Annotated in this window: 101 protein-coding genes, 3 tRNA genes and 3 pseudogenes (1 of these 107 cut by a window edge); 56 read left to right on the forward strand and 51 right to left on the reverse strand. The window is 72.0% G+C overall.

Features of this window, described 5'->3' with window-relative positions; all coding sequences use genetic code 11:
* Positions 1-73: 73 nt before the first annotated feature.
* Genes E0504_RS03410 through E0504_RS03420 form a run of 3 tightly spaced genes read right to left on the reverse strand, consistent with a single transcriptional unit; the run spans position 74 to position 2,725 of the window.
* Complete coding sequence (locus E0504_RS03410; protein ID WP_112108378.1) at positions 74-907, reverse strand: enoyl-CoA hydratase; 834 nt, start codon at positions 905-907, stop codon at positions 74-76.
* Positions 908-953: 46 nt separating this feature from the next.
* Positions 954-1,790, reverse strand: a complete 837-nt coding sequence (locus E0504_RS03415) for an SDR family oxidoreductase (RefSeq protein WP_112108379.1) — start codon at positions 1,788-1,790, stop codon at positions 954-956.
* Positions 1,787-2,725, reverse strand: coding sequence for a zinc-binding dehydrogenase (locus E0504_RS03420; RefSeq protein ID WP_071060338.1), 939 nt, complete (start codon positions 2,723-2,725; stop codon positions 1,787-1,789). The genes E0504_RS03415 and E0504_RS03420 overlap by 4 nt, the downstream gene beginning before the upstream one ends.
* A gap of 268 nt (positions 2,726-2,993) precedes the next feature.
* Here E0504_RS03420 and E0504_RS03425 point away from each other — a divergent pair, with 268 nt between their 5' ends.
* Positions 2,994-4,154, forward strand: coding sequence for a hypothetical protein (locus E0504_RS03425; protein WP_235014640.1), 1,161 nt, complete (start codon positions 2,994-2,996; stop codon positions 4,152-4,154).
* A gap of 19 nt (positions 4,155-4,173) precedes the next feature.
* Here the strand turns inward: E0504_RS03425 and E0504_RS03430 are convergent, their stop codons facing one another.
* From E0504_RS03430 to E0504_RS03450, 4 genes are all read right to left on the reverse strand, one after another.
* Positions 4,174-5,433 carry a choice-of-anchor D domain-containing protein gene (locus tag E0504_RS03430; RefSeq protein WP_235014642.1) on the reverse strand — a complete coding sequence of 420 codons (1,260 nt, stop codon included), beginning with the start codon at positions 5,431-5,433 and terminating at the stop codon, positions 4,174-4,176.
* 533 nt (positions 5,434-5,966) lie between these two features.
* Positions 5,967-6,632: a response regulator transcription factor gene (locus E0504_RS03440; protein WP_012157783.1), complete on the reverse strand. Its 666-nt coding sequence runs from the start codon at positions 6,630-6,632 to the stop codon at positions 5,967-5,969.
* A gap of 461 nt (positions 6,633-7,093) precedes the next feature.
* A tRNA-Pro gene (locus E0504_RS03445) sits at positions 7,094-7,170 on the reverse strand.
* A 160-nt stretch (positions 7,171-7,330) separates the two neighbouring features.
* Positions 7,331-8,242: a metallophosphoesterase gene (locus tag E0504_RS03450; protein ID WP_112108399.1), complete on the reverse strand. Its 912-nt coding sequence runs from the start codon at positions 8,240-8,242 to the stop codon at positions 7,331-7,333.
* 230 nt (positions 8,243-8,472) lie between these two features.
* Here E0504_RS03450 and E0504_RS03455 point away from each other — a divergent pair, with 230 nt between their 5' ends.
* Positions 8,473-8,931, forward strand: coding sequence for a GatB/YqeY domain-containing protein (locus E0504_RS03455; RefSeq protein ID WP_071066208.1), 459 nt, complete (start codon positions 8,473-8,475; stop codon positions 8,929-8,931).
* 30 nt (positions 8,932-8,961) lie between these two features.
* On the opposite strand, the gene E0504_RS03460 is transcribed toward E0504_RS03455, so the two are convergent.
* A complete protein-coding gene (locus E0504_RS03460; protein WP_165938393.1) occupies positions 8,962-11,304 on the reverse strand; it encodes a penicillin-binding protein in 2,343 nt (780 codons plus the stop codon).
* Positions 11,305-12,098: 794 nt separating this feature from the next.
* Between E0504_RS03460 and E0504_RS03465 the strand changes: the two genes are divergently transcribed.
* A complete protein-coding gene (locus E0504_RS03465; RefSeq protein ID WP_071066206.1) occupies positions 12,099-12,455 on the forward strand; it encodes a WhiB family transcriptional regulator in 357 nt (118 codons plus the stop codon).
* Positions 12,456-12,916: 461 nt separating this feature from the next.
* On the opposite strand, the gene E0504_RS03470 is transcribed toward E0504_RS03465, so the two are convergent.
* Together E0504_RS03470 and E0504_RS03475 are read right to left on the reverse strand one after the other, a co-directional pair.
* The gene (locus tag E0504_RS03470; RefSeq protein ID WP_235014644.1) at positions 12,917-14,407 is read right to left on the reverse strand and encodes an ArsA-related P-loop ATPase; all 1,491 of its coding nucleotides are present in this window, start codon (positions 14,405-14,407) and stop codon (positions 12,917-12,919) included.
* A complete protein-coding gene (locus tag E0504_RS03475; protein ID WP_071066205.1) occupies positions 14,404-15,423 on the reverse strand; it encodes an ArsA-related P-loop ATPase in 1,020 nt (339 codons plus the stop codon). Before E0504_RS03475 ends, E0504_RS03470 begins: the two co-directional genes overlap by 4 nt.
* A 119-nt stretch (positions 15,424-15,542) precedes the next feature.
* Here E0504_RS03475 and E0504_RS03480 point away from each other — a divergent pair, with 119 nt between their 5' ends.
* The 5 genes from E0504_RS03480 (at position 15,543) to E0504_RS03500 (ending at position 22,571) form a co-directional block, all read left to right on the forward strand.
* Entirely contained in the window at positions 15,543-15,704 is a 162-nt protein-coding gene (locus E0504_RS03480) for a DUF4177 domain-containing protein (protein ID WP_012157776.1), read from the forward strand.
* Positions 15,705-15,792: 88 nt separating this feature from the next.
* A complete protein-coding gene (locus tag E0504_RS03485) occupies positions 15,793-16,284 on the forward strand; it encodes a RidA family protein (protein ID WP_071066204.1) in 492 nt (163 codons plus the stop codon).
* Positions 16,285-16,322: 38 nt separating this feature from the next.
* Entirely contained in the window at positions 16,323-17,462 is a 1,140-nt protein-coding gene (locus E0504_RS03490) for an NUDIX hydrolase (protein ID WP_131621984.1), read from the forward strand.
* Positions 17,459-18,238 carry an MBL fold metallo-hydrolase gene (locus tag E0504_RS03495; RefSeq protein WP_071066202.1) on the forward strand — a complete coding sequence of 260 codons (780 nt, stop codon included), beginning with the start codon at positions 17,459-17,461 and terminating at the stop codon, positions 18,236-18,238. The genes E0504_RS03490 and E0504_RS03495 overlap by 4 nt, the downstream gene beginning before the upstream one ends.
* Positions 18,239-18,713: 475 nt before the next feature.
* On the forward strand, positions 18,714-22,571 hold the full coding sequence (locus E0504_RS03500; protein WP_112108384.1) for a tetratricopeptide repeat protein: 3,858 nt from the start codon (positions 18,714-18,716) through the stop codon (positions 22,569-22,571).
* A gap of 115 nt (positions 22,572-22,686) precedes the next feature.
* Here E0504_RS03500 and E0504_RS03505 read toward each other — a convergent pair whose 3' ends face one another.
* Positions 22,687-23,376 carry a Crp/Fnr family transcriptional regulator gene (locus E0504_RS03505; protein ID WP_018506292.1) on the reverse strand — a complete coding sequence of 230 codons (690 nt, stop codon included), beginning with the start codon at positions 23,374-23,376 and terminating at the stop codon, positions 22,687-22,689.
* 290 nt (positions 23,377-23,666) lie between these two features.
* On the reverse strand, positions 23,667-23,903 hold the full coding sequence (locus E0504_RS03510) for a hypothetical protein (protein ID WP_012157770.1): 237 nt from the start codon (positions 23,901-23,903) through the stop codon (positions 23,667-23,669).
* 119 nt (positions 23,904-24,022) lie between these two features.
* On the opposite strand from E0504_RS03510, the gene nth reads away from it, so the two are divergent.
* Genes nth through E0504_RS03530 form a run of 4 tightly spaced genes read left to right on the forward strand, consistent with a single transcriptional unit; the run spans position 24,023 to position 27,180 of the window.
* Positions 24,023-24,748 carry an endonuclease III gene (nth, locus tag E0504_RS03515; protein ID WP_012157769.1) on the forward strand — a complete coding sequence of 242 codons (726 nt, stop codon included), beginning with the start codon at positions 24,023-24,025 and terminating at the stop codon, positions 24,746-24,748.
* Positions 24,745-25,566: a CoA pyrophosphatase gene (locus E0504_RS03520; RefSeq protein WP_131621986.1), complete on the forward strand. Its 822-nt coding sequence runs from the start codon at positions 24,745-24,747 to the stop codon at positions 25,564-25,566. The genes nth and E0504_RS03520 overlap by 4 nt, the downstream gene beginning before the upstream one ends.
* Positions 25,563-25,979, forward strand: coding sequence for a cupredoxin domain-containing protein (locus tag E0504_RS03525; RefSeq protein WP_112108386.1), 417 nt, complete (start codon positions 25,563-25,565; stop codon positions 25,977-25,979). The genes E0504_RS03520 and E0504_RS03525 overlap by 4 nt, the downstream gene beginning before the upstream one ends.
* Positions 25,980-25,998: 19 nt before the next feature.
* Positions 25,999-27,180 (forward strand): MarP family serine protease, encoded by a 1,182-nt coding sequence (locus E0504_RS03530; protein WP_071066198.1) that lies wholly within the window; start codon positions 25,999-26,001, stop codon positions 27,178-27,180.
* A 9-nt stretch (positions 27,181-27,189) separates the two neighbouring features.
* Here E0504_RS03530 and E0504_RS03535 read toward each other — a convergent pair whose 3' ends face one another.
* Positions 27,190-28,245, reverse strand: a complete 1,056-nt coding sequence (locus tag E0504_RS03535) for an alpha/beta fold hydrolase (protein WP_131622069.1) — start codon at positions 28,243-28,245, stop codon at positions 27,190-27,192.
* A 124-nt stretch (positions 28,246-28,369) separates the two neighbouring features.
* Positions 28,370-28,870 carry a phage holin family protein gene (locus tag E0504_RS03540; protein ID WP_112108388.1) on the reverse strand — a complete coding sequence of 167 codons (501 nt, stop codon included), beginning with the start codon at positions 28,868-28,870 and terminating at the stop codon, positions 28,370-28,372.
* A gap of 311 nt (positions 28,871-29,181) precedes the next feature.
* On the opposite strand from E0504_RS03540, the gene E0504_RS03545 reads away from it, so the two are divergent.
* The 7 genes and pseudogenes from E0504_RS03545 to E0504_RS53375 form a co-directional block, all read left to right on the forward strand.
* Complete coding sequence (locus tag E0504_RS03545) at positions 29,182-30,171, forward strand: hypothetical protein (protein WP_071066195.1); 990 nt, start codon at positions 29,182-29,184, stop codon at positions 30,169-30,171.
* 158 nt (positions 30,172-30,329) lie between these two features.
* On the forward strand, positions 30,330-31,802 hold the full coding sequence (ssd, locus tag E0504_RS03550; RefSeq protein ID WP_112108389.1) for a septum site-determining protein Ssd: 1,473 nt from the start codon (positions 30,330-30,332) through the stop codon (positions 31,800-31,802).
* Between the two features lie 197 nt (positions 31,803-31,999).
* On the forward strand, positions 32,000-33,379 hold the full coding sequence (locus E0504_RS03555) for a TadA family conjugal transfer-associated ATPase (RefSeq protein ID WP_235014646.1): 1,380 nt from the start codon (positions 32,000-32,002) through the stop codon (positions 33,377-33,379).
* Positions 33,376-34,941 carry a secretion system protein gene (locus E0504_RS03560; RefSeq protein WP_112108400.1) on the forward strand — a complete coding sequence of 522 codons (1,566 nt, stop codon included), beginning with the start codon at positions 33,376-33,378 and terminating at the stop codon, positions 34,939-34,941. The genes E0504_RS03555 and E0504_RS03560 overlap by 4 nt, the downstream gene beginning before the upstream one ends.
* A 191-nt stretch (positions 34,942-35,132) precedes the next feature.
* Positions 35,133-35,387: a DUF4244 domain-containing protein gene (locus E0504_RS51890; protein WP_071066192.1), complete on the forward strand. Its 255-nt coding sequence runs from the start codon at positions 35,133-35,135 to the stop codon at positions 35,385-35,387.
* Between the two features lie 10 nt (positions 35,388-35,397).
* A complete protein-coding gene (locus tag E0504_RS03570; RefSeq protein WP_112108391.1) occupies positions 35,398-35,808 on the forward strand; it encodes a TadE family type IV pilus minor pilin in 411 nt (136 codons plus the stop codon).
* Positions 35,805-36,182 (forward strand): annotated as a pseudogene (locus E0504_RS53375) (Rv3654c family TadE-like protein); the annotation flags it as partial. The gene E0504_RS03570 and the pseudogene E0504_RS53375, both read left to right, overlap by 4 nt.
* 131 nt (positions 36,183-36,313) lie before the next feature.
* On the opposite strand, the gene E0504_RS51895 reads toward E0504_RS53375, so the two are convergent.
* Together E0504_RS51895 and E0504_RS03580 are read right to left on the reverse strand one after the other, a co-directional pair.
* Positions 36,314-37,363 (reverse strand): hypothetical protein, encoded by a 1,050-nt coding sequence (locus E0504_RS51895; protein ID WP_235014648.1) that lies wholly within the window; start codon positions 37,361-37,363, stop codon positions 36,314-36,316.
* Positions 37,364-37,471: 108 nt separating this feature from the next.
* The gene (locus E0504_RS03580) at positions 37,472-39,904 is read right to left on the reverse strand and encodes a DEAD/DEAH box helicase (protein ID WP_112108401.1); all 2,433 of its coding nucleotides are present in this window, start codon (positions 39,902-39,904) and stop codon (positions 37,472-37,474) included.
* Between the two features lie 335 nt (positions 39,905-40,239).
* Between E0504_RS03580 and E0504_RS03585 the strand changes: the two genes are divergently transcribed.
* From E0504_RS03585 to E0504_RS03625, 9 genes are all read left to right on the forward strand, one after another.
* The gene (locus E0504_RS03585) at positions 40,240-40,581 is read left to right on the forward strand and encodes an STAS domain-containing protein (RefSeq protein WP_012157755.1); all 342 of its coding nucleotides are present in this window, start codon (positions 40,240-40,242) and stop codon (positions 40,579-40,581) included.
* A 36-nt stretch (positions 40,582-40,617) separates the two neighbouring features.
* Positions 40,618-41,220 carry an ATP-binding protein gene (locus E0504_RS03590; RefSeq protein WP_071066188.1) on the forward strand — a complete coding sequence of 201 codons (603 nt, stop codon included), beginning with the start codon at positions 40,618-40,620 and terminating at the stop codon, positions 41,218-41,220.
* Between the two features lie 657 nt (positions 41,221-41,877).
* Entirely contained in the window at positions 41,878-44,238 is a 2,361-nt protein-coding gene (locus E0504_RS03595; protein ID WP_071066187.1) for a sodium-translocating pyrophosphatase, read from the forward strand.
* 655 nt (positions 44,239-44,893) lie between these two features.
* Positions 44,894-47,989 carry a type I DNA topoisomerase gene (topA, locus tag E0504_RS03600; protein ID WP_131621990.1) on the forward strand — a complete coding sequence of 1,032 codons (3,096 nt, stop codon included), beginning with the start codon at positions 44,894-44,896 and terminating at the stop codon, positions 47,987-47,989.
* Entirely contained in the window at positions 47,989-50,412 is a 2,424-nt protein-coding gene (gene tmk, locus E0504_RS03605; protein WP_112108394.1) for a dTMP kinase, read from the forward strand. Before topA ends, tmk begins: the two co-directional genes overlap by 1 nt.
* Before the next feature lie 16 nt (positions 50,413-50,428).
* Positions 50,429-51,685: a DNA polymerase III subunit delta' gene (locus E0504_RS03610; protein WP_112108402.1), complete on the forward strand. Its 1,257-nt coding sequence runs from the start codon at positions 50,429-50,431 to the stop codon at positions 51,683-51,685.
* 42 nt (positions 51,686-51,727) lie between these two features.
* A complete protein-coding gene (locus tag E0504_RS03615; RefSeq protein ID WP_112108395.1) occupies positions 51,728-52,633 on the forward strand; it encodes a metallophosphoesterase in 906 nt (301 codons plus the stop codon).
* A 162-nt stretch (positions 52,634-52,795) separates the two neighbouring features.
* Entirely contained in the window at positions 52,796-53,842 is a 1,047-nt protein-coding gene (locus tag E0504_RS03620; RefSeq protein ID WP_112108396.1) for a regulatory iron-sulfur-containing complex subunit RicT, read from the forward strand.
* Positions 53,843-53,954: 112 nt separating this feature from the next.
* Positions 53,955-54,623 (forward strand): histidine phosphatase family protein, encoded by a 669-nt coding sequence (locus E0504_RS03625; RefSeq protein ID WP_071066210.1) that lies wholly within the window; start codon positions 53,955-53,957, stop codon positions 54,621-54,623.
* Here the strand turns inward: E0504_RS03625 and E0504_RS03630 are convergent.
* Positions 54,583-55,314 carry a response regulator transcription factor gene (locus tag E0504_RS03630; RefSeq protein ID WP_012157746.1) on the reverse strand — a complete coding sequence of 244 codons (732 nt, stop codon included), beginning with the start codon at positions 55,312-55,314 and terminating at the stop codon, positions 54,583-54,585. The two genes, E0504_RS03625 and E0504_RS03630, sit on opposite strands and share 41 nt — an antisense overlap.
* Positions 55,315-55,773: 459 nt before the next feature.
* Here E0504_RS03630 and E0504_RS03635 point away from each other — a divergent pair.
* Positions 55,774-55,845, forward strand: a tRNA-Thr gene (locus E0504_RS03635).
* A 160-nt stretch (positions 55,846-56,005) separates the two neighbouring features.
* Here the strand turns inward: E0504_RS03635 and E0504_RS03640 are convergent.
* Positions 56,006-56,548: an inorganic diphosphatase gene (locus tag E0504_RS03640; protein WP_112108403.1), complete on the reverse strand. Its 543-nt coding sequence runs from the start codon at positions 56,546-56,548 to the stop codon at positions 56,006-56,008.
* Between the two features lie 616 nt (positions 56,549-57,164).
* On the opposite strand from E0504_RS03640, the gene dacB reads away from it, so the two are divergent.
* From dacB to folE, 5 genes are all read left to right on the forward strand, one after another.
* On the forward strand, positions 57,165-58,652 hold the full coding sequence (dacB, locus tag E0504_RS03645) for a D-alanyl-D-alanine carboxypeptidase/D-alanyl-D-alanine-endopeptidase (RefSeq protein ID WP_112108404.1): 1,488 nt from the start codon (positions 57,165-57,167) through the stop codon (positions 58,650-58,652).
* A gap of 132 nt (positions 58,653-58,784) precedes the next feature.
* Positions 58,785-59,918 carry a zinc-dependent metalloprotease gene (locus tag E0504_RS03650; RefSeq protein WP_131621992.1) on the forward strand — a complete coding sequence of 378 codons (1,134 nt, stop codon included), beginning with the start codon at positions 58,785-58,787 and terminating at the stop codon, positions 59,916-59,918.
* Between the two features lie 70 nt (positions 59,919-59,988).
* Positions 59,989-61,797, forward strand: coding sequence for a hypoxanthine phosphoribosyltransferase (hpt, locus tag E0504_RS03655; protein ID WP_112105041.1), 1,809 nt, complete (start codon positions 59,989-59,991; stop codon positions 61,795-61,797).
* Between the two features lie 300 nt (positions 61,798-62,097).
* Positions 62,098-64,359 carry an ATP-dependent zinc metalloprotease FtsH gene (ftsH, locus tag E0504_RS03660; RefSeq protein WP_112105040.1) on the forward strand — a complete coding sequence of 754 codons (2,262 nt, stop codon included), beginning with the start codon at positions 62,098-62,100 and terminating at the stop codon, positions 64,357-64,359.
* Positions 64,356-65,120, forward strand: coding sequence for a GTP cyclohydrolase I FolE (gene folE / locus E0504_RS03665; RefSeq protein WP_071060914.1), 765 nt, complete (start codon positions 64,356-64,358; stop codon positions 65,118-65,120). Before ftsH ends, folE begins: the two co-directional genes overlap by 4 nt.
* A 102-nt stretch (positions 65,121-65,222) precedes the next feature.
* Here folE and glsA read toward each other — a convergent pair whose 3' ends face one another.
* From glsA to E0504_RS03680, 3 genes are all read right to left on the reverse strand, one after another.
* Positions 65,223-67,031, reverse strand: a complete 1,809-nt coding sequence (gene glsA, locus E0504_RS03670; RefSeq protein ID WP_243657397.1) for a glutaminase A — start codon at positions 67,029-67,031, stop codon at positions 65,223-65,225.
* A gap of 190 nt (positions 67,032-67,221) precedes the next feature.
* A complete protein-coding gene (gene hisG / locus E0504_RS03675; RefSeq protein WP_071060945.1) occupies positions 67,222-68,067 on the reverse strand; it encodes an ATP phosphoribosyltransferase in 846 nt (281 codons plus the stop codon).
* A 64-nt stretch (positions 68,068-68,131) separates the two neighbouring features.
* Positions 68,132-68,593: a phosphoribosyl-ATP diphosphatase gene (locus E0504_RS03680; RefSeq protein WP_243657398.1), complete on the reverse strand. Its 462-nt coding sequence runs from the start codon at positions 68,591-68,593 to the stop codon at positions 68,132-68,134.
* 238 nt (positions 68,594-68,831) lie between these two features.
* Here E0504_RS03680 and E0504_RS03685 point away from each other — a divergent pair, with 238 nt between their 5' ends.
* Positions 68,832-69,638 carry a Cof-type HAD-IIB family hydrolase gene (locus E0504_RS03685; protein WP_071060907.1) on the forward strand — a complete coding sequence of 269 codons (807 nt, stop codon included), beginning with the start codon at positions 68,832-68,834 and terminating at the stop codon, positions 69,636-69,638.
* 18 nt (positions 69,639-69,656) lie between these two features.
* On the opposite strand, the gene E0504_RS03690 is transcribed toward E0504_RS03685, so the two are convergent.
* A complete protein-coding gene (locus tag E0504_RS03690) occupies positions 69,657-70,532 on the reverse strand; it encodes a helix-turn-helix transcriptional regulator (RefSeq protein WP_235013682.1) in 876 nt (291 codons plus the stop codon).
* Positions 70,533-71,189: 657 nt separating this feature from the next.
* Positions 71,190-71,387, reverse strand: a complete 198-nt coding sequence (locus E0504_RS03700; protein ID WP_071060904.1) for a hypothetical protein — start codon at positions 71,385-71,387, stop codon at positions 71,190-71,192.
* Between the two features lie 559 nt (positions 71,388-71,946).
* Here E0504_RS03700 and E0504_RS03705 point away from each other — a divergent pair.
* The 3 genes from E0504_RS03705 (at position 71,947) to E0504_RS03715 (ending at position 76,535) form a co-directional block, all read left to right on the forward strand.
* On the forward strand, positions 71,947-73,191 hold the full coding sequence (locus E0504_RS03705) for a DUF4064 domain-containing protein (protein ID WP_112105036.1): 1,245 nt from the start codon (positions 71,947-71,949) through the stop codon (positions 73,189-73,191).
* 246 nt (positions 73,192-73,437) lie between these two features.
* The gene (locus E0504_RS03710) at positions 73,438-75,009 is read left to right on the forward strand and encodes a TldD/PmbA family protein (protein ID WP_112105035.1); all 1,572 of its coding nucleotides are present in this window, start codon (positions 73,438-73,440) and stop codon (positions 75,007-75,009) included.
* Positions 75,006-76,535: a metallopeptidase TldD-related protein gene (locus tag E0504_RS03715; protein ID WP_112105034.1), complete on the forward strand. Its 1,530-nt coding sequence runs from the start codon at positions 75,006-75,008 to the stop codon at positions 76,533-76,535. Before E0504_RS03710 ends, E0504_RS03715 begins: the two co-directional genes overlap by 4 nt.
* 43 nt (positions 76,536-76,578) lie before the next feature.
* Here the strand turns inward: E0504_RS03715 and E0504_RS03720 are convergent, their stop codons facing one another.
* The 3 genes from E0504_RS03720 to E0504_RS03730 all read right to left on the reverse strand — a co-directional run bounded on the left by E0504_RS03720 (position 76,579) and on the right by E0504_RS03730 (position 78,543).
* Entirely contained in the window at positions 76,579-77,142 is a 564-nt protein-coding gene (locus E0504_RS03720) for a bacterial proteasome activator family protein (protein ID WP_083390817.1), read from the reverse strand.
* Between the two features lie 99 nt (positions 77,143-77,241).
* Positions 77,242-78,234 carry an NAD(P)H-quinone oxidoreductase gene (locus tag E0504_RS03725; protein WP_112105033.1) on the reverse strand — a complete coding sequence of 331 codons (993 nt, stop codon included), beginning with the start codon at positions 78,232-78,234 and terminating at the stop codon, positions 77,242-77,244.
* A 42-nt stretch (positions 78,235-78,276) separates the two neighbouring features.
* Complete coding sequence (locus E0504_RS03730) at positions 78,277-78,543, reverse strand: hypothetical protein (RefSeq protein ID WP_235014915.1); 267 nt, start codon at positions 78,541-78,543, stop codon at positions 78,277-78,279.
* Between the two features lie 403 nt (positions 78,544-78,946).
* Between E0504_RS03730 and E0504_RS03735 the strand changes: the two genes are divergently transcribed.
* The 4 genes from E0504_RS03735 to E0504_RS03750 all read left to right on the forward strand — a co-directional run bounded on the left by E0504_RS03735 (position 78,947) and on the right by E0504_RS03750 (position 83,259).
* Positions 78,947-79,990 (forward strand): SigE family RNA polymerase sigma factor, encoded by a 1,044-nt coding sequence (locus tag E0504_RS03735; protein WP_235014916.1) that lies wholly within the window; start codon positions 78,947-78,949, stop codon positions 79,988-79,990.
* Positions 79,991-80,141: 151 nt separating this feature from the next.
* Positions 80,142-81,710, forward strand: a complete 1,569-nt coding sequence (locus E0504_RS03740) for a hypothetical protein (protein ID WP_131621994.1) — start codon at positions 80,142-80,144, stop codon at positions 81,708-81,710.
* Between the two features lie 581 nt (positions 81,711-82,291).
* A complete protein-coding gene (locus tag E0504_RS03745; protein WP_112108942.1) occupies positions 82,292-82,834 on the forward strand; it encodes a hypothetical protein in 543 nt (180 codons plus the stop codon).
* Positions 82,831-83,259: a DUF3817 domain-containing protein gene (locus E0504_RS03750; RefSeq protein WP_131621996.1), complete on the forward strand. Its 429-nt coding sequence runs from the start codon at positions 82,831-82,833 to the stop codon at positions 83,257-83,259. Before E0504_RS03745 ends, E0504_RS03750 begins: the two co-directional genes overlap by 4 nt.
* 42 nt (positions 83,260-83,301) lie before the next feature.
* On the opposite strand, the gene E0504_RS03755 is transcribed toward E0504_RS03750, so the two are convergent.
* From E0504_RS03755 to E0504_RS03765, 3 genes are all read right to left on the reverse strand, one after another.
* Positions 83,302-84,111 (reverse strand): hypothetical protein, encoded by an 810-nt coding sequence (locus tag E0504_RS03755; protein ID WP_112108943.1) that lies wholly within the window; start codon positions 84,109-84,111, stop codon positions 83,302-83,304.
* Between the two features lie 155 nt (positions 84,112-84,266).
* Positions 84,267-84,614: a hypothetical protein gene (locus E0504_RS03760; RefSeq protein WP_235014917.1), complete on the reverse strand. Its 348-nt coding sequence runs from the start codon at positions 84,612-84,614 to the stop codon at positions 84,267-84,269.
* Between the two features lie 878 nt (positions 84,615-85,492).
* Positions 85,493-85,711 (reverse strand): DNA-binding protein, encoded by a 219-nt coding sequence (locus tag E0504_RS03765; protein WP_131621997.1) that lies wholly within the window; start codon positions 85,709-85,711, stop codon positions 85,493-85,495.
* A gap of 133 nt (positions 85,712-85,844) precedes the next feature.
* On the opposite strand from E0504_RS03765, the gene E0504_RS03770 reads away from it, so the two are divergent.
* The 6 genes from E0504_RS03770 (at position 85,845) to E0504_RS03795 (ending at position 91,539) form a co-directional block, all read left to right on the forward strand.
* Positions 85,845-86,348, forward strand: coding sequence for a hypothetical protein (locus tag E0504_RS03770; protein WP_131621999.1), 504 nt, complete (start codon positions 85,845-85,847; stop codon positions 86,346-86,348).
* On the forward strand, positions 86,348-86,872 hold the full coding sequence (locus E0504_RS03775) for a hypothetical protein (protein ID WP_131622001.1): 525 nt from the start codon (positions 86,348-86,350) through the stop codon (positions 86,870-86,872). The genes E0504_RS03770 and E0504_RS03775 overlap by 1 nt, the downstream gene beginning before the upstream one ends.
* Entirely contained in the window at positions 86,869-87,678 is an 810-nt protein-coding gene (locus tag E0504_RS03780; RefSeq protein ID WP_131622003.1) for a hypothetical protein, read from the forward strand. The genes E0504_RS03775 and E0504_RS03780 overlap by 4 nt, the downstream gene beginning before the upstream one ends.
* A complete protein-coding gene (locus tag E0504_RS03785; RefSeq protein ID WP_131622005.1) occupies positions 87,675-89,792 on the forward strand; it encodes an FtsK/SpoIIIE domain-containing protein in 2,118 nt (705 codons plus the stop codon). Before E0504_RS03780 ends, E0504_RS03785 begins: the two co-directional genes overlap by 4 nt.
* A 674-nt stretch (positions 89,793-90,466) precedes the next feature.
* Positions 90,467-90,760, forward strand: a complete 294-nt coding sequence (locus tag E0504_RS03790; RefSeq protein ID WP_131622007.1) for a hypothetical protein — start codon at positions 90,467-90,469, stop codon at positions 90,758-90,760.
* A 185-nt stretch (positions 90,761-90,945) separates the two neighbouring features.
* Positions 90,946-91,539: an excalibur calcium-binding domain-containing protein gene (locus E0504_RS03795; RefSeq protein ID WP_207912172.1), complete on the forward strand. Its 594-nt coding sequence runs from the start codon at positions 90,946-90,948 to the stop codon at positions 91,537-91,539.
* 197 nt (positions 91,540-91,736) lie between these two features.
* Here the strand turns inward: E0504_RS03795 and E0504_RS03800 are convergent, their stop codons facing one another.
* The 10 genes and pseudogenes from E0504_RS03800 to E0504_RS50180 form a co-directional block, all read right to left on the reverse strand.
* Positions 91,737-92,249, reverse strand: a complete 513-nt coding sequence (locus E0504_RS03800) for a hypothetical protein (RefSeq protein ID WP_131622011.1) — start codon at positions 92,247-92,249, stop codon at positions 91,737-91,739.
* An 88-nt stretch (positions 92,250-92,337) separates the two neighbouring features.
* Entirely contained in the window at positions 92,338-92,601 is a 264-nt protein-coding gene (locus tag E0504_RS03805; RefSeq protein WP_131622013.1) for a hypothetical protein, read from the reverse strand.
* Entirely contained in the window at positions 92,598-93,023 is a 426-nt protein-coding gene (locus E0504_RS03810) for a hypothetical protein (RefSeq protein ID WP_131622015.1), read from the reverse strand. Before E0504_RS03810 ends, E0504_RS03805 begins: the two co-directional genes overlap by 4 nt.
* Before the next feature lie 27 nt (positions 93,024-93,050).
* Positions 93,051-93,188: pseudogene (locus E0504_RS54025) on the reverse strand (HGGxSTG domain-containing protein); the annotation flags it as partial.
* Positions 93,185-93,487: a YozE family protein gene (locus E0504_RS03815; protein WP_165938389.1), complete on the reverse strand. Its 303-nt coding sequence runs from the start codon at positions 93,485-93,487 to the stop codon at positions 93,185-93,187. The gene E0504_RS03815 and the pseudogene E0504_RS54025, both read right to left, overlap by 4 nt.
* Before the next feature lie 65 nt (positions 93,488-93,552).
* Complete coding sequence (locus E0504_RS03820; RefSeq protein ID WP_207912174.1) at positions 93,553-93,897, reverse strand: HNH endonuclease signature motif containing protein; 345 nt, start codon at positions 93,895-93,897, stop codon at positions 93,553-93,555.
* 499 nt (positions 93,898-94,396) lie between these two features.
* Positions 94,397-96,067 (reverse strand): hypothetical protein, encoded by a 1,671-nt coding sequence (locus E0504_RS03825; protein ID WP_131622021.1) that lies wholly within the window; start codon positions 96,065-96,067, stop codon positions 94,397-94,399.
* The gene (locus E0504_RS03830; RefSeq protein WP_165938390.1) at positions 96,064-96,954 is read right to left on the reverse strand and encodes a bifunctional DNA primase/polymerase; all 891 of its coding nucleotides are present in this window, start codon (positions 96,952-96,954) and stop codon (positions 96,064-96,066) included. The genes E0504_RS03825 and E0504_RS03830 overlap by 4 nt, the downstream gene beginning before the upstream one ends.
* Before the next feature lie 104 nt (positions 96,955-97,058).
* Positions 97,059-97,310: a hypothetical protein gene (locus E0504_RS03835; protein WP_131622025.1), complete on the reverse strand. Its 252-nt coding sequence runs from the start codon at positions 97,308-97,310 to the stop codon at positions 97,059-97,061.
* On the reverse strand, positions 97,307-97,543 hold the full coding sequence (locus tag E0504_RS50180; RefSeq protein ID WP_243657399.1) for an AlpA family transcriptional regulator: 237 nt from the start codon (positions 97,541-97,543) through the stop codon (positions 97,307-97,309). The genes E0504_RS03835 and E0504_RS50180 overlap by 4 nt, the downstream gene beginning before the upstream one ends.
* A gap of 180 nt (positions 97,544-97,723) precedes the next feature.
* Here E0504_RS50180 and E0504_RS50185 point away from each other — a divergent pair, with 180 nt between their 5' ends.
* Positions 97,724-98,386 carry a helix-turn-helix domain-containing protein gene (locus E0504_RS50185; RefSeq protein ID WP_165938391.1) on the forward strand — a complete coding sequence of 221 codons (663 nt, stop codon included), beginning with the start codon at positions 97,724-97,726 and terminating at the stop codon, positions 98,384-98,386.
* A pseudogene (locus E0504_RS51900) lies at positions 98,383-98,742 on the forward strand (site-specific integrase); the annotation flags it as partial. The gene E0504_RS50185 and the pseudogene E0504_RS51900, both read left to right, overlap by 4 nt.
* Before the next feature lie 1,200 nt (positions 98,743-99,942).
* On the opposite strand, the gene E0504_RS03850 reads toward E0504_RS51900, so the two are convergent.
* The 5 genes from E0504_RS03850 to E0504_RS03870 form a co-directional block, all read right to left on the reverse strand.
* A tRNA-Ser gene (locus E0504_RS03850) sits at positions 99,943-100,031 on the reverse strand.
* Positions 100,032-100,043: 12 nt separating this feature from the next.
* Positions 100,044-101,507, reverse strand: coding sequence for a tyrosine-type recombinase/integrase (locus E0504_RS03855; RefSeq protein ID WP_131622028.1), 1,464 nt, complete (start codon positions 101,505-101,507; stop codon positions 100,044-100,046).
* Positions 101,504-101,716 (reverse strand): AlpA family transcriptional regulator, encoded by a 213-nt coding sequence (locus tag E0504_RS03860; RefSeq protein ID WP_243657400.1) that lies wholly within the window; start codon positions 101,714-101,716, stop codon positions 101,504-101,506. Before E0504_RS03860 ends, E0504_RS03855 begins: the two co-directional genes overlap by 4 nt.
* Positions 101,713-101,922 carry a hypothetical protein gene (locus tag E0504_RS03865; RefSeq protein WP_131622032.1) on the reverse strand — a complete coding sequence of 70 codons (210 nt, stop codon included), beginning with the start codon at positions 101,920-101,922 and terminating at the stop codon, positions 101,713-101,715. Before E0504_RS03865 ends, E0504_RS03860 begins: the two co-directional genes overlap by 4 nt.
* A 251-nt stretch (positions 101,923-102,173) precedes the next feature.
* Positions 102,174-102,476: a hypothetical protein gene (locus E0504_RS03870; protein ID WP_131622034.1), complete on the reverse strand. Its 303-nt coding sequence runs from the start codon at positions 102,474-102,476 to the stop codon at positions 102,174-102,176.
* Positions 102,477-102,642: 166 nt separating this feature from the next.
* Between E0504_RS03870 and E0504_RS03875 the strand changes: the two genes are divergently transcribed.
* The gene (locus E0504_RS03875; protein WP_131622036.1) at positions 102,643-102,819 is read left to right on the forward strand and encodes a DNA-binding protein; all 177 of its coding nucleotides are present in this window, start codon (positions 102,643-102,645) and stop codon (positions 102,817-102,819) included.
* A 34-nt stretch (positions 102,820-102,853) separates the two neighbouring features.
* On the opposite strand, the gene E0504_RS03880 is transcribed toward E0504_RS03875, so the two are convergent.
* The 4 genes from E0504_RS03880 to E0504_RS03895 form a co-directional block, all read right to left on the reverse strand.
* Complete coding sequence (locus E0504_RS03880; RefSeq protein WP_131622038.1) at positions 102,854-104,503, reverse strand: replication initiator; 1,650 nt, start codon at positions 104,501-104,503, stop codon at positions 102,854-102,856.
* A 95-nt stretch (positions 104,504-104,598) separates the two neighbouring features.
* Positions 104,599-106,347 (reverse strand): FtsK/SpoIIIE domain-containing protein, encoded by a 1,749-nt coding sequence (locus E0504_RS03885; protein ID WP_131622040.1) that lies wholly within the window; start codon positions 106,345-106,347, stop codon positions 104,599-104,601.
* Positions 106,348-106,484: 137 nt separating this feature from the next.
* Entirely contained in the window at positions 106,485-106,781 is a 297-nt protein-coding gene (locus E0504_RS03890; RefSeq protein ID WP_131622042.1) for a hypothetical protein, read from the reverse strand.
* The gene (locus E0504_RS03895; RefSeq protein WP_131622044.1) at positions 106,778-107,188 is read right to left on the reverse strand and encodes a plasmid replication, integration and excision activator; all 411 of its coding nucleotides are present in this window, start codon (positions 107,186-107,188) and stop codon (positions 106,778-106,780) included. Before E0504_RS03895 ends, E0504_RS03890 begins: the two co-directional genes overlap by 4 nt.
* A gap of 217 nt (positions 107,189-107,405) precedes the next feature.
* Between E0504_RS03895 and E0504_RS03900 the strand changes: the two genes are divergently transcribed.
* Entirely contained in the window at positions 107,406-107,828 is a 423-nt protein-coding gene (locus E0504_RS03900; RefSeq protein WP_207912176.1) for a helix-turn-helix transcriptional regulator, read from the forward strand.
* A 56-nt stretch (positions 107,829-107,884) separates the two neighbouring features.
* On the opposite strand, the gene E0504_RS03905 is transcribed toward E0504_RS03900, so the two are convergent.
* A complete protein-coding gene (locus E0504_RS03905) occupies positions 107,885-108,307 on the reverse strand; it encodes a hypothetical protein (protein ID WP_131622072.1) in 423 nt (140 codons plus the stop codon).
* A gap of 405 nt (positions 108,308-108,712) precedes the next feature.
* Between E0504_RS03905 and E0504_RS03910 the strand changes: the two genes are divergently transcribed.
* From E0504_RS03910 to E0504_RS03920, 3 genes are read left to right on the forward strand one after another with little or no spacing between them, the layout of a single operon-like run.
* On the forward strand, positions 108,713-109,711 hold the full coding sequence (locus E0504_RS03910) for a helix-turn-helix transcriptional regulator (RefSeq protein WP_131622046.1): 999 nt from the start codon (positions 108,713-108,715) through the stop codon (positions 109,709-109,711).
* Positions 109,698-110,894: a hypothetical protein gene (locus tag E0504_RS03915; protein WP_131622048.1), complete on the forward strand. Its 1,197-nt coding sequence runs from the start codon at positions 109,698-109,700 to the stop codon at positions 110,892-110,894. The genes E0504_RS03910 and E0504_RS03915 overlap by 14 nt, the downstream gene beginning before the upstream one ends.
* A 1-nt stretch (position 110,895) precedes the next feature.
* Positions 110,896-111,267 carry a gamma-glutamylcyclotransferase gene (locus E0504_RS03920; protein WP_243657401.1) on the forward strand — a complete coding sequence of 124 codons (372 nt, stop codon included), beginning with the start codon at positions 110,896-110,898 and terminating at the stop codon, positions 111,265-111,267.
* Positions 111,268-111,431: 164 nt separating this feature from the next.
* Here E0504_RS03920 and E0504_RS51180 read toward each other — a convergent pair whose 3' ends face one another.
* On the reverse strand, positions 111,432-111,959 hold the full coding sequence (locus E0504_RS51180) for a hypothetical protein (protein WP_131622052.1): 528 nt from the start codon (positions 111,957-111,959) through the stop codon (positions 111,432-111,434).
* Between the two features lie 969 nt (positions 111,960-112,928).
* Between E0504_RS51180 and E0504_RS03930 the strand changes: the two genes are divergently transcribed.
* Positions 112,929-113,288: a hypothetical protein gene (locus tag E0504_RS03930; RefSeq protein ID WP_131622054.1), complete on the forward strand. Its 360-nt coding sequence runs from the start codon at positions 112,929-112,931 to the stop codon at positions 113,286-113,288.
* 791 nt (positions 113,289-114,079) lie between these two features.
* On the opposite strand, the gene E0504_RS03935 is transcribed toward E0504_RS03930, so the two are convergent.
* On the reverse strand, positions 114,080-114,301 hold the 3' portion of the coding sequence (locus E0504_RS03935) for a hypothetical protein (RefSeq protein WP_200835450.1). The gene runs 186 nt beyond the window's last position; the window shows 222 of its 408 coding nt (coding positions 187-408); its start codon lies beyond the right edge, outside the window — the gene reads right to left on this strand; its stop codon occupies positions 114,080-114,082.

Raw genomic sequence — 114,301 nt, forward strand, 5'->3', positions numbered from 1 at the left:
CGACGGCCCGCACCCGACGGCCGGGGCCGGATCGCCGGGTGCCGGATCGCTGTCGCGGTGACCGCGGACCGGGTCAGGCGCGGGTCTGCTGGCGGCCGCGCTGGGTGACGTCGGTGCGCCGGGCGGCGACGTGGCTGGTTCCGGGCCGCCACATCTCGGCCATGAGCCCTTCGGCCAGGTGCGCCTCGTCGAGGGTCGCCGTGTTCGCCAGCTGCCGGTAGTGCAGCAGCAGCCGGCGAACGCTCTGCCCGTCGTTGCTCACGATGTCGCCGGCCAGCCGCCGCGCGCACCCCAGCAGCTCGTCGTGCGGCACGACGTGGTTGACCAGGCCGAGCCGCAGCGCCTCCGCCGCGGTCAGGAAGTTGCCGGTCAACGACATCTCGACGGCCCGGCGCAGCCCGATCGACCGCGCCAGCAGGACTGTGGCCCCGCCGCCCGGCATGATCCCGAGCCGGGCATGGGTGTCGGCGAACAGGGCGCGCTCCGAGGCCACCAGGAACGTGCACTGCAGGGCCAGCTCGAGGCCTCCCGTCACGGCCACGCCGTTGACGGCTCCGATGACCGGCTTGTCGATGACGGGCAGGAACCGGAACAGCCCGTTGTCGTACCGCTCGGGCCCCTCCCCCGGCCCGCGCGGGACGGCGGAGGGCGGCACCTCGCCCGAGACCTCCTTGAGATCGACCCCGGCGCAGAACGCGGGATCGGTGCCGGTCAGGATCACCGCGTCGACGCCGGGATCATCCCCGGCCGCGGCGACGGCGTCCCACAGCGCGTGCGTGAGCGCCCGGCTGAGCGCGTTGCGCGCGGCGGGCCGGTTGAGCGTCACCGTCGTGACGCGGTCCGCGGTCTCGACTACGACGACGGGCTCGCTCTCGCCCACCACCGCCACCCCGCTTCCGTAGGTCATGGATTCACCATCGGGTCAAGGATCCACCGGCTCGGGCGGTGTCCCGCTACCGCACGGCAGCGGCGGCCGGCCCACGCACGGCCGCCGCGACCCCGCCGTCCACGAGGAGGTCGATGCCGCTGACGAAGCGCGCCTGGTCCGACAGGAGGAAGGCGACCACGTCGGCGACGTCCTCGGACTGCCCGATGCGGCCGACCGGGGTCCGTTCGACGAGCGCCTGCATGGAGCTGTGCTCCGCCGCCTCCTGCTTGCCCTGCGGCGTGTCGATGATCCCCGGGGAGAGGGAGCAGACCCGGCCGCCGAGCGGCCCGACCCGGACGGCCTCCTGCTGGGCGAAGCGCTGCACCCCCCGCTTGGCCCACGAGTAGGCCCAGCCCGAGTCCTCGACCGTGGCGCCGAGCGCGGCGTGGATCCGGTCGAGGAGGTCCGGGGCGAGCGGGTCGTCCAGCGCGGCGTCGGCGGTCGGGTGGGGTTCACCGATCGCCAGGATCGGCGCCATCGAGGCGAAGTAGACCGACGCCGTGCCGGCCGTGGTGAGCGGCCGCAGCGCCTGCGCCAGCTGCGCCGTGGCGACCAGGTCGACGGCGAAGATGCGCCGCCAGTCGGCCATGGTCGGGGAGATCCCGGCCGCGTGGGCGACGGCGCGCAGCGTGCCGAGCTCGGCGACCCGGGCGGCGAGCCGCTCCACGCCGTCGACGTCGGTGATGTCCAGGACGAACGGCTCGACGGTGGCCGAACCGGCCTTGGTGAGCTCGCCGACCACTCCGGCGACGGCGGGGTCGCGGTCCACCAGGAGCAGGACGTCCACCAGGTCGACGAGCCGGTGGGCGCAGGCCAGGCCCATGCCGCGGCCGGCCCCCGTCACGATGCCCACGGTGCTCACGGCTCGATCACCACCCGCAGCGCGCCGGCCTTGCGGTCGGCGGCGACCCGGAACGCCTCGGCGGCGTCGGCGATCGGGAACCGGTGGGTGATCAGCGTCCGGGTGATCTCGGGGTCCTTGGCGAGCATGGCCGCCGCGTCCTCCATCTCCCGACCGTTCTCATGGGCGCAGTAGCCCATGGAGGGGATGAGCCGCCCCTCGCGGTGGAACAGCGGGCTCCAGTTGACCCCGACCTTGGCTGCCAGCTGGACCCCCACGCAGACCACCGTGCCACCGGGGGCGACGAGATCGATCGCGCGGTCGAGGCCGCTGTCCGAGCCGGCGGCCTCCACGACGACGTCGTAGAGCCCGTCGTGGGCGAGCGTCGCGCCGAGCCGCTCCCCGGCCTCGGCCTGGTGGGGGTGACGCGCGTCGAGGGCGATCTCGGGTGCGCCCTGGTGCCGCGCACCGGCGACGGCGAGCAGGCCCAGCGCACCGGCCCCGACGACGGCGACCCGGGTGTTCGGCCCGGTGCCGGCGAGCCGCAGGGCGTGCCAGGAGACCGACGCCGGCTCGACCAGCGGGGCGTCGCGGACGTCGAGGCCGGCCGGGAGCGGGACGAGCCGCTCCGAGGGCACGCGGAACTGCTCGGCTATCCCGCCGTCGGCGGTCGCGCCGAGGGCCTGCTTCGTGTGCTGCACGCAGAGGTTGTACCGCCCCTGCCGGCAGAGGTCGCACACCGTGCAGCCCATGATCGCCTCGACGATCGCCGCCGACCCGTCCTCACGCACGCCCGCCAGCTCGTGCCCGATGATCCGTTGGCTGCCTAATCTGATGTACAGGAGGTCGGAGCTACAGATGCTCGCGGCCGCGATCTTCAACACCTCACCGGAGCCGGGCGGCTCCTCGAGGTCGACGACGCTGACGCCGCCGTTGCCGGCACGTACGGCTTTCATGGGAGCTCCCTGACGGTGACGATTCGATCCGCCCTTGTCACCCGCATCACCAGAACGCTGTTCTGACCATGCGGAAACAGCTTCTTCATCGCCGGAATCGTACTCTCAGCACCCCGCCGCGGAAACGGTATCGCCGCTTCCCCACCGGCCCCGCTTTCCGGCGCCGGATCTGACCGCGAGACGTCGCCGCGCCGTCGATATGGTGGGGATCTTCCCGGACGAAACAGTCGCCCACCCGACGGCGGCGGCCGCGGGACAAGGGGCGCACGTGCGGCAACGGGCGACGGCGGTGCTCTCGGTGGCCGCACTGACCATTGCGGCGGTCTGCGGGCTCGCCGCGTGCGGGGGCGCGTCGGGCGACGCCGGCTCGGCCGGCGGCGAGGTCCGCGCCGTCGACGGGCCGGTCGACATGGGTGCCCTCAACGACGTCTGCGCCGGGAACGTGGCCCTCACCTCCGCTCCGCCCTACACCGGGCCGGCACCGCATCCGGTGGCATTGTTCAGCCAGCATCAGGGAAACGACCCCACCGGGTCGACGTTCCCCGTCCGGCTGCTCCAAGACGTGGGCCAGCCCGAGCGCGACGCCTTCCTGGCACGGCCGGCGCAGACCCAGCTCGTCGCGTGCGCCGAGCGGGACGCCCGCGAACCCACCGATGTCATCTGCCGTTTCGACATCGGCAGCCAGAAGCAGGTGCCGTTCTTCCGCACCTCGTACCGGATCACGGTGCGCGCGGCGCACACGGGGCAGGTCGTCGCCACCGTCCCGGTGAACCCGGCCGCCGCGGGGTGCCCGACCTCGGTGAAGGTCGCCTGGAGCGGCGCGGAGGTGTTCAGCGCCCCGACCGACCGTCAGATCGTCACCGCGCTGACGCCCTTCGTTTCCTGGGGCGGAACCGGGACACCGCCGGTGCCCGCGGGCCCGGAGGATGCCCCGGCCGCGGGCGGGGCCCCGGTTGTCGAGGGCTCCGTCCAGATGACGACCGGGCCGGGGGTGGACCCCGCCAGCCCCGCGGTCCGCGCCCATCTCACCTTCTGGGACGCCTTCGCCCGGGCCCAGGAAGGCGACCGCGCCGCCCTCGGCACGCTGCTGGACCAGGTCGACGGATCTTTCTTCGGCACGCTGACGACCATCCTGGACCAGAACCGCGCCATCCCGGGCCGATCCGTCCGCGGGCCGCTGCGGCTCCTGGTCACCGGGGTCTCGGCCGGGCCGGAGGGCGGGGCGGAGGGCGGAGCGGCCGCCGTGGACAGCTGTCTGGACGAGACCGGGCGGGAGACCCTGGAGCAGTCGCTGCCCACCGGGCAGATCGGCATCGCGTCCCGGATCCGGGTGAACCTTGCCCGTGACTCCACCGGCGAGTACCGGGCCACGGGCTTCGCCGATGCGCCACCGGCCCCGTGCCCACCCCCCTCCGGGCGGATCAGCTAGCCCGAGGGCGGAAACGGGTTCAGGAGGCGGAGAGGGTGACCTCGGTCGCGGGCCCGGCGAGATTGTGGTGGATGACCAGGGTGGCCGTCGCATCGGTGCCGCCCTGCGGCGTGTACTCGGGGGTGACGACGCACCGGGCGCCTGTCGGCAGGGACGCGCCCTCGCAGTCGCTCGTGTAGCTGAACGCGGCGGCGTCTGATCCCACGATCTCGACGGACGTGACGGCCAGCGGGTCGTCGCCGGTGCTCTCGACCGTCACCGGCTGGCAGGCGGAGCTGGTGCAGAACACCGTCTCCGGCGTCACGGCGATGCCGGGCTCCGGGCCGGGCGGCGTCGTCCCGGCGCTCCCCTCCAGGTTCACCTCGTTGGCGGGACCGCTGAGATTCTGGTGGATGACCAGCGTCGCGACGGCCGCCTCGCCGCTGTCCAGCGGCACGTAGCCGACGCTGAGGGTGCACTGCCCGCCGGGCGGCAGCTCGGCCTCGCAGCCCGCGTCCACGGAGAACGCATCGGCGTCGGGACCGATGATCTCGGTCGAGGTGACCCGCAGCGTGCCGGTGCCGGTGCTTTCCACGGTCACGGTCCCGGCGCACCCCGAGTCATCGCAACTCAGCGTCTCCGGGGTCACCTCGATGCCCGGCTCACCCGGCCCGCCGCTCGGCCCGCCGTCGTCCGGTGTGGCCGAGGGGTCCGTGTCCTCGGGAACCTCCGGCAGTACCTCGACCTGCTCGGACTCGAAACGGTCACCGGAGTCGTCGTCTGTCGCTTCGGCGACCACCCCGGTCGCCGGGCCGGTCACCTCCAACAGCGCGACGTTCTCCTCGGCCTGCGGGACGAGTCGGTTCGCCCCGTCCACGGAGAAGTGCAGGTTCACCGCGGCCAGCAGCGTGAACCAAGCATCCTTCAGCTCACCGGCGACCTTGTGACGAAGGATCATCAGGGTTCGGTCCGATGGGACGTCCCGCGGCAATGCAACCGATTCGCTGATCGTGAAGGTGCCGATCGGGGTCACCAGGTCACGACTCGCGCTGACGTCGATGTTGCCGTTCTCATCGATGGCGAACACGATGGGCGCGAACGGTGGCTTGTATTCGGCCTGGCAGGCACTGGCGCCGACTAGAACAACGACCGCCAGCAGAAATCCTGCGGCGCGGCGCCGACCGGCCCGGGCCACCGCCGTGAACCCGGTACGATCCTTCCGCCGCCGCCTCCTCGGCTTCGCCGCCACCGCACGGGTCTCGCCTTCCTTCGGTACGCCCGGCCTGAGATCGATGCTCACCTGAGACGTCACTGGAAGGCCCCCCGGCTGTGAGTGAACGGGCGTTTGGCGCGCGGAACCACGCTGGCCCGATGGGCCAGCGCACCCCCCCGTGGCGCGCTGGCCCGGGTTCACCGGACCGGCCGCGGCGGATGTGGCCGGCGATCCGGCTGACCGGCGCGGGTGCCGTTTTCCCACGGGGCGCTGTTTCCCCCGAAGGATGATCGGTCACGAAGATGAGCCTGATCTTTCCGGGAGCGGCCAACATCAGGGGTAGCCCTGAAACCGGGACCGGCTTCGAGTGGCATCCTCGGACAAATGTCCGCCACGGCGCTTCTCACGGATAACCACGCGAATTTCTGTGCCCTGGCAAGCGTCACCCTGACGGCCGGCGGCTACCGGGTCGTCGGTGACGCCGGACAGGATGGGCCGGACTGGCCGCGGCGGTCGCCGTCATCCCGGACATCGTGCTGCTCGTCCTGCAGCTTCCCGACCTCGACGGCCAGTCGGCAGCCGAGCCTGATCGCGTCGTCGGCGCGCCCTGAACACGTCGGTCAGTGATGTGCTCGCAGATAGGTGAGCACCGCGAGAACCCGCCGGTGATCGTCCGGTTCGGGTGCCAGGCCGAGCCGGGTGAAAATGCTGCGCACATGGGATTCGACCGTCTTCGGAGTGAGGACCAGCTGCGCACCGATCGCCTGGTTGGAACGGCCCTCGGCCATCAGCGCGAGCACCTCCCGTTCGCGGGCGGTCAGGGTGTGCAGGGGATCACGCCGCGACCGGGCGGCGATCATCAGGTCGACGACCTCGGGGTCGAGAACGCAGCCGCCCGCCGCGACCCGGGTAACGGCCTCGACGAACGCCTCGATGCCGGTCACGCGCTCTTTGAGTAGATAGCCCACGCCCCGGGCGTTCGCGCCGAAAAGCACCGGAAGGTAATGCGACTCCAGGTAGTGCGAGAGCAGCAGCACCCCGAGGTCCGGATGCCGGGCGCGCAGCTCCACCGCGCTCTCCAGCCCTTCCAGCCGGCCGGTGGGAGGCATGCGGATGTCGATGACCGCGATGTCGGGGCGTAGCGCCGAGACCGCGTTACGCAGCCCGTCGGCGTCGCTCACCTGCCCCACGACCTGGAAGTCGTGCTGCTCCAGCAGCCAGGCGATGGCCTGACGGAACAGCGGCGCGTCGTCCGCCAGGACGACCCGGGTCGGCGTCACACGCATGGGAGCACAGCTCGTATGGACGTCCCACCTCCGGCACGGTCGCCCACCGTCAGCCCGCCGACGACCGCGGCGACCCGGACGACCACGCCGACGGCCACAACACCGAGCACCACAGCCGCCCGTACTCGGTATGGACGAGCCGGCTTGTCCCCCTTGGCACCGCCCCAGCATCCCAGACCCGCCACGAAACGTCACAGACCTGACACAAGGAGATCGCACGTCTTACCGGACCCGCCGCGGGCCCAATCAAGTCGGCACGCCCCGCCGGCCACGTCTCTATGTACGGTTCCGAGCAACCGCGGCGGTTCGAGCCGTCCGAAATCCCCGGCTGTCTCCGGCGACCTCGGGGAGATTCCCGATGAGTTGAATCTTCTCAGTCCGGTGGGCGGAGGGCCGGCGGCTCAGATGGTCACCCAGAGCGGCGAAGAGGCCACTTTCAATGATCGAAAGTGGCCTCTAGCTGGTCGGGGTGGCGGGATTCGAACCCACGACCTCTTCGTCCCGAACGAAGCGCGCTACCAAGCTGCGCCACACCCCGCGACCGTGGCTCAGTGTACTAGACGCAAGGATCCGAGTGGCGTGCCGGGGTGCCCCGGTTTTCGGAACGGTCCACCGGGCCGGCACCGGCGCTCCGCCGGCTCGCCCGCCCTCCAGCCCGCCCTCGGGACCGCCGGCCTGCCCTCCGGGGACGGCACGGATCAGCGACGTTCGGTGAGCGTGAGCAGCGTTGCCTCCGGGCGGCAGTTGAAGCGGAACGGGGCGAACGGTGAGGTACCGAGCCCGGCGGACACGTGCAGCCAGGAGTGCCGCCCGCCCGCCGCGTGCCGCGACAGGCCCCAGGCCCGCTCCCGGCCGATGCCGCAGTTGGTGACCAGCGCGCCGTAGCCGGGCAGCCGGATCTGTCCGCCGTGGGTGTGGCCGGAGAGGATGAGGTCGACCCCGTCCGCCGTGAAGGCGTCCAGCACCCTGGGCTCGGGGGTGTGTGACAGGCCGAGCGCCAGCGCCGCGCCCGGCTCGGGCGGGCCGGAGACCAGGGCGAGCCGGTCGCGGCGCAGGCGGGCGTCGTCGACCCCACGCAGGTCGAGGGTGCGGCCCCCCATGTCGATCGTGCCCCGGATGTTGGTCAGCTCACGCCAGCCGCTGGCCGTGGCGAGCGCGCGGGCGAAACCCGCCCAGTCGAGCGCCGGGCCCTTCGGCCCGGGCGTGTACGTGCGTTCGAGATAGCGGTGTGGGCTGCGCAACGTTGGTGCGTGGTAGTCGTTGTTGCCCGGCACGAACAGGCCGGGGAAAGTGAAGAGCGGGTCGAGCGCGGCGAGCAGCGGGGCCTGGGCCCGGGGGTGCGAGAGCACGTCGCCGGTGAGCACGACGAGGTCGGGGACCAGCCGGGCCAGATCCGACAGCCAGGCGAACTTGCCGTGCTGGTTCGGGGTGACATGCAGGTCCGAGATGTGCAGCAGGCGCAGAGAGGTACTTCCCGGCGCGAGAACCGCCACCTCGCGCCGGCGCAGGGTGTAGGCGGTCCGCTCGTAGACGCCCGCGTAGAGCGCGGTGCCGAGACCCGCGGCCGCGAGCCCCGACACCGCGCGGACAGTTCCCCGGCTCGGTCGCATCGGTCGCATCGCTCCAGTCTCGCCCAGCCGCACGACGGCCCGGCTGCCCGGTGCCACGCCCGCGGACGTGTCCGACCACCCCGGCGGACAGGTCCCGCCACCCCGGCGGACGTCCCCGGTCGCGTCGGCGCCGTCTACCAACGGCCGCACCGGCGCGAACCGGACCAGCGGCTGCACCTGAACGGAAACCGCGTGGCCGCCGGTGCGGGCGGGCCGTAGGCTCGGCGACCATGAGCACACTCAAGGAGCGGCTGCGCGAGGATCTCACTGTCGCCATGCGAGCACGTGACGACCTGCGCCTGTCGACGCTGCGCCTTGCCCTCGCCGCGGTGAAGGACGCGGAGGTCGCCGGCACCACCGCCCGGGAGCTCGACGACGCCGAGGTCGAGAAGATCCTGGCCCGGGAGGTCCGCAAGCGCCGGGAGGCCGCGGAGGCGTTCGCCGCCGCCGGGCGGCCCGAGCAGTCCAGCCGCGAGAACGCCGAGGGTGACGTTCTCGCCGACTACCTGCCCAGCCAGCTCGGCGAGGACGAGCTGCGAGCGATCATCGACGAGGTGATGGCCGAGCTCGGGCTCACCGGCATGAAGGCGATGGGCCAGGTGATGAAGGCCGCGCAGGCTCGCATCGCCGGCCGGGCGGACGGGAGGCGGGTGTCCGAGCTCGTCCGCGCGCGGCTGAGCGAGTCCTGACAGCCGGATCCCGCCGCGCCGCGCCGGCCTTCAGTTCCGGAGCTGGTTGCGCAGGTCCGGCAGCCTCGGGATGCCTGCGCGGCCGTCCCCCGCCGGTGGGGCGGCGGGCTGGCCGGGGCGTGCGCCGGCGCCGTTCGGCAGCAGCACCGCGCCGGTGAGGCCGCCGGACACCTGGAGCACCACCTCGGTGTCCATGGAGACCTCCCCCCCGGGCTCGGGAGCCATGCCGACGACGATCCCGGGCGGGGCCACGTGCGGCACGGTCTCCGAGCGGACCCGGAATCCCAGCGAGCGCAGGGCGTACTCGGCCGCCTGCTGGCTCTGCCCGCGGACGTCCGGCAGGGCCTTCTTGGGCACCTGCGGCTGGGTGTTGTCCGGCGCCGGCAGTGGCATGACGGGCAGCGCCAGGCCGTCGATCGTGCGCGTCATCGTCCGGGCCCAGATCTGGGCCGGGAATCCGCCGCCGAACACCACACGGCTGGTGAGCACGTTGCGAAGCTGATGAGTCGTCGGGCCGCGCGGGTCGGCGAGGGTGACCGCGGTGGCCAGCTGCGGGATGAAACCGGCGAAGGACGCCGTGCTGAATGCCTCGGCCGTTCCGGTCTTGCCCGCCGCCGGACGTCCGATCTGCGCGTTCCCGGACGCGGTCCCGTGGTTGATGACGCCCTGGAGAACCGAGGCGACGGTGTCCGCGATCCCGGGGGCGAGGACCTGTTCGCATGGCTTTCCGGTGTTGAAGGCCAGCGGACGGTCAGCCGTCCCGACGCGCTGTGTGATCGAGAGCACTGTGCGGGGATAGCAGCGGTTTCCGCGGGCGGCGAGCGTCGCGTAGGCGGTGGCGAGGTCCAGCGTGCTGATCTCGTTCGAGCCGAGGATCGCAGAGCCGTCGACCGGTCCGATCCCCCCGCCCCTGCACTCGGGGTTGTTCTCTTCGTTCGGCCGGATCCGGCAGGAGGAGACGCCTAGCCGGCGGGCCATCTCGGCGGTCTTCATGACACCGAGACGCTCGGCGAGCTGGATGTAGTAGGTGTTGACCGAGTTCCAGGTCGCCGTGGTGAGGGAGTAGAAGCCGTCCTCGCTCGGGTCGGCGTTGCTGTAGCAGTTCTTCCCGCCCGGATCGGGGTTGGGGAAGCGCTCCGAGCGATAGCACAGCGGCGAGTGGAAGGTGGTCGACAGCGGGATGTTGTTCTCCAGCGCGGCGGCCAGTGTGAAGACCTTGAACGTGGAGCCGGGCGAGAACGAGTCGGGGTCGACCGGGTAGATCTCCTTGGTGTGGACGAAGTCGGCGGTCAGCGCCGGCGGCTGGTTGTCGTCCGGCGTGCCGTAATCCCGGTTCACGGCGAGCGCCAGCACGTTGCCGGTGCCCGGCTGCACCATCGCGACGCCGGCGGCGACCCGGTTCCCGGTGGGGATCACCTCGCGTGCGGACGTCTGCGCCGCGCCCTGCGCGACCGGGTCGAGCGTGGTCCGGATGGTGAGCCCGCCCTCGAACAACAGCCGGCGGGCGTCCTCGGGGGTGGCGGCGAACGTCCGGTCGGCCAGCAGCACCTGGCGGACGTAGGAGCAGAAGAAGGGGGCTGAGGAGTCCTGGCAGGCGTCCGGTGACCGCGCCGGGCGGTTGAGGACGAGTTCCTCGGCCCGGCCCGCCTTCCACGCGGCGGCGTCGAGGTGGCCGAGCTCGCGCATCCGGTCGAGGACGATGTTGCGGCGTTCCCTGGCGGCCTGCGGGTGAAGCGCCGGGTTGTACGCGGTGGGGTTCTTCACCAGGCCGGCCAGCATCGCCGACTGGGTGACGCCGAGCTGGCTGACGTCGATGTTGAAGTAGTGCCGGGCGGCCGCCTGGACGCCGTACGCGCCGTCGCCGAAATAGGCGATGTTGAGGTACCGCTCGAGGATCTCGTCCTTGGTGAGGTGTTCTTCCAGATACAGTGCGTAACGGGCTTCGCGGAGCTTGCGGTCGACCGTCTGCTCGGTCGCGGCCGCCTTTTCCTCCGGTGTCCGGGCGGAGGCCAGCAGGACGTTCTTCACGTACTGCTGGGTGAGGGTCGATCCGCCCTGGGTGACCCCGCCGGACTCCTGGTTGGCGAGGTACGCGCGGATCATTCCGCGGTAGTCGACGCCGGTGTGCTCGTAGAAGCGCGCGTCCTCGATGTCGATCATCGCCTGGCGCATCTGCGGCGGGACCTTGTCCAGGGTGACGATCTCGCGGTCCTGCTCGCCGCGCAGCACCGCGATCTGGTTTCCGGCGGCGTCCAGGATGCGTGAGGGCTGGGCCAGCGGGGGGACGGTCAGATTCGCGGGGAGAGAAAGGAAATGGTCCGCGCCGCCCTTGGCGGTCACGCCGGCCAGGCCGATGACGGGCAGCGCGAGCATGCCGACCAGAACGCCCGCCACCACGCTGGTGGTGAGGACGCCGAGCAGCCGTTTCGGTGTGACTCGGCGGCGGCGCGCCGAGTCGGGCCCGATATGCCGTGAGGCTGGGCCGGAGGCCGGCGCGGACAGGCCTGATTGCCACGTGGACCGCGCGTCGGCCGCGCCGCGGAGTTTCGACCGGATCACGCCTGGACCCACCGTGGCGCCGGGAACGCTCCGAACACGGCGTGCACGGGGTACGCGGGGAACACGGGGAACGGCTGGGTGCACGGAACGCCCCGGGGCTCGGTCCCGGCTTCGGCGACCGGCGCTTCACCGGTGTTTCGGCCTGGTATGAACACTGAGCCCGGGACCCCCTGCTCGAGTCCTCCGCTGCCGTCGACGATGCCCGCCTTCGTCAGGTGCCCGCACCGGCCGCGGCCGAGGCGCTGATCCAGTACTGCGCTGACCCAAACACCGTGCCCGCCCGGGGCCCGCCAGTCCAGGACTGTGGTCCCGCACACTGCCCGCCCGGGACCACACGGGCACACACGGCAAGGCGTCCGAACGGCTACCTCATCGAGCTAAGACTACGACGCCACAGCAAGGTCACGGTTGCGTCACCGAAGTGACACACGGGCGTCACAGATCGCACTACTGCGGCGATCGGGATCAATGGCCCGGACTAGTCATTTGGACAACCACCCGTGTGGGGTCTGTGCCGTGGCCACGCCACTCCGTACGGTTTCGGTTCAACGCCACGTCACCACCCGCACGGGCCCCCTGACCCGGACTCGAGAAGAAAGGCAGGTGGCATGACCAGTAGCCTGACCCCACCCGTCAGCCTGTCACGCCGTACCAGTACGACCGGGCTCGTCGGCTCCACCACCGACGGCGACTGGACGGCCCACGCCGCCTGTCGCGACCTCGACCCGGATGAGCTCTTCGTCCAGGGAGCGGCCCAGAACCGGGTGAAGACCAGGTGCTTCGGGTGCGTCGTGCGCACCGAGTGCCTGGCGGACGCCCTCGACAACCATGTCGAGTTCGGCGTCTGGGGAGGAATGACCGAGCGGGAGCGCCGCGCGCTGCTCCGCCGCCGTCCGGACGTCACGTCCTGGCGGAAGCTGCTCGCGGACGCCCAGGCGGATCACCGCTCCGCGTCCGCCGGCTAGCCCGGCCTCGAGCCCTCATCCGGAGGTGTCCGACGACAGCGGGGTCGAGCGGACACCACCACCCCGAACGTGACACCAGCAGTACACAGTTGTTTCCATCCGAGTCGCGTATAGCCCGGATGGGCGGTGAAGTCTCCACCAGTGGCGCTGGTCCCCCGCAACATCCCGGGCAACACGTTCCTGTGTATGGCCCGGACGGGCGGAGGCCCTCCTTGGACCCGGGTTCACATCGCACCGGCGCGATTCCCGGGGCCGTCATCTCAGTGCGTCAAGCCAGTTCAGTGCGTTGAGTCAGTGCATCGAGCGAGTGCATCGAGTTCCGTACGCGGTCCCCGACGGGTCCCGCGGAACGACCCTTCGTGCCTACGGCAGGACCCCGCCAGGTGCCTACGCCAGCCACCTCCACGTCGGCCTCCCCCAGAACACGCGCCGCGCGCTCCCACCCGCCGTTCCCCGGCCGGTCAGCCGGCCGCCGCGGCCCGTTCGTCCCCGGCGAGCGCGCGACCGATCTCCCGCAGCCCGGCCAGGTCGTGGACGTCCTCGGACAACGCCTCGACCTCGACGAGTGCCGTGTCCGGATGGGCACTGGTGAACCGTTCACGCAGCCGGACCTCACGTTCGGCGAGCCGCGCCCGGTCGGCGTGGATACGCAGCACAGCCGCGGCCAGCGGATGCTCGCCGTGGTCGGTGAGATTCTCAGCGGCGGCCAGCCCCCGCTCGACGGTCAGCGCGGAGGCGGCGCAGAAGTGCATCCTGTTGACGATCAGTCCCGCGAGCGGCATGCCGTCCGCGTCGAGCCGGTCCACGAAGTAGGACGCCTCCCGCAGCGCGGCCGCCTCGGGCGCCGCGACCACCACGAAAGAGGTGCCGGGCGCCGCGAGCAGGCGGAACGTCTCGTCGGCGCGGGCCCGGAAACCGCCGAACATCGTCTCCAGCGCGGCCACGAACTGGCTCACGTCGGCCAGCAGCTGCGCGCCGAGCACCTTCGTGATGACCCGGGTGAACATGCCCAGGCTGGCTCCGATGACCTTCGCGTACGCCCGGCCACCGGCCTTCGCGGGCGCCAGCAGCAGGCGCAGCAGGCGCCCGTCGAGGAAGTCGCCGAGCCGGTTCGGCGCGTCCAGGAAGTCCAGCGCCGAACGGGTCGGCGGGGTGTCGACGACGATCAGGTCCCAGGAGCCGCTGGCGTCGAGCTGCCCCAGCTTCTCCATCGCCATGTACTCCTGCGTACCGGCGAAGGACGACGACAGCGACTGGTAGAACGGGTTCGCCAGCAGCGCCTCGGCCCGTTCGGGCGTGCTGTGGTCGAGGACGATCTCGTCGAACGTCCGCTTCATGTCGAGCATCATCGCGTCGAGACGGCCACCGGCGGCCGGGTCGACCCCCGCGACCTCGCGGGGGTTGTTGTCGAGCGCGGTCAGGCCGAGCGACTGCGCGAGGCGCCTGGCCGGGTCGATCGTCAGTACCACCACGCGCCGGCCACGCTCGGCGGCGCGCAGCGCGAGCGCGGCGGCGGTCGTGGTCTTGCCGACCCCGCCCGACCCGCAGCACACGATGATCCGCTCGGTGTCGAGCATGGCGTCGACGTCCAACCGCGGGACCCCGAGCGGATGCGGACGCGGCCGCGGCCGGCTCGGCGCCGTCCGCTGACCCCGTCCCGTGGCCCTACGGGCCCCGGTCGCCTTCCGCGGCGATCCGGGCGTCGCCTTCGCCCGCCCCGTGGTGGTCTTCTTCCCCGCAGCGCGTGATCCCGTAGCGCGTGCCCCCGCGGCGCGGGTCGGCTTCCCGGCCGTCGCGCCGGAACCACTCTCACCGGCGCCATCGCCGCCACCGGACGGCGGCCCGCCACCGGCCCGCCCGCGGCCGCCCGTGGAGCCACCGGCCGGGTCCATGCCGGTGGTCGGGTCCATGCCGGTGGTCGGGTCAGCCGGGTTCTCGCCCGCGGGGGTCATGCCACCATCCGCTGGGCTCGGAGCATCTCGGCGAACCGGTAGAGCGAACCGAGATCCACGCCGTCCGCCAGCAGCGGCACCTCGTAGACCGGACGTCCCAGCGCGGCGATCTCGGCACGTTGCGCCGTCTCCAGCGCGACCCGCTCGGCGTGCTGCGCGGCCTCCCAGGCCAGGTTCGAGATCAGTTCCTCGGTCGGCTCGATGCCGGTCTCCTTGATGCCGGTGGCCAGTTCCTCGCGGTCGAGCTGGCCACGCCGGGCCAGGTCGAGATCGCCGGGGGCGAGCAGCGGGCTGCGCACCATGTTCACCACCACCGCGCCGACCGGCAGGCCCACCTCGCGCAGCTCCCGGATGCCGTCCACCGTCTCCTGGACCGGCATCTCCTCGAGCAGGGTGACCAGGTGGACCGCCGCCCGCTCGGGCGCCAGCACCGCCATCACGCTGTCCGCCTGTGCCCTGATCGGGCCCATCCGCGCCAGCCCCGCGACCTCCGCGGTGACGTTCAGAAAACGGGCGATCCGGCCGGTGGGGGGCGCGTCGAGCACGACCGCGTCGTAGGCGAGCCCACTCGGACGGGTGCCGTCCGGCCGGTTGACGGCCTCCTTCACCTTGCCGGTGAGGAGCACGTCACGGACACCGGGGGCGACCGTGGTGGCGAAGTCGACGGCGCCGATGCGGCCGAGCGCCCGACCCGCGCGGCGCAGGTTGTAGAACATCTCGAGGTACTCCAGCAACGCCTCGTCCGCGTCGATGGCCAGCGCGAAGACCTCGCCGCCGCCGGGCGCGCTCGCCACCTTGCGCTCACGGTAGGGCAGCGGCGGGGTATCGAAGAGCTGGGCGATCTGCTGGCGCCCCTCGACCTCGGTCAGCAGCACCCGGCGCCCCCCGGTGGCCAGCGCGACGGCCAGCGCGCCGGCGATCGTGGTCTTTCCCGTGCCGCCCTTGCCGGTGACGATGTGCAACCGACAGTCCCAGGGGCCGGCGGTCGCCGCTGGCGCGTTGTCGTCACCGGTCACGTGCTCGACCGTACCCGTGGGCCGCCGATCCGGACTGCCACGCCCCGGACCCTCGTCACGGCGGCCACACCGCCTACCCAACCGGGTGGCGGTCCGCGGATGCTCTAGGGTCCATCGTCATGCAGACCAAGTGGGAGTACATGACTGCCCCGCTCCTGATCCACGCCACCAAGCAGATCCTCGACAACTTCGGTGCCGACGGCTGGGAGCTCGTCCAGGTCGTCCCCGGGCCCAACCCGGAGAGCCTGGTGGCGTACTTCAAGCGGCCGAAGTCCCAGTAGGGACGTCCGCCCGCGACGGGACGGTCGCCCCCGCCCCCCGCCCCCTGTTCCCTGACGTGCCCTCCTCGACAGAAGGTCGACTCCGACGATGACCGCTCCCGTCCCGCCCGCGGCCGCCACGACGCCGTCCGGGCGGCTCGCCGAGCTCGGGCTGGTCCTCCCGGCGGTGCCCACCCCGGCCGGGGCCTATGTCCCCGCGGTGCGCGACGGCGATCTGGTCTGGACCGCGGGGCAGCTCCCGCTGGTGGCCGGGAAGCTGCTGGCGTCCGGCCTGGTCGGTGCGGAGATCACCGCCGAGCGGGCCGCTGAGCTGGCCCGCGTGTGCGCGCTCAACGCGCTCGCCGCGGCCGCGGCCGCGGCGGGTGGCCTGGACACGATCACCCGGATCGTGAAGGTCGTCGGCTTCGTCGCGAGCGCGCCGGGATTCGTCGGCCAGCCGGTCGTCCTGAACGGCGCCAGCGAGCTGCTCGGCGCCGTCTTCGGTGCCGCCGGACTGCACGCGCGCTCCGCCGTCGGGGTCGCGGCGCTCCCGCTGGGAGCGCCCGTGGAGGTGGAGCTCGTCGCCCGCGTGGCCGGCTGACCTCGGCTTCTGCCGGCCGTACTGTCTACCATCAGGGGATGGCTGATCATCAGGCGGCAATCGTCGCCCGGTTCGGCGCGTCCCGCCGGATGGAACCGGAGGAGGAACTCCGGCTGGCTCGGCTGGCCGCCAACCCGGCACCCGCCCGGGACGCGGCGACCGTTGTGCTCCTGCGCGACGCGCCGGTCGGGTCCGGCATCGAGGCCTACCTGCTCAGGCGCACCCGGGCGATGTCGTTCGCGGGCGGCATGCACGTCTTCCCGGGCGGGCGGGTCGACCCGTCGGACGCCGCCGAGGATCTCCCGTGGGTCGGGCCCTCCGTCGAGGAGGCGATGCCGGGGCTGGACGACGATCCCGCCCGCGCGCGGGCCCTGGTCTGCGCGGCCGTCCGCGAGACCTTCGAGGAGTGCGGCGTCCTGCTCGCCGTACCGACGGGCACATCCGTACCAGCCGGCGGAGCCACGCCGACGGGCAGGAACGTGCCGGCCGGACGTGTCGACGCGGCGGGCGGCGCTGCCGGTACCGGCGATCCGGGCACCGGCGATCCGGGCTGGGCCGCCGAGCGGCGGGCGGTGGAGAGCCACCGCAGTGGCCTCGCCGAGCTGCTGACCCGCCGCGGGCTGGCCCTGCGGGCCGACCTGCTGGCCCCGTGGACCCGTTGGATAGCCCCCGAGCTGGAGCCACGACGGTACGACACCAGGTTCTTCGTCGCCGCGCTGCCGGCCGGGCAGCTGCCGGGCGAGCTCGCGACGGAGCTCTCGACCGAGGCTGACGGAATGCTGTGGATCCGTCCGGCGGAGGCGATGGAGCGGTTTGTCGCCGGCGAGATCGGCATGCTCCCGCCCACCGCCTTCACCCTCGCGGAGCTGTCGGCCTACGACGACGTCGCCGGTGCGCTCGCGGCCGCGCGCACCCGCGACCTGAAGCCGATCATGGCGAGGATCGTCGCCCGCGACGGCACCTGGCAGCTGTCGTTCCCACACCTGTTACCGCCGGACGGTGCCCTCGGCACACCGCCGGACGGTGCCCTCGGCACACCGCCGGACGGTGCCCTCGGCACACCGCCGGACGGTGCCCCCGGCACACCGCCGGACGGTGCCCCCGGCACCGAGCCGGGCACGCCTTCGGGAACCGCCCCGGCACCGGCCGCGGGCACCCGCGGTGGTGTCCCGCGGTGACCGCCCTCCGCCGGGTCACGAAGCTGGCCTCCGTCGTCCTCGCGCCGAATCCCGGCCCGATGACCCTCGACGGCACGAACACCTGGATCCTGCGGTCACCGGGCGACGCCGGCTGCGTGGTGGTCGATCCCGGCCCCGACCACGGCGAGCACCTCGCCCGGGTCGCGGCCGCCGGCCTGGTGCGCACGATCCTGCTGACCCACGGCCACTCCGACCACAGCGAGGGCGCCGCGACGCTGCACGCGCTGACCGGGGCGCAGGTGCGCGCCCTCGACCCAGCGCACCGCCTCGGCTCGGAGGGCCTCGGCGCCGGGGACGTCGTCGCCGCCGCCGGGGTCGAGTTGCGGGTGCTGGCCACCCCTGGGCACACCTCGGACTCGCTGTCCTTCGTGCTGGCCGGCGACGACGAGCACCCGGCCGTGCTCACCGGCGACACGATCCTGGGGCGCGGCAGCACGGTCGTCGCCCATCCCGACGGCCGGCTCGCCGACTACCTCGCGAGCCTGCGCCTGCTGCGCGAGCTCGGCGACACCACCGTGCTGCCCGGCCACGGCCCCGAGCTGCCAGCGGCCGGGCGGGCGGCCGAGGCATACCTGGAGCACCGGGCCCGGCGGCTCGATCAGGTGGTCTCCGCGTTAGCCGATCTGGGTGCGTCGGCCGAGCAGGTGACGCCGATCGACGTGGTCCGGATCGTGTACGCGGACGTCGACGTGGCACTCTGGCCGGCGGCCGAGCTGTCGGTACGGGCCCAGTTGGACTATCTCCGCCCACGCTGAGCCACCCGCCGCCGCGCGCGCGGGGTCACCCCGGCGCACGCCGGTCCGCCACGCCCCGCGCAGGTCAGGGCCCCGGCGGCGGTCACCGCGGGTAGCCGGCGGGGCCGGTGTGGACGTTCAGAGACTGGCCGCAACCTGCCGAAAGACGCGGGTCATATCCCGGAAACCGGGTAGACAAGTGAGCTGCGCCACTATAGAGGCCGGGCCGCTCGCGGTCTGGATCCCCGCGAACGGGGCCAGGTCGGTCATCCGACACACCTTGATCCAGAAAGGGAGACGAAGGCCACTAAACTTTCCGGCGGAGGAGACCGCTCGTGCGCTTTGTGACCCTTTGGACCATTGGTACCGACCGCGGGCCCTCGTACCCGCGGGACGTTACCGACCGCGCGCGCTCCGGTGCCGGCCCCCACCCGGCCTTCCGACCCAGCGGTTCGCGCGGCCCAGCGATCATCCGGCGGAGAGGAACCGATCCACGATGGTGATCAGCTCCCCCACGACCGGTCCCCTGGTCTGTCCCAGATGCGGCACCCCGACGGTGCCCGGCGGGCGGTTCTGCTTCAACTGCGGGCTCCGGTTCACCCAGACCGACACGCCGCGCGCCGAGGCCGCCGAGCGCCGGGTCGTCACCGTCCTGTTCGGCGACCTGTCCGACTTCACCGCCTGGGCGGAGGACCGCGACCCCGAACGGGTCGGCGAGGTCACCGACCGGGTCCTCGCCGCGCTCGCGCGCGAGGTCGACGAGGTCGGCGGGCGGGTCGACAACCTCAGCGGTGACGGGATCATGGCCGTCTTCGGCGCCCCGACGGCGCACGAGGACGACCCGGAACGCGCCGTGCGCGCCGCGGCGGCGATGCAGGAGACGGCCCGTCGCCTGATCAAGGACGAGGGCGGCGACAGCAGCCCGCTCGGCCTGCGGGTCGGCGTCAACACCGGCGAGGTGCTCGCCGGCGTGCAGGCGGCGCTGTCATACACGGTCATCGGGGACACGGTGAACACCGCCGCGCGGTTGTCCGGCGCGGCGGCGGTGGGCACCGTCTACGCCGGCCGGGACACAGTCACCGCCACCCGCTCCGTCGCCACCTGGCGCGATCTGCCGCCCCTGGTGCTCAAGGGCAAGCGCGAGCCGGTGCCCGCCTACGAGCTGGTCAGTCTGCGCCCGTCCAACATCGCCCGGCCGGGCCTGGCCGACGACGCGACGTTCATCGGGCGCGAGCAGGAGCTGGCCGAGCTCAGCCGCTACTTCGCCGGCGTGGTCGACGCCGGCCAGCCCGACATGGCGGTGGTCATCGGCGAGGCCGGCATCGGCAAGACCCGGCTGGCCCGGGAGCTCGCCGAGACCGCCGAGGCGACCGCGGGCGCGACCGTGCTGTGGGGGCGCACCGTGCGCCACGGCGACGTCCGCGACCTCGCCCCGCTGATCGACCTCATCCGCGGGGCGTGCGGCATCACCGACGGCGACACCCTCGACCGGGTCGCCGACCGGGTACGCCGCACGGTCGCCGGCCTCACCCATCCGATCTTCGAAACGAAGCTGCCGAGCGGCATCGGGGACCGCCTGCTCGGGATGCTCGGCGTGCCGCCGGACCGCCGTCCCAGCGCCGGGGCGACCACCCCGCCGGGTGACCCGGTCGGCCGGGCCTCCCACGGCGAGGCTGTCCAGCGGGCCGCCGACGACGCCGTCGAGACCGTCGGCCTCCTGCTGAGCGCGCTGGCGGTCCGCAACCCGGTGCTGGTCGTCGTCGACGACCTGGAGTGGGCGACCAGCCGGCTGACGACGGCCCTGCGGCGGCTGACGACGACCCTCAACGGCCCGGTGATGCTCGTCCTGCTCGACCGGGAGAGCCCGCAGTTCTCCGATCTCGTCGGCGCGCGCCGCATCGCGCTCAGCCCGCTGCCGGAGAGCGCGGCGCGTGCCCTGCTCAAGGACTACCTGGGCGAGCCCGGCCTGTCCCGGGCGACCCAGGCCGAGCTGCTGGCCCGGGTGCACGGGAACCCGTTCTTCCTGACCGAGCTGCTCAACCTGCTGGTGGACCGCGGTCTGCTGCACCAGGTGCCCGACCCTGGCGGCGAGGGGATGCGCTGGGTGCTGGAGGGCTCGCTGGCCGCGACCGTCCTGCCCGCCGGTGTCCAGTCGGTGCTGGCAGCCAGGATCGACGACCTGGACGCGGCCGCCAAGGCGGCGCTGCGGGCGGCGGCCGTGCTCGGCCCGCGCTTCCCCGCCGAGGCGCTCCAGGTGGTCGGCGAGCGCCCGGCGGCCGAGGTCGAACGCGCGCTGTCGGTGCTCACCGAGCGCCAGCTCGTCCGCCCACCGCGGCAGGGCGAGACCCTGTGGCGGTTCGTCCACCCGATGGCGCGCGACGTCGCCTACTCGGGCCTGCCGAAGGTGGAGCGGGCCCGCCGGCACGCCACGGCGGCGCGCTGGGGCGTCACGGCGATGATCGGTTCGTCCCGCGAGGTGTCGACCTTCGTCGCCACCCACGCGCTGCGCGCCTACGACCTGGCCGCCTCGATGGCGCTGCCCGCGGGTGACCCGGCCTGGTCGGCGCGGGAGGCCGGCTTCCACGCGCACGTCCGGCTGGCCCGCTCGGCGCTCGCCCGCGACGACCATCGGGCCGCGGCGGACCTGCTCGCCGACGCCCGCCGGCTCGGGCGGGGCGTCATCGACGGCGACGACGACATCAACGTGCGGATCCTGCACGCCGAGGCGCTGGTCTGGCTGCGCCGGCTCGACGAGGCGGAGCGGACGCTGCGCCCGGCGCTGCGGGTGAACGTCCCGAGCCGGCGGGCCGCCGCCTACGCGGTGCTCGGTGAGCTACGGCAGAAGCAGGGCCGTGGCGAGGAGGCCCGCCAGTCGCTGATCACGGCGCTGGAGGCCGCGCACCGGGCCGGCGACGACCGGGCGGTGGCCGCGGCGCTGCGCCGGCTCGGCCTGCTCGAATACGCCGCCGGCCGCATCCAGGCCGCGGAGGAGCGCTACCGCGAAGCACTCTCGCTCGCCCGCCGCGTCGACGACCCCCGCGGGGTCGGCTGGGCGCTGCAGCACCTGGCGTGGAGCGCCACCACCCGCGGGGACTACGCGAAGGCCGAGCGCACGCTGCGCGAGGCGTCCGCGGTGTTCGAGCGGCTGGAGGACGCCGGCGGGCTCGGCTGGTGCTCGGGCACCGAGGCCCTCGTCCTGCTGCTCTCGGGTCAGCTCACCCGGACCCGCAAGGTCTCCCGCGTGCTCATCAACCTCGCCGAGTCGATGCGCGAGCGCTGGGGGCAGGCGGTCTGCCTGACGATCGACGCGGTCGCCGCGGCCGAGCTCGGCGACATCGAGACCGCCGAGAGCGAGGCGGCCCGCGCGGCGGAGCTGTTCACCGAGACCGGCGACAGTTGGGGGCGCACCCTGACCCTCATCGCGCGCGGGCTGGCCGCCCGTGGGGCTGGCCGCCCCCGGCGCGGTGCGGACCTGCTGACCGAGGCGTGCGCGGAGGCGGCGTCCACCGGGCATGTGCTCATCGGCGCCTTCGCCCAGGTGCTGCTCGGCCTGACCAGGCTGGACGCCGGCGAGGTGGATGCCGCGGAGGAGGCCGCCCGGCGCGCCCTGGCCGACCTGGACCGGCTGGAACTGCGCCCGCACGCCCAGCTCGGGGCGAAGGTGCTCGTCGCGCAGATCGCGCGGGCGCGCGGGCGCCTCGACGAGGCGATCACCGAGCTGCGGGGGGCGCTGTCCGCCAGCGAGCCGGCGACGCTGATGTTCCCGCGCCGGCAGGCCTACGCCCACCTCGCGGGCACCCTGCTCGACGCGGGCGAGCCCGACGAGGCCCTGCGGGTGGCCCGCCAGGCGGTCGGAGTGGACGCCGAGGACGTCCGGGCACAGGTGCTGGCATACCGGGCGCTGGGGACGGTCCTGGCGGCGCACGGTGACGTCGAGGGCAGCCGCGAGGCCTACGAGCAGGCCCTGGCCGCCGCGACGGCCACCGGCGCGGTCAGCGAGGCGCCGCAGACCCGGCGGCTGCTCGCGGCCCTGCCGGGATCCGCCCCGGAAGCCCTCGACGCACCGGACGGGCTCAGCGCACCGGAAGGGCTCGGCGCAGCAGACGGACCGGGCGTGGCGGACGGGCTGGGCACACCACACCAGGACGGGCTGGCCGCCCAGGATGACCTGAGCGCACAGGACGGGCTGGGCGCGGCGGCCGCGCTGGCGAAGGTGAGCGTGAACGGGACGAGGGCGCGGGCCAGGACGGCGGCGCGCCTGCCGGGATCACCGGTGGTCGTGCCGGTGGCCGACCCGTCCGGTGAGGCCGTGCCCTCGGTGGAGATGCCGCCCGCCGAGGGCACCAGCCGGTAGCCGGGTACCGCTGAGGACGTCTGCCGCACGGATGCGTCCCCCGGATCCGGCGGCGGCGGCGGATCCGGGGGACGAACGGGCAGGGGACAGGCCGGTTTTCAAACCGGCGGTGGGTTCAGCGGGCCCGGCGGGCGAGCCGCTCACGGTCGAGCAGCACGACAGCGCGGGAATCCAGCCGGAGCCAGCCACGGGTGGCGAAGTCGGCGAGGGCCTTGTTCACCGTCTCCCGCGAGGCTCCGACGAGTTGAGCCAGCTCCTCCTGAGTGAGGCCGTGTTCGACCCGGACCCCGGCCGCCTCGTTACCCGGCTGGGCCGGTTCACCGAAGCGGTCGGCCAGGTCGAGCAGCGCCTTGGCGACGCGACCGGGCACGTCGGTGAACACCATGTCCGCCATCGTGTCGTTGGTCCGCCGCAGGCGGCGGGCCAGCACACGCAGCAGCAGCGCTCCGGCTTCGGGCCGGGAACGCAGCCATGGCCGCAGCGCGGTGTGCTCCAGCGCGACGAGCGACGCGTCGGTCACGGCGGTCGCCGTCGCGGTGCGCGGCCCGGGATCGAACAGGGAGAGCTCTCCGAACAGGTCTCCCGGCCCCATCACATACAGCAGGTTCTCCCGCCCATCGGCGGACTGGCGTCCTATCTTGACCTTGCCGGACAGAACCACGAAAACGCGGTCGCCGACATCCCCTTCGCGGAACAGCACGTCGCCACGGGTCACGTCCTGCCGGTCCAGGTGATCGGAAAGCGCCTGGCGGTCGGGCTCGGACAACCCGGCGAACAGCGGAACGCGGGCTAGCAGATCGTCCACGCCCTGAGCATGCCAGGACACGGGACGCAGAGCACGGCCAGGGACCCCCATCGGCCTGACCAGGTCACGCAGATGCACCCGAATGCTCTGTTCTGATACGTAAAGTGACGCAAGAAGGACCACCAAAGTGGTCCAGGTCACAATCCGCCTAGTACGGCCGATCGGCACCGGCCCGATCGTGCCACTCCCGGCGGGGGTCACATCGACACAGCCCGGCCCAGTTCAGGACGGCTGTTCGGGGGTCAGGAGGGCACGACACGCGACACGCCCGGGGCCGCATGAGTTGCCCGTCAGGCGGCACGGTGCTTGCCCGGCGGCGTGCGGCGAAGCCGGCGCCGGTAACGCTCGAGCGCGGCCGGCAGGCCCTGTTGGACGAACGTGGCGACTTCGTCCGGGCGGGCGCTGTCGAGGAAGCCCTCGAGCCCCTTACCCGTGTCGGCGGCGTTGAGTGGCCGCTCGACCCGCTCCATCGCCAGCAGGAGCCCGAGCAGCACCAATGGGAACGTGATCGCGGCAAAGACAAACATGGCCCGTCCATGGTCGCCGATGTCGGCGCCGCGCCCGCACCCGGGGGGTCGACGCGCCCTGCCGGACCACGTCGAAGCGACGGGTCCCGCGGGCCGACACGCCGGATACGCTGCGAGGCATGGCAACCACCGTCGACGCGCGAGCCGAGACGGCGCTGGCGCGCACCCGGCGCGCCCGGCGGATCGTGCGCGCGCTCGGCGAGCTTCACCCCGACGCCCGCATCGCGCTGCATTTCAGCAGTCCGCTGGAGCTTCTCGTCGCCACGGTGCTGTCGGCGCAGTGCACGGACAAGAAGGTCAACGAGGTCACGCCGGGAGTCTTCGCCCGCTACCCGACCGCCGCCGCCTACGCTGCCGCGGACCGCGACGAGCTCGAGGCGATCCTGCGGCCCACCGGCTTCTTCCGGGCGAAGGCGAACTCGCTGATGGGCATCGGCGCCGCCCTGGTCGAGCGCTTCGACGGCGAGGTCCCTGGCCGGCTGGAAGCCCTGGTCACCCTGCCCGGTGTGGGCCGCAAGACCGCGAACGTCGTGCTGGGCCACTGCTTCGGCATCCCCGGGATCACGGTCGACACCCATGTCGGGCGGCTCTCCCGCCGCTTCGGCCTGACCACCGAGACCGATCCCGTCCGGGCCGAGAGCGACCTCGCCGCGCTGATCGAGCGGCGCGACTGGACGATCGCCTCCGACCGCATGATCTTCCACGGCCGCCGGGTGTGCCACGCCCGCCGGCCGGCCTGCGGCGCCTGCGCCATCGCGCGGATGTGCCCGTCCTTCGGCACCGGCCCGACCGAGCCGGCCGAGGCCGCGCGTCTCGTCCGCGGGGACGCGGAGGCGGCCCGGTGAGCGACCCCGCGCCGTCCGGGGATCCGAGCAGCCAGGACGTCAGCCAGGACGCCCACTCCGCGAGCGCCGGCGGAGACACTCGTCCGGCGAGCGGCGGCGGAGCTCCGGTTCCCCCGTGGCTGACCGCGCTGACGGCGGCGGTGGGCGACGGCATCCCCGTCCAGACGCGACACGCTCGCCAGACGCGGCCGGGCGGGCGGGCGGCGGCCGTCCTGATCCTGTTCGGGGAGGGTCCGGACGGGCCTGACGTGCTGCTCCTGCAGCGGGCCGCCGACATGCGCGACCATGCCGGGCAACCGGCGTTCCCCGGCGGCGGCGCCGACGAGACCGACGCGTCGAGGGCCGCGACGGCGCTGCGTGAGGCGGAGGAGGAGGTCGGGCTCGACCCGGCCGGCGTCGAGGTCCTCGCCACCGCCAGCCCCCTCTACCTGGCTGCCAGCCACTTCCTGGTCACCCCCGTGCTCGCCTGGTGGCGCACGCCCACCGCGGTGGACGCGGTCGACCCGGCGGAGACGTCCTCGGTGGCCCGGGTACCCGTCGCGGAGCTCGCCGACCCGGCGAACCGGATCCTGCTGTGGCATCCGTCCGGCTTCGGCAGCCCGGCGTTCCGCGTCCGCGGTATGACGGTCTGGGGTTTCACCGCGGGCGTCCTCGACGCCCTGCTGCGGCTCGGCGGATGGGAACGCCCCTGGGACACCGGGACGAAAGTGGACGTGCCCGAGATCACCGTGGCGATCTCCGCGGCCATGGCCCTCCCCCACGCGGTGGTGGAGCCGCGGGGACCACTCGACGAAGCGGGCGGTACCGTCGGAAGATGACCTCAAGATCCGCTCGATCGGCCCTGGCCGCGCTGGCCACGGCCGTGGCGGTGCTCACCGCGCTGACCGGGTGCGGGAGCGGCGGCGACGACACCGGCACACCCTCGGCCGCGGCGACGCTGACCCCGAGCGTCAGTGACGGCACCCAGGTCTTCGCCGTGGTCGGCCAGGTGGACCAGACGTTCTCGGCCCGCGAGCTCGTCGCCCACCCCGGCACGATCCGGGTCGACTTCTCGGTCGCGAAGGGGTCCGCGCCGCACAACTTCGTCATCTCCGCCATCCCCGGCGCCACCACGAGGATCGTCAGCGCCGGCAACTCCCAGTCGATCACGTTCACCGCCGACAAGCCCGGGCGATATCCGGTGGTCTGCACCCTGCACCAGGGCATGACAGCCACGCTTGTGATCGTCTGAGCTCGGCCGACGAGCCCCGGTGAACCTTCTCGATCTCGTCCTGATCGTCCTGGTCGTGATGTTCGCGGTCTCCGGCTACCGCCAGGGGTTCGCCGTGGGGGCGCTGTCGTTCGTCGGCTTCCTCGGCGGCGGTGTGCTCGGCGCCAAGGTGGCACGCCCCTTCGCAGAGCTCATCGGCCGCGAGGAGGACGGTGCCCTGGTCGGCCTCATCGTCGTGGTGGGCCTGGCCCTCGTCGGGCAGATCGCGGGCACCGCGCTCGGAGCGGCCCTGCGCGGCCGGCTCACCTGGCGGCCCGGCCAGCGGCTGGACGCGGTCGCCGGCGCCGTGCTCTCCGGGGTGTCCGTGCTGCTGGTCGCCTGGCTCGTCGCGACCGCGGTCGACCGCTCGCCGTTCCAGACCCTCGCCCGCGCCGCCCGCGGATCCGAGGTACTGGGCACCGTCGACACGACGATGCCCGACGACGTCCGCCACACCTTCGCCGACCTGCGCCGACTCATGGACGACCAGGGCTTTCCCGAGGTGTTCGCCGGCCTGGACGGCGAGCGCATCGTGGCCACCGATCCACCGGACCCTGCGGTCGTCAGCGCGGCGGACGTCCAGAACGCCGCGGCGAGCATCCTCAAGGTGCGGGGGCAGGCGCCGTCGTGCGGGAAGCAGGTCGAGGGCACCGGCTTCGTCATCGCGCCCCAGCGGGTGATGACGAACGCGCACGTCGTGGCCGGTGTCACCGAGGCCGTCGTGGAGCTGGACTCCGGGGCGCTGCCGGCCGAGGTGGTGCTGTTCGACCCCGACCGGGATGTGGCCGTCCTGCACGTACCGGGGCTGCTCCGGCCCCCGCTGCGCTTCCAGTCCGCGCCGCCCGGTGACATGGGCGACTCGGCGGTCGTCGCCGGCTACCCCCAGGACGGGCCATACACCACCGAGCCCGCGCGCATCCGCAACGAGCAGGTCGCGCGGGCGCCGGACATCTACTCCCGCGGCACGGTTCGCCGCGAGATCTACGCGATCCGCGGGCGGGTACGGCCGGGCAACTCCGGCGGGCCGCTGCTGTCGAGCGCCGGGACGGTCTACGGCGTGGTCTTCGCCGCGGCCACCGACGACAACGACACCGGGTACGTGCTGACTGCCGACGAGGTCAGCGAGCCCGTGCGGCAGGGAGCGCAGGCCCTCGTGCCGGTGAGCACCCAGAGCTGCGACTGACCGGCGGGGTCACCGCCGCCCGTACTCCCCCCGTCCAGGCTCCGCTCGGGCGTCCGGCTCGGCGTTCGGTTCAGCCGCCGGCTCGGCGTCCGGTTCGACGTCCGGTGCCGGTTCGGCCGCGCCCTCGGCCGTGCGGGCCTGCTCGGGCGCGGTCTCGGCCAGCCAGGTGATCAGGTCACGGGTGACGGTGTCGGGGTCCTCCTCGTGCGGGAAGTGGCCCAGCCCGTCGTACAGCCGCCAGGAGTAGCTGGCAGCCACGTGGCGGTCCGAGCCGGCCGCCGTGGATGGCAGGAAACAGCGGTCGAGCCGTCCGTGCAGCTGCAGCGTCGGCACCCGCACGGACGTCCGTAGCAGCTCGGCGAAACGTGCCCCGTCGGGGCGGAACAGCGAGCGCACGACCCAGCGGTGGTACTCCAGGGAGCTGTGCGCGACCCCGGGGATCCGCATCGCGAGGCGGTAGCGGGCCTCGGTCTCCGGCGCCGGGTAGCCCGGTCCGCCCCAGGAGCGCAGCAGCTCGCCGACGTGCGCCGCCCCGTCGGCGACGAGGCGACGCTCAGGCCGCCACGGCAGCTGGTAGGCGGCCAGGTGGCGGCTGGCCAGGCCCTGTCCGCGGGGGTCCGCGGCGATCTGGCGCCGGATCCGCAGCGGATGGGGCATGCCGATCACCGCCAGCGCGCGCACCACCCGCGGGCGGCGGACCGCGGTCGTCCAGCCGAGCAGGCCCCCCCAGTCGTGCCCGACGATCACCGCGTCCCGCTCGCCGAGGGCCCGCACCAGGCCGGCGACGTCGTCGGCCAGGGTGAACGCGTCGTAGCCTCTGGGCGGCTTGTCGCTGGCGCCGTACCCGCGCAGGTCCGCGGCGACCACCCGGTAGCCGGCCCGCGGGAGGTCCCGGAGCTGGCTGCGCCACGTCCACCAGAACTGCGGGAAGCCATGGAGAAGGAGGACCAGCGGCCCCTCGCCGGCCTCGGCGATGTGCAGGCGGGTCCCGTTGGTCGATACGTCACGGTGGCGCCACGGCCCGTCGACGAGAACCGTGGCGGACTCGGGGGTCGCATCCTCCATCGCTCGCAAGGATGGCAGATCCCGCGGCTGTGCCGACCAGTGGTTGCGCGGGTCACACGGATCGTCGGGACCTCGGCGGCCTGAGTGACCAGAGGGGCCTCCGCGGCTCCGCGGCTCCGCGGCCTCAGTGGACGCTGGGGCCGTCGTCCAGGTGCGCCGTCGGCGCCGGCGGCGTTCCGGCGTTTCCCGGCTTCGTGCGCGCCCGCGCCGAGCCGTTGGACCCGTTCGTCGGGTTGCGCAGCCATGCGATGTCGTCGCGGACGGTCTGGATGGTCCGTTCGGGCGGTGAGAGGCGCTTGAACCTGGTCACGGCGAAGATCGTGAGCAGGCCGGCCGCGGCGAGGTAGAGCACCGCCGTCAACAGGTACGCCCAGAATCGCTCCAGGCCCGCCCAGGTGAACAGCTCACCCAGGAACACCGTGCCGGCGATGAACGCGCCCAGGCCCAGACCGGCCGCCGCGACGAGGAACCCGATGCCCAGCCCGGCCGACACCGCCTGGCGCGCGAGCTCCGCCTTGGCGAGCTCGATCTCCTGGCGGATCAGCAACGACATGTCCCGGGTCGCGAGCGCGACCAGCTCCCCCAGCGTCGGTTCCCGCCCCGCTCGCGAACTGTCGGTCGTCATCGGCACACTGGCCCTCCCTCTCGAAGTCGGTCGGCGGACCCCGCGGTCAGGTCCGGGACCGATGCCCTCCCGGGAGCGCGCACGGCCGCCGTCACGCGGCCGACCCGTCCGGATGCCCTGCCTGCAGTGTGACCGCTCGTTGCGGACCACGGGGGGCAACAACCCGAAGGAGCGATGTGATCCGGAGGACGATTCGCCCACCTCACGCTTCATGGCGCACCTCATGACACACCTGATGGCGGACGACCTGGCGCCTTCCGCCCGCACGGTGGGCCGGTGCCGGCGAACCCAGCCGGGGTAGCGTCTGCGGGGTGACAGCACGTTCGTCGGTATCAGTCGTCGGAACCGACCCATTGAGCCAGGTTGCGGCGATTCCCGGTGTCGACGAGGCCGCGACGGCGGCCCGCGCGGCCGTCGACGCGCTCCTTCGGCATCGCATCCTGCGGCGCCGCAGTGCCGAGGTGACCGCCGAGGCATCGCTGCGGGCAGCCCGCGCCTCGGCCGCGCTGGAGGGCCACGACATCGCGCTGGACGCGCTGCGGGCCCGGCTGGGCGAGACCGGCCGCGACAACGACCAGCCCGCGGTCTCGGTCAGCCAGTCGGCTGACCCATGGGAACGCTCACTCGCCGTGACGCTGGGAGCGGTACGCCTCTACGCGGAGCTGGGCACGCTCTCCTCCGCCTGGGAGCGCGCGCCGCGCCAGGCGCTGGCACGCATGCACGTCCTCGCCGGGCGCGGGCTGCTTCCCGACGACGTGCTCGGCCGGCCGCGAACGGACGCCTCATGGTCGCCGACCAGCATCACCGGGGCCGCCGTCACGGACGTCGCGGGATCTCCGCCCGTGCCGGCGATGCCGGCGGCGGAGATGTCCCAGCGCCTGGACGGGCTCACCGCGGTGCTGACCGTGCCGACCAGGGCTCCCGCGATCGTGGTCGCGGCGATCACGCACGGTGAGCTGCTCGCGATCCGTCCCTTCGGCGCGCTCGACGGGATCATCGCCCGGGCCGCCGCGCGCCTCGTCCTGGTCAGCCGCGGCCTGGACCCGAAGGCACTGGTGGCAACGGACGTCGGCCATCTCGAGCTCGACCGCGACCGCACCGGCTCGGCGGGAGCGGCCGGCACGGATGCCGTAGTGCCGGGTGTGGGTGTCGGCACGGAGCCGGACTACCGTGCCGCGCTCGCCGCGTACGTCGCGGGCGGCGCCGAGGGTGTCGGGGTCTGGGTGCGGCACTGTGCCGGAGCCCTGGAGCTGGCGGCGCGGGAGTCCCTCGCGGTGTGCGAGGCACTCTCCCGGGGCTGAGTACAGGCCCGTTCCCGGCGGGACGCCTGCCGAGGCACGGCCCGCGCGAAACGGTTCTTATAGCACGGCCCGGCCCACCCTGAAGATCCACTCAGACCGGGGGGCACGGCGCATGGTGGCCGCACACAGCCACCCGCGCCGAAGGGACGGGCCCCGCCATGACTCCCGCGAAGCCCCTGACATCAGCAGACGACAACCATCGCCAGCGCCCCCTCGTCGTCACCGACGCGCCCGACCTGCTGGACGACCTGCTCCGGCTCGCGGCCGCGGCGGGAGCGGCCGTCACGGTGGTGCCGACGGCCAGAGCCGCGAGCCGGTACTGGGCGAGCGCGCCGCTCGTCGTCGTGGGCGCCGACCGCGCCGCCGCCTGCGTCGCCGCGGGCCTGCCGGAGCGGTCCGACATCGTGCTCGTCGGCACCGACGTCGACGATCACCGCACCTGGAACCTCGCCCTCCTGATCAACGCCGAGCACGTGATCTTCCTACCCGAGGCCGAGACCTGGCTGGTCAACCTGCTCTCGCGCGCGGCTGACGCGGCGCGGCGGCGGTCGCGGACGGTGGGCGTCCTCGGCGGCCGGGGCGGGGTCGGCTCGACGACGCTGGCGGTGGCCCTCGCCCGGGCGGGGCTGCGGCGTGGCGTCCGTTCGGTGCTGCTGGAGGTCGACCCGTTCGGCGGCATCGCGGTGGGCGACGACAGGCCGCCGACGGCCGGCCCGTCAGCGGCCACGATGCCGTCGACCGCGGCACCGCCGGCGGACCCGCCCGGGGTCGGCCGGGGCCCGTTCACCACCGCCCCTCGCGGCGCACGCCCGGTGCCGCCGGGTGACCGGTCGCGGCGGCACCGTCCCGGCCCGCCCAGCGGGGCGCACGGACGTCCCGGCGGAGGCACCGCGACCGGCGGGAGCCCACGCGAGGCGCCCATCACCAACGAGGAGGACGGCTTCCTCGACGGGCTGCTCGCGGGGCCGACCATGACCGGCGGCGACCTGCCGGTGCTCTCCTGGGACCGCGGGGCGATCCCGGTGCTGCCACCCGCGGCGGTCGGCGCCCTGTTCGCCACGGCGCGCGGGAGCGCCGACCTGATCGTCGCGGACCTCCCCCGCTCGGCCGACCCGGCCTGCGACGTCGGCCTGTTCCTCTGCGAGACGGTGCTCGTCGTCGTGACGACGCAGCCGTGGGCGACCGCCGCGGCGGCCCGGGTGATCGCGCACGCCGCTCGCACCTGCTCGGACGTCAGGCTGGTCGTCCGGCTGCCGCCGTCCGGTCCCGGTGGCCGCGGCGAGCCCATGCTGCCCGGTGGGACGGACCTGTCCGGGCGTCCGGCGACGGCCGGAGCGGTCGCGGCCCGGCTGGGCCTCCCCCTGACCGGGGTGATCCGCGACGAGCCCGGGGCGAGCCCCGCCGCACTCGCCACCGAGAGCCGGCGGCGGGAGGCGGACGGTGAGGGAGACCGTCCGACCACAGGTCGCACTTCGGGCAAGCCGCGCTCAGATGCCACAGACGGGACCACGAAGCGGGGCGTCGTCGACAACGCGGCGACCGGCTCGGAACCCCGAATCGGCGCATCGATCATCGAGTTCAGTGACCTCTTCATCGCGGAACTCGGGTTGGACGGCGGAGCTCGGCGATGAATGGCCGCCAGTCGCTCCCCTCCCCGGGGAACCGCCCGCGCCTGCCCGGCGTTGCTCGCGCCAGTTCCCCTCTCCCCGGAACGGGTGGAGCCGGCGGGACCGGTGGAATCGGTGGGACCGGTGGAATCGGTGGGCTCAGCGCGACCAGCGGGATCGACCGAATCAGCCAGATCAGCCAGATCGGTCGATTCGGCGCAATGGCCGGGATGGCGGAGATCGGTGGGATCACCGGCAGCGGCCCCGGCCGAACAGGCGAACGCGAGGCCGCCCCGAAAATCCCCGGCGCATCCGCGGGCGGCGAGCAACGACTCGGGCCACTCAGCGTCCTGCTGCGGGACCCGGAGGTCACCGACGTCCTGGTCAACGGCCCCGATCAGGTCTGGATCGAGCGGGCCGGCCGCCTGCGGCACACGGCCGTGCGCTTCCCCGACGACGCCGCCGTCCGCGGGCTCGCCGTGCGGCTCGCCGGCAGTGGCGGCCGGCGCCTGGACACGGCGATGCCGTTCGTCGACGTCCGGCTGCCCGACGGGATCCGGCTGCACGCGGTTCTCTCCCCGCCCGCGCTCGGCGGGACGTGCCTCTCGCTGCGCAGGCCACGGCCCCGGCCGTTCACCCTGGACGAGCTCGCCGCGCTGGGAACGATCGGGCCGTCCGAGGTGATCGTGCTGCGCGCCGTCCTCGCCGCCAGGTTGACGACCGTGATCAGCGGCGGGACGGGCACCGGGAAGAGCACCCTGCTCGCCGCGCTGCTCGACGCCGTCCCCGCGGGCGAACGGATCGTGCTGGTCGAGGACACCGCCGAGCTCGTCCTCGCCCGGGTCAACCTGGTGCGGATGGAGGCCCGCCCGCCCAACATCGAGGGCGCGGGCGAGATCACCCAACGCGAGCTCGTCCGGCAGGCACTCCGGATGCGCCCGGACCGGCTGGTCGTCGGCGAGGTGCGGGGGCCGGAAGTGCTCGACCTCCTGATGGCGATGAATACGGGTCACGAAGGGGGGCTCGGTACGGTTCATGCCAACACAGCCGAGACGGTGCCCGCCCGGTTCGAGGCTCTCGGGGCGCTCGCCGGCCTGCCGCGCGCCGCGCTGCACAGCCATCTGGCCGCGGCCGTCCACGTCGCCGTCCACCTCGGTCGCGACGGCGACGGCGCCCGCCGCGTCACCGGCATCGGTGTCGTGCGCCGCGACACGGACGGGATCGTGCGGATCGTGCCCGCGCTTGCCGGCGGAACCGGCCCGGTCCACCGCGACCCGCACGGCGACGACCGAGCACGTGGCGATGACCGAGCACGCGGCGACCGGCGGGCCCACGACGACCACCGGTCCCGCGGCGGCCAGCGAGCGCGCGGTGACCAGCGGACATCCGGCGATCAGCGGCCACCCGGTGGCCGGGGAGTCCACGGCGGGCGTCCGTTCGCCGGCGTCGAGCGCGAGGGGCTTCCCATCCTGCGGGCGCTCCTGCGCGACCGCGGGTTCTCGCTGTGGCCCTTCGATCAGGCCACCCCGGTCCGGCGCGGCCCACGGCCGGCCCCGGTCACCGCACCGCCGCCTCCCGCGAGCGCGCCGGAGGCACGATGACCACCGGCGGCCGCGGGCGGCGGGTGGCGACCTCGAGGCTCGCCGGCGGGGCCGCACGGCTGGGCCTGATCGTCGCCGTGACGGCTCTCGCCGGCCCGCTCGCCGGGCTTGCCGTCATCGTCGGTCGGGCGGCGCAGCTCGCCATCCGGCGCGCGACTGACCAGCGGTACGAGGCGGAGCTGCGCGGCGCGGCCGAGGACGTGCTGGCCGCTCTGTCGACCGAGCTCGATGCCGGCGCGGCCCCCGACGAGGCTCTCCGAACCGCTCTGTACTCGGTCGGGGACCTGCCGACCCGGCCCGGCCGACGGCGACGCGGCGCGGGCCACGGCCACGGCCAGGCAGGCGTGACCGGGCAGGCGGCCGGTGGGCTCGACCTGGCGCGCCTGCGGGAGCTGCTGCCCGACGCGGAGGACCCCGCGCGCCTGCTGGCCCGGTGCGAGGCTCCCGCGCTGCGCCAGCTCGCGACGGCGTACCGGGTCTGCCGGCTGGCCGGCGTCCGGCTCGCCCCCGTCGCGACCATGCTCGCCGACGCCGCCCGCGCGGATGCCGCCCGGGCCGACGAGCTGGCGTCCGCGCTCGCCGGGCCACGGTCCTCGGGTCGCCTGGTGGCGGGTCTGCCCCTGCTCGGGCTCGCGCTGGGCGCGCTCGTCGGCTCGTCGCCGGTGGAGGTGCTGCTGACCGGATCGGCCGGTCGGGCGTGCCTGACCGCAGGCGTCCTGCTCGACCTCGCGGGACTGCGCTGGCTGCGCCGCATCGCGGACGGCGTGCAGGCTCGAGTGCCGCCGGTCTGCGCCGGGCCGCTGCCCGCCGGCCGGCGCTGGGGCGGTTCGACCTCGCGCGAGTACCGGCGCCGCCTACTGGCCGATCTTCCGCTCGCCCTCGACCTCGTGGCCGCGTGCCTGCGGTCGGGCGCGACCACCCAGCACGCGCTGGAGGTCGTCGGCGTGGCGACGGGCGGTGCGGCGGGCTCCCAGCTGAAAGCCGCCGGCCGGGCCATGCGCCGGGGCGTCCCCGTCGACGAGGCATGCGACCGGCTCCTGGCGGCCGGCGGCGCCCCTCGTCCCGATGCGGCCCGTGCCGGAACGGGCCGCGCCGGCGCGGCCCGCGCGGTGGGGCGGCGTGGGGGCGACCGGCGCGCAGCCGGTCGCCGTGAGGGGCTCAGGCACGACTCCTCCAGGCACGAGAGCGGCGGACCAGGCAGGGGCCCGACCCGGCACTCGCGCAGGTCGTGGCGAGCCGATCCGCACCGCACGGGGCGCGGGTCGAACCGGCGCAGGGAGACCCGCGTGGTGACGGCCACCGCCGCCGCCATCGGCCGGACGGAGTCGTCGGGGGCGAAGCTCGCCGCGACACTGACCAGGATCGGGGACCGTGCCCGACAGGAGGCCCACGCCGCGGCCATCGCCGCCGCACGCCGAGCGGGTGTCCTCGCCGTCGCCCCGCTCGGGCTGTGCTTCCTGCCCGCGTTCCTGCTGCTGGGGGTCGTACCCGTCGTCATCGGCTCGGCGCCGGATCTCGGCCCGGCGTTCGGCCCGACCACTCCACCCACGCACCAGGGCTGAGGCGCCTTGACCACGCCGGGAGGACCCGTTTGCGGCCCCTCGGTCGCGGCCGTTCGGTTACGGCGGCCCCTGTGGACGGGAACCCGCCGTCCACAGGAGCTCCTTCGTCGGCGCGGGGCGGCTGATCCGGCGACACGATCGATGGTGCACGGGCCGGTCCGGCCCGGCTCCCCTTGAACCCGGAGGCAACCATGCTGTTCCTGTACGCGCTGCTCCGCCCGCGGCGCTCCGTGCCCTCGCCGCGGCCACGGCACCGGCGCTGGTACCGCTCGCCCCGGTCGAACACGGGCATGCCGACGGACGCGGGAATGTCGACGGCCGAATACGCGGTCGGAACGCTGGCCGCCGTCGCGTTCGCGGGGGTCCTCTACGCAGTCATCTCGAGCTCGGCCACCCGCTCGTTGATCTCCTCGGTCGTGCAGCGCGCGCTGACGGTCACGTTCTGACCTCGCCGCGATGCCCGTACCGGTACGGCAGCCACACGACGACCACGACGACGAGGACCGCGACGACGACGGCGGCCAGGTGACCGCCGAGCTCGCCATGGGCCTGCCGAGTCTCGTGGCGGTCGTGTTCATGCTCATCTGGATGATCGGCGCGGTGTCGGCGCAGGCCCGGTGTGCCGACGCCGCCCGCCTCGGCGCACGGGCCGCCGCCCGCGGCGAGGCGGAGGCCGCCACCCGGGCCTGGGCGCAGCGCGTGGCACCGCCAGGCGCCGCCATCGAGATCACCCGGGCCGAGGGCGCGGTCCGCGTCCGCGTCACCGTGGCGGTGGGTGGCGACGACATCGGCCGCCTGGTGCCGGTGGTCACGGTGGCGGCGGTCGCGGTCGCCGCTGTGGAGGAGGGCCTGGTGGAACACCCGTGAATCGGCTTCCACCGCCCGCCAGGCGGCTCTCGCACCTGCTTCTCGGGGAAGCCCGCGCCGACCGCGGCTCGGCCACGATCTGGCTGCTCGGCGCCCTTTCCGTCATCGTGCTGGTCGGGTCGGCGGCGCTGGGCCTGATGGTGGCCGGGGCGGCCCGCCAGCGCGCGGCGGCCGCGGCCGACCTCGCCGCACTTGCCGCGGCGTCGGACCGATCGGCCCAGCCCGAGGCGGCCTGTCGCCGGGCCGCGACGACGGCGTCCGCCAACGCCGGAAGGCTGTCCCGCTGTCAGGTCGAATCCGACAGCATCAGGATCGGCGTGGAGGCCGACCTGCCCGGCCCGCTGCGGGTGCTCGGCCCGGCCCGGTCATGGGCGCGCGCCGGGCCCTGGGAGGGTGGGCCCGGCGCGTATCAGCCGACCGCGGTGGAAGGTGTCAGCTCCACTCGCTCACTTGATGGTCAGGGCGTGCGCACACCGACGGATCGGGCGGTGCGCACGCCCACGGGTCAGGGGGTGCGCACACCCGCGGGAGGTGTGGGCGACCCGGACGCCGGCACCGCCCCGGACGCCCCGGAGACGGGCCCCGGCGCCGTGGGAGCACCAGGGACGGTCTCGGCCGCCTGCGCCTCGCGCTTCTTGCGCCGCAGGTCGGAAACCCGGGCCACGACGCGGTCCCCCGGATGCGCCGTCGGCACGGGCCGCGCCGGAGCGGCCGGCGAGCCGGTCGTGGCGGCGCGCTCGGCGCGGGCGGACCGACGTCCCGCCGACCGTCCCGACCCCGGCGCGGATTCCGGCGCGGCCACCGGCGTGGGGGCGGTTGCGTTCGCTCGCCCGCCCCCGGCCTGGCCGACCGGAACGGTCACGGCGGCACCCTGTTCGATCGGTGCGCCAGCGGCCCGCCCCTCGCCGGGCTGGCCCTCCCCGGTCCCACGGCGCCCCATCCGAAGCGGACCGGTGTCGGCTGCCGCGGCTGCCGCGGCAGCCGCCTGGCGACTGGACTGGGAACGCACGACCGGGTCAGGCGCGGTCGTCGGCACGGAGCCGGTCTGTGCGGGCATAGCCGGTGTCGGTACCGCGGATCGGCGCGAGGGCGCGGTACCAGCGGCCCCACCCGGCCTGACGGCGCCGGGGCCACCGGCGGGGACCGGGGCCGGGCCGGAACGAGGCGCCACCCCCACCGGAGTGGGCCCAGCGGTCGCGGCGGACCCAGTGGTCGCGGCAGACCCAGCTGTCGGGGCGGAGGCGGTAGTCGGTGCGGTCGGGGCCGAGTGCCGAGGTGCCGGGGTGGGCACGGCCCGCGTCATGGCGGCCAGGTCACGGGCACGCTGGCGCTCCAGCCGACGCCGGTGCCTGTCCCGGGCGAAGCCCTGCAGCGTGATCTGCGTACCGGCCACCACCAACACGCCGGTCGCGAGCCCGAGAACGAATAGCCCCCAGACGTCGAAGGAGAGCGACTGACCCATGATCATTACTTCTGTCTGACCGGAGTTCTCCAGGACGATGTCCGCGGTGAGAACACCCGCCAGAAGCAACAGGACCACACCGACGGTGACCACCGGAACCTCCAGATTTCCTGCTACGTATCGATTGCGCCGCCTTGAAAATCCGACAGAGGGCGGTCTACCCCCGATACGGTCGTCTGCACCCCCGGCCCGCGATCGTGTTCATTCCCGCCGGGGGCTCGGCGGGTCCGCAGGGTCGCCGTCCACCGCTGCCAGCACGGCGTCGAGCAGCCGGACCGCGGCTGCCTTCTCGAGCGGCTCGTTGCCGTTGCCGCACTTCGGCGACTGGACGCAGGACGGGCAGCCGGCCGGGCATTCGCACGCGGCGACGGCGTCCCGGGTCGCCCGTAGCCAGTTCGCCACCCGCAGGAAACCGCGTTCGGCGAACCCCGCCCCACCGGCATGGCCGTCGTAGACGAAGACGCTGGTGCGGCCGGTGTCCGGGTGCAGATCGGTGGAGACCCCGCCGATGTCCCACCGGTCGCATGTGGCGAACAGGGGCAGCAGGCCGATCGCCGCGTGCTCGGCGGCGTGCACCGCCCCCGGCACGTCGGCGGGTTCGATTTGGGCCGCGGCGAGGAGCTCGTCGGTCACCGTGTACCAGACAGCCCGCGTACGCAGCTGGCGCGGCGGCAGGTCGAGCGGCTCCTGCCCGAGGACCTCCCCGGTTGTCAGCCGGCGCCGTTGGAAGGCGATCACCTGATTGGTGACCTCGACCGTCCCGAGATGGATCTCGACGTCGGCGAACCGCGCGGAGCGGGTGGACTCGACGACCCGGATGTCGGTGTGCTCCCGCGCGACCGTGGTCCAGTCCGGCGTCGCCGCGTCGACGAAGGCCACCGCGTCGTCCAGGTCGAGCTCGTTGACGATGAAGCTGGCGCCCTGATGCAGGTACACCGCCCCCGCGTGCACCGTCGAGTGCGAGGTCGCCGCGTCGACGGTGCCGAGCAGCCGGCCCGTCGCCGTCTCGACGATCCGCACCGGTGGGCCGCCGACACCACGGATGTCGACGTCCGGGCGGTGCCGCTGGGTCCAGAACCAGCCGGTGGGTCGTCGACGCAGCCGCCCGCGCCGGACGAGGTCGTCGACCGCCGCGCGGGCACCGGGCCCGAACAGCTCCAGGTCGTCCTCGGTCAGCGGCAGTTCGCTGGCGGCGCATTCCAGGTGGGGCATGAGCACGTACGGGTTGTCGGGGTCGAACACGCTGGCCTCGATCGGCCGGCCGAAGACGGCCTCCGGATGGTGGACGAGGTAGGTGTCCAGCGGATCGTCCCGCGCGACCAGGACCGCGAGCGCCGCCTGCCCCGTCCGGCCCGCGCGGCCGGCCTGCTGCCACAGCGATGCCAGGGTCCCGGGAAAGCCAGCGATCACCGTGGCGTCGAGTCCGCTGATGTCGACGCCGAGCTCGAGCGCGGACGTGGCGGCCACGCCGAGGAGCTCACCCGTCCGGAGGCGTCCCTCCAGCGAACGGCGTTCCTCGGGCAGGTATCCCGCCCGGTAGGCGGCGACCCGCTCGACCAGTTCGGGGGCGGCCTCGCCCAGGCCGCGGCGGGCGGCGGCGGCCACCACCTCAGCGGCCCGGCGGGAACGGACGAACACCAGCGTCCGCACGCCCTCGGCGACAAGATCGGCGAGCAGATCAGCGGACTCGGCGGTCGCGGCCCGCCGGACGGGGGCGTCGTTCTCTCCGTGTGGCACGGGAGCGCCCGCACCGTCCACGTCCGGGCCAGCCACGTCTGTGCCGTCCGCGGGGGTGCTCGGCCGTCCCGCGCGGACGCCGAGCAGCGGCGGCTCGTACAGCGCAAAGTCCATGGGCCCTCGGGGAGACGCGTCGGCGTCGACCACGTCGACGTCCACGCCGGTCAGCCGGGAGGCGGACAGGCCCGGATCAGCCACCGTCGCCGAGGCGAGCACGAACACCGGCCGGGTGCCGTACCGGGCGCAGACCCGCCGCAGGCGCCGCAGGATCTGGGCGACGTGCGCGCCGAACACGCCCCGGTAGCCGTGGCACTCGTCGACGATGACGAACCGGAGACCGCGCAGGAACGGGGCCCAGCGGCGGTGTGCCGGCAGGATCCCGCGATGCAGCATGTCCGGGTTGGTGAGGACGAACGTGGCATGCGCGCGCACCCACTCCCGCTCGGGGCCCGGGGTGTCACCGTCATAGGTGGACGCCCGGACACCGGTCAGCATCAGTGAGCGCACCGAACGAAGCTGGTCGTTGGCCAGCGCCTTGGTGGGCGCCAGGTAGATGGCGCGCGAGCTCGGCTCCGCCAGCAGCCGGGTCAGCACGGGCAGCAGGTAGCCCACAGACTTCCCCGAAGCGGTACCGGTGGCCAGCACGACGCCGCGCCCCTCGTGCGCCGCCCGGGCCGCCTCGACCTGGTGGGTCCACGGCTGCTCGATCCCCGCCGCGCGCAGCCGGCTCACGAGCAGCGGGTCGGCCCACTCCGGCCACGCGGCCGGCTGGCCCCGCCGGGCGGGAACGCTCTCGACGTGGGTGATGTTGGCCGCCCGTCGGCTGTCCCGGGCGAGTCGGTTCAGGACGGTTCCGACTCGCGCGGGATCGTGCTCGGTGACGGCCGGCGAACCCACGCCCGTCACGATAGGCGGTCGCCCGAGGACGATGTCCGCCCACCATCCAAACCACTTGCTCCCATTACCTGGCCGATCCCTGCCAGGTCACGGTAGGCAACCTGATGACACCCCACACCGGGTCCAACACTAGATCGGCGATAGCATCATCCGAGGTGCGTCGCCTCGGATGAGCGAGGAGCAACACCGGGTCGATTCATCCGTCGGCGGCGCCGAATGCCGGCTCGCCATCTGTGTTGCGGGCCATCGGATTGATCCTCCTCATGGGAGGGTAGTGCCGCCGTGATGTCGGTCGCCCGAGGCGCGGGCGCCGGGAAGAACCACTAGGAGGATCCGTGGATCTGTCCCTCACGACTCGCCAGGAGGGGACCCACACGGTCGTCGTGGTGGGCGGCGAGATCGACGTTTACACCGCCCCCAAGCTTCGCGAGCAGCTCATCGACCTGGTCTCGGCCGGGTCGTACCACCTGGTGGTCGACATGGAGGGGGTGGAGTTCCTCGACTCCACCGGTCTCGGCGTCCTGGTCGGCGGACTCAAGCGGGTTCGTGCCCACGAGGGCTCGCTGCACCTGGTCTGCACCCAGGAACGTATCCTCAAGATCTTCAGGATCACGGGACTCACCAAGGTCTTCCCCATCCACTCCTCCGTCGAGGAAGCCCTGGCCGCCAGGGACTGATCAGGTCCCGTTCGCGAAAGGCAGGTCCTCGGACGCATGCCCACCGTCGAGTTGCACTTCGCCGCCTTGCCCGGCCATGTCCGTACCGCCCGGATGATCGCGACCGCGGTCAGCAGGCGCGCGGGCGTGCCAGCCGGCGCCGTCGACGAGATCAAGTTGGCGGTTGGTGAGGCGTGCGCCCGAGCCGTCCGGGTCAACCGCCGGAGCAATCCCGAGGCGCTGGTGCACGTGGCGCTGACCGACGCGCCGGAGACGTTCACCGTCGTCGTGTCGGACAGTGGCGCCCCGGGAGACGAGGTCGCCCCCGGGCCGGACGGCGGCCTCATCAGCGCGCCTGCCCTGCTGGACCTCGGTGGCGCGGACCTCGGTGGCGCGGCGGCCCTCGGCTCCGCCGCGCTCACCGCGCCGGGCCTCGATGGCGACCCTGACGCCGACCAGCCCTTCCCGCCCGGCCTGGGCCTGGCCCTCATCGAGGGCCTGGTCGACGAGGTCGCCGTCCGGCGCGGCACGGACGGCACGGGCACCGTCGTCGAGATGACCTGGCACACCGGTGAGCCGCCGGCCGATTCCGATCTCGACTCCGCCGCCTACGCGGCACTGGCCGCGGAGATCGCCGGTTCCGCCCGCCGCGAGGCCTGACGAGCCGACAGCGAGACCTGGCGAGCCGCAGTGAGACCCTGCGGGCCCTGACGCGGCCGAGAAAGGCCCGACGCCTGCTTGACGCCTGGCAGCGACTCGGGTGAGTTCCCGACAGCGATCGGGGCCCACCCGAGGTTCGAGCGCGTCCAGCCACACTTCGAGCAGGCCGTCGGCAGCCGAACGGCACGCCGGCCTGCGGGCGTCAGCCCGGGCGACACCTCACGGGCCGCGCTACAACAAAAACGGGCGACTCGGCCAGCCACAACCGAAAAACGAGCGCACGTCACAGACGTGCGGATAGACTCCGCCGCATCTCACCGACGGTCGATCGGGGCCGTCGGTGTTTCCCTTGGTGTTCCCCGTGGGGCCTGGCCCCGGGCCACAGGCCAGGGCCACACGAAGGCGTTCACCGCGCGGGCTGGTCGGCGGCGCCGGGTACGGACCGGCACCGCTACCTCACCGGAGTAACGTCCGGCGCCCGCTCGGCGCCCGCTGGAAGGTGGCTCCCGCCCGCTGACCGGTGTCGGTCGCCACCCAGGACGTCGTCGGATGCGACGTGTACGGCTGTGATCGACGAACGGTGCACGGCGGGCGTTCTGTGCCCGACCCACATCTGCCGCGGCCACAGAGGGCGCACACAGCAGACCGGGAGGAGCCATGTCCCCGATCCACACCCTACAGGCCGAGGACCCCCCTATCGACCTTAGCGGTGGAGCTGTCGGATTGGTCGCCGGTGTGGCGATCGTCGCAGCACTCGCCCTCCTCGTCGCCGCCTACCTGGTGCGCGAGGTACTGGCGGCGAACGCGGGCACTCCGAAAATGATCGAGGTGGGCAGAGCGGTTCAGGAGGGAGCCGCAGCCTACCTCCGCCGGCAGTTCCGGACCCTCGCCGGGTTCGTCATCGTGATCCCGTTCGTCCTGTTGCTCCTACCGGCGGATGACACGGGCGCTCGCGTGGGCCGTTCCGTGTTCTTCGTCGTGGGCGCCGTCTTCTCCGCGCTGGTCGGCTTCGTCGGCATGTCGCTCGCGACCCGGGCCAACACCCGCACCGCGGCGGCGGCGATCGAGAGCGGTGAACGTGCCGCGATGCGGATCGCGTTCCGTACCGGCGGCGTCGTCGGGATGTTCACCGTCGGACTCGGCCTCCTCGGGGCGGCGGTGGTGGTCCTGGCCTTTCGGGACACCGCCCCGCAGGTGCTCGAGGGGTTCGGGTTCGGCGCCGCCCTTCTCGCGATGTTCATGCGAGTCGGCGGCGGGATCTTCACCAAGGCGGCAGACGTCGGAGCGGACCTGGTCGGCAAGGTCGAGCAGGGCATTCCCGAGGACGACCCGCGCAATGCGGCGACGATCGCCGACAACGTCGGCGACAACGTCGGCGACTGCGCCGGGATGGCCGCCGACCTGTTCGAGTCATACGCGGTGACCCTGGTCGCGGCGCTGATTCTCGGGGTCAAGGCGTTCGGCGAGAACGGGCTGGTATATCCGCTGCTGATCCCGGCGGTCGGCGTGCTCACGGCGATCATCGGGATCTTCGCCGTCTCCCCCAGAGACGGCGACCGCACCGGCATGACCGCGATCAACCGGGGCTTCTTCATCTCCGCCGTGGTCTCCGCGATCGGCGTGGTGATCGTCTCCATGGTCTACCTGCCGGGCAGTTTCGCCGAGTTCCCGGGGCTGGAAGGCAGCACCCAGAGCGGCGATCCGCGGGTGATCGCGATCAGCGCGGTGCTCATCGGCATCGTGCTCGCCGCCGCCATCCAGCTGCTGACCGGCTACTTCACCGAGACGAACCGCCGCCCGGTCCTTGGCGTCGCCGAGGCGTCGACGACCGGGCCGGCGACGAACATCCTGGCCGGAATCGGGGTGGGTCTCGAGTCGGCTGTGTACTCCGCGTTGCTCATAGGCGCGGCTGTGTTCGGCGCGTATCTCCTCGGCTCGGGCAGCGTCACGATCGCCCTGTTCGCGGTGGCGCTTGCCGGAACCGGCCTGCTCACCACGGTCGGTGTCATCGTCTCGATGGACACGTTCGGCCCGGTCAGCGACAACGCCCAGGGCATCGCCGAGATGTCGGCCGGGCCGGAGGGCATCGACGAACGCGCCGGGGCGATCCTGACCTCGCTGGACGCGGTGGGCAACACCACCAAGGCGATCACCAAGGGCATCGCGATCGCCACGGCGGTGCTCGCCGCGACCGCGTTGTTCGGCTCGTTCACCGACACGGTCACGACCGCGCTCGCCGACGCGGGGGCGTCCACGGAGGCCGCCCGGGGCACCGTTGGTGGGCTGAACATCGCCTATCCGGACGCCCTGGTCGGCCTCATCATCGGCGCCGCCGTAGTCTTCCTGTTCTCCGGTTTGGCGATCAACGCGGTCGGCCGCGCCGCCGGCCGGGTCGTGATGGAGGTGCGCAACCAGTTCCGGACCAAGCCGGGAATCATGGAGGGCACAGAGAAGCCCGACTACGGCGCCGTTGTGGACATCTGTACCAGGGACTCGCTGCGCGAGCTGGTGACACCGGGAACACTCGCCGTGATGGCCCCGATCGCGGTCGGGTTCGGCCTCGGCTACCCGCCGTTGGGCGCGTTCCTCGGCGGGGCGATCGCCGCCGGGGTGCTGATGGCGGTCTTCCTCGCGAACTCGGGCGGCGCCTGGGACAACGCGAAGAAACTCGTGGAGGACGGCAACTACGGCGGCAAGGGCTCTGAGGTGCACGCCGCGACGGTGATCGGGGACACCGTCGGCGACCCGTTCAAGGACACCGCCGGACCGTCGATCAACCCACTACTCAAGGTGATGAACCTCGTCAGCCTGCTGATCGCTCCGCTGGTCGTGAAGTTCTCGGTGGGCGAGGACGAGAACACGGCCGCCCGCATCGGCATCGCCCTCGCCGCCGTCGTGGTGATCGTCGCGGTCGTCGCGACGTCCAGGCGGCGGGGCTCGTCGGTGGGGGACGGGCCGCCGACGCCCTCGGCACCGCCGACGCGCACCCCGCCGTCGGGCTCGGAGGTGAAGGTCTGACGACGAGATCCGGCGCTGTCGGCGCGTAACCGGCACACCGACCGCGTGATCTGACGGTGTCCCGCAGCGAATGCTGCCCGACGATCTTCGTCCGACCCCGTCCGGATCGCCACCGGTGCTGTGTCGAGGCCTGGTGGACGCCCGCCCGTGCGGTCGTGCGCAGCCGGTCGGCCCTTCGCTCGCCGAAGCGATGCGGGGCCGCATCCCGCCTGGTAGGCGGGATGCGGCCCCGTTCGTGGTCGCCGGGTCCGGCAGTCCGGCGAGCGTCTCCGGGGCAAAGTGGTGATCGGGCGGGGTCATCCGGCACGCGATCGTCTGCCGCTGGACCGCCCGGCGTGGACGACGGCACGATGGTGCGGATGCCTGCCGGCGCAACCGCCGAGGGAGTGCCCGCGCGGCCCCCGACGGCGGACGGGGGGAGCCCTCCAGCCACACACCGGCGTACGGTGCTCCCTGCGGCCGATTCCGGCAGCGGGAGATGTCCGGTCGTGCCGGGCCCGTGTCCACGCCCATGGAGCGGGGATCGCCGGCGCGCCGACAACAGCCCCGGGCGGGCATTGGAGCAACTGACAGAGGTAGATCACACGAGGATCACCCGGGCGGCACTGACGTCCCGAGCGGTCCACCGGAGCAGCACGCCGTAACGAGGAGAGAAGTGCCACCGCGCACGAATTCGACGAGCCGGACGACCGCGGGGTCGCCCACGCCGGTCGCCGAGCCCGCCAAGCCCGCGGCAGCGAGCGCCACGGCGGCCAGCGCCACGGCAGCGAGCGCCACGGCGGCCGAGGCCGAAGCGGCCGAGACGGCCGAGACGGCCGAGGCCGGCGCCACCGCAGGGCGCGCTTCGGGCGCCCGCGCCACGGGCGGGCGCCGCCCGGCGCGGGCCACCGCGAACGGGAACGGGACCCGTCTGGTGATCGTGGAGTCGCCGGCCAAGGCGAAGACGATCGCGGGCTACCTGGGCCCGGGGTGGCAGGTGGAGTCGAGCATCGGCCACATCCGCGACCTGCCGCGCAGCGCCGCCGACGTGCCGACCGCGCACAAGGGCAAGCCGTGGGCCCGGCTCGGGGTCGACGTCGACAACGGCTTCGAGCCCCTCTACGTCGTCAGCCCGGATAAGAAGGTCCAGGTCAGCAAGCTCAAGTCGCTCGTCAAGGACGCCAGCGAGCTCTACCTGGCGACAGACGAGGACCGCGAGGGCGAGGCGATCGCCTGGCACCTCCTGCAGACCCTGAAGCCGACCGTCCCGGTCAAGCGGATGGTCTTCCACGAGATCACCCCGCAGGCGATCCAGCGTGCGGTCGACAGCCCGCGGGAGATCAACGAGAACCTGGTCAACGCGCAGGAGACCCGGCGGATCCTGGACCGGCTCTACGGCTACGAGGTCTCCCCCGTGCTGTGGAAGAAGGTCATGCCCAAGCTCTCGGCGGGGCGGGTCCAGAGCGTGGCGACCCGCGTCCTCGTCGAGCGGGAGCGGGCGCGGATGCGGTTCCGCACCGCGGAGTACTGGAACATCGAGGGTGTCTTCCAGCAGACCGTCGCGCACGACGGCGCCGCCCTCGACACGACCCCGCTCCCGGCGACCCTCGTCGCGCTGGACGGGCGGCGCCTGGCCAGCGGCCGCGACTTCGCCCCGACCGGCGAGCTGACGTCCGACGGAGTCGCGCTGCTCGACGAGGCCGGCGCCCGCGCGCTGGCCGGCCGGCTCACCGGCGCCGCGTTCGCGGTGCGGTCGGTCGAGACCAAGCCGTACCGGCGCTCGCCCTACCCGCCGTTCATGACCTCCACGCTCCAGCAGGAGGCCGGCCGCAAACTGCGGTTCTCCAGCCAGCGCACGATGCAGGTCGCGCAGCGCCTCTACGAGAACGGCTACATCACCTACATGCGGACGGACTCGACGAACCTGTCCGAGACCGCCCTGGTCGCCGCCCGGGACCAGGCCCGCACCCTCTACGGCGCCGAGTACGTCCCGGACCGGCCCCGCACCTACGCCAAGAAGGTCAAGAACGCCCAGGAGGCCCACGAGGCGATCCGGCCCGCCGGGGATCACTTCCGGACCCCGGGTGAGGTGCGCTCGGAGCTCGACGGTGACTCGTTCCGCCTGTACGAGCTGATCTGGCAGCGCACGGTGGCCAGCCAGATGGCCGACGCGCGCGGCACCAGCGCCACCATCCGCCTGGGCGCGACCTCCAGCTCCGGGGAGGACGCGGAGTTCTCCGCCTCCGGCAAGGTGATCACCTTCCCCGGGTTCCTGCGCGCGTACGTCGAGGGCGCCGACGACCCGGACGCCGAGCTCGAGGACCGCGAGCGGCGGCTGCCCGACGTCCGGCGGGGGGACCCGCTGGCCACCCGCACGCTCACCCCGCGTGGCCACACGACCAGCCCGCCGCCGCGGTTCACCGAGGCCAGCCTGGTCAAGACGCTGGAGGAGCTGGGGATCGGCCGGCCGTCCACCTATGCGTCGATCATCGGCACGATCCAGGACCGCGGCTACGTGTGGAAGAAGGGGTCCGCGCTGGTCCCGAGCTTCGTCGCGTTCGCGGTGGTCGGGCTGTTGGAGGACCACTTCACCCGGCTCGTGGACTACCAGTTCACGGCCTCGATGGAGGACGACCTCGACGCGATCGCCGCTGGTACGGCCGCGTCCACGGACTGGCTCACCGGGTTCTACTTCGGTCTGCCCGACACGACCGACACCGGCGGTTCCGGCGCGGTCGAGGGCCTCAAGCACCTGGTCGGCGAGCGGCTCGGGGAGATCGACGCCCGCGAGGTCAACTCCATCCCGCTGGGCAAGGCGGACGACGGCGAGCCTGTCGTCGTGCGGGTCGGTCGTTACGGGCCCTATGTCCAGCACGCTGACGGGCGTGCCAGCGTCCCGGACGAGGTCGCTCCCGACGAGCTGACCGTGGAGCGCGCGCTCGAGCTGCTGGCCGCGCCCAGCGGCGACCGTCTGCTCGGCACGGACCCGAAGACGGGTGCGTCGATCACCGCGAAGGCCGGCCGCTACGGCCCGTACGTGACGACGGACAGCGAGCCGCCGCAGACCGCGAGCCTGCTGCGCACCATGTCGTTGGAGACCGTGACCCTCGAGGACGCGCTGCGGCTGCTGACGCTCCCCCGCGTCCTCGGCACCGACGCGGAAGGCGCGGAGGTCACCGCCCAGAACGGGCGGTACGGCCCCTATGTGAAGAGGGGCGCCGACAGCCGTTCGCTGGAGTCCGAGGACCAGTTGTTCACGGTGACGCTGGACGAGGCGCTCGCGCTGCTCGCGCAGCCGAAGGCCCGCGGTCGGCGCCAGGCTGCGCAGACGCCGCCGCTGCGTGAGCTCGGGCCCGACCCCGCCACCGAGCGCCCGATGGTCCTGCGCGAGGGCCGGTTCGGCCCGTACGTGACCGACGGCGAGACCAACGCCAGCCTGCGCAAGGGCGACGCGGTCGAGACCATCACGGTCGAGCGTGCCGCCGAGCTCCTCGCGGACCGCCGAGCCCGCGGCACGACCACGCCGCGCCGGACCACGAAGACCACGGCCAAGGCGCCCGCGAAGGCCACAGCCAAGCCCCGGACGGCCGCGAAGACCACCACGAAGGCCAAGCCCGCGGGCAAGACGTCGGGCGGCACGGCGAAGTCCGGCTCCCGCGCGTCGAAGTCCGCCGCCAGCGGCGCCGGGGAGACCGGCACCGCCGCGGGCGACGCATCCGGCACCGACAGCGCCACCGGAGCAACGTCCGGTGGCTCTCAGCGGTCGAGCTGATGGATCTGCCCGTCGGCGAGAGCCACGGCAAGCTGGACCAGACACCGCTGCGGGCCGCGCGGGCGGCTCCGCGGGAGCCCGCGGCGACTCCCGTGGTCAACACCGACCCGCCGAGCGCCAACTCGACGAGCACCGATTCGCCGACCACTGACCCACCAGGCACTCACCTGCCAAACACCGAGCCGCCAGGCACTGGGCCGCCGGCTGGTCGGCGGGCCCCGCGTCCGCCACGGATGCGGGTCCGGCGGCCACTGAGCCGTCATCCGGTCACGACGGTGCCCTCGCCACCGCGTGCGCGCACCACCAGCGGCTCGGACGGCGACCTGCGGGCGGTTCTGCGAATTCCCGAGTTCCGCCGGATGTGGATCCAGCTCAGCCTTTCCAGCCTGGGCGACTGGATGGGCCTGCTGGCGACCACCGCCCTGGTCACCCAGCTGACCGAGAGCTTCTCCGGACAGGCGTTCGCGATCAGCTCCCTGCTGATCGTCCGTCTGCTGCCCGCGCTCGTGCTGGGCCCGCTCGCCGGAGCGATCGCCGACCGCCTCGACCGCCGGATGACCATGGTCATCACCGACGTGATGCGGTTCGGGCTGTTCCTGTCCATCCCGATCGTGGGAACCCTCGGATGGCTACTGATCGCGTCCTTTCTCGTCGAGTGCGTGAGCCTGGTGTGGGCACCGGCCAAGGAGGCCTCGATCCCGCATCTGGTCCCGCGTAACCGGCTCGCGGCGGCCAACACCCTCAGCCTGATAACGACCTACGGCACGGCGCCGCTGGCCGCGGCGATCTTCACGCTGCTCGCCACCGTGTCCCGGGCCCTGGGCCCGTCCATTCACTTCTTCCGCGACTCCTCCCTGGACATCGCGCTGTACTTCAACGCGGCCACGTTCCTCGGGTCGGCGATCGTCATCTGGGGCCTGCGGTCGATCGGCCGCGCGGAACGGCCCGAGCACAGCACGGAGCCGGGCTTCTTCGCCTCGATCACCGAGGGCTGGAAGTTCGTCGGCCAGGACCGCCTCGTCCGCGGGCTGGTCGTCGGAATCCTCGGCGGCTTCGCCGGCGCCGGCTGTGTGGTGGCGCTCGGCAAGCTCTACGTCGAGATCCTCGGCGGTGGCGACTCGGCCTACGGCGTGCTGTTCGGCGCGGTGTTCATCGGCCTCGCCGCCGGAATGGGCGCCGGCCCGAAGCTGCTCGGGGATTACAGCCGTACCCGCCTTTTCGGCGTCTGCGTCACCGCCGCGGGAATCACGCTGGTGATCGTCGCGATCATCCCGAACCTGGTGATCGCCTGCATTCTGGTCGTGTTCGTCGGCGCCCTCGCCGGCGTCGCCTGGGTGACCGGGTACACCCTGCTGCAGGCCGAGGTCGCCGATGAGCTGCGCGGGCGCACCTTCGCGCTGGTCCAGTCGCTGGTACGGGTCGACCTGCTGGTCGTACTCGCGGCCGCGCCGGCCCTCGTCGGTCTGATCGGTTCGCACCAGGTCCACCTCTGGGGTGACATCAACGTCCGGGCCGACGGTGTCACCGTCGTCCTGCTCGCCGGCGGGCTGCTCGCCGTCGCGGTCGGCCTGTTCTCCTACCGCCAGATGGACGACCACACCGGGGAAGCCGTCCTGCCCGAGCTGTGGAACGCGCTGCGCGGGCGGCGGCCGGGCGCTGCCCGCCGCCGTCATGGCGGGTTGTTCATCACCGTCGAGGGTGCCGCGGGCGCCGGCAAGACGACCCAGCTGGAGCTGTTGCGAAGCTGGCTGTCCTCGAGCGGGCGCGAGGTCGTTCCGGCGTACGAGACCGACGGGACGTCCCTCGGCGCGGGCCTGCGGGACCTGCTGGACGACCCCGCGAACCGGCTGCACGCCCGGACCGAGCTGCTGCTGGACGCGGCCGACCGCGCCGAGCACGTGGCCCGGGTCATCGAACCGGCGCTGGCACGGGGCGCGATCGTGCTCACCGACCGTTACGTGGACTCCGCGATCGCGTGCCAGGCGCTCGGCCAGCGGATCGACAGCGACGAGCTGACGGTGCTGACCCAGTGGGCCAGCCACTCGTTGCTGCCCGACGTGACGATCCTGCTGGACCTGCCTGCGGAGCAGGCGCTGGCCCGAGGCGGGGGTGATCCTCACCTCGGGCGGGAGAGCGAGGACGACGGCGGCGGACACGATGGCGGTACCGGACACGATGGCGGTGCCGGGCACGGCGGCGGTGCCGTGCCCGGCGCGGGGCCGGATCGCTCCGGCACCGACCCGGTCGCGGCCGTGGCCTACCACCGACGGGTTCGCGAGCACTTCCGCAGGCTCGCGGACGAGGATCCGGACCGGCACGTCATCCTGGACGCGACGCTCTCCCCGCAGGAGCTGCACCGGCAGATCCGTGCGGTGATCGCCGGACGCCTGCGCCCGGCGATCACCGGTGACGACCCGCGATGACGATCAGGTCGCGGTGATGCACGACAATGACGGTGTGACGGTCTGGGACACCCTGGTCGGACAGGACGCGGTCGTCGCCACCCTGACCGCCGCGGCCACGGCGGCGGCGCTGGTCACCGAAGGTGGGTCGCTGGTCGCCGCCCGGGCGGGCATGACCCACTCCTGGCTGTTCACCGGCCCGGCCGGCTCGGGCCTCGCCGACGCGGCCCGGGCCTTCGCCGCCGGCCTGCTCTGCGAGAACATCCCGCCAGGCTGCGGGCAGTGCCCTGGCTGCCACACCGTCCTCTCCGACACCGCGGCCGACCTTCGCACGGTCCGCCCGGAGGGTCTCTCGATCGGAGTGCGGGACGTCCGTGCCCTGATCAGGGACGCCGCCAGCGCCCCCAGCGCGGGCCGATGGCGCATCCTGCTGATTGAGGACGCGGACCGCTTCACCGACTCGGCGGCGAACGCGCTACTCAAGGCGCTGGAGGAGCCGGCCGAGCGAGCCGTGTTCCTGCTGTGCGCCCCATCCGTCGACGACGTGCTGCCCACCATCCGCTCCCGGTGCCGGTCGGTCGCCCTGCGGCTGCCGAACCCGAAGAACGTGGCCGACGTCCTCATCCGGGAGGGCACAGCCGAGGATCTCGCCGCCGTGCTGGCGCAGGCGTCCCAGGGGCATGTCGGGCAGGCTCGCAGGCTGGCCACCGACCCGCAGGCCCGCGCACGGCGGGAGTCGGTGCTGCGCCTGCCCTCCCGGCTGCGGCGGGTCGGCGACTGCCTGGCCGCGGCCGCCGACCTGGTGGACGCCGCGAACGCCGACGCGCAGGCCGCGAACGCCGAGCGCGACGAGGTCGAGACCGAGGCGCTGAAGACGGCACTGGGCGTCGGCGCGACGTCCTCCGGTACCAGGTCGACGTCCGCGCGGGGTGCCAAGGCGGGGGCCAAGCCGAGGTCTCTCCAGGTCCGCGGCGCTGCCGGGGCACTCAAGGAGCTGGAGCGGACCCAGAAGAGCCGCGGGCGGCGCACTGTTCTCGACTCCCTCGACCGGGCCCTGGTGGATCTTGCCGGGCTGTACCGGGACGTACTGGTCCAGCAGCTGCGGGGGCAGGTCACCCCGGTGCACCCCGACCAGGCCGACGCCGTCGCCCAGCTGGCCGCCGCGGCCACCCCGGAGCAGACGTTGCGCCGGTGGGAGGCCGTCCTGGCGACACGGCAGGCGCTGGCGGACAACCCGGGTCTTGTGCCGCAGCTGGCTGCCGAGTCTCTTGCCCTCACGCTGCGCGACGCATAAGAACCTGTTCGGCGGCAGGCGCCACCGGAGGAGAGGACGGGCATGCGGGTTGCGGCGGTCGGCGACCTCCATGTCGTTCCCGGATCCGCGTTCCGGCTCCGGCCGCTCTACCAGCGGGCGGCGCTCGTCGCCGACGTCCTGCTGCTGGCCGGTGATCTGACCAACGACGGCGAGCTGGACTCCGCGGCGGAGCTGTGCACGGTTGTCCGCGGGCTCGACCTGCCGGTCGTGGCGGTGCTGGGAAACCACGACCACGACGCCGGCGAGGGCCCGCGGGTCGCCGCGATGCTCGGTGACGCCGGCGCGATCGTGCTCGACGGCACCGCGGCGACGATCGGGACGGCGGCCGGCCCGGTCGGGGTCGCGGGCGTGACGGGGTTCGCCGACAACCACCTGGCCGACGGCGGGCCCGGCGGCCGGACGCCCGAGGACGCCGCGGCCGACGCCTTTCACCTGCGCGACGCGCTCGCCTCGCTCGACACCGACGTCCGCATCGCCCTCACCCACTACGCGCCCGTGCGGGAGACGCTGACGGGCGAGGCGCCGGGGCTGCACCGGTTCCTCGGCAGCTCCCTGCTCGGCGCCGCCATCGACGGTTCACGCGCGGCGGGAGCCGGGCGCGGCACCGGTCCCGGGCGCGGGGCGACCGCAGCGCGCAGGTCCGGCATGGCGGGCACGCTCGACCCGCCGGGGCCGGCGTCGGTCCTTCCCTCGGACGGCCCCGCTCCGGCGCCAGCCGACGGCTCCTGGCATGGCAGCGTGATCCCGGGCTCCGGCGCGGGCGCCGCCGACGCGCCCGCCACCGCGCTCGCCGTCCACGGCCACGCCCACCACGGCCAGGAGACGGGACGCACCCCGGGCGGTACGCCGGTGCGCAACGTCGCCCGCCCGGTCATCGTGGCCCCGTTCGCCGTCTACCAGGTCCCGGGCGGCGCCCGCATCGGATGACACCGGCCGGCCCCGGGGCGCGCCGACCGACCCGTCTCCATCCGGAATGGAGCCGTCGCACCCCGCATCGGGCGAGATGGGCGAACCGGGAGCCTCGCCGCCGCTCCCGTCGTAGTCTTCCGTGGACCGGGCATCCGAGGGCGGAAGGTGGCGGGACGTCGCATGCCGATGATGTGCGCGGTGTCCTTCTCCCGCCGGGGCCGGCTCTACTACGCCGATCCGGGCCCGTACAGCCCGCGGGTCGGTGACCGGGTCCTGGTGCCCACCGACGAGGGGCCCGAGGTCGCCACCTGCGTGTGGGCGCCGCAGTGGGTCAGCGAGGATGTCGGCGGCCTGCCGGTGCTGGCCGGCCTCGCGGACGAGGACGACCTGCGCCGTGACGACGCCGCCCGACGGCGCCGCGCCCAGGCGAGGGTCGCCGCCCGCCGGCTCGTCCGGGAGCACGGCCTGCCGATGAAGGTGGTCGGAGTGGACGTGGTCCCCGACAGCAACGCCTTCACCGTCTACTTCACCGCCGAGAACCGTGTCGACTTCCGTGCCCTCGTGCGTGATCTCAACCGGACGCTTTCCGCCCGCGTACAGCTGCGGCAGCTCTCGGCCCGCGACAGCGCGAAACTCCAGGGCGGGATCGGCTCCTGCGGGCGGGACCTCTGCTGCTCCACCTTCCTCACCGACTTCGAGCCGGTGAGCGTGCGGATGGCCAAGGACCAGAACCTCTCACTGAACCCGATGCGCATCAGTGGGGCGTGCGGCCGGCTGATGTGCTGCCTGCGCTACGAGCATCCCCTCTACGAGGAGTTCACCGCCGCCGTCCCCGCGGTGGGCGCCCGCGCGTCCACACCGGACGGGGACGGCCGGGTCGTCGCGCACGACGTGCCGCGCCAGCAGGTGACGGTCGCCCTCGACGGCGGGGGCCGGCACGCCTGCTCCCGCGCGGACGTCTGCGGCTCACGCAAGGCCTACGAGGCCACCCATGCCGCCGGACCGGCACGCCCGGCCAGCACCGCGGACCCGACCGGCACGGCAGGGCCAGCCGCCACGGCAGGGCCAGCCGCCACGGCGGAACCAACTGGGACCGCGGAACCAGCCGGGCCGGCGGGGACGGCGGGGACGGCGGGCCCGGCGCCGGACGGCGGCGAGGACAGCTCCCCCGACACGGCCGGCGGGCGGTCCCACCGCCGCCGTTCCCGGCGGCGCACGGAGCACTGAGGGCGTACGCGGCACAGACCGCCCGAACTTCGGGACGGCAGCTCGCGGCAAAACAGACAGCGCGACATGACCGCGCGCCGGCGCGGCCGGCGGCATCCACATGGGGGGAACCATGCAACGGCGGGTGTGGCTGGTACGCCACGGCGAGAGCACGGCGAACGCGGGGCAGCCGTCGGCCGATCCGCACGGGATCGGGCTCACCGACCTCGGAGTGCGCCAGGCTGACGCGGTCGCCGGGATGATTCCCCACGACCCGTCCCTGATCGTGGTCTCCTGGTACCTACGCGCCCGGCTGACCGCGGAACCGACCGCGCGCAGGTTCCCGGCCACCCCGCTGGAGGTCTGGGACGTCCAGGAGTTCACCTACCTGGGCAGTCTCCACGGTCAGAAACTGACCGACCTCGAACGGGCGCCGTTCGCGCGGCAGTACTGGCACCAGGCGAACCCGTACTCGGTGGACCGGCCCGAGCTGGGCTGTGAGTCGTTCGCCGGGCTGATGGACCGGGCCGACCGGCTCCTCGCCCGGCTGCACCAGGCGCCCCCGGGACTTGTCGTGGTCTTCACCCACGGCATGTTCATCCGCGCGGTGGACTGGTGCCTACGGGCACGCGCCGGCACGGCCGAACGGCTCGACATGGGCGGCTACCGGGAACACCACCGGCGCCGACCCGTGCCGAACGGATCGATCATCGAGCTCCAGGAGGGTGACCGGGAGCTACGCGAGGCGACGGAGCCGGATCTCAGGGATCGAACCGGTAGCCCATCCCCCGGAGCGTGGTGACCAGGCGGCGCTGCGGCGGTCTTCCCTCGACCTTGGTGCGCACCCGCCGGACGTGCTCGGTCACGGTCGCCGGGTCCTGGAAGCGGGTGCCCCAGACCTGTTCAAGCAGTTCCTCGCGGCTGAACACCCGGCGTGGATGTCGGGCGAGGAAGGCCAGCAGCTCGTACTCACGGGCGGTGAGATCCACCCGCTCACCCGCGACGGCCACCTCCCGCGCGCGCAGGTCGATCGAGACGTCGCCGTAGATGAGGGGCTCGTTGCCGTCCCCCGTTCGCTGCGGCGGCGCCTCGACGGGCCGGCGGCGCAGCCGCGCACGCACCCGGGCGACCAGCTCGCGCAACGAGTACGGCTTGACCACGTAGTCGTCGGCGCCGAGCTCCAGGCCGACGACCCGGTCGACCTCCTCGGCACGTCCGGTCAACATGATCACCGGCACTTCGCTTGTCTGGCGCAGCCGGCTGAGGACGGCGAAACCGTCCATCCGCGGCATGGCCACGTCCAGCACAACGAGATCTATCTCGGTGGTCTGGAACAGTCGCAGCGCTGCCTCGCCGTCCGCGGCCTCGAGCACCCGGTACCCAAATCGCTCAAGGCTGCGTGCCAGCGCGATTCGCGATGCCTCGTCGTCTTCGGCGACAAGCAGCGACGCTCCGCGCGTCGTGCCTGGCGCACCTTCCCCGGCCCCGGTCATGGTGCGAAACCCTACGCAACCTCTCCGGAGCCACTGCGACCGGGGGTGCCTTTTCGACACCTTCGGCCGACGCGCGGGGGTTCGAGCATTCAAATCCGTAACAGAAAGCCTTGCAAGACATGCGATCAGTGCGCGTCCCGATCATTCCGTATCCCGCGGACAACCGAACGTCGACAGGATGTGGCGGGGTGCGCAGACAGGCAGAGCGGTGACTTCCCGCCGACGGACGCCCCAGCACACACCGAGCCACCGAACTGGACCGCATCCGGATCCGGGACGCACCGGATCGAGCCCGTCACCCGCCGGCAGCCCGGCCACCCCGACCCAGGGTGGCGTGCGCGCGAGCCACGTCAGGGCCCGGACCACGGACGGGCGCCGATCGCCACATCGTCTTCGTCTGGCATACTCGTCCGGGCAGGACGGCGCCGGAGCCCACCGGCTCGCAGCCGCCTGGCCGATGCCGGAGTAGCTCAGTGGCAGAGCAATCGCCTCGTAAGCGATAGGTCGCGGGTTCAATCCCCGCCTCCGGCTCAGACTCTCTTCCCAGCCAGCGCCGTTCACCGTCAGCGGCGGCCTGGCCAACCCCCCTCGCACCTGCCTCAGGGCATGCCACAGCGGCCGGTGGGGGCAATCCCACCGGCCGCCCGGGACGGCCGTGCTCGATGCCGGAGCGTGGCCGTCGCCGTGGTTGTCAGGCCGTGTGTGCGTGCGCGGCGCCGTCCTCGTCCGCGCCGTGCTCGACGCCCTCGGAGTCCTTGAGCCGGGTGATCGAGGCGAGGATCTCCTTCTCGGCGGCCCCCCGGTCCACCCAGGAGGCGCCCTCGACGGACTTCCCGGGCTCGAGGTCCTTGTAGACCTCGAAGAAGTGCTGGATCTCCAGCCGGTCGAACTCCGGCAGGTGACGGATGTCACGCAGGTGCTCCTGCCGGACGTCCGCCACCGGGACGCAGAGGACCTTGTCGTCCGGGCCCTTCTCGTCCGTCATCCGGAACATGCCGATCGTGCGGCACCGCACGAGGCAGCCCGGGAAAGTCGGCTCCTCCAGCAGAACCAGCGCGTCGAGCGGATCGCCGTCCCGACCGAGCGTGCCCTCGATGAATCCGTAGTCGGACGGATAGTGGGTGGACGTGAACAGCATCCGGTCCAGCCGGATGCGCCCGGTGTGGTGATCCATCTCGTACTTGTTGCGCTGCCCCTTGGGGATCTCGATGGTCACGTCGAACTCGAGGTCCACGCCGTTCCCTGTCTCCTTCGGTCCGTCCGGCACCGAAGGCCGGCTCTGTGTCTGAAGGACGCCGTGTCCGGCGTCCATGGGTCGTCCGTCTCGCGATGCGCCGCTACCCGCGTGGCGCGTCACTCGGTCGCGGTAGTCAAGCCGAGACCCGGACCCGCGGTTCGTGCGGGTCCACTGTGCCCTGTGCGCGGTGACGCGCTGTGGCGGGGTGCGGCCACCGGGCCGCGGTGCCACCGCACGGCGCCGCCACTCGCACGATCGCACGGCCACGCCCCGCGAGGCGCGCCGCGCAGTCGGCTCCGAGCGCCCCCGGGCGACATCCATCGTGCCTGTCACACCCCGCGGCGCACACCATGGTGTGGCCTTCTTCGTACCCGATCCACATGATTGCCGAAGCGGTTCCACCCCGGACTGAGGCCGAGCCACCCCCGCGTGGGGTGTTCCCGCTCGCCGGAAACCCACGCGGCCAGCACGGTCGCGGGCTCCGGACGGCCGGGAGGCACACCGCGTTCTCCCGTCGCCGGGGCGAGGCCGTCCACCTTACGAAAGCCGGGACGTGACCGGCAGGGCGCCACCCGCGCGACACCGACCTGCGTAACCTTCCCGGGTGACCACAGTGCCGCTGGGCGCGCGGGCCGGTGGCCTCACGGCACTGGCCGGAGCGCTGCTCGCCGGATCGCTCTCGCCCGGTCCGGCGGCGCCTCCGGGCGGCGCCTCACCGGCCCCGCCGGGTGTACGCGCCGAGGCGTCCGCGCTGCCGGGGCTGGACCCGGACGCACCGAAGGCCGACCCGGCCGCGGTGGCCGCGCGGCTGCTCGGGCCGCTCTCCGACCCCGTGCTGGGCGGCCCGGCGACACTGGTGGTCGACGCGCTGACCGGGCAGGTGCTCCTCGCGAACCGCCCCACCGAGCCGACCGCTCCCGCGTCCACGGTCAAGATCGCCACGGCGACCGCGGCGCTCACCACGCTCGATCCGGACGCCCGCCTGCGCACCCACGCGGTCTACCTCCCGCCGGCCAGCGCGCCACCCGCGGCGACCGCGGGGTCACCTGCGGCAACCACCGGGTCGGCGACTGTGCCCGGCCGGGCGCCCCTGGCCCCAGGCGGCACGCTCTGGCTGGTCGGCGCGGGCGATCCGACCCTGACCGCGGCGACCGGGGCGGCCGGGTACCCGCCGGCGGCCCGGTTGAGCGACCTCGCCGAGCAGGTCCGCAAGGCCGGCATCACCGCTGTCGGCGCGGTGGTCGGCGACGGGACGGCCTACGAGGGCCCGGGGATGGCACCCGGCTGGCGCGACGGCTACGTGACCGACGGGAACGTGACCCCGGTGTCCGCGCTGTCGGTCGACGCGGGGCGTGCCACACCCGGCGCCGCCGGGCCGCGCAGCCTGACCCCGGACGCCACCGCGGCGGCCGCGTTCCGCACGGCCCTCACCGCGGCCGGCGTGTCCGTCGGCTCGGTCTCGACGGGCCGGGCGGACGCGGCGGCCCGCGAGGTCGGGTCCGTGCAGAGCCCGCCGATCCCGGTCCTGGTCGAGCGGATGCTCACCGACTCCGACAACGACCTGGCGGAAAGCCTGGGACGTCAGGTCGCGATCGCCCGGGGGCTTCCGGCGAGCTTCGACGGGGCCACCCGGGGCGTGCTCGGCGCCCTTCGCGACGCGGGCATCCCGACCGACGGCGCCTCGCTGCGCGACACCAGCGGACTTTCGATCGACAACCGGATCGCCCCGGCGACGCTCGTCGCGGCGCTGCGGACGGCCGCCCTGCCGGGTCATCCGGCCCTGCGGACGGTCCTGTCCGGGCTGCCGGTCGCGGGCTTCACCGGCACGCTCGGCGACCGGTACGGCCCCGGTGACACCTCCCCGGGGGCCGGCGTCGTCCGGGCGAAGACCGGCAGCCTGCGCATCGTGACCAGCCTCGCCGGCATGGTGACCGACAGCGACGGACGGCTGTTGCTGTTCGGGCTGTTCGCCCCGGTCGAGGAGCAGGGCCTGACCAAGATGGCGCTGGACCGGGTCGCGGCGGCCCTCGCCTCCTGCGGATGTCCGCCGGCCGGCGCCGGGCCGCCATCAGCCGGGCCACCGGCGCCGCCGGGCGGCTAGGTCATCGGACAACAAAGAACACCACAGGCCCTGCCGACCTCAACGGCAGGCACCACGGACGGCTCCCCGGGCCCGACTGGCGTCGTCCGATCGGGCGGGCGAAGCGGCCGGAAGCCCGGTACGCTCCTATTCGTGGACGCTGAGCTGGTGGACTGGGAACTCGCCGTAACGACGGCGAAGAAGCTCGTCCGACCAGGGCCGCAGCGAAGCCGGGCGGAGGCGGACGAGATCGTCTCGGAGCTCCGGCGCCTGGCTGTCATCGCTGAGGGCCATGTGCAGGACTACACCCAGCTCGTCCCCGCCGGGCCACCGACCCCGATCGCGGTCGTCGACCGGCCGGAGTGGGTTCGTTCCAACGTCGCCGGGCTGCGCGTGGCCACCACGCCCCTGATCGAGAAGCTCTCCGACCAGAGCCGCGGCCGGCTCGCCGCCGCGGTGGGCCGGCGGGTCACCGGTGTCCAGGTCGGGTCCGCGCTCGCCTACCTCGCGGGCAAGGTTCTCGGCCAGTTCGAGGTCTTCCTCCCGCCGGAGGAGTATGAGGCGGGCGGCGCCGCGAGCGCCCCGTCCCTGGCGAAGCCCGGCGCTCCGACCCCGGTGGGGCGGCTCAGCCTCGTCGCGCCGAACATCGCCCACGCCGAGGAGACCCTGCGGGTGGTCCCGCGCGACTTCCGGCTCTGGGTCTGCCTGCACGAGCAGACGCACCGCAGCCAGTTCACCGCCGTCCCGTGGCTGCGCGAGCACCTCGAGTCCGAGATCGCGGCGTTCATCGGCGCGACCGACCTCGATCCCGAAGTCCTCGCCGACCGGCTCCGCTCCGCCGTCACGGCGCTGCGCAGCGCCGTGCGCGACCACGGGCCGGACACGCCGAGCGTCGTGGAGGCGTTGCAGACCCCGGCGCAGCGCGCCGTCCTCGACCGCCTCCAGGCGCTGATGACCCTGCTCGAGGGGCACGCCGACCAGGTCATGGACGCGGTCGGCCCGCAGGTCGTGCCGACGGTGGCCGACATCCGCGGCAAGTTCGACAACCGGCGCTCCGGCGGCTCGCCCATCGACCGTTTCCTACGTCGCCTGCTCGGGCTGGATCTCAAGATGCAGCAGTACCGCCAGGGCGGGGCGTTCGTCCGCGCCGTGGTCGCCGAGGTCGGCGTGGAGGGCTTCAACCACGTCTGGCAGTCGCCGCAGGCCCTGCCCACCCGCCCTGAGCTGACCGACCCGGGCGCGTGGATGCTCCGGGTGCTCGGCACCCGCCCGTCGATGTCCGCGTGACGGTTCGGCCCGCGTGACGGTCCGGCCGACGCACGGTCCACAGCCCGCCGCGCTCGGGCGGGGCCGGGGGATGCCCGCTCCGGCCGTCGCCGCGGTGCGGCTGGCCGTCCGCGACGCGGTGGCCGACGTCCCACCCGGCGGCCTCGTCCTCGTCGCCTGTTCGGGCGGAGCGGATTCACTCGCGCTCGCCGCCGCGCTGGCCTTCGTGGCTCCCCGCCGCGCGCTGCGGGCCGGGCTCCTGACGGTGGACCACGGATGGGACGACACCTCACGACCCCGCGCCGAGGAGGTCGCCGCGAGCGGCCGGCTGCTCGGCCTGTCCCCGGTGGAGGTGCTCGCCGCACCGTCACCGAGATCCGAGGGCGCGGCCCGGGACTCGCGCCGCGCCGCGCTGCTCGCAGCCGGCGAGCGCCTGGGCGCGCACGCGGTGCTGCTCGGCCACACCCTCGACGACCAGGCCGAGACCGTCCTGCTGCGGCTCGCCCGCGGCTCGGGAGCACGGTCGCTGAGCGGCATGCCCGCCACGGACGGCGCCATCCGCCGCCCGCTGCTGCGGCTGCGGCGCGACCAGACCCGCCAGGCCTGCCAGTCTCTCGGCCTGGAGTTCTGGGACGACCCCACCAACGCCGACCCGGCCTTCGCCCGGGCCCGGACACGGTCAACCGTGCTGCCGGTGCTGGAGGCGGAGCTGGGGCCGGGCATCGCCGAGGCGCTGGCCCGCACAGCCGACCTGCTGCGGGCGGACGCGGACGCGCTCGAGGCACAGGCGGAGTCGGTCTACGCCGAGCTCGCCGGGAGCGCCGCGGATGCCACGGCGCCACGGGCACCGCGCACGCCGCTGGCGGCGGAGGCGGAGCTGGGGCCGCGGGTCGAGTTCGACGTGGCGGCCCTCGCGGGCCTGACACAGGCGTTGCGGAGCCGGGTCCTGCGCCGCGCCGCGCTGGCGGCCGGGTCGTCGGCGTCCGCGCTGCGCGCCGACCACATCTGGGCCGTCGAGGACCTGGTGACCCGCTGGCGCGGGCAGAAGCCCGTCCCGCTGCCGTCGGGGGTGCTCGCCCGCCGGACCGGTGGCAGGATCGCCCTCGTCGGCCCGGATGCACCGGTCCGTCCCGACATGCCGGCCGGTGCGGGCCACCCGGGCCGTCCCGGTGAGCGTGGCGGACCGACGTCCCGCGCCCCGGCGTCGGGCACTCTGACGCCAGGCACCCCGGCGTCGGGCGACCGAGGACCAGGCGACCCAGCACGCAACGAGGAGGACAGGCCGGTGAGCCAGGCCGCGACCGCGAAGCCCGACCACGACGGCACTTCGATCCCGGCCGGCGGGCCGCCCCGGGCGCATCCCGACATCGACGAGATCCTGGTCAGCCGGGATGAGATCGCCGCGAAGATCGCGGAGCTGGCGGCCCGCGTCGACGCGGACTACGCCGGTCGCGAGATCCTCCTGGTCGGCGTACTCAAGGGCGCCGTGATGGTGATGGCGGACCTCTCCCGGGCCCTGTCGGTGCCGATCACGATGGAGTTCATGGCCGTCTCGTCGTACGGTTCGACGACGTCGTCCTCCGGTGTGGTCCGCATCCTCAAGGATCTCGACCGGTCGATCGAGGGCCGGGACGTGCTGGTCGTCGAGGACATCATCGACTCCGGGCTGACCCTCTCCTGGCTGCTGCGGAACCTGCGGTCGCGCGGGCCGGCGTCGCTGGAGGTGCTGGCGCTGTTCCGTAAGCCCGAGGCGATCACCGTGGACGTCGACGTCCGCTATGTCGGGTTCGACATCCCGAGTGCCTTCGTCGTGGGCTACGGCCTGGACTACGCCGAGCACTATCGGACCCTGCCGTTCGTAGGCACCCTCACGCCCGAGGCGATCGCCCGGCGCGCCTGACGGGCCGCGAGGCGGGGATCCGTCCCCCGGTCAGGCCCGGCCACGACACGGGTTCCGGGGAGGTCACGGGCCGGTTCACCCGAGTCAGGCGGGGCCGGCACCGCTGATCGGCAGGTGTCCGGTAGCCCGCCGGTACGTCCCCGAGGGCCGTTACGGAACAGTGCGGCCCCCCGGTCCGTTGCTCGGATGTACGCGCGGTGAGATGCGCGTGCCGGCGGTACCCTCGGCACAAGGGAATCCCGATCGAGGGCAGCACACACGGCAGGAGGGTGGAACGCTTGTGTCCGGCGTTCCAGACAGATGACTCCAAGAAGAATCTTCCGCGGCTGGGTACCTCTGCTGCTCCTGGTCCTCTTCGTGATCATCCTCACGACGGGCGTGCTGTCCGGACCGAGTGAGTATCAGAAAGCAGACCTGAGCTTCGTACAGCAGCAGATCGACCAGAGCGCCGGAGCAAAACCCGAGACCAGGGTCGTCGATGCGACGATCCAGGACTCCAAGCAGATCATCCGGATCGAGCTGGGGAACGGCAAGAAGTACGAGTCGTCCTTCGCCACCGAGCAGGCCCTGGTCCTCGCCAACGAGCTCAAGCAGCAGAACATCAAGTACAACGTCTCCGTCGACCGCGGGAACGTCCTCGTCTCGCTGCTACTCAACCTGCTCCCCGTGCTGTTGATCGTGTTCCTGCTGCTGTTCTTCATGAACCAGATGCAGGGCGGCGGCAACCGCGTCATGAACTTCGGCAAGTCCAAGGCGAAACTGGTCAGCAAGGACACACCCAAGACCACGTTCGCGGATGTCGCCGGCTCGGACGAGGCGATCGAGGAGCTCCAGGAGATCAAGGAGTTCCTCGAGAACCCGGGCAAGTTCCAGGCAATCGGCGCCAAGATCCCCAAGGGCGTCCTGCTCTACGGGCCGCCCGGCACCGGCAAGACGCTGCTCGCCCGCGCCGTCGCAGGTGAGGCGGGCGTCCCGTTCTACTCGATCTCCGGCTCCGACTTCGTCGAGATGTTCGTCGGCGTCGGCGCGAGCCGGGTCCGCGACCTGTTCGAGCAGGCCAAGGCGAACGCGCCCGCGATCATCTTCGTGGACGAGATCGACGCCGTCGGCCGGCACCGCGGGGCGGGCCTGGGCGGTGGCCACGACGAGCGCGAGCAGACCCTCAACCAGCTCCTGGTCGAGATGGACGGGTTCGACGTGAAGGGCGGCGTCATCCTGATCGCCGCGACCAACCGGCCCGACATCCTCGACCCGGCCCTGCTGCGTCCCGGCCGGTTCGACCGCCAGATCGTGGTCGACCGCCCCGACCTGCTCGGTCGCGAGGCGATCCTGAAGGTCCACGCCAAGGGCAAGCCGATCAGCTCGGACGTCGACATGCTGATCATCGCCCGGCGCACCCCCGGCTTCACCGGCGCGGACCTGGCGAACGTGCTCAACGAGGCGGCGCTGCTCGCCGCGCGGTCGGACGTCCGGTTCATCTCGTCGGCGCTGCTCGAGGAGTCGATCGACCGGGTCATGGCCGGGCCGGAGCGCAAGACCCGCGCGATGAGCGACCGGGAGAAGAAGCGGATCGCCTACCACGAGGGCGGTCATGCCCTGGTGGCGCACGCGCTCCCCAACGCCGACCCGGTTCACAAGATCACGATCCTGCCGCGTGGCCGGGCGCTCGGGTACACGATGCAGCTCCCCCTGGAGGACAAGTACCTGTCGACCAGGTCGGAGATGCTCGACCGGCTCGCCGTCCTCCTCGGCGGGCGCACCGCGGAGGAGCTCGTCTTCCACGAGCCGACCACCGGGGCCAGCGACGACATCGAGAAGGCGACCCAGATCGCCCGCGCGATGATCACCCAGTACGGCATGAGCGACAAGCTCGGCGCGATCAAGTTCGGCAGCGAGTCCGGTGAGGTCTTCCTCGGCCGCGACATGGGCCACCAGCGCGACTACTCCGAGGAGGTCGCGAGCGAGATCGACGACGAGGTGCGCCGGCTGATCGAGGCCGCGCACGACGAGGCCTGGGAGATCCTGGTCACCTACCGGGACGTCCTCGACAACCTCGTCCTGCGGTTGATGGACACCGAGACCCTGAGCAAGGACGACGTGCTCGAGGTCTTCGCCACTGTCCAGAAGCGCCCCAGCCGTGGTTCGTACACCGGCGTGGGGCGGCGCATCCCGTCGGACCGACCGCCGGTGCAGACCCCGGCCGAGCTGGGTCTCGTCCCGTCCAAGGTCTCTGACCTGGTGAAGGGCAACGGCGGGCCGGCCGGCCATGCCACGAACGGCGGCGGCACGAACGGCGGCGGTTCGGCGAACGGCGGTGGGGTGAGCGGCGGCAACGGCACTGCGGGCCACCCCCGCCCGGCAGGCCAGGCCGACCCGGGCACCGCCGGAGGTCCCGCGGGCCTCGGGCACGGCGACCCCGCGCAGAGCGGGCCCGGACACAGCGCCCCGAGCCCGGCCCACGGCACACCCCCGCCGGGATCCCCGCCACCGGAAGGCCCCCGGATCGCGAACCCCTGGGCACCGCCCACCTGGGACAACGATGACGACAGGAGACGCCGTTGACCTCCGATTCCGACCAGGCGCAGACCATCGTGCGACAGGCCGGTGAGCTGAACGCGGGCTCCTCCGGGCTGGACCAGGGCGTCTCGCCGGGATCGGCCACCGAGAGCAACGTCTCGGACAACGTGACCGACGCGAAGGGCGCCGGCAGCGGCATCGAGGCGCGGCGGCGGCTGAAGCGGCCGGAGATGGTTCGGCCCTTCGACCACGAGCGGGTCGCCCGGGCCGTCCGTGAGTTGCTGATCGGCATCGGCGAGGACCCGGACCGCGAAGGCCTACGCAAGACCCCGGACCGCGTCGCGCGCGCCTACCAGGAGGCGGTCGAAGGCCTCGGCCGGGACCCGGCGGAGGTCCTGACCACGGTCTTCGACGAGGGCCACGACGAGATGGTGCTGGTCCGCGACATCGACTTCTCGTCGCTGTGCGAGCACCACCTCGTGGTCTTCGCCGGCAAGGCACACGTGGCCTACATCCCGAACGAGAAGGGGCAGATCACCGGCCTGTCCAAGCTGGCCCGGCTGGTCGACCTCTACGCCCGCCGGCCGCAGGTCCAGGAGCGCCTCACCTCTCAGGTCGCCGACGCACTCGTCGACGTCCTCGACCCGCGGGGCGTCATGGTCGTCGTCGAGGCGGAGCACCTCTGCATGTCGATGCGCGGTGTCCGCAAGCCGGGGGCGACCACGGTGACCTCGGCGGTGCGCGGCCAGTTCCTGAGCCCGGCCACCCGCAGCGAGGGAATGTCGCTGATCATTCGGGGTCGCTGACCCCCGGTCCGAGCCCGGACTCGTTCCGGGCTCGGGCACCCGGCTCGCAGTCGTTCCGGGCTCGGCTCGCGCCCGCAGGCGGCAGGCCAGGCCCGGAGGCACTCACTCTTCGAGCGACTGGATCTCCCGGGTCGCTCGGCGCAGCTGTGCCGAGAGACTGCGCGCGATCGCGCGCACCAGCGCGTTGTAGACGTCTGGATGCTCGCGCACCAGGGTGTCGAACGCCGCGACCGAGAGCACCTCGCAGGTCATGGTCTCCGCGACGACGATCCGGGTGGAACGCCGGCCGCCGTCGACGAGTGCCAGCTCACCGAAGGCACTGCCCGCTGGAACCGAGCTGAGCCGGAACCAGCGCGTCCCGTCCGCGTTCGGCGCCTGCGCGTTCGCCAGGCCCCTGGTGACGAAGTAGAGCGCGTCCGCCGGATCTCCCTCGTCGAAGACCGTCGCGCCGCGTTCGTAGGTGCGTCGTTCGCACATCGCGCCGATGACCCGGGTGCCCTCCTTGCCGAGATCGGTGAGCAGTTCCTGCGCACCGAGCGGGACGTGCGCGGTCGGCGGGAGGGTCGCGAGGTCCTCGCGCATCAGCAGCGCCTCCTCCGCCCATTCGAGCGCGGTCTCCAGATCGGCAACGCGCTGCGTGCTCCAGTCCCCCCGCATCAGGCGGTCGACGCCCGGAAGCCCACGCGGGTCGGCGAACAGGACGTTGACATCCCGGCTGGCCAGCTCGTCGAGCAGCACCCGCAGGAGCTCGAGGGCGGGCTCCCGGACGGCGGCCACCCGGCGCAGGTCGAGCACCACCCAGCGGACGTCGTCCAGGTGCTGGCGGACGGTGCGCACAACCCGCTCCGCGCTGGCGAACACCAGATCGCCCTGCAGCTCGTGGATGACGATCGCGGAACCCCGTACGGCGAGGACGGCCCGTTCGCGCGCGCCTCGCATCCGCTTCGAGCTCAGCGCGTCGCCACGGTGCGTGCCCCGTACCGGGTGCGGCGGTTCTCCCTGCGGGGCAAGGAGATGCAGTGCGAACCGGGAGGCCAGCCGCTCGCAGGCGCGCACGCCGCGGACGCTGTTGCCCACCTCGTCGAGCGGCGGGCTGAAGACGCCGATCCCGAGCTGCCCGGGCAGCACCGCGCACACTCCTCCGGCGACCCCGCTCTTCGCGGGCAGGCCCACCCGGAACAGCCAGGTTCCCGCCCGGTCGTACATGCCGCAGGTCGCCATGACGGTCAGCACATGGTTGACGTGCTCCTCGTTCAGGACGCGCTCGCCGGTCAGCGGGTTCACCCCGCCGCGGGCGAGGGTGCCGGCCATCACCGCGAGGTCCGCCGCGGTGACCTCCACGGCGCACTGCCGGAAGTAGACCTCGCAGATCTCGTCCACCGGCCCCCGCAGCGCCCCCGCGCCACGCATCAGGTAGCCGATCGCACGGTTTCGATCACCGGTGTCCCGCTCGGAGGCGAAGACCCGCTCATTCACGGTCAACTGCCTGCCCGCGAACGCCGACAGACCCGTCAGGACACGGTCGAAACGCTCGGCCGCGTCACCGCCGCCCACCAGGCTGGAGGTGAGCAGCGCCCCGGCGTTCACCATCGGGTTCAGCGGACGGCCGGTCTCCGGCTCGAGCGTGATCGCGTTGAAGGCGTCACCGGTCGGCTCGACCCCGACCCTGGCCAGCACACCATCGGTCCCGCGGTCGCGCAGGGCCAGCGCGTAAACGAACGGCTTCGACACCGACTGGATCGTGAACGGGACGTCGCTGTCGCCCGCCCGGTAGCGCAGCCCGTCCATCGTCGTGACGGCGAGGCCGAACAGGTCCGGGTCCGCGGTCGCGAGCTCGGGGATGAAGCTGGCGACCTTCCCGGACCGGTCGGTGCGGAAAGCCTCATGGATGTCCGCAAGCATCCGCTCCATCGGACCGGCGTCCGGTGCTCGTAGACGGGAGTCCTTGGCTGTCCGTGCGTTCCCGCCCGCGCGCATGGATCGATGAAAACACGAACATCGCGCGGACGTGGCCGGACGAACCAGCGCCAGCCGGCCAGGCGCGACAGCCAGCGCCGAGGCGCGGCCGGCGCTCGCGGCACGGCCGTCAGTGGGCCGAGCGCTACAGCCGGCAGGCCTGGATACCGGAGACCAGGATCCCGCGCGCGCCGAGATCCCACAGGTCGTCCATGGTGCGGTTGACGTCGGCCTTCAGGACCATCGCCCGGACCGCGACCCAGCCCTCCCGCTGCAGCGGGGAGATCGTCGGGGATTCGTAGCCCGGGGTGATCTCGCAGGCCTTCTCCAGCACGGAGGAGGGCACGTCGTAGTCCATCATCACGTACCGCCGGGCCACCAGGACGCCCTGCACCCGGCGCAGCAGCCGCTCGTGAGCAGCCGACAGATCCGCCCCGCGCTTGGCGATCATGATTGCCTCGGAGCGCAGCACCGACTCGCCGACGAGCTCGAGCCCGGCCGCCCGCAGGGTCCGCCCGGTCTCGACGACGTCGGCCACCGCGTCCGCCACGCCGAGCCGCACGGCGGTCTCGACGGCGCCGTCCAGCTTGACGATCTGGACCGAGATGCCGCGCCCGGCGAGGTCGGTACGCACCAGGCCGGGAAACGACGTGGCGACCCGCAGCCCGTCAAGCTCCTTGATGTCGCTCATGGTGCCGGCCGGCGCCGCGTAGTGGAACGCCGACTGGCCGAACCCGAGGGGCACCAGCTCCTGCGCCGACGTGTTGCTGTCGACGAGGAGATCACGGCCGGTGATGCCGAGATCGAGCCGGCCGGTGCCGACGTACACGGCGATGTCACGCGGACGCAGAAAGAAGAACTCGATGTCGTTCTCGACGTCGGCCACCACCAGCTCGGCGGACTCCCGCCGCGCGAGGTAACCCGCGTCGCACAGCAACTGGCTGGAGGCCGCCGCGAGCCCGCCCTTGTTCGGAACCGCAATACGCAGCATCATCAACACTCGCCAAAGGCACGGAGGGCCGCAAAGCGGACGACCACGGAAAGGCAGGACCTACTCACAGGTGCGAGTATACGTCGTCCAGGGAAAGGCCCAGGGAAATCATCATCAGCTGGCTCCAGTAGAGGAGCTGGGAGAGTTCCTCGGCAGCCCGCTCCCGACTCTCGTGCTCGGCGGCCATCCACGTCTCGGCGGCCTCCTCGACGAGCTTCTTGCCGAGATGGTGCACGCCCAGGTCGAGCGCGGCGACAGTACCGGAGCCCGGTGTCCGCTCACGCCATTTCCCGCCGAGCTCGGCAAAGAGTTCGTCAAATGTTTTTCTCTCGCGGCCTGTTCTCGCGCCACGAGGTGATCCGACGACAGACGGCAACGGTGGGGTTCCACCCGGCGTACCACCGGCCTGGCCACCGGCGGCCGCGGACTCCCCTCCCGGGACGCCCCCGCCACTCCCGCCGTCGGTGCCCCCCGCGCCGCCGGTAACGGGCGAACGAGACGCCTCGGACGCGTCGGAAAAGGCCATGTCCGCATGCTACCCGCAGTGGCGGGGGCGACAGCCGGCAACGATCATCGGTGTGCGCCACCGTGTCAGGCGCCGTTGATCTCCGATATCCGGCTCGTCGGCGGTGTCCGGGAACGGGATCATCCCCGGCGGAGATCCGGTTCCCCGCGCCCGGGACACCGTTCGCCCGCGACACCGTTCGGGACATGAGGACGACACCGGCACAGTCCTCTCGGACGATGGTGTCCCATCCCGGTGAATGGTTGACTGGTTACTTGTGTCCCGTCCCGTTCTCGTCGCCACCGACCTGGACGGAACCCTGATCCGCACCGACGGCACCGTCTCCGACCGGACCAGAGACGCCCTGCGACAGGTCGAGAACTCCGGCTCCACGGTCGTGTTCGTCACCGGCCGTCCCACCCGGGTGATGGCGGACGTCGTCCGGCAGACCGCGGTCTCGGGCCTCGCCATCTGCGCGAACGGCGCACTCGTCTACGACCTCGACACCGGCGTTCCGGTAAGCCAGACGATTCTGGAGACGCCCGCGGCGTTGAAGCTGGCCGCCGCGATCCGGGCAGCGGTACCCGACGCCACCTTCGCGGTGGAGAGCGGTGTGCGATTCGGCCGCGAACCCGATTTCCTGACCATGTGGCCGGATCCGGGCGAACTGGTCGCCGGTTTCCACGAGCTGCTCGAGCACCTGCCTGCGACGAAGCTGCTGGTCCGCCGGGGCGGCGCGTCGCTGGCCGACGTGTACGAGACGGTCGTCGCCCTGGCCGGAACCGAGGCGGTCGTCACGACGTCCAGTCACGACCTGATCGAGATCGCCGGCCCGGGGGTGTCGAAGGCCGTCGCGCTGGCTGAACTGGCGAGCGAGCGCGGTGTGCTCGCCGCCGAGGTGGTCGCGTTCGGCGACATGCCCAACGACCTGCCCATGTTCGCCTGGGCCGGGCACGCGGTCGCCGTCGCCAACGCCCATCCGGACGTCCTCGCCGCCGCCGACGAGATCACCGCGTCGAACGACGACGACGGTGTCGCTCAGGTACTGGAACGACTGTTTTCCTGAAACGACGGGCCGGCCGGGTCAGCCGTCGCCCCTCGGCCGGGCCAGGTCGGCGTACAGGGTCTTGTACCGCGAGAGGATCGGCTCCAGATCGTCCACGCCGCGGCTGGCGTACTGGTCGAAGAAGCGCGTGTAGAAGTCGACGCTTTTCCGGTCACGCAGGATCGTGGCGTCCATCGACTCCGCCAACACGACGTTGTCGTCCAGGATGGTGAACCCCTGCATAGGCGGGTAACCGAGATCAGCTGTGTCCGGAACCACTTTCACGGTCACGTTGGCGAGCTGGGCGACGGCCTCGACCCTGTCGACCTGAGCCAGCATGGCGCCCGGGGGTGCGAACCTGTTCCGGAAAACCGTCTCGAATATTACGAACTCAAATTCTCGACTCGGGTCGTATAAGAGTTCTTGACGGCGCGCACGCAGTGACACCGTCGCTGCGGTATCAGCCCATTTACTCTCCGCGTCCCCGTGCGTGAGACCGAAGTACTCATTGATTACCCGTCGAGTGTATTCACCGATCTGGAGCAGGCCGGGTATCAGGATCGGTTCCAGATTCCGGATCCGATGCGCTCGCGTTTCCTCGGCGGAGAAGTCCTGCTGACCGACAGTGCCTCTGCGGGCGGGACCACGGGTCGTGCCGGCATGGTCCTGATCCGCACCCGCCTGGTCGACGAGGCTGGCGACAAGGGCCTGCGGCGCGTCCAGGGCGACGGCAATGCGCTCCACGTCGGCGGGGGACGGCCGCGCGACACCCCGCTCGATCTTCGAGATCTTCGCCTGGCTCATGTGCACCAGCGCTCCCAGCCGCTCCCCGGTCAGCCCCCGCTCACCGCGCAGCCGAGCAAGGACGACGCCCACCGGCTCCCTGCCAGAAAGATCGCTACCGCGCTCAGTCATTTCCTTCGTCCGCCATCGGGACGCCCGGGAGGCAGGCGGTGCCGGGTCGGTGTCGCTCGCCGAGCCCAGCACCGACCGACATCGAGCCTGTCCTCGCTATATTCCTGTCGGGAGCGAATCCGCGGCGCGGAGCAGCAGCTCACGTGGGATCCGGACCCGGGCTTCCCCATCCGGGGGATCCTCGTGCGACCTCTGCTGCGGGAACACCCAGCCCTGGACGACGACGTCACCGTCGTCCGTAACGTAGATCGTCGGACAGGCGCCCCCGTTGCAGGTGGCCACAGGCACGAGTTTCATTCGCTACCTTCCCCCCTCGCGCACGCGATCTACGCGAGTGTGCTGAGACTAGCAGGGTCGGAACAGGAATAACCTGCGACTCTGCGGACTATGACGGGCACCCGGAATACTACGGCGGTCGCGGACCGGCCTGGCCCGCCGTGGACGACGCCCGCGACGCGTCCCTCGACGGCCCGCACATAGATCACCATTGGCGCAATCAGCGCTGGTCACGGACCCCCAAACACGATTGACACGCCGCAACGGACCTACCTCGGTCCAATCGACGCAGTAACCTGCCGGCGGTGGTGCGGTGCGGCGTCAGCGGTCGTCCGGTGGCCCGGTTCCAGCGTGGCGACGGAGGCAGGCGCCCGGCGCGGCCTAGGCGCCCAGGCTCCGTACGGCGGCGATCAGAAGCTCCCGTGGGATCTCCACGAGATGCTCACCCGGAGCCAGTTCGACCTCCGCCTCATCAGCGGAGACGCCAGGCCCCTGGACGGCGATCGTGCCGGCTTCGGTCAGATACAGCCGAGGACAGGAGCCCGCTCCACACGCGGGCGTGAGTGGGGTCATACGCATCCGGTCCGACCTCTCTTCGCGCGCCCCCGGCCACCGCCACCGACAAATCAGGCGTGGCGTGGCGCAGCCCGGACGGACTCGCCGTCCGTTACGACGGGATCGTTGAACCGAGTAGACCACAACAGCGCACCACACTCACGGACTGCGACGGCCGACGGATCCGTACCTCTCACCCGAAAGCACCCAGAATCATAAAAATAGGACAAGAAGTAGTCATACAACTACCCGATGTTGACAGAAACGGGCATTGGACGGGATTCGCGAAAACTCGCCGATTATTCCGGCTTAAGTACTTGCGATTCGCGGCCAGGACGGTCACGATTCGTGTAGGTCCTGGCGGTGGCCAGGACCTCAAGGTCCTCCCGCACCCGAGGAGGTGCATGGATGTCTGGCACGGGGGCATGGCCATCCACCGAACCACGATTGTCAACGCGGCCGTGGTCCCCTTCGTTCACGCCTGTCCAACCATGTGCGACGCGCCGGAGCATGCTTTCGCGGCCCATTCGAGGGGCTCGCCTGGAGCCAGACCGCGCTGACACAGGGCTGCGGGCGGTGTGAGATGACCGCGCTCACATCCATTGAGTCAGGAACTGAGATCCCAGTCGGGGACCTCGTCGTCATCGGTGTGGCGCTCACCGTCGTCGCCGCCTGCCTCGGCAGGCTCCGCGCCGCATTCATCCTCGGCATTCCGACACTGCTGCTCGCGGGCATCGCGTCGATACTCGGCTGGTTGCTCGGCGGCACGGCCGACAGCGGCAACACAGTCCCGCCGCCGGCGCGGAGCCTGTCCCCCGAGGCCACCGCCGGCGCCGCACCCGGCGGCGGCACGCACTGGGGCGCTTTCTTCCTGACCGTGCTCGGCGCGGTGCTCATCATCCTCGGTACGGTTGTGTGGGCAAGCTGGTCCAGGCGACACGGCGAGCGGTTCGAAAACGGGAACGAGACCGGGCCGGTTCCGCGCCCGGATCCCACCGCGCTGCGGTGGACACACTCCGACCTCCCCGTGTCCCTGTCGGAGCTGGACGACGACTTTTACCCCGATCTACCCGTCCAGCACCAGACGCCGCCGGACCTGAACGCATGGGCGCCGGAAACCGCACCTGCCGATGGCAGGGAGAGCACGATGGGCGGGCCCGGCCAACCGCGGAGCCGGCGGAATCACCGGGACCAGCCGACCGACCCGTTCTTCGAGAACATCGCGGCCCGCATCGACCGGATCGTCGGCCTGTATCTGAACGCGGTGACGCCCCGGCCCGGTCGTCCGGCCCGCGTCGATCTGCTTGCGCCGGACGCCCAGTACTTCGTCAGTGCACTGACCACAACACTGGACCTGTTCGGTGGCACGGCCCCGGCCGATCGGATGGAACCGCTCGTCGAAGCCGTCCGCGAGGTGGAACGTCGGTGGGACGCCGTCATCGGAACCCGGATCGGGCCGAACACGCCGGACGAGGCCGAGACGGCCAGGGCGCCGTCGGCGGCCCCACCCCGACCGGCCCCGGGACGCCCGGCCCGCGATACCGAAAGCACCGACGAGCACGCCGACGTGCCACGCCCCACGGCAGCGTCGAAGCACCGGCTGCGGATACCGCCACGGCCCGCGCCTCCCCCACGGCCCGCGCTCCCGCTGGTGCCCGGCGGCGCGAACAGCGACGGCGACCGGCGCCGCCGCAGGCTGCCGGGCGAGCATCCCGCGAGGAACCACCGAATCCGCCCGGAGCTCGACCGACCGGCGGAACCCGACGAGCCCGACGGGCCCAGCAGCCCTCGCGAGTCCGACCGGCCCGACCGGCCCGACCGCACCTGATCGCTTCCGATCGCCCGGTCGGCCCGGCCACGGGCCCACGGCGACCCATCCGAATCGCGTCGACATCTGATGTCGGCGCCCGCGCGTCTCCGGGTCGGCCTCAGCTCGGGGGGAGGCCGACCCGGAGACCCACTCGCGTGCCCCTTTGTGGCTCTGTCACCGGCTTCGGTACCCCCGGCGACGCGGATCCCGGGTGGAGTCGCATGCGACGGCACTGCCGACGGTCGGGGAGGCCAGGATAGGAGCATGGCGACCTCCGTTCCCCGGGATCCGGCCGAGCCGGCCCTGCCGCCGCACGAGATCGACGAGGAGTTCCGCGCGCTGCCCACCGCGGCCCTCACCGACGCCGCACTCCAGGCCGCCCGAGACCTGGGTGCCGCCCACGCCGACATCCGGATCGAACGTCTCAAGGAGTCGTCGCTGTCGTTCCGCGACGCCGGCCTGGAGAGCCGTTCGGACGGTGTCACCGCGGGCTTCGCCGTCCGCGTCGTCCACGACGGGACCTGGGGCTTCGCCGCCGGTGTGGATCTGACCGTGGACGAGGCCGTGCGGGTCGCCCGGGAGGCCGTCGCCATGGCGAAGGTGGCGCGGCCGCTGAACTCCGAGCCGGTCGAGCTGGCCGACGAGCCCGTCCACGCCGACGCGACCTGGGTCTCCAGCTACGCCACGGACCCGTTCTCGGTCGATCCGCGCGACCAGGTCGAGCGGATCGGCGGGCTGTGCCGGTCGCTGTACTCCGCCGAGGACGTCGATCACGTCGACGGACGGTTCGCCGCCGTCATGGAGAACAAGTTCTACGCCGACACCGCCGGGACGGACACCACCCAGCAGCGGGTCCGCGTGCTCTGCCAGCTCGAGGCGACCCGGGTCGACCCGGCGGGTGGCTTCGAGTCCATGCGCACCATCGCGCCTCCGGCCGGCCGCGGCTGGGAGTGGATGGTCAGCGGCCCGGCGGCCGGCTGCTGGGACTGGGAGTCCGAGATCGAGCTCATCCCCTCGCTGCTGGCAGAGAAGGCGAAGGCGTCGTCGGTGGAACCGGGGCGCTACGACCTGGTTATCGACCCGTCGAACCTGTGGCTGACGATCCACGAGTCGGTCGGGCACGCCACCGAGCTCGACCGGGCTCTCGGCTACGAGGCCGCTTACGCCGGGACCTCCTTCGCCACGCTCGACAAGCTCGGGTCGCTGCGCTACGGATCACCGGCGATGACCGTGACCGGCGACCGGACGGCACCGCACGGCCTGGCCAGCATCGGCTACGACGACGAGGGCGTGCAGACCCGCCGCTGGGACATCGTCCGCGACGGTGTCCTGGTCGGCTACCAGCTCGACCGGCGGATGGCGGCGCAGAACGCGTCCGCGCTCGGCGTGGACCGCTCCAACGGCTGCGCCTTCGCGGACTCCCCCGGGCATGTACCGCTCCAGCGGATGGCGAACGTCTCACTGCTCCCCGCGCCCGGCGGGCCGTCCACGGAGGACCTGATCGGCCGGGTCGACCGGGGGATCTACGTGGTCGGCGACCGAAGCTGGTCGATCGACATGCAGCGCTACAACTTCCAGTTCACCGGGCAGCGGTTCTACGAGATCCGCAAGGGCCGGATCGTCGGCCAGCTGCGCGACGTCGCCTACCAGGCGACCACCACGGACTTCTGGGGCTCGCTGGACGCCGTCGGCGGCCCCGAGACCTACGTGCTGGGCGGGGCGTTCAACTGTGGCAAGGGCCAGCCCGGCCAGGTCGCGGCGGTCAGCCACGGCTGCCCGTCGGCGCTGTTCCGCGACGTCAACATCCTGAACACGCGCCGCGAGGGCGGCCGATGAGCGAGGGGCTCCCGGTGACGGGCACGACACAGGCGATCCGTGCTTCGCACGAGATCGTCGAACGGGCGCTGGAGCTGTCCCGCGCGGACGGCGCGATCGTGATCGCCAGCGAGTCGAGCACGGTGAACCTGCGCTGGGCGAACAACACGCTCACCACGAACGGTGCCGCGCGTGACCGCTCCGTGACCATCATCAGCGTGGTCGGGCGCTCGTTCGGGGTGCGCTCCACCTCGACGGTGGACGGGCCGGGCGGCGGGGCCGATCTGGCGGGCCTGGAGGCGCTGGTCCGCGCCTCCGAGGCGGCCGCACGCGAATCAGACGACGCCGAGGACTACAGCGACCTGGTCGTGCCTGCGGCGGCGGCGGTCGGCGGCCGGTCCTTCACCGATCCGGCCGAGCGGACCAGCAGCGACGTGTTCGCCTCCTTCGCCGGCGACCTGGCCGAGGCGTTCGGCGCGGCGCGGGCGGAGGGCCGGCGCCTGTTCGGTTTCGCCGAGCACGACCACACCACGACCTGGCTCGGGACGTCGACCGGCCTGCGGCTGCGGCACAGCCAGCCCACCGGCTCGGTGGAGTGGAACGCGAAGAGCGCCGCCCCCGGTGGCTCCGTGTGGCACGGGCAGTCCACCCAGGACTTCACCGATGTGGACGTCGCCGCGACCGACGCGCGTCTGCGGGCTCGGCTGCGCTGGTGCGACCGGTCGGTGGAGCTGCCGGCCGGTCGGTACGAGACGCTTCTCCCCCCCTCCGCCGTCGCCGACCTCATGGTCTACCTGTACTGGTCGGCGGCCGGGCGGGACGCCGCCGAGGGACGCACGGTGTTCAGCCGCGCCGGCGGCGGGACGCGCGTGGGCGAGGCGCTCGGCCCCGCCGGCCTGCGCCTGTGGAGCGACCCCAGCGCGGCGGGCCTGACGACCGCGCCGTTCGTGACGGCTGGTGCGTCCTCGGCGACCTCGAGTGTCTTCGACAACGGGCTGCCACTGGGACCGACCGACTGGATCCGGGACGGTCGTCTCAACGCGCTTGTCCAGACCCGCTCGTCGGCGCGCGCCGCGAGCCTGGCCGCCCCGGCCGCCGCGCCGAACGGCACCAGCAACAGCTCCGGCAACGGCATCAGCGCCGGCGCGGCCGGCCTCGCCGGTCAGGGCATCGCCGTGACCCCCTTCGTCGACAACCTGCTCCTCGACGGCGGCGGCACCGCCACCCTGGACGAGATGATCACCTCGACGCGGCGCGGCCTGCTCCTGACCTGCCTGTGGTACATCCGGGAGGTCGACCCTCAGGTCCTGCTACTCACCGGCCTCACCCGGGACGGCGTCTTTCTCATCGAAAACGGTGAGGTCGTCGGGGCGGTCAACAACTTCCGGTTCAACGAGTCGCCGGTGGACCTGCTGGGCCGCATCGCCGAGATCGGTGCCAGCACGCGGACGATGCCGCGGGAGTGGGCCGACTGGTTCACGCTGGCCAGAATGCCCGCGCTGCGGATTCCGGACTTCAACATGAGCTCGGTGAGCCCGGCGAGCTGACCCGCCCGACGCCGGCACCAGGCGGGTGCCGGCGTCGCCGGCGTCAGAGGTAGGCGCCGCCGAACGGCTCGTTGTCGCCCTGCTGCTGCCCGCTGGGCAGAGCCCGGCGACGCATCTCCTCGAGCTGCGCCCGCGCCGCCATCTGCTGGGCGAACAGCGCGGTCTGCAACCCGTGGAAGAGCCCCTCGAGCCAGCCGACGAGCTGCGCCTGGGCGATCCGCAGCTCCCCGTCGGAGGGGGTCGCGTCCTCGTCGAACGGCAGCGACAGGCGGTCGAGCTCCGCGCGTAGCTCCGGGGCGAGCCCGTCCGAGAGCTCGGTGATCGAGCTCTGGTGGATCTGCCGGAGCCGAACGCGGCTGGCGTCGTCGAGCGGTGCGGCCCGCACCTCCTCGAGCAGCTGCTTGATCATGGTGCCGATCCGCATGACCTTGTCCGGCTGGGACACCATGCCGGCGAAGGGGTTCTTGCCCTCGCCCGGCCCATCAGCGCCGGCCCGCCCGCCGTGCCCCGCGGAGGGCGTGAGCGGGACGCCTACCGCGCCGGGGGCCTCCTGCAGGGCGCCGTCCGGGCCGACGACGACGACACGGGGTTCCGGTTGGTCTGTCATGCCCACCATCCTGCCCTCCTGGTCGGACGAATCCATCCGGTGGCACGGCGAACATCTCGTCCGGTCACGGCAGTTCACCCCGGCGGCCGAACCGCCGGCTCAGCCGCCCACCGTCATGACGACCTTGCCCACATGCCCGGACTCCTCCAGCACCCGGTGGGCCATGGCGACCTCGGTTATCGGCAGGACACGGTCGATCACTGGCCGGATCCGCCCGGCGGCGACCTCCGGCCAGAACTCCTCGCGCACGCCCGCGACGATCCGGGCCTTCTGCGCGTCCGGACGGGCGCGCAGCGAGAGCGCGTGCACGCTGGCCCGCTTGGGGAGCAGGGCCCCCAGGTTCAGGGTGCCCTTGGTTCCGCCCTGTAGCCCGATCACGACGAGGCGGCCCTCGGTCGCCAGCAGGTCCACGTTGCGCTCCAGGTACGACGCGCCCATGTTGTCGAGAATGACGTCGGCGCCGTGGCCGCCGGTCTCCGCCCGCACCCGGGCGACGAAATCCTCGTCCCGGTAGGCGACCGTGATGTGCGCGCCGAGCTCGCGGCAGCGGACGAGCTTCTCCGCGCTGCCCGCCGTCGTGGCGACCACCGCGGACGGGCGCAGCGCCCGCACAGCCTGGATCGCGAAGGTGCCGATGCCGGACGCGCCGCCGTGGACGAGAAAGACCTCGCCGTCCGCCAGGGCCGCGCGTTCGAAGACCGTGGAGTGCACGGTGCACGCGACCTCGGGCAGGCCCGCGGCATGGATGAGGTCGACCCCGGAGGGAACCGGCAGCAGCTGGGCCGCCGGGACATTGACCTGGGTCGCGTATCCCCCGCCCACCAGCAGCGCGCACACCTCGTCACCCAGGGCGAAACCGTCGACCCCGGGGCCCAGCGCGGCCACCCGGCCGGAGCACTCCATCCCGATGATCTCGGTCGCGCCGCGGGGCGGGGGATAGAAGCCCTGCCGCTGCAGCAGATCCGCCCGGTTGACGGCCGTCGCCACGATGTCGACGGTGACCTCACCGTTGCCGGGCGGCGGGAGGTCGGGCACCTCCGACCAGCTCATGACGTCGGGTCCACCGGGAGCGCTCACCGTCACCGCATGCACGGACCTCACTGTACGGCGCGGGCCGGGTGCGCCGGCGCGAGCTCAGACGGGTTCCGGCTCCGGTTCCGGCCGCTCGGGGGCCGGCGGGGTGAAAGGGGACGGCTCGTGCGGCGCGGGCGGAAGATCGGGGGTGTCGGGGAGCAACGGCCCGGGATCGTCCGGTATCGGGGCGTCCGGGTCGAGCGGGGGCGGGTCGGGCCGCCGCGGAGTGGCGCCCGGCGCGCGCGCCGGGCCGGGCGACTCCAGGGCAGGCGGTACTCGAGCGGTCAGCTCCAGGGCAGACGGCACCCGAGCAGTCAGCGCAGACATAGACATCGCCTACCCCGCACCCCGTCCGCGGGAAACATCGCCGTTCAGCGACGACGGCCACCAAGCCCCCGCCGCGAAACCCCCGGCCGCGACAGCCCTGGCTCGACAGCCCCGCCTCCGACAGCCCCAGGCGCGTGAACCCAGGAGGGACGGCACCAGCCCGGCACGAGACACCACCGCCCGAGCCTGGAACGGGTACCGCCAGGTCACGCGCCCAGCCAGGAAACGAATCCGGCCAGGAGGCGATTTCGTCGGGATGTACCCCTTTCGCAATACTTCCGGCACGGAGTACCGTCCGGTCGAGCGGCGATGTCGTACCCGTTAACAAGGATCTCCCGCGGCCGCGGCGGAGACGCCCGTGGACACACGAGTATCGCCAAGACCAGCCGTGGGAGTGTGCCTGGTGAGTGTGGACAGCGCCGCGGACGTCGGCGTCCATGCGCCACGCCTGCCCACCGGCCGGGCGCGTCCGCCACGACCGGACCAGAGCGCGGGGGCGCACCGTGGACGCGGACCGCACTGGTACCCGGACTCCCTGGCCACGGGCGTGAGCACCGATGCGGCCGCCAGCGGCGCCCCGCCCCAGCGCCAGGGCTCCGACGACGGGCTCACCGGCTCCGACGATCGGCTCCCGGGCCGGCACACGGCCCGGGACGAGGCGGGGTGGTCCGACCTGGAGGACCCCGAGCCTGTTCCGGGCGAGGCGGCTGGGCCGGAATCTGCCGGCGGCACGGGCACGCCCCCGAACGCGCCGGTCGAGTTCCGGGAGTTCTTCGAGCGCCACCACCGCGAGCTGTCGCGTTTCGCCTACCTGCTCACCGGCGACCACGACGCGGCCGACGACCTCACCGCCGAGGCGCTCACGGCTGCCTGGTCCAAGTGGGAGCGGGTCAGCAGCGCGGACAGCCCACTCGCCTACGTGCGGCGCATCGTGGCGAATCTGGCCACCAGCCGGCTGCGGCGGGTGATCCGGGAACGCCGGGGGATGACCGTCCTCGGCATGCTGGCCGAACGCACCGAGCACGCTCCGGATGACGCTGACGTTCCCGCCGCCGTGGACCTGCGCGCCGCGCTGATGACCCTTCCAGCCAGGAAGCGGGCGTGTGTCGTGCTGCGGTACGCCTTCGACCTGTCCGAGGCGGACACTGCCCGGACGCTGGGAATCTCCGTCGGAACGGTGAAGAGCCAGACATCCAAGGCGGTGGCCGAGCTCGAACGGGTACTCGGCACCAGGCCCGAACTGACCCACTCCGACCCGCCGGACGGCACCCCGGCCCGAAAACCGGACGCGCGCCCCCTGGCCCCGCAGGCACCGCGCCGAGCCGGCGCCACGCGCGGCCGCCGGCGTGCGGCCGGCGGAACGGATCCGGCGAGCGTCGCCCGGTCGGCGCTGAACCGGCTGCGCGACAGCGAGGCACCCGGACGGCTCCGCGGCAGCGAGGGCTGAGAACACTCCCAAGACCCCGGAGCGCACAAAGGAGGACCCACCAGCACGTTCCTCCGGCGAGACGCCCTCGGATCCTGGAGACCTCACACCATGACTGTGTACGGCGGTGAGCGGTACCCACGACGATCGCGGGTCTCATAATGGACATGTCATGATCAGGGACCGTTTCATCTCGAGCTCTTCCCGCCGCCGGGTGGACGGTCACGGCACCGCGGGCGATCAGGCTGGCACCGGCGATCGAGCTGAGACCGGCTCGGTGGCGGCCTCGGCGCCCGTCAGCGACGGCTCCGGAGCGGCCACGGCCACGCCGCCGTCCTCCCAAGATTTCACCAGCACGCTGCGGTCCCTACTGGCCCGCGAGCTCACGGAGCACGATCCGGACACAGAACGCATCCGTGCCCGCATCGCCGCGATGGACCCGTCGGCAGCCCGGCACCTGGCGCCCGCGGCCCGGCCGGTCGATCACCCGGTGATCCCGGCGCCGAGAACGACGCCGCTGGCAGGGACGACGTCCCCGGCAGGAGCACCGCCGCCAACAGGACCAACGCCGTCGACAGGACCAGTAGAACCAGGACCGGCAGGAACCCCACCGCCAGCGGGAGCAGCCGCACGCCCGCGCGCGACCGCGCGCCAGCGCCGCCCTCGCCGGACGCGGCCACGCCTGCTCATCCCCACGGTCGTGGGCACGGCCGCGACCGCCCTGGTCGGCGTCGTCCTGCTGAGCGGCACCCTGTTCACCCCCCGGCCGGACACGGGCACCGTGACGGCCGCGCCGACCCGGATTCCCCGCGCGGCCTCCGCCGATGCCGGAAATGCGCCACCGGCCGACAGCCTCGGCGTCACCCCCGCTCCGAGCAGCGCCGGGCCACCGAGTCCGGCGCCGGGCGACGGGGACCCGGCCGTGCTGAGCCCCGAAGGTCTTCCGTCCCAGGGCGCGGGCACGAGCGCGGCACCGTCCGGCGCGCCGGACGGACCGGCGTCCCAATCTGACCAGGGGACGGGCGGATCGGCGCCGCGGGACACCCGGCCGGGCAGCGGCGACAACGGCGACAACGGCGCCGCTCCCCGCCGCGACGACTCGCGCCACTCCGGCGGCCGGGACGGCTCCGGCTCCGCGGACCGCGGAGCCGGCGAAGCCGACACGCCCCCGGGTCGCGACGGCGCACGGCGTGACTCCGGCGGCTCCGGCGGTTCCGGCGGTGTCAGCGTGTCCACGGCGCCGTTCAGCCACGGCCAGGAAGTGAGCCTGCCGACGGCGGGGTGCCTCGACTGGGTCCTGTTCGGCGCGGACGGCGTCCAGACCCGGGCCGACATCCCGCGGCCCGGGATCGGCACCGCCCGGATCGAGCGCGGCCCCGGCTCTGGCTCGGGCGGATTCGCCAACCGCTTCTCCTGGCGCGGCGGCCGGCCCGTCAGCTCCGGTTCCCGCGACGACGACCGACTGGTCATCGAGGGCTCCGTACGGCTGGACGTGGCCCTGGCCGGCCAGGCGCGGCGCCTCGATCTCTATCTGGGCTCCCCGGACGGCAGCGTGCGCGTCACCGTGGGCGATGGTCGGAACGCCTGGTCGCGCAGCGTGGCACTAAGTGCCCGGCAGCGGGGGGACGCCGACGGGGTGCTCTCCGTGTGGCTTCCCCGCGGTCAGGGCTCGATCGCCGTCACCGTGGCGGCCGGTTCGGGCGTCGGGCTGCTCACGCTCGCGGCGGGAGTCCTCTACTGAGGACTGCCTCGGCACGGGTTCCGAACCGCTTCAGCCACGCCACACAGTAGCCAACCAAAGAACATGACAGACACCAGGCAAACACCGAGGCCCATCAAAGGACTCTTCCCAGACAACAGAAAAAAACATCGCGAAAGATGGCAACCTGGCACACGGTCCGAAGCGACTGGACATATGAACGCACCGCCGTACTCCGCGCCAGGTTGCGGTGGTCGTTCCGGCCCGCCCGATCCCCGCTAACCCCCCCCAGCCGGGCGGGCGGGCCGCACACAGCGCGGAAGCTCGAACACCAGGTACGCCGCTCGGCAAACGAAGTGCCCTCCGCCGAGCGGTACCAGAGCTCCGTCCGGTGGGAGGGTTGCTTTCCGCCCGTCAGGCCCTCCCACCACACTTCCCCATGGTGCCCTCCCCCGCCGGCCGGCCCAGTCAGGCACCTCCCGGTGGCCCTTGGCACGGATCACACTGTGATCCGGGCCAATCGCCCGGTCGGACCAGTCGGAGCGGCCCCGGCAGGAGGCGTCCGCCACGTCCGGATCGTCTGTTGTACCCGCCGGCCCAACCCGGCGGGTAGCGTCGGTCCCGTGCGCAGGATCCTGCTCTCCCCGTGGTGGCTCGCCCGTCACGCGCTCGCGCTCGCACTGATCGCGTTCTTCCTCCGGATGGGCGTCTGGCAGTGGACGAAGGGCGAATCCGATCACGGCAGCATGCAGAACCTCTTCTACGGCGTCGAATGGCCGATGTTCGCCGCGTTCGTCGCCTACTGGTGGTATCGCATGATCTCCGAGGATCTCCGCCCACGCGACCCCGACGATCCGGGACCCCAGTGGGGCAAGGCCGGGCGCATCGCGCCCGAGGCGCCCGCTCCCACGGGCGGCGACCCTCTGAACGGACCAGGCTCACTCGTGGCCGTACCCCGCCAGGGGAAAGCCGGAACCGTGGCGGTGACGCCCGCGCCGGCCCGGCTCGGCCGTCCGACGGCTGGTGATCCGCTGGCCGGTGATCCGCTGGCCGAGGTGGAGACCGACGAGGACCGCGAGCTCGCCGCCTACAACCGCTATCTCGCGTCGCTGTACGAACGCGACGCCGCTGGCTCCGACAACGACACCAAGGGAGACCGCCGGTGACGGCATCCCCCGACCCCGTGACGTCACGGTCGGCCGCCCCGGCGTCCGGTCGGCCGGCAACACCCGGTGGGGGGCGTTCCGCGCCCGCCGCGGTCAGGTCCGCGCTCCTGCGCTACCGGATCATCGCCTATGTGGTCGGCGTCGTCCTGATCGCGCTGGTCGTGGTCGGAATGCCGCTGAAGTACCTGGCGGACGAGCCGTCCGTCGTGGCGGCCATCGGGCCGATCCACGGCGTGCTCTACATGGTCTACCTGGCGGCGACGCTCGATCTGGCGAGCCGGATCCGCCTCCCGGCCAGCCGGACCGTCCTGGTCATGCTCGCGGGCACGATCCCCTTCCTGTCCTTCGTCGCGGAGCGGAAGATCGCCGGGCTCGTCCGCGCCGGGCTCGCCGGCGCTGCCGGCACCGGCCGGGCGCCCGTCTAGGCACCGCGCCCACCCCGCCGCTGCCGGCAGCGGACCAGGTCGTCAGGTCGCCGGGACGTCGGCCTCGCTCCCCCGCGGCTCGGGGAGGTCCACGAACGGCGGGCGCCGGATCCTGGTCGCGACGGTGACGGGAAGGGTCTCCCCGGCCGCGAGTCGGCGCGGCCGGGCGAGCCCGAACGGCCGCGCCGCGAGGACCTGAGCCCGCTCCATCCCGAACGCGAAGTACCGCCCGTCGGACCAGACCACAAGCTCCTCCGCACGCCGGCCACCGCGGCTCACGATCATCCGCCGGCGGCCCGGCTCCCAGACGATCGCCAGCAGATGCTCCCCCAGCGTCTCCAGCGCGCGCTGGCCAGCCGCCCGGTACGCGTGCATCAGCGCGGACGCGACTCCCGTGCCGTGATCTCCGTCAGCCGCCCGGTCCCGCTCCCCGCGCGATCCCAGATCACCGAGCTCATCGTCAACAGCCCCGCCGGCATCACCCAGATCACCTGGGTTCCTCCGTTTTCCGAGGTGGACGGCGTCTCCGTCCGGTTTCCCCCCGCGCAGCGAGCGCAGCGGCACCGGCCGCCATGATCTCCCCGGCCGTAGCACGGTCACCGACCCCACGCCGGGGACGACCCACCCGTCCGCGGCATGCTCCGCGATCACGATGACCAGCCCGGACGGCCCCACAAGCACGGACGGCATCGGGCCGGCGGCGCTGTCAGCGGCCGTCACCACCCCGAACGGACCATCCAGGTGCACGCGACGCGCGGCGGGCAGACCGATCGAGGAAGCCGCGAGCATCCCGGTCAGCGCCGAGCGACGGACATCCGCGCCGTCCAGCCGCAGCAGCCCGCACACGGTCATGCCGTCCTCCCGCCCCGCGCACGCCCTAGCGGAACGCCCAACCGCGCTCCCGCGCCGGAACGTAGCAGCTCGAGGACCCGCCGACCGGGCCGTTGCGCCCGATGGCCGGCTCGTCCGCGCCAGGTTGCCCCGCGGGACCCGTCAGCCGGTCGGTGTCAGGCGACGTTCCACTCGTCGCGGGCGGCGTCCGCGGGGACATCGGGCCCGGCCTCCGCGCCCTCTGCTGGACGTCGGCGCTGGTCCGGGATCCGCTTCGGCTTACGCGGGGCGATCTCGGGCGCGGCCGGGCACTCGACGAGATGATCGTCGAACCCGACCGCCGACGGCCAGATCTGATGACACGCCCGGCAGTGTGCTGCCTCAAGATCGGACCAGTGCTCGGCGCAGCCGCCACAGCTCATCGCGGTGGGGAAGTCGCGCAGGCGCGCGGGCTGACGGGAGGACTCGACCGGCATGGGCAGCGCCTGCTGGGCGGACGGGCCCGGACGGATCGGCAACGTCACCGAAACGGCACGTGGGGCGGTGTTCGGCGCGAGCGGGGCCGGGATCGCGCGCCGACCAGTAGAGCGGCGGGGAGGCACCGGGCCATCCTGTCGTACACCGGCACAAGCGTCACGCAACCGGGCGTCGACTCTTCAGAGTTCTTGTTCGTACGGCCCGCTTTTGGCCCTTCCAGGCGGCCACGCAGGCCCGCTACCTGGGCTCCCGCGCGAAGGACCGCACGATCGCGCCGCAGACCCACCTGCGGGGCGCGTCCACCTCCCGGGGGGACCTGGCCTGATCGGGTGAGGCCGGACGATCACTTCACCGGTCCGTTCGGATGGGTGGTGGGCACCGGATCCCCCCGGACTGGTGCCCACCACCTACCGCACGCCGCCCCCGTGCCGGCGTGCGCCCAGGCCGCGGGTGTGATTGGACGTTGGCCCCCCGACCAAAGCGCCCTACCCCCGTCACCCGCTTGCCATCACCGAGTCTGCCGCCACCCCCCGATGCCGTCACGACCCCATATGCGCCGCCCGCCCGTCCCCCGCCCGGGGGTCCGGCCCTCCGGGAGATCCCGCATGGCCGGGCCCGAAAACCACGAAGCCCTGAACCCAGGATCGTGGGTTCAGGGCTATGCCGATGTCCCGAGACATCACAGAGCGGAGGGCGTGGGATTCGAACCCACGAAGAGGATCACTCCCCTTAGCGGTTTTCAAGTCGCCCCCTGAGGCGGAGGCGGACGAGTGATCCGCCGCGAAAGTGACTGCCCTGTAAGGGTTTCAGCCCCGCGAACGGGTGCGGACGAGTGCCCCGGACGGGCCGTGAGTGAGACCGGTGTCCGCACCGTGGCCGCACCGGGAGGCGAGTGCCCCCGCGCCCGGCCGGGCGTGACTCTGCGTCACTCCCCCTCGTCCGGCGCGGCCGGCCTCTTCTTGCGCGGGTGCTCGATGGCCCATGCCTTCACGGCCTCGATGTCCCAGAACCGCGCCACACCGTGCCGGAACAGCGGAGGCGGGAAGTCGGGCCGGTTGACGATGCGCCGCGCCTGTTCCGGCCCTACGTCCACGTGTTGCGCGATGTCGCCGGTTGACCACACCGGCCGGGGCTCCGTGCTCATGACCTAAGCATAGTGGGGTCACCCCACCTACCGTGGTAAGGTGGGGTCACCCCACCAACGGGGCGGCCCCGAACCGGTGATTCCAGCACCGGCCGGGGCCTGACGGACCACCTGCACGAACAGGAGACCCGCTGTGCGCCACCTTCTCATCTCCGCCGTCCGCCGCCAGGGCGCGGCCTTGCTTGACCGCGTCCGCCCGGTCGCGGAGACCGGCTACCTTCTCACCGGCCGCGCCTCCGCCCCGGCCATCGAGGCCGCCCCGGCGCCCGTCGCCGTGGTCCTGGCCGCCGGTGTCGCTTCCGCTCCGGCCCTGTTCGCCCCGGCGGAGATGCCGTCCGCCGACGTCATCGAGGCCACCGCCTCCGACTTCTACGCGGCCAGCGACGATGCCCGCGCGGCGGACCGCGCCAAGCGCAAGGCGCGCAGGCTGCTGGACCGTCTGCCCGTCGGCACCTACGGCGGATGGGCCATCGAGCGGGAGTCCTCCGGCCGGATGGTCGCCGATCTGGACGTGATCCGGGCCGACTACGCGGCACGCGGCCTCGACATGCCGATGAAGGCGGCCGGGCCGTCCCTCAAGGTCACCCCTGCTGTTCCGGCCCTGGCCGGTGTCGAGCTGGACAAGGTGGCCGCCTGATGTCGACCCTCACCGGCGCCATGCTCCGCGCGCTCGTCACCATCGCCCCCCGGGGCGCCCGTGGTGTCGAGCGGACAGCGGGCACCATCCACCCGGACGCCCGTCCCGAGTACACCGCCGGAGACGTCAGGCTTCATGGCGGAACCGTGCGGGCCCTGCTCTCCCGGGGCCTGCTCTCCGGCACCGTCCGCCCTGCCGCTCTGTGGGCGGCGGCGGAAGTGACCGACTACGCGCTGACCGACGCCGGATGGACGGCCCTTGCCTCCGAGTACGGGCGCGCGTGCAGGCAGGGCGAAGACGCCCCGGCGGACACCGACGCCCCGGCCGCCTCGACTCCGGAGCTTCCGCGCGCCTACCCCATGCCGGCGCCGGAGCACGATTCGCGGTTCACGTTCGGCCTGACGTTCGACGTCGCGGCCGTCCTGGAACAGGCGGGATACCCGCCGGTTGCGTCGGGCGCCGATTTCCTGGAACTACAGATGGCGCTGTTCCGGTTTCTGTACGCCCACGGGGAGGCGGCATGAAGCCGGCCGGGCGCATCGAGCGCGCGTTGGCCGCCGCCCTCCCGATCGTGTTGGGCGCGGCAGTCTTCGCCGTCGCCTTCGACCACGTGCGCGCCGTCGCCACGTGGGCCGGTCAGCCCGGGTGGTACTCCGTCGTCATCGCCTCGACAGGCGAGATCATGGCCGTTGCCTCGATCCTTGAGATCCGGGCGCGCCGCGCCTCCGGCGAACCGGCACGGTGGCCGGTGCTCGTCCTGGTTGCCTCCATCGCGTGGTCCGGCGCGTGCAACCTTCGCTCCGCCGCCGGTCTGCACGCCGATCCGGGGGCGTGGCGTTTCGTGATGGCCCTGTGGGTCGTGCTCGCCTTCGGGTTGGTCGCGGGCATCAAGGCCACCCGGGGAGCGCACCGGGACGCCACGGCGGAGCCTCCGACGGAGCGCGCGCCGGAGCACCTGGCGGAGCGCACCGCGCCGAACACCACGGAGGCCGTAGAAGAGCCTCCGGCGCCGGTGCAGGACACGGCCCCTGACCAGCACGGAGCGGGGCCGACGGAGCGCACCGCGCCCCGCATCGAAGCGGCCTCGAAGAAGCGCCCGGCCGCGCGTTCGAAGGCGACCACCGGGGCGCGCTCGAAGGCGCGACGGCCGCGCCGCACCGATGCGGAGCTGACGGCCGCCATCGAGGCACTGGACGACGCCACCCGCGACAGCGTGCGCGGCACCGCTACGGCACTCGGCATCGGCCAGACCCGCGCGCGGCGCCTGCTGGCGGAGCGTGCCGCGCGTCGCGCCCCGCTGTCGCTCGTGAAGGAAGGGGCGTCGGCATGACCGCCACGCCGGACATCGAGGGCGGCCAGGTGCTCACCGGGCCGTGGATCGCCCGGCCAGGACAGCAGCAGGCGGAGACATCCCGGCCGGTGCTCTCCGGGGAGGTGCTCCCAGCACGGGGCGCGCCGGTTCCCGCGCGGCCTCGACTGTCCGACCCGGTGCGGGTGCCCGCGTGGCTGTCCGATCGGGCTGTCGCCTCCCGCACCGTGCGGTACGCCGGTGTGCTGTCCGGCCGGGTGCTGCTACGCGGCACCTGGCGTGCACCGGTGGCGGTGCTCCGGGGCACCTGGCGTGCCGGCCGGATGTGGTGGCACTGGGTACGCGCGGAAGATGTGGCGATCGAGCTACGCGACCCGACGTCGGGGCGGATGGGCCGTGACGTGGTCGTGGTGCGCAAGCTCCGGGGCGAACGGTGGAAGATCACCGGTGCTGTCGTGGCCGGAGGCTCGATCGGCGAGATCATCGCGGATGCGATGGTCGGAGGGTGGGTGCCGGCCGCGACCGGCGGGGCCGTGGTCCTGGCCGCCGGTGTCGCGGGGCGGTACCGCCGGGCGCCCGGTGAGGCGTCCCCGTGGGCCGGTGAACCGGACCCGCGCCGCGACCTGGCCCCGGAGCATCTCAACGACGCCTTCCGTGCGGCCGGTCTCCTCAAGGCAGACACGGCGCTCGTGCTGTGCGCGCCGATCGTGCGGGACCGGCACGGGCGCGGGTGGGAAACCGTGCTCGATCTGCCCCGGGGTGCGGGCAAGACGGCCGCGCACGCCATCGGCAAGGCGGACGTGATCGCGGCGGAGCTTGGCGTGGATGAGATCCAACTGATCATGTCGCGGGTCCGGGCGCACGCGGGGGGCCACGGCCGCCGCCTGTCCCTGTGGGTCGCGGACGATGATCCGTACCTTGGCACGCCGATCCGGTCGGAGTTGATCGAGGCGGAGCGGTTCGACTTCTGGACGCCGGTGCCGTTCGGGCGGGACGCCAGGGGCAACCGGATCGACGTCCTGTTGCTGTGGCAGTCCGCGTTCTTCGGTGGCCTGCCGCGCCGTGGCAAGACGTTCTCGATGCGGTTGCTCGTGGCCGCCGCGGTGCTCGATCCGTGGTGCCAGGTGTGGTTGGCGGACGGCAAGGGCGGGGCCGACTTCCGGGCCATGGCCGGTGTCGCGCACCGCTACGTGGCCGGGGCCGACGTGGGCGACCTGGCCGCCTTCGAGGCCATGTTGGACGAACTGATCACGGAGATGTCCCGGCGGTTCGCGTTCCTGGCCACGCTGTCCGCCGCCGAGTGCCCGGAAGGCAAGCTCACGCCGGAGATCATGCGCCGGTACCGCCTCCCCTTGATCCCGTTCGTGATCGACGAACTACAGGAGTACTTCGAGGCGCTGGACGAAGAGAAGGACCGTAAGCGGGTTGTCGGCAAGTTGGCCCGGATCGCCCGACGTGGCCCGGCCGCCGGCATCATGCCGGTGTACGCCTCCCAGAGGCCCGACGCACAGTCGGTACCGACCAAGCTCCGCGAGATCGTGACGTACCGGTACTGCACGCAGGTCACGGACCGCACGTCGTCCGACATGGTGCTTGGTGACGGGAAGGCGCGCGCCGGTGCGGACGCCTCGATCTTGTCGGACTCCGAGCATCACAAGGGCGTCGGAGTGCTCGTGACCGGCCCGGATTCGTTCGTGGTCGTGAAGGCGGACCTGTTGGACAACGGGGACTACGAGCGGGTGTGCCAGCGTGGCCGGGCGCTCCGGCTGGACGAAGGCACCTTGACCGGGGATGCGTGCGGGGACCTGGCGTCCGCCGCCGCCAGCAGGGCGTACGTGATCCCCACGGTGATTGCTGACGTGCTCGAAGCGTTCGGCCGCCGGGCGCGGATGTGGACGGACGACATCCTGTCCGCGCTCGTCAACATCGACGAAGACGCCTACGGGGAGTGGACCGGCACGGAGCTTGCGGAGGCGCTCGAAGGCGCGGGCGTGAAGCGGACCATGAAGCAAGTCAAGATCGATGGCGACAACCGGGCGGGGTGGTTGCTCCGGGACATCGAGGGCGCGATGCCTGCTGACGTCCTGGCCGCGCGGCCGGTAGAGGGGGCACCCGCTACCGCGCCGGAGGCGTGAGGCGGGTCTACCGGCATCGGCCCGGCGGGCGGGGCGTAGAGGGGGCCCTCTACCCCGGTAGCGGGGCCGGTAGAGGCCGCAACCCCTTGCGGCGTATGGGAAGTAGACCCGGTAGAGGGGTGAGGCGGGGGCGTCCGGAGTGGCACCGGGCGCCCCCGTTCGCGTTCTCGCCCTGGCGGTTCGTCGGTTGCCAGGACGTCACGTGTCGACGGTCGCGCCACGGTGCCAGTTCTCGACTTCCGCCGCGAGCGTCATCACTTCCGGTGCCGAATGCCGGTACGGCCGGAACGCCTTCACAAGCTGAGCGAGAGGCACCGACAGCGACCGGAACGGCGTGGGCGACACTCACCAGACTGACGCACGGCGCGCGTTACGCGGGCTCGATAACACGCCAGCGTGCGTCAGGCTCGGGCCCGGTCGTGACCGTGGGTCACACTCCCCCGGGCCACCGAATCGGCGATCCCCTTACGTACCAGGCATTTTCGCCCGTCGATTCGCGGCCCGATCCGGCCTGTCCATACGTTGCGTGACGATTTGGGCGTGACGCCTGATGTAGGTTCTAACGCCCGATCGATAATCACTTCCCTTATGCACCAGGACCGAAACGCTAGGATCGCGCGCATACGACTACATACCCAAACGGGGGAACGTCTGTGCGTAGCTACGGTCCGCGCATGTCCATCGGTCTCGGCGGGATCAACTTTTCCGGTCCCGGACTGTCCTTCGGCGGATCGTCCCGCCGTAGCGGCCCCAACCCGATTGGCCAACTGATCATTGGCCTGTTGGTCCTGGCCTGGAAGTTCTTCGTCTGGTACTTGCTGCTGACGCTGTTGCTGTCCGTGTGGGTCGTGCAGTATCTCGGCTACGTTCCGGTTGTTGCCGGCATCCGCCGCTACCAGGGACAGCAACCGCTCTTGCTCCCGCGCCACACAAGGCCGTGGTTCGTGCGTCGACACGGCGGCCGGTAAATCGTCGGCCGTCCAGCCCAACAGCCGGTCGAGGCTCCTGAGTGGGTGTCTCACCCGAGACTGACGGAGAGGACGTCGGGTCCACAGAGACCGGCCTGTACCCTGTGCGACCAACGCAAAGGGGGGCGTTCGTGAACTGTAGGGACAGGTCAAGCCGCGTCATGGGAACGACCGTCGGAGTTCTCATGCTTGTCATGGCCCTGGTCGGCGGATGTGGCTCGGCTTCTGACGGGGCCGTCGAGGCCGCCGGCAGCCCGACCGCGGGTTCTGGTCAGGTCCAGGTCCCCGATGTGCTCGGCCTTGACCTCGACGAGGCCAAGGACCGCCTCGGGCCCGACCTCGACGCGAAATCCGTAGACGCCACTGGCCGTGACCGTATGCAGATCGTCGACAGCAACTGGCAGGTGGTCCAGCAGGACCCCACCGGGGGATCGGCGGTTCCGAAGGGCACGACCGTCACGCTGCACGTGGTCAAGGAGGGTGAGTCGGTATCGCCGACGGCCAGCCCGACGGCCACGGCGACTCCGAGCGGGGCTCCGCCCGCGACCAGTGCTCCGGCTGTCACACAGCCCGCGCCCCCGCCCGTGCCGACGCCGCGTCCGGCCGATCCGCTGCCCCCGGCTGACAATCCACCGCCCGCGAACGACGACCCGCCCGCCGCCTACTACGCGAACTGTGACGCGGTGCATGCGGCGGGGGCGGCTCCGCTCCATGCGGGTGAGCCTGGCTACCGCCGCGGCCTGGACCGCGACGGAGACGGGACCGCCTGCGACACCTGAGGGATCCGTTCACGCTTATTGGTATGAGAGGAGAGGAAGGCGCCTCGGAAGCCTTCAGGCCCACCCGGTGGCGTAGGCCATCATGGCCGGCGACCTGATGGCCCACCCCGTGGCCCATGGGCTACGAACTCCCGAGGCCATGGCGTAGGCCATCCTGGGTAGGGGTGGCGTGTCCGGCGCCCTGGACGTCGTCGCTGTCATCCAGGGCGCCCACCCGCGTTAGACCCGGGTAGCAGGGTCCGGCCCTGATGCGGATGCTCCGACTCCCAGCGCGCGGCCTTGATGGCGCCACGCAGGATGCTGCCGACGCTGTCCGGCCTCGACAGCGACCCGTCGACGCGGGACGCCCACGTCTGCCGGGTGGACGTGGCCAGTTCGGCGACGTCCGCCCCGTGGGTGCCCAGCACGTAGTCAGAGACCTGCGTACGGGCCCGCCGGACATACACCTTGTCGGGGCTGTCCCCGCGGTCGGCCGCCGCGACGCTACGCCGTTCCAACAGGTCGGCCAGATCGGAGACCATCGCGTCGAAGGTCTCGCGAACGTGCGCCTCGGCAAGCTCCACCGGGGTGAGGCGCGATTCGCCGTTGACGAACCGGAGAGTGTCCGACCGGTCCCCGGGGAGCATGGGGTGGTCGCGTTCGGCCTGCCGAAGGTCCCGGACGGCCCGGCGGAACGTGTCGGTGTCGATGAAGAGAGCAATGCCCTTCACGATGAAGTCCTCTCGTGTGCGTGGATGTGCCAGCAGGCCCCGGGGCCTCTCACCCCGGGGTGCCGTCTTCGTGGCCGTACGGGCCGCCTCAGGGCTCCATCGGGTAGTCCCCCGGGACGCTGAATGCCCCCGGAGGCACACCGACGATGTGGTCCGTGTGCGGGACGCCTTTCATGATCGACGTGAGCAGCGTCCCGCCGTCATCGTCGGACTTGATGAAGCACCCGATGTAGCTGTCGCCCCAGCAGCGTTCGCCGTACGGCGACGGCTGGAAAGCGCGCGCCATGGCCCCCCACCACGCTGCGCCGGTAGGGCGCTCTTCGGCCGCGCCCTGGCCGTCGGTGTCGGTCACCTGGCCTCCCGCTCCGCGCGCTCGATCTCTTCGAGCACCATTGCCCGAATCACCGGATCATCGAGATCGAGGCCCATACGCGCGGCCACGCGGGACAGCACGGTGACGACCGCTTGCCCCTGTTCCTCTTGGATGCGGGCAAGGCGCTCGTCAATCTTGAGTCGAGAGATCGTGCCCAGCACGGAGACTGACCGGTCCATCGCGCGTTCGTAGAGCGCAACCTCAGCTCGAAGCTGTTCCGCGCCCTGGCCGCTGTACCGCCAAGAGTTCCCGTCCAGATCGGCGAGCCTCTCGCGGAACAGGTCCTTCACGGACAGGATCTCACCGGCCAACTTCGCCAACGCCTCAAGCGCGTTGTCAATCGTGGGTGCCTTGCCTGCCCCGGCAAGTCGGGCCGCTGTCGACAGCACTTCCCGTTCCAACAGTCGCTCCTTCGCCTTCGTCTTCGCTTGCTTCGAGGCACCTCCGTGCATCCGGCACACAGTGGCGCCCTGCACCGCCCACGCCCGACATGGCTTGCCCGCGAGATCGGGCCGACTCTTCCCCGCACACCGGGCCGTGCACCGCTGGCGGAATGGATAGGTCACAGGATCACTCCCGATTGGATGGGTGCTCCCGTGCCCTCACCCCGGAGGACCGGAGATCTTGGCTCTACGGCCCTCTGAGGCGCGGCCATCCCGTAGGCGTAGAGGTGCCATGCCTGCCGGAGCAGCTCGATTTCGACATCGCGGGCACCGGCCTCGATGAAGTACGCCCGGTACCTCTCGAAGGACCCCGGGCCGCGGGGCCAGTCACGATCGGCCAGGACCGTTCGGGCGAGTACGCCGATGGGGTCGTGGTCGGTCCTGCGGAGGCGGAGCCACCCCCGGAACGACAGGTTGGCCATCGTGTATCTCCGTTTCTCTGTTCGTGCTGTCGAGGCAGCGGGGGATGTCCTGCACCGCCGCCGCCTCATGGCCGCCTCAGGGGGCTTGCCGGGCGGAGCTGCTGTGCCTGCCGGAACCGGCGGATGGCCCACCCGCGCCGGTTGTTCTCTCCGGGGGTGACCACGGCCAGGTGGGACAGCCGGACGCAGTCCCGCCGCCGGCACCGTCCGGCGAAGTGGTCGATGACCATGCCGTCCGGGATGGGGCCTCTGGCGTACTCCCAGATCCACCGGTGCGCCATCACCAACCGGCCGTTCTCGTCCCGGAACTTGCCGTAGCCGGTCGATGTGAGCGACCCGATCCACATGTGACATCCGTTCGGATGCGGGACCTTCGAGACTTTCGCGGCGAACCTGGCCCATGCGGTCACGTCGGGCCTCCTGTCGGGCGTCGTGGGTGTGTCCAGCACCGCGCGCCCTGCCAGGGCGGGGTATGCGGCGGGGTTTGAGTGGCCGGAGGCGGGGTTTGACGGCCGTCCGGCGGGGTTTACGGGCCTTGATCGTTCAAATCCGCCGCCGGGAACCCCTTTGGTTCCAGCCATGATCACGGACCGGCGGGGTTTAGCGGGGTTTGCGGAAGGGGTTCAGCCCCTACACGTGCGCGCGGGCGTATGCGCGGGGCCTCAGGACGAATACCTCTCGCGTAGGCGCTGGGCTTGGATCTAAACCCCGCCAAACCCCGCCAGAGGCTAGAACTCCTTTGGTACCAGCCATGATCACGGGGCGGGTTTGTTTGATCAAGGGCTCTAAACCCCGCCTTTGGCCTCCCAAACCCCGCCCCTGGCGGGTCAAACCCCGCCGTCGGGAGGCCAAACCCCGCCGGGCGGGGGCCGCTCGACACGACCCCCGACACGGCACGCGACCGTGACATCACTCGCCGTCGTTCATGGTCTGCTGCTGCGGTTCTTCGGGGGCCGCGTCGACCCACCACACGGTGATCTTGCGCTTCTTGTCCTCCCGCCGCCGGAGCACGTAAGGACCGTGCGGCCTGTCCACCTGACCGGCCAGCAACCGCCCCAGCGACTTCGAGGACGCGAACTCTTCCTTGGCACCTTGCGTCGGGAAGGTGCCCTCCCAGACCTCCCGGTTGAAATCCTCTTCCGCCGACCGGCGGACGACGGAGGCCGTCACTTCGTTGCGGCTGAACTTGCGGTGCCAGCGATGGAAGAACGATTCCCACCGGCTGTCTTCGTCGTCCATCTCACGCACCGCGTCTTCATTGGCCAGGAACCCCGGGATGCCGTGGTGAGCCAAGAATCCGCCGACGCCCTGTGCCCACGCGGTGAACTGCCGCATCCTGTGGGCCGATCGAGGCGCACCCCCGGCAATCCAATCCATCACCAGGACAAGCGCGTGATACTTCACAACGCTTTGGAAGTCCGGGGCCAGGATCTCCGTTTCAAGGTCCGGGATCGCGAACGATTGCGGGTCGCGCTTCTCCGGACGGGCTGTCTTCGCCTCGATCCGAGCAAGCACCGACCGCGTACGCATGTCTCCGCCAAGACGGATGTTGTTGCCGTTCGCCATCACCTGACGGTTGTTGACCGCCGACATCGTGCGGCTTGTGCCCAACACCCGATCTGACCACGTCGGAGACGTGAGGAACTGAGCCAGGGCGGCCGAATCAAGCTCCGTTCCTTCCTTCACGTTGTCGAAGGTGAGCACCGGTGCAGGCGCCACCATCGCGGCCGTCAGCACCTTGCGCATCTCTTCGTCGTTCTTCGGCCAGGTGAGCGGCTTAGCCCCGAACAGATGCCCCGGCATGGTGGTCAACAGCGTCTTGCCTGCCGATTGAGTCGGGGCCTTGATCAGGCCCAACGGAATCAGCGAACCAAGGTAGGGGCGCAAGATCTGAGACACCAGCAAACCGACGTAGTTAGCCAGGTCCGCCGATTCCACCCACGGGAAGTCCCGGAGAAGTTGGTTCAGGATGAAGTCGAGGGACTCCCCCACCTGGCTTGCCGTGGGCCGCTCCGGCACGCGCGTCATCTTCGTCTTCGGTGCGTAGAACAGGCCCGTCATCGGGTCGTATCCCTCGTCCTGCACGAGCGACCCGTCAGGGCGGAGCACCGGCGACCCGACGATGCCCAGCAGGGGGCGAACCCCCGGCCACTCCGTGCCGGACAACACCGCTTCGAGCACGCGCGCGCCCGGCATCTCCTCCGTGTCCCACTCCGAGACGGACGCCTCTTGCGTCACCTGGCCTGTCTTCTTGTCCGTCTTCGCCGGAGTGACGCTCTTGTGGTGGCGGACGACGCGGGCATGGTCGGCCAGGTGCCGTGTCAGCCCTGCCACGTCGAACGACGTCGACCGGTACGGCAACGGCGTGGGCTCTTCCGCCCCCATCGGCGTGCCGACGTCGCCGGAGACCCTGGCCAGGTGCGTCAGCATGCCCGCGACCACGTAGACGTCCGGCAGTTCGCCACCCATGATCGCGGCCCGAATCTCGCGGATGTCCGCCGGAGGCGTGTCCAGCTCGATGCGGGGTTTGCCCGTGACATCCGTGAACACGCGCCCGGCCGCTTCGCTGGCGGTCGTCATGCCGCCTCCCCGGGGTTCATGCCCTTGCGGAGGCCCGATCGGACCGTTGCCCGGGTCTCCCGGTCGGTCAGACCCGCCTGACGGCCGGCAGAGTGCAGGGCGTCCACGGCGCGGCTGTCCAGCAGGCCCGACGCCAGGTGCTCCCCTACGCGGCACGCTGCCCAGTGCAGGGCGAGGTTCCGTTCGCCTTCGGGCGCCTCGAAGACGAACGTCAGCAGGCCAAGGAGCGTCGCGTCTGCCTGTCCCGTCCGGTCGCGTCGGGGGCGCTCCGTGCGCGGCGGAGGCGGCGGAGGCGGAGGCGACAGCACCGGGGCCAGTTGCTCGGCAGGCCACGGGGCCAGGTGCCCGGCCACGTCACCGTGCAGCAGGCCGGAGACGTCGCCAGACCACCCGTAGCGGGGGCCGTCCGGGTGGATCGAGGGCGGGGCCACGACCTGGCCGCCGTCGCCCTTGACGTCGATCCCGGGGAACTCCCGACCGAACGCCTTCGACACCGACTTGACCTTCACGTCCGGGCCAGGGTGCAGGTAGTACATGTGCAGGCCGTCCGACCCCGTGATCACCATGACGGTCCCGGGGAGCGCGCCAACCCGCTCTTCGAGCTTGGCCAGCGACTCATGACCGCCGTTGCGTGGGTCGATGTCGAGCACCACGAGACCGGACCGCGCCCCGGTGACCACACCGACGTTGGCGTCGGGCCACTCGTCCCACCACACGGTGATGACCGCCGGATCGGTGCTGGCCGCCTCCGTCCAGCCGGGCAGGATCGGCTGTTTGCCCGGGGAGTTCACCGGGCCACCGGTGTAGACGTTCCGGCGCATCGTGGGGCCGTACAGCGGGTGCACCGGCACCCCGATCCGGGCGAGACCAAGCGCCCCTGTGAGCACAGGAGGCTTGACACCACGGCAACCGTTCGTACTCTGGTGTTCAGATCGGCTCGATCGATGGGAGGCCGCCCCCTGGCCGGGGCGGCTTCTGTCGTTTCCTGGGGTCACGACGCTTCCGCCCCCTCGTCCACCGGGGCGATGCCCAGCAGCGTCAGCAGGGGGCGCGTCGGCACCACGTAGCGTGCGCCGTGCTTGACCACGGGCACGGGGAACTCACCGGCCCGGACCATCTGCCGCGCCTTCCACAAGCCCATCCCCAGCACCGAACCGGCTGTCTCGACATCGACCGTGACGGGCAGGGCGCGGAGCTGACGCGCCGTCCAGCGGCCCCGTACGGGTGCCTTCGAGGCGGTCACGCCGCACCCGTCCCTGTGGCCTGCTCCTGCTCTTCGAGCCACGCCAGGACCACCGACCGCCGGTAGCGCACGACCTTCACGCCCAACGAGAACCACTGAGGCCCGACGCCCCTCGATCGCCAGGACCGAAGCGTTCCTTCGTGCACGGCCAGCAGGCCGGACACATCGCGGGTGGTCAGCAGGGGGTCCGGCGCGGGGGCAGAGGCCAGGACGGGCGTCATCACTTCGGCCACGAGACGTCCTTTCGCAAGGTCCGATCAAGCACCGCTCCGCGCGGTGCCGGTGCGGTCGAACTTCGACCGCGTGACCTCTGGAGTACCGCCCCACATGGACGTGTGTCAAGCGGCCCTAGTTCGTACCGTTGCGGACGCGGTACCGTCGTGTGTGTGGCAGACACGCAGACAGGACGACCGGTGCGGGAGGTCGTGGGAGAGGGCGTGCGACGGGCCAGGGAGGCGGCCGGGGCGCGTCAAGACGACGTCGCACGCGCCGCGCGCCGGTACGGGCTGACGTGGTCGCGCTCGAAGGTGGCCGCCCTGGAACGGGGCGCCAAACCCGTCAGCATCGAGGAACTGGCCCTGCTGACGCTCGTGCTCTCCGACGTCTGCGCCCGGCCGGTCACCGTGCCGGAGTTGATCGATCCGGGCGCGCTCGTGCACCTGGCGGGCACGCTCCACATCGGTGGGGAGGGTCTCGCCCGGGTGCTGGCAGGCCGTCCCCTCGACACCGGCCCCATGACCACCGCGGAGACGCTGGCCGTCGCGGACGCCTACCTAAGCGGCATCCGGCACGACCGCGAACGGGCACGGGCGCTTCTCCTTGATGAAGCCACCCTCGATCCCGGAGGGGAGGCGGAGGAGAAGGCCGCGCGACGTCTTGGCGAACCTCAGACGTGCGTCACGGCGCTGTCCATCGCCCTGTGGGGCCGGACCCTCACCGAAGAGCGGGACCGGATCGTTGCCGAACGGGACGATGCACCCTCCCCCGACCGGCTACGCGCGTTGAGAGGCCAGGTCACGCGACGCCTCGTTACTGACCTGGCAGAGGAGATCACCCGGCGGGAGGCCGCCCAATGAAGATCAAGGCCACGCACCGGTGCGGATGCCGCGCCCCGGAGACGAAGCAGAAATACCCGGCCGGTGAGTGCCCGGACGCCCGCAAGCGCGGGCACGGCTTCTACGCCGGAGAGTTCCGCGTGCCGAAGGAACTTGTGGCCCTGGCCGGGACAGAGAAGATCCGCTTCCGGGGACCGACCCGCAAGGAGGCGGAGGAAGACGGCGACCGGAAGTGGGCCGCGATCCGTGCTGGTCAACAGCACGTCGGAGACCTGACCACCGGCGCGTACCTCGATGATTGGCTGTCCCGCAAGCGACGGCTACGCCCGACCGCGCGCCGGTCGTACGCCGGTCACATCCGCCTGCACCTCAAGCCGTGGATCGGAGACATCCCGCTTGCGGCCTTGCGCTCCCAGCACATCGACGCTGCGTATCAGCGGATCGACGCGACGAACGCGGCCAGGGCGCGCCCGACCGGCCCGGCCACCGTCGCCCGGATTCACGCCACGCTGCGGAACGCCCTCAACGACGCGGTCAAACAGCGGATGATCCCGTTCAACCCGTGCTCCGGTGTCGAGCTACCGGAGTACGCCCGGCCAGAGATCGAACCGTGGGGCGCCGAAGAAGTCGGGGCGTTCCTCGATCAAGCGGCCGGTGAGCGCCTCTCCGCCCTCTGGGAACTTGTGGCCCTGCACGGTCTACGCCGTGGGGAGGCGTGCGGCGCGACGTGGACGGGGCTGGACGACGCCCGGTCGGTGCTCACGGTCTCCCAGCAGATCACGGAGTACGGGTCGGAGCTTGGTGTCTGGGCACCGAAGACGCGCTCCGGGCGCCGTGTGGTCGATCTGGACGCCACCACGCTTGGCTCCTTGCTCGCCCACCGGGTAGCCCAGGACACCGAACGGGATGCCATTGGCGCGGCGTGGGACAACGGCACCTTGCCGGACGAGCACGGGCGCCCCGTCCACCTGGCGGAACTGATGTTCACCCGGCCGGACGGCCGGCACCTCACCCCCGCGTGGATCTCTCAGGAGATGCAACGCATCGCGCGGCGCGTGGGCCTGCTGGCAACCGTGCGGGTTGCGGCGAAGGCCGGAGCATCCACGCTGGACGTCGGCACGCGGTACACGGAGCCCCGGGGCCAGTGGACGTTGTACGTCGACCGGGAGGCCGTGGGGGACGTGGCCGTGACCGGGGTGTCCCCGGTGCGCGGTGGCCGTGTCCGCCTGCACCTGGCCGGGCCTTTGTCGGCAGACGTGCCGGAGGGTGCGGAGCTTGGCCGGGGCCTGCTGTCGAGGCGGAGGCTTCACGATCTCCGGCACTCGTCCGCCTCGATACAGCTTGCCGAAGGCATCGACCTGGCCCTGATCTCGAAGAGGCTTGGTCACTCAACGCCAACGATCACAGGGGCGCTGTACGCGCATCTGCTGCGCCCGGCCGGTCAGGCGGCGGCGGAGAAGGTGTCCCGCGCGGTGCCGCGCGCGACGCGACGTCTGCACCCTGTCCGCACCAACGGCGAACCGGCGTCCGCCGGAGGCCCGGTAGCAGGCCCCGACGGGGCAAACATGCTGGTAGAGCGGAGGGCGTGGGATTCGAACCCACGAAGAGGATCACTCCCCTTAGCGGTTTTCAAGACCGCCGCCATCGGCCACTAGGCGAGCCCTCCTGACCTGCGGCTTCAGCCCGGTTGGCCCCGATCGTCCCTAGTGCCGTTCCGCGCCTGTTCCGCGTGACCGTCCGTGCCGTCGCCGGCCGGGTGGTCAAGGTCGAGTATCGCAGCTCCGGCGCCGGGTGTGCCGAGGGCCTGTTCGATCGAGCCGTTCGCGATGACCTCCTGGCCGTCCAGGCAGTTCGCGTACACCTTGAGCAGTACCGCGACCCCGTGGCCGAGCCGTCGCGCGACCTCCGTTGCCGGTACACCGGAGTTCAGCCACAGCGTCGCCGCCGCATGCCGCAGGTCGTACGGGCGCCGGGCCAGCGGCGACGAGGCCTGTTCCGCGCTCAACGCCGTCACCCGCGCCGTCCGCCAGACCTTCGCGATCGTGTGGTTCTGCAACGGGCCACCGGAGCCGGTACGGAACAGCCGCCCGTCCTCCGTCGTGCCGTGGGCGTCGATGTGGGCACGCAGCAGCGCCACCAGCTCCGGCGGGATCGGGACCGGCCGCACCGTCTTCACGGCACGGTGCTTGAGTTGCCGAGCGTCCCGGGCCGCCCCGTCGTCCGTCCAGCGCACCCCCGCCCGCGGTTCGGAACCGTCCAGGTCGAGTCGACCCCAGCCGGATGCGGGCAGCACGCACGACGAGCGGCGCAGCGCCACCACCTCCGATGGGCGCATCCCCGCGAAGTACATGCAGCCGTAGAACGCCACCAGGTGCCGACCGGTGGCCCCCTGGTCGCGGACCGCCCGCAGCAGCGCCCGTACCTGGCCGGGATTGGCGACCACCCGCCGGTCAACCGTCTGCGCGACCTCCGGCGCCGACCACTGCACCCTTGTCAGTGGATTCTCGGTGAGGTCACCCCGTTCCACCGCATACCGGAGAGCGTTGAAGAAGACGGCCCGCTTGCGCCGTGCCGTGGTCGCCGCCGCCGGCCGCCCGGTGAGGGTAGTCGACACGGCGTGCAGGGCCTTGCGGACGGTGTCCGGTTCGGCGACCGCCGACATCGGCAGCGAGGCCCGTTCCAGCCAGTCCAGGGCCTCCGTGAACTCCGGTGGCGTCTGTTCCTCCCGCCCGGCCGAGCTGAACGCCCAGCCGAAGAGCGCCCGCCGCAGGACATCGTCATCCGGTCGGCCACGGACGTTGCCGGTCAGCGCGATCGTGAGTGTCGTGAGCGCCTCCGCCATCGAGCGCCGGGAGGTCGCCGCCGCATGGGGCCACTTCATTTCGGCGTAGGCGCAGGCGTGCAGGTACCACGTCCGTTCGTTCAGCTTCTGGGCATCATCGACCGGCAGGCCGGACTCCTCATCAAAGGCGACGCCCTTACGTGCCTTGGTGACGAGACGGGAGCGGAAGCCGTCCGCGAGAGCCTTGGTAAGGAAGGTCCGCGACTTCTCCCGTCCGGCGACGACCCAGCGCACCTGGTACGGCCGGCGCTTCCCCTCCAGTTTCCGAACGTCCCAGAAGCGGACGTCGAAGCTGCTCATGCTGCGTCCTCCTCCAGTCCGTTGAGCCAGGCGTCAAGCCAGGAACGCCGGATGCGGACGTCCCCGTTCGGAAGCTTCACGGAGCGGGGGCCGAGACCCATCTGACGCCAGCGGTAGAACGTCGACCGCGGGATACGGACCTCCGCGGTCACGTCCGCCACGGTGAGCCATTCGTCCTGGGAGGATTGCTTTCCGGTCCTATTGATCACGCGACGTCCAGCGGGTTGCCGCCGGGCCATTCGATGTTGTCGCACCATGCGCAGCCGTAGCGGCTGTCGCCCATGTCGCAGGCGAACTTGGACTCGCCGTCCGGCTGTGGGTAGAGCCGGCCCTGTCGGGCGCGGGCGCGGTCGAGGTGCTCCCGGAGAGCCTGTTGCAGGCTCATCGTCGGGTGCCCGTCGTGGTCGGTGGGCATGACGAAGTCAGCTCCTTGCCGAGAGAAGAACGGGGAGGGGCACGCGGGCCGCAGGTGGCGTTGCCCGGTGCCGGTGGGGTTTCCGTTCTCTGGCGCTGGGATGGTCTGCCGGGGCGCCGGCCGCGTCCAGGGCGCTGCGCGTCGCTACGCGATCGGCCTACGGCCGACCCTGGACCCGTCCGACACCCCGACAGCTTCAATCGCCACCAGAGAACGGAAGAAAAATGGGGGTAGAGCAGGCAGGACAGCCGCTACACGCTGGTGATGCTGGCCGCTCCCGGGCCGCCCGACAGCTTCGCCGTCACCGGGGCGGTTGCCGACTCTCCGGGCACCTGCCGGAAGACGAGCACGGCGTCAACGTCGCCGAAGTGCTCCGTGAAGAACGCGTCCGCGGGCAGGGTGCCCAGGATCGCCACCAGGTCGCCGACATCGGCGCCGGGACGGATCGTCAGCTCGTGCTCCCCGGTGTCCAGGGTGCGCGCCGCGATCAACGGGGACTCACCGTCACCGGGGGTCCGCCACGCGCCGAAACCGCCAGAAGAGAAGATAGCCATGGGTCGCAACTCCTGTGTACGCAGGACTGGGATCAAGGTCCCGGGCGGGTGTTCGCAGCACCCACCGGGACCGCCCACGCTTAGCGATCGCTAAGTGCATGTCCGATGATGCGGTCCGGACTTAGCACGTGTCAAGTACTCTTCCGCCGTGGGACGGACGCAGCTCATGGGCACGGCCGAGATCGCCGAGCGTCTCGGCGTGAGCCGGGTCCGCGTGCACCAGATCGCCACCACGGATCCGTCCTTCCCGGAGCCACTCGACGAGATCAAGGCCGGAAAGGTCTGGCTAGCCCAGGACATCGAACGGTGGATCAGCGAGCACCGGCCGCCGGGCAGGCCCTGACCGGAAGGCACCCGGCAACCGAGCCACTCGGCGATCAGGCAGCGGCAGCAGCCGGAGGCGGTGGGCCGGTTACCGGAAGCCCGCCGGCATCGGATGTCGCGGCGCGGGCAGCGTCGAGTTGTGCCCGCCAGGCGCGGCGTTGCGCGACGGCTTGAAGGAGCAGGTGTTCGCGTCGAGGTGCGGCCGGGTCGCCGGGCCGTAGCAGGGTGCAGACCGTCCGGGCCGGATCAGTGCCGGGGCCAGGTCCACCCGCCGGGCCGGTGCCCGCGCCGGAGTCGGTGTGGCCGAGGGCTTCGAGTTGTTCGCGGACCCAGGCGATCCGGTCGGCCCGGTGATCGGCCAGTGTCTTGCCGGACCACTTCCGACTGACCAGGACACGCCGGCCACCGAAGCCGAGCGTTTCCCGCCGGTGCGCCTTGCCCCGGCACCGGCCCGGGACGAGACCCGGTTTCGGGTTGCGTGGCTGGACGCCGTAGCGCAGCCAGTTTGAGCACGTAGGCGCGCACGGTTCATGGCGCAGCGCGTCCGCGAGCCGTTCGACGTGGCGCCGGTGTGCGTCGGTCGCGGTGTCGTGGCAGGTGTCGAGGCTTTTGGTCAGGTACTTGCACAGGTAGCCGATCATCCGGCCGGTGTGCGCCGAGTTCGTGGTGACCCCGTCCGCGCGCAGTTGCGGGCCGAAGCGGACGACGTGTGCGGGTTCGTCGTCCGGGCCGATGGCGTCGAGCGCCTCATCCCACGTCGGCAGTGCCTCCCCGGTGTCCGGGTCGAGGTAGGCCCCGCTGTCCGTGTCCCAGACCGGGAGCGCCGTGTCCGGGTAGACCGGCCGGTCGCACGATGGCCACCAGATCTGCTGGTACGTTGCCGCCGCCACCTGGCGGAGCACCACCCGCGGGATCGTGCCCCGGATCGCCGCGTGTAGGTGCGGAGCGAGCCGCCGTTGCGGTTCGAGTGCGGCGAAGTACTGGACGTCCCAGCCGACACACCGCCGCAGGTTCTGCCAGAACCGGTCGATCAGCTTCGGGAAGTGGATGGCGTCGCGGGCCGCCCGCCGGTAGTCGTACGAGCCCGGATCCACCGGCGTGCCGTCGCTACGCACCCGCCCGTAGCTGTCGCAGGTCAGCGTCAGGAACATCGACGGCCGCCAGGCCGTGCCGTCCGGAGCTTCGTAGGTTCGGCCGATCGTCCGCTTCTCCACGGGGAGCCGGGGCAGGTCGGGTGCGTCCTGCCGCCGCCGGGTCGAGCGTGCCCGACGAGGACGATCCCGGTTGTCCGGAGCGGCCTTGCCGCGCACGCCCAGCGCGTTGAGTTCGTCGTCCACCTGGCCGATAAGTTCGTCGATCTCCGCCACGCCCGCCGGGTCGCCGTCGCGTTCAGCGTCCCGCCGGACGACTTCGAGATCCGCACGGAACCCGGCAAGAACCTTCGCATCGTCCGTCGGGGGGTCCGGGTCGGGAACGGGTTCGTCGTCGAGGTGCCAGCCTGCCGTGCACTGCGCCATCCGCAGCCGCCGCGCCCGTTCCGCACACGACGGGCATTTGCTCGCCAGGGTGGCCCCGCAGGGCACGGGGATGATCTCGGTTTCGCCGGTGTCGAGGTTGGTGCGGCGCATCGCCATCGGCCGGACGCATACGCCGTTCTCCACGGCGACGGCTTCGACGACCTGCCGGGCCAGGGGCATGCGCATCCGTGCTTCCCGGGATCCGGGCCGCGCTGGTCGATCGTCACGATCGTCACGGCCAGGGGAAGGAGCCGCGTCGGACGGGAGAGTGATGGGGCCGGTCAAGCAGCATCACCCCAGCCGGCAGACCCGTTCGCAGCCGGGCCGCCGGGCTCCTGGAACGGCCGGAGATCCGGCGTCCACCCCGCCGGGCCGGTGTCCGTGCCGTCCCGGTACGGGTCGAGGTCCGGAACCCAGCCACCGGCACCGCCGCCGTCCGGCCGGTCGGGCGTGTCGTCGAGGTAGGGGCTCAGGTCCGGTGTCCAACCGGCAAGGGCCGGGGTCGGACGGTAGGCCAGCACGGTGCGGCTGATCTCCGTGTCGTCGATGAACGACGCGCGGACCCGGACCGGTTCAGGCTGACCCTCAGCCAGCACGTAGCCGACGCCGGGCAGCGAGACCGGGATCTCTTCCGCCCGCGCGCCGCGGTCCCGGGCACCGGAGCCGAGGACAAGGTCAGCCTGTTCGGGTTCGGTCATGCGCAGCGCGACCCGGACCGGGAACAGGTCCCGGAACGGCAGTACTTCCTTGCGCGGGTCCTGGACCGCCGCCAGGACCACGACACCGGGCGCGCGTCCCTGGGAGAGCAGCAGCGGCAGCGCCGCCCCGATCCGCTTCTTCACATCCCGGTCGGTGACGTAGGCCGTCAGGGAGGCGATTTCGTCGACCACCAGGACAATCAGCGGCTCACCGGCCGTGGGCGTGTGCAGCCGAGTCCGACCCCGCAGCCGTGCTGTGCGCTGCTGCATGACCGAGACCGCGTCGTCGAGAAGATCCGCGATCTCATCCGTGGTGGTGGCGAACTGGGTGAACAGCGGTTCCCCGAACGCCAGCTCCATGCCTCCCTTGGGGTCGCAGACCCACAGCTCCGCCAGGCCGGCACGGATCGCCGGGCCCAGGCCGCGAATGATGGACCACAGCACCGATCCCTTGCCCGCGCCGGTTGCCCCCGCGACGAGGACATGCGTCCCACGGACAGGCAGGGTCCACGGGGATCCGTCCTCACGGCGGCCGATGGGCACCGCGGACAGTCCCGCGACGAGCGGACCCGCCGTGGCACTGGCGTCACTCGCCGCGGGTCCGTCGTCGAGGACATCGTCATCCCAGCCGGGGTCAGCGTTCTCGCCGTGTAGATCATCGGCGTCGTGGTCGATGACCGGGCCGGGGCCGGGGTGGTCGAGCCGGGTGGGGTGAACCGGCCGGGTCAGGGTGTCGCGGTAGTGGAAGTGCAGCCGGACGAACCGGTGTTCTTCGGCCTGGACCTGGCAGCGCCGGGCCCGGAACACATGCCGCAGTGCTTCGGCCTGATCCGCCCACTGTTCCGGGGTCTGGCCGGGGAGCAGTTCCACCCGCAGCGTGTCCGCGGCCCGGGTGGAGCGGATCGAGCGGATACGCGGGAAGTACTCATCGAACGTCACCTGGTCGCCGTTGGACGCCGGCATCCGGATGGCCAGATCGGTGTGCACCATCGCGGGCCGCCACCGCCGCCGGTAGACGAACGCCAACCGGACCCGGGCCCGCACCCACCGGGCCAGCCAGCCGAACGACCGCGGATGCGCCCGCCGCCACACGGCCGCGACCACCGTCAGCGCGACGAGGAGCGCCACCAGGCCCAGCAGGCCGAACCGGTGGGTGAACACGGCGAGCGCCAGGCCCAGCGGGACGGCGATCCGGTGCCGCCAGACCCAGCGCAGCCCCAACACCAGGCCCTTACCGGCCACCGCCACGAACAGCATCCACAGCGGGACCCGCATCCGATCCGGCCGGGACGGAATACGCGGCAACCCCCGGTCGCCGTTGATCCTGGACATGCCAAATACCACCCTTTTCAGAGCGCACGAAACGAGAGGGAGGAGGGAGAGGAAGAAGGGAGGAGCGGCCCGGATTGGCAGTCACTCAGAATCCTGAATCCGGGCCGCCTCCCCGAAGAGACCAGCGGGAGGAGCTGCTACGCGGCGCGGTACTCCGCGGATTCGACCGCTTCCAGCGCGGCGAACCGGAGCCGTTCGCATTCGATCAGGTAATCGTTCACCGCGGCGAGCAGCGCGTAGGCGAAATCCACCTGATCCGACGTCACCGCGCTACCCGCAGCCGAGACGGACAGGGTCGTGCGGCCGAGGGTCACCGCGAGGATCGGCGCGCTGTCCGGGTAGCTGTGGCAGCGGGCCGACCAGTCCGCACCCACGTGCAACCCCAGGTGCGTCGACGAGCGCAGGCCGTCCATGCTGCCGGGGCCGGTCGTCATGCCGCCACCCCCGGGTTCGTCCGACGAGCCGGGCCAACCGGACGCATCGACACTGCCCGCAGCGAGAACGCCTGTCGGGGCTTGGAACTGTTGGTGTCCACGTACGGCAGCACCGACAGCCCGTCGAACAGCACCGGCCGGAACGGCATCCCCGGCATCGCGTCCGGGGCGACCGGAGCCGTCTCGCCGAGGATCTTCACCTTCACTTCCGCCTGCCGGGCCGCCGGGTCCGGGTCGAGGACGCGGACCGTCCAGATCCGGGCGCCGGTCTCCTTGTCCCGCTGCTGTGGGTCCGCCGCGCCCGCCCGCACCTTGTCGAAGTCGTTCGCCGCCTCCACACCGAGCACGTACGCGCCGTGCGGGAACACATCCTCGAACCGCACCGGAATACGCCGGGGAACCGCCATCACGCCACCTCCACACATCGCAGACCGTCATCTCCGGCCGGTTTTTCCGGCCGATGAGATACACGATCCACCGCTCGGCAAGCGCGCATCAAACGCTAACCAAGCGTTGTATGTACGGGTGGTATGAGCCCCATGCGGGCCCGCATGGTTCATGCCATGGTGATATGAAGCACGGGTATGCGTTTCCGACTTCTTTGCAGGCCGCTAATATGCGCGCATGGCTGACCGGAAAACCGCGCCGGTGTACCGGACCAGAGGCCCCGTCGACGGTGAGGACTGGGCCGCCGTCGCCATGGCGCTCAACGAACGGATGGCGCGCCGCCGCATCGGTCAGCAGGACCTTGCCCGCCTGTCCGGGGTGTCCGTGTCCACACTGCGCGAGCTACAGCACGGCGCCGGCCGCCGCGTGCAGAACAAGACCCTTGCGTCGATCGCCCGCGCCCTGGAGTGGCCCGACGACCACCTGATTCAGGTGCTCCTGTCAGGCCCGCCGCTCGAGGACCGCGGGGCCACCGAGCCCACCGGGCGGGAGATCCTCACCGCCCTGGCCCGCGTCGAGGACCGTCTCACCGAGATCGTGACCAGACTCGCCGTAGTCGAGCAGGCCGTGACCAGGTCGGACGAGCCGGCATCGTCCTGACATGCCAAGGGCCGGATCCCCCCGACGAGATCCGGCCCCTGTGAACGTGCGCGATGTCAGCCCAGAGCAGCGGGGTTCCACGACCGCGGACGCCGACGGCGGATCACCTGTCGCCGCAGCGCATCCGCCACATCCGCCTTCCCCGCGGCGTACGCGTCCCGCTCTCCCTCCGTCATCCACCGCCGCCCGGCACCGTCCCCCACCGTGGCCGGGTCGAGTTCGAGCATGGAACGCAGGAAGTCCCCCGGAATCTGCCGCCGGGACAGCCGCACCCCAGCCGCCGCGTAGACGAGCACCACGTCCGCGTCCCCGTAGGCCTCCACGAAGTGCAGCCCCGCAGGCATCCCCGCCATCGCTTCCGCCAGCGCCGACGCGGACGAGCCCGCAGGAACGACCAGCGCCCAGGCATCCGCGCCCCACGGCAACAGGCCGACGCCCGGTTCCGCATCCGCCTGACACGGCCCGCTCGCCCAGGTCATCGCGAACCCCCGTTCCCCCCGCGCCGTGTCACGGCTGTCCCGCCCGTCGTTGGCTTCGGTTTCGGCCACACCGCCGCACCCCCTTCATCCGTTCTCATGCCGCCTCACGGCCTGGACGCCACCCCGCCCCGCGGAGGACGCCGCTCGACACGGGACGGGATGGCTTGCGAATCAGACTGCCCGGATCCGGATGGGTCACGAAACGTCAAGATGGAATAGCACTCAGTGCATGGGATTCCGGCAGTCCGCCGCTCGGCGAGCGGTCAGCAAGCGCCACACGAGCGCCTGATCCACACAACAACCGCGAACAGGCCATACCACCGTTGCATGGCCGGGTTAGTCTCTGCGTAGCGACCTGACCACCCGCTGACCATCCCAGTCGGCCCGCACCCGAGGAGATGGCGGATGGCCCAGCCCGCCCCTCCGTACACCGTCTCGCCCGAACTCCTCGGACGAGGCGAGTTCCGCGCCGCCTGCGAAGCCATGGACTTCCAGACGATCTTCCGTCTGATGCGCAAGTACGACGGCGCCAGTCAGGACCGCGTCTCCTCACCCGTCCGCGGCCTCACCCAAAGCCGCGTCAGCCGGGTCATGTCCGGAGAAACCCGGATCGCCACGCTCGAACTGGTCGAGCGCATCGCCGACGCCCTACGCATCCCCGGTGCCTACTTCCGTCTCGCCCCACGCCCGTGGGAAGCCACCGCACCGGCGACCATTGCCGAACCCGCGGCACCAGCGCCGACCGCACCGGACGAGGCCCGGACACCCGCCATCCCCGAACAGGCCGCCAGCCGCACACCCGGACCAGCCGCACCGGTCACGTCCGGAGTGGTGACCGGTGACGTCGTGGACCGCAGCCTGACCATCGACATCGACGTTGCCGACGACGGATGGGCGACCCTGACCTACCGGCACGAGATCTACAACGCGACGGCGACACCGTTCACCCGGTTGAACCGGGAGCTGTGGTTCGAGACCACCAACGGTCTGTTGCAGATCGAGGCCCTGCCCTCCCCCGACCGGAACATCATCATCCAGCGCATCCACGACACCGAGCTGAACGCCCGGTTCGCCTGCCAGGTCTTCCCCGCGATCCAGCCCGGTGAGTCCGCGATCGTCGGCTACCGCAGCTCCGGCGGACGGTTCGTCTACGACCACTACTGGCGGCAGTCGATCGTCCGGCCGACGGGCACGTTCACGATCCGGCTTCGCCACCAAGGCGTCACGTCGCTCACCCGATGCACCGCAACCGAGGACCGGCCGGACGGGTCGGAGATCTCAGCGACCGACGGCCTGTCGTTCTCCCGCGACGAGAACGGCGTCGTCATCGAGCTGACGCGTTACAACCTCCGGCCGAACCAGTTCGTGACGTTGCGATGGGACACCACTCATGCGTCTCCGTGACGCGGTAGAGCAGACCCTACGCGCGTGGGACGCCCACGAAACCGCCCGTGGCGCCGCACCGGTCATCGACTTCGACTGTGCCCCCACGGCCGCCCCGGTCACCGCCGCCCAGAGCAGGCTGGACGTCTACGACACGCTCAGCAGGCTGAACGAACGCGCCGAAGCCGAGAACGACCCGGTATGCGCCAAACAGCTCCGCGCGCATCTGGCCCATCTCGGCGCCTTGCTCGGCGAGCGGTCCCCGCTCGACCCCTACCTGAGCGCCACCCAGGGATGCCCCGCCGGCGGATGGCCCGACGAGTACATCACGGCCGTAGGGGACCGTGCCCGCGCGGCACTGGCCGACCTTGGGATTTCCTGGGGACCGGACACCGACCGCCAGCTCCGCGACGCCGAAGGCCCTGTCGACACCGCTGACGCACCGGACCTGATCCGGGCCGCCGCGGACGAGCTGGAGCCGGCCGTCCGGGCGCTTGCCGAAACCGATGCGCCGTACACCCTGGACATCACGACTGCTGACGTCGACGCCTACTGGGCCTACTGGCTGGACGGCACCGGCCACCAAGTCCGGCTACGGTTCAACCTCCGCAACGCCGCCTTCACCAAGACCCGGCTACGCCAGTTCGCGTTGCACGAGATCCTGGGCCACGCCCTCCAAAGCGCCAGCTACACCAGCACCGCCGAGACCACCGACGTTCCCTGGCCGCGTCTGCTGTCGGTCCACGTGCCGTACCAGGTGCTGTTGGAAGGCATCGCCCAGGCCATGCCGCTGTTCGTCATCCCCGACGACGCCGCGGTCACCGCCCGCGTCCGCCTGGACCACTACCTCCAGCTCGTCCGCGCCGAGCTCCACCAGGCCATCAACACCGGCCACTCCGCCGCCGCATGCGCCGAGCACGCCCGCGCCCGCGTCCCGTTCTGGACCGCGGGCACGATCGCAGACATCCTCACCGACCGCGGCAACGACCCCCAGCTACGCAGCTATCTGTGGGCCTACCCCGCCGGCATCGACTGGTTCGTCAATCTCGCCGACACCGCCGACACCGACACCGTGGGGAAGGTCTTCCGTGCCACCTACACACAGCCCCTCACCCCGAGCCAGCTCACCGACCTCTGGCCGACTGGCCCCCGCATCGGCGGACCCGGCGCCCCTGTTCGTCTACGGAAGCCTTCTCTTCCCTGAGGTGCTCCGCGTCCTCATCGACCGCGACCCCCACCGCACCCCGGTCACCGTCACCGGATGGCGCGTCATCGCCCTCCCCGAACGCATCTACCCCGGCCTCATCCACGACCAAGACGCCACCGCGACCGGCCATCTCTTCGACGACCTCACCCCCACCGAGCGGGAGACCCTCGACGCCTTCGAAGCAGACTTCTACACCATCGGACGCATCGCCCTGGACCACGACCGCCACGCATGGGCCTACATCTGCGCCGACCCCGCCGAACTACTCCCCGCCGCCACGTGGAGCCCGGACGACTTCGCCCGCGAGCACCTACCCGCCTACGTCGAACGATGTGCCGCATGGCGCCGCCGACACGAGGCAACCACATAGGCCGCGCGTTGCCGAAATCCCCGATTTAGAATCAAGATGCGGTGCAGGCCCGCGCCGCGCGGCGGCTGCGCGTGGCGCTGGCGCGCCATGCTCGCCGGCGCGTCGCAGGCAGCTAAGCGCCAAGCAGACAAAACCTCACTTGTATCGCGAACGCCGACGTTATTTCAACGGATAGATCTGTCGGTTCCGATCGACCTGGCGAGTTCCTGTATATGATGCGCGCGATCGGCGACCTCCGCACCCATTTTCCACATCGCATACTCATCGAACGAGAATCCGCTTCTTATAGCAGTCTGTAGTTCATGCTTGAACCTGATATCTGGCGTACTTACAGCCCAGCTACCCCCAATTTGCCTATATAGAACAGACTTACAAAGATTCTCAACCCAGATCCGCAGCCAGACTGCAACTTCAGGCTTTGGCGAGTCTAGACCATTTCCCCATCTAGCGAATTCGCTTGCGGCGGACGCGCTTTCCTTCATGACAACACTGACTTCCGGAACCGGGGTTGCCGCATTCTTAGAATCGCACTCTGCCGACGGAAGTTCGCGTGTCATAATCCAGTAGTAGCGCCCAGAATCCCAGCACACGAGAGGGGGAAGTATTGGCAGATCAACGGACTTCCTGAGCTGCACGATAACTTCATCTATAGCCGCTCGCGTGGCCCCATTGGGATCAGTCGTGCTAGTCATGCTCACTCCAAACCCCATTCACATCGCCACACGGTTCCATGATGAACGCCTTGACAAGACTCAAAGCCGGGATAGGCGATCGCGCGAGATACTCGATTCCGCCTCCGTTCCACACTCCTTCCTCCCGCTGTGGAGAGACGCCCGGCCCCCAAAGCTCGGGTATGGATTCCGGGTCGACGACCAGGCACACATCTCTTGGGGAGGGTAGCCCGAGCCTGTAAGGGGCGAGGCATGCACTGTATGCCACCGGAGTCAGCCATACATATGATTTCGGCTTCCCGATTCCGCATCTAACGATCTCCTCGAGATACTCTGATGAGGTGAAATAGAATAGAAGCGGATGCATCTCCTTCACCTTCGCGCCGGAGCGCGGCGGGAGTCCGCGAAGCTTGCACATTTCGGCGGAGGTCCGACTCCTTGGCTTGGCGGTCCACGAGACGATTCCCTCTGCAACTGCATCCGATCGGGCCACAACTATCTCCTTGCCGATAGGTACATCCCAGTGACGCTACGTACCTGCACGCATCGCAACACCAGGTGCCGATGCCCAATGGATGCGGCGTTTACTCCAGTATTGCGGTCCGAGTTCAAGATGCCAGGCGGGGCATGTCGCGCGATCGCCTGCGCGCGGCCGTGCTCGCCGAGCGCGCCACACCTCCAACCGCATGGTCGATACAAGCACCGCATGGTCGATACCGGTATACATCTGCAGATATCCTTGCAATCAACGACGGCGCCGGACGTTCCGCGAAGCGACACAGCTTGAATTTTCAGCACAATCCCGCCGACTGCTAAGAAAATATTCAAGACGAAAGGATTGATCGCGGGCATGCGCGGGCACAGGAAGCGCATCACGGGGCTTCACAGGTATGCGGTCGACTGCAGGCGCAGTCCTTGCTTGCCGGGCCAATTTGAGCGCCACAATCAGTCTCGGGATGCCGTCAAATCAAATCGCACGAGGAGGGTAAGATGCCTGATATATCATGGCAGGATCTGGTTGACGGAAAGCCGTTGCAACAGGATCGAATAAAGCTCTCGATCGCCGACAATGACGACCCCGACGTCATTTACGTCCGCCTCTCTCTTCTTGGTGCCGTAAATTGGTGGAAGGGCCTCGAGCTGAAGAATTCAAATGATCAGCGCGTCGGAGACGTTGAGGCGGAAGGGGCCCAAATAGGACTCGCCGAATTCGAATGGGACGCGGTCGATCAAGGTTCAATCGTACTCTGGAAAGCTAAGACTTTTGGAGCCAGGACCCCTATTTACCGCGTCCAGATTCCACCTGAAGCCCAAGGGAAGAGACTCTCCTTTAGGTGGGCCGCCGATTAAGAAGCCCTGAAGCGTGCCTATCGGCATGCGGACGGAACGCGTTAGGTCAGCGGACGTGACGGACGTCCACGTGCGTCACCGGATGATCCAGGTCTTGCTACGGATCCGATGCATCTCCACCGTCCGCCACGGCAAGCAGACCGCAGCGGATGGAGGCTAGGGCGGCAGCCGAGCCCGCGAACAGCAGCGGCCGGTCACGGCCTCGGCGGACAAAGCCGAGCCCGTGACCGGCACCGGCCGACGTCTATAAACACGGGCCGACGTCTATAAACACGGGCGGACGAGCCGCCGATGATCTCTCAATCCGCTGCCGCGCAGCTTCCGCTCCTCGGCGCTGACGCGCCTGCGGTGCGGGTCTGCTTGCCAACGAGCACCTTGGTCAATATCTGCTGTCGACCCAAGACCATGACCGCTGACGAGGCCACGGAACCGTTCCGCGTCTGTTCCGTGGACGCTTGTCAGCAGTTGGTGTGGGTGAGGCTCAGTGAGACCACAGCCAACGATCATTCCTGGACAACAGGCCAGATCGTGACACGTTCATCGAAGTCAAGGGGACCACGCGGCGGGTGTGTCGGCAGCCTCTGAGATGGTTTTCAAGACCGCCGCCATCGGCCACTAGGCGAGCCCTCCTGACCTGCGGAGACTCTGCCAGGCTGTGTCCGGCTTGCCGGAGTTCGTCTGTCATGTGCCCGCCGGGTACCTGACCAGGGTCTCACAGCCCGCGGCCGTGGTGTCCGGGACATCACCCGACTGTCTCGGTCGGGAGACGAAAGGCCCCTGACCCCGGCTCGTCAGCCGCGGCGGAGGCGGCCCTCGAAGCCGTCCCCGGCGAGTTGCTCGAAGAGCGCGCGGGCGCGGTCGTCCTCGGCATCGAGATGATCATCCATCGCCGCCTGGGCGTCCTGTGCGGTGAGGAAACGCAGGCTGTCCAGCGCGCCGCAGGAGCAGGTGACCTGCCACTGGCCGTCGGCCTCCTGGTCGGTCGTCGCGTCGGTGCAGCTGTCGTCGCCCAG

The organism is Parafrankia sp. BMG5.11 (assembly GCF_004337455.1).

Excerpts from the sequence above, each read along its gene's own strand:
- E0504_RS03890 (WP_131622042.1), bottom strand. The coding sequence starts at position 106,781 with ATGACGACCGGCCCCGGCAGCATGGACGGCCTGCGCTCGTCGACGCAC.
- E0504_RS03930 (WP_131622054.1), top strand. The coding sequence starts at position 112,929 with ATGCCTGATATATCATGGCAGGATCTGGTTGACGGAAAGCCGTTGCAA.
- E0504_RS03525 (WP_112108386.1), top strand. The coding sequence starts at position 25,563 with ATGACCTCAAGATCCGCTCGATCGGCCCTGGCCGCGCTGGCCACGGCC.
- E0504_RS03715 (WP_112105034.1), top strand. The coding sequence starts at position 75,006 with ATGAGCGAGGGGCTCCCGGTGACGGGCACGACACAGGCGATCCGTGCT.
- E0504_RS03795 (WP_207912172.1), top strand. The coding sequence starts at position 90,946 with ATGCTTGTCATGGCCCTGGTCGGCGGATGTGGCTCGGCTTCTGACGGG.
- E0504_RS03780 (WP_131622003.1), top strand. The coding sequence starts at position 86,869 with ATGAAGCCGGCCGGGCGCATCGAGCGCGCGTTGGCCGCCGCCCTCCCG.
- E0504_RS03540 (WP_112108388.1), bottom strand. The coding sequence starts at position 28,870 with ATGACGACCGACAGTTCGCGAGCGGGGCGGGAACCGACGCTGGGGGAG.
- E0504_RS03500 (WP_112108384.1), top strand. The coding sequence starts at position 18,714 with ATGGTGATCAGCTCCCCCACGACCGGTCCCCTGGTCTGTCCCAGATGC.
- E0504_RS03440 (WP_012157783.1), bottom strand. The coding sequence starts at position 6,632 with ATGCGTGTGACGCCGACCCGGGTCGTCCTGGCGGACGACGCGCCGCTG.
- E0504_RS03790 (WP_131622007.1), top strand. The coding sequence starts at position 90,467 with ATGTCCATCGGTCTCGGCGGGATCAACTTTTCCGGTCCCGGACTGTCC.
- E0504_RS03885 (WP_131622040.1), bottom strand. The coding sequence starts at position 106,347 with ATGTCCAGGATCAACGGCGACCGGGGGTTGCCGCGTATTCCGTCCCGG.
- E0504_RS03620 (WP_112108396.1), top strand. The coding sequence starts at position 52,796 with ATGCCGATGATGTGCGCGGTGTCCTTCTCCCGCCGGGGCCGGCTCTAC.
- E0504_RS03705 (WP_112105036.1), top strand. The coding sequence starts at position 71,947 with ATGACCGCGCTCACATCCATTGAGTCAGGAACTGAGATCCCAGTCGGG.
- E0504_RS03755 (WP_112108943.1), bottom strand. The coding sequence starts at position 84,111 with ATGACCGTGTGCGGGCTGCTGCGGCTGGACGGCGCGGATGTCCGTCGC.
- E0504_RS03865 (WP_131622032.1), bottom strand. The coding sequence starts at position 101,922 with ATGCCCACCGACCACGACGGGCACCCGACGATGAGCCTGCAACAGGCT.
- E0504_RS03875 (WP_131622036.1), top strand. The coding sequence starts at position 102,643 with ATGGGCACGGCCGAGATCGCCGAGCGTCTCGGCGTGAGCCGGGTCCGC.
- E0504_RS03465 (WP_071066206.1), top strand. The coding sequence starts at position 12,099 with ATGACCAGTAGCCTGACCCCACCCGTCAGCCTGTCACGCCGTACCAGT.
- E0504_RS03685 (WP_071060907.1), top strand. The coding sequence starts at position 68,832 with ATGGTTGACTGGTTACTTGTGTCCCGTCCCGTTCTCGTCGCCACCGAC.
- E0504_RS03905 (WP_131622072.1), bottom strand. The coding sequence starts at position 108,307 with ATGACCTGGGCGAGCGGGCCGTGTCAGGCGGATGCGGAACCGGGCGTC.
- E0504_RS03730 (WP_235014915.1), bottom strand. The coding sequence starts at position 78,543 with ATGTCTGCGCTGACTGCTCGGGTGCCGTCTGCCCTGGAGCTGACCGCT.
- E0504_RS03455 (WP_071066208.1), top strand. The coding sequence starts at position 8,473 with ATGAGCACACTCAAGGAGCGGCTGCGCGAGGATCTCACTGTCGCCATG.
- E0504_RS03535 (WP_131622069.1), bottom strand. The coding sequence starts at position 28,245 with ATGGAGGATGCGACCCCCGAGTCCGCCACGGTTCTCGTCGACGGGCCG.
- E0504_RS03590 (WP_071066188.1), top strand. The coding sequence starts at position 40,618 with ATGCCCACCGTCGAGTTGCACTTCGCCGCCTTGCCCGGCCATGTCCGT.
- E0504_RS03610 (WP_112108402.1), top strand. The coding sequence starts at position 50,429 with ATGCACGACAATGACGGTGTGACGGTCTGGGACACCCTGGTCGGACAG.
- E0504_RS03460 (WP_165938393.1), bottom strand. The coding sequence starts at position 11,304 with ATGCTCGCGCTGCCCGTCATCGGCCTGGCCGGCGTGACCGCCAAGGGC.
- E0504_RS03895 (WP_131622044.1), bottom strand. The coding sequence starts at position 107,188 with ATGGCGGTTCCCCGGCGTATTCCGGTGCGGTTCGAGGATGTGTTCCCG.
- E0504_RS03900 (WP_207912176.1), top strand. The coding sequence starts at position 107,406 with ATGGCTGACCGGAAAACCGCGCCGGTGTACCGGACCAGAGGCCCCGTC.
- E0504_RS03615 (WP_112108395.1), top strand. The coding sequence starts at position 51,728 with ATGCGGGTTGCGGCGGTCGGCGACCTCCATGTCGTTCCCGGATCCGCG.
- ssd (WP_112108389.1), top strand. The coding sequence starts at position 30,330 with ATGACTCCCGCGAAGCCCCTGACATCAGCAGACGACAACCATCGCCAG.
- E0504_RS03420 (WP_071060338.1), bottom strand. The coding sequence starts at position 2,725 with ATGAAAGCCGTACGTGCCGGCAACGGCGGCGTCAGCGTCGTCGACCTC.
- E0504_RS03570 (WP_112108391.1), top strand. The coding sequence starts at position 35,398 with ATGCCCGTACCGGTACGGCAGCCACACGACGACCACGACGACGAGGAC.
- hpt (WP_112105041.1), top strand. The coding sequence starts at position 59,989 with ATGCCCGCTCCGGCCGTCGCCGCGGTGCGGCTGGCCGTCCGCGACGCG.
- E0504_RS03625 (WP_071066210.1), top strand. The coding sequence starts at position 53,955 with ATGCAACGGCGGGTGTGGCTGGTACGCCACGGCGAGAGCACGGCGAAC.
- E0504_RS03470 (WP_235014644.1), bottom strand. The coding sequence starts at position 14,407 with ATGACCCCCGCGGGCGAGAACCCGGCTGACCCGACCACCGGCATGGAC.
- E0504_RS03560 (WP_112108400.1), top strand. The coding sequence starts at position 33,376 with ATGACCACCGGCGGCCGCGGGCGGCGGGTGGCGACCTCGAGGCTCGCC.
- E0504_RS03910 (WP_131622046.1), top strand. The coding sequence starts at position 108,713 with ATGGCCCAGCCCGCCCCTCCGTACACCGTCTCGCCCGAACTCCTCGGA.
- E0504_RS03480 (WP_012157776.1), top strand. The coding sequence starts at position 15,543 with ATGCAGACCAAGTGGGAGTACATGACTGCCCCGCTCCTGATCCACGCC.
- E0504_RS03485 (WP_071066204.1), top strand. The coding sequence starts at position 15,793 with ATGACCGCTCCCGTCCCGCCCGCGGCCGCCACGACGCCGTCCGGGCGG.
- E0504_RS03855 (WP_131622028.1), bottom strand. The coding sequence starts at position 101,507 with ATGAGCAGCTTCGACGTCCGCTTCTGGGACGTTCGGAAACTGGAGGGG.
- E0504_RS03680 (WP_243657398.1), bottom strand. The coding sequence starts at position 68,593 with ATGGCCTTTTCCGACGCGTCCGAGGCGTCTCGTTCGCCCGTTACCGGC.
- E0504_RS51890 (WP_071066192.1), top strand. The coding sequence starts at position 35,133 with ATGCTGTTCCTGTACGCGCTGCTCCGCCCGCGGCGCTCCGTGCCCTCG.
- E0504_RS03595 (WP_071066187.1), top strand. The coding sequence starts at position 41,878 with ATGTCCCCGATCCACACCCTACAGGCCGAGGACCCCCCTATCGACCTT.
- E0504_RS03765 (WP_131621997.1), bottom strand. The coding sequence starts at position 85,711 with ATGAGCACGGAGCCCCGGCCGGTGTGGTCAACCGGCGACATCGCGCAA.
- E0504_RS03490 (WP_131621984.1), top strand. The coding sequence starts at position 16,323 with ATGGCTGATCATCAGGCGGCAATCGTCGCCCGGTTCGGCGCGTCCCGC.
- E0504_RS03880 (WP_131622038.1), bottom strand. The coding sequence starts at position 104,503 with ATGCGCATGCCCCTGGCCCGGCAGGTCGTCGAAGCCGTCGCCGTGGAG.
- glsA (WP_243657397.1), bottom strand. The coding sequence starts at position 67,031 with ATGGAGCGGATGCTTGCGGACATCCATGAGGCTTTCCGCACCGACCGG.
- E0504_RS03720 (WP_083390817.1), bottom strand. The coding sequence starts at position 77,142 with ATGACAGACCAACCGGAACCCCGTGTCGTCGTCGTCGGCCCGGACGGC.
- E0504_RS03555 (WP_235014646.1), top strand. The coding sequence starts at position 32,000 with ATGGCCGGGATGGCGGAGATCGGTGGGATCACCGGCAGCGGCCCCGGC.
- E0504_RS03775 (WP_131622001.1), top strand. The coding sequence starts at position 86,348 with ATGTCGACCCTCACCGGCGCCATGCTCCGCGCGCTCGTCACCATCGCC.
- E0504_RS03825 (WP_131622021.1), bottom strand. The coding sequence starts at position 96,067 with ATGACGACCGCCAGCGAAGCGGCCGGGCGCGTGTTCACGGATGTCACG.
- E0504_RS03740 (WP_131621994.1), top strand. The coding sequence starts at position 80,142 with ATGATCAGGGACCGTTTCATCTCGAGCTCTTCCCGCCGCCGGGTGGAC.
- nth (WP_012157769.1), top strand. The coding sequence starts at position 24,023 with ATGGCAACCACCGTCGACGCGCGAGCCGAGACGGCGCTGGCGCGCACC.
- E0504_RS03785 (WP_131622005.1), top strand. The coding sequence starts at position 87,675 with ATGACCGCCACGCCGGACATCGAGGGCGGCCAGGTGCTCACCGGGCCG.
- E0504_RS03450 (WP_112108399.1), bottom strand. The coding sequence starts at position 8,242 with ATGCGACCGAGCCGGGGAACTGTCCGCGCGGTGTCGGGGCTCGCGGCC.
- E0504_RS03690 (WP_235013682.1), bottom strand. The coding sequence starts at position 70,532 with ATGACTGAGCGCGGTAGCGATCTTTCTGGCAGGGAGCCGGTGGGCGTC.
- E0504_RS03870 (WP_131622034.1), bottom strand. The coding sequence starts at position 102,476 with ATGGCTATCTTCTCTTCTGGCGGTTTCGGCGCGTGGCGGACCCCCGGT.
- E0504_RS03410 (WP_112108378.1), bottom strand. The coding sequence starts at position 907 with ATGACCTACGGAAGCGGGGTGGCGGTGGTGGGCGAGAGCGAGCCCGTC.
- E0504_RS03630 (WP_012157746.1), bottom strand. The coding sequence starts at position 55,314 with ATGACCGGGGCCGGGGAAGGTGCGCCAGGCACGACGCGCGGAGCGTCG.
- E0504_RS51180 (WP_131622052.1), bottom strand. The coding sequence starts at position 111,959 with ATGACTAGCACGACTGATCCCAATGGGGCCACGCGAGCGGCTATAGAT.
- tmk (WP_112108394.1), top strand. The coding sequence starts at position 47,989 with ATGGATCTGCCCGTCGGCGAGAGCCACGGCAAGCTGGACCAGACACCG.
- ftsH (WP_112105040.1), top strand. The coding sequence starts at position 62,098 with ATGACTCCAAGAAGAATCTTCCGCGGCTGGGTACCTCTGCTGCTCCTG.
- hisG (WP_071060945.1), bottom strand. The coding sequence starts at position 68,067 with ATGCTGCGTATTGCGGTTCCGAACAAGGGCGGGCTCGCGGCGGCCTCC.
- E0504_RS03510 (WP_012157770.1), bottom strand. The coding sequence starts at position 23,903 with ATGTTTGTCTTTGCCGCGATCACGTTCCCATTGGTGCTGCTCGGGCTC.
- E0504_RS03915 (WP_131622048.1), top strand. The coding sequence starts at position 109,698 with ATGCGTCTCCGTGACGCGGTAGAGCAGACCCTACGCGCGTGGGACGCC.
- E0504_RS03815 (WP_165938389.1), bottom strand. The coding sequence starts at position 93,487 with ATGGCCAACCTGTCGTTCCGGGGGTGGCTCCGCCTCCGCAGGACCGAC.
- E0504_RS03700 (WP_071060904.1), bottom strand. The coding sequence starts at position 71,387 with ATGCGTATGACCCCACTCACGCCCGCGTGTGGAGCGGGCTCCTGTCCT.
- E0504_RS03710 (WP_112105035.1), top strand. The coding sequence starts at position 73,438 with ATGGCGACCTCCGTTCCCCGGGATCCGGCCGAGCCGGCCCTGCCGCCG.